Below are 114,991 nucleotides of genomic sequence, written 5' to 3'. Positions count from 1 at the left end.
GCTCCTGGCGGTGATCTGGTTGGCAAAGCTGGCGTGACCAAAGTTGATGCCCATCGCCTGGCAATCACGCATCTCCAGCCCCAGACACTGGCTGCGGTTGACATCCGCCAGGGTGAGATCGCAGCGCAGGAAGCTCGCCTCCCGCAGATCGCAGCCCTGCAACTGGCAACCCAGCTCGCGCTCCCTGTCATAGAAGCAGCAATCGACGAAGCGACACTCGCCCAGATCCAGCCATGAGAAGTCACACCCAATGAAGTGGCACCCGGAGAAATGCTCGCCCTCCACATCCTGTTGCTCGAAGCGAGCCCCTTCGAAATGTTTGCCTCTGATCATCGGAAAATCCTTCCACTACGGTTTCATATGCTGACTTTGTCCGGTAAAAACGGTAATGTTACACGTAACATCCATGCTGGACACCGACATGACGACCACCCGTAAGCGCCGCCCCACCCTGCAAGACATCGCCGACCTGACCGGCGTGACCAAGATGACCGTCAGTCGTTACCTGCGGGATCCCCAGACCGTGGCCGAGGGGACCCGGGAGCGGATCGCGGCGGCGGTGGAGGAGCTCGGCTACATCCCCAACCGGGCGCCGGATATTCTCTCCAACGCCACCAGCAAGGCGATCGGCATTCTGATCCCCTCCCTCTCCAACCAGGTCTTCTCGGCGGCGATCCACGGCATCGAGTCGGTGACTCGACCCGCAGGCTACCAGACCCTGCTTGCCCACTATGGCTACAACCCGGAACGGGAAGAGGAACAGGTGGCCTCCCTGCTCTCCTACCATGTGGATGGTCTCATCCTCTCCGACAGCCAGCATACCGAGCGCACCCGCAAGATGATCGCCACCGCCGGCATTCCGGTGGTGGAGACCATGGATCTGCCACAGGATCCCATCGACATGGTGGTCGGCATGGATCACAAGGCCGCTGCCCGGGCCATGGTAACAGAGATGCTGCTGCGCGGCCGCCGCAAGCTGGTCTATCTCGGGGCCCGCCTCGACGTGCGCACCCAGTTGCGGATGGAGGGCTACTACCAGGCGATGGCGGATTTCGGCCTGGAGGGGCGCCACCTGCTGACCGAGCAGTCCTCCACCTTCACCCTGGGGGGCGAGCTGCTGGACCTGGCACTGGTGCGCTACCCCGATCTGGATGGCCTGTTCTGCACCAACGATGACCTGGCGGTCGGCGCCCTGTTGCAGTGTCAGGCGAAGTGGATCCCGGTCCCCCAGCAGATCGCCATCGCCGGCTGTAACGCCCTCGACATCGGCCATGCCATGACCCCCAAGCTGGCCAGTATCGCCACCCCCCGCGAGGCGATCGGCCGCGAGGCGGCCACCATGCTGCTGGCGCGGCTCGATGGCAAAGCCCTGGCGGAGACCCGCAAGGACATGGGGTTCACCCTCTATCTTGGTGAGAGCCTGGGGTAAATCGCCCGCACTGCGCCATAAACAGAACAGGCCACCCGAGGGTGGCCTGTCAGCTTGGCAAGCATGATTATCTGTCAGCGAGTCGCCAGTTCGACCGCTTCGCGGGAGAGGCGGGTCACTTCTTCCCAGTTGCCGCTCTTGACCGCATCGGCCGGCAGCATCCAGGAACCGCCGACGGTGGCGACACACTTGAGTGCCAGATAATCGGCCACGTTCTTCGGACCGATACCGCCGGTGGGACAGAACTTCACCTGGGGCAGCGGCGCGGCGATGGCGGAGAGCGCCTTGGTGCCGCCATTTGCCTCGGCCGGGAAGAATTTCAGGTGGTCATAGCCCGCTTCCAGCGCCTGCATCACCTCGGACGGAGTGGCTACCCCCGGGATCAGCGGGGCCGTGCTGTTGGCCGCGTGGGCCAGCAGCGCCGGGGTCATGCCCGGGGAGATGACGAAGCGGGCACCGGCGGCCACGGCGGCATCAAACTGCGCGCAGTTGAGCACGGTACCGGCACCGACCATGGCATCCGGCATCGCCTTGGCGATAAGGGCAATCGCATCGAGCGCGACCGGGGTACGCAGGGTGATCTCGAACACAGAGATGCCGCCATCGAGCAGCGCCTTCGCCATCGGCAGCGCCTGCTCCAGTTCGTTGATGACCATCACGGGTACCAGCGGGGAGGCGGCAAACACCTCGGCTGGGGTCACTTTCCAGTTCTGCATAGCTCTTCCTTAGTCAAAGGCTCTTAGTCAAAAATAGTGGCGCCACACTCGGCGCTCGATACCGCGCGACGCATCACGCTAAACAGTTCACGGCCCCACCCCTCTTGCTCCAGAGTGAGGTCAATCTCGGCCTGGGTACGGCCGCTCAAATCGGTCAGGCAGTCGAGACGGCCGGATTCGGCATCCACCCGCAGCAGATCACCGTCTTGCAGCAGGCCGATGGCCCCGCCGTGCAGCGCTTCCGGGGTGACGTGGATGGCGGCCGGGATCTTGCCGGAGGCGCCGGAGAGACGACCGTCGGTGACCAGCGCCACCTTGTAGCCCGCCTTCTGCAGGTTGCCGAGCACCGGCATCAGCTTGTGCAGCTCCGGCATGCCGTTGGCGGCCGGGCCGTTGTGGCGCACCACGATGACGGCATCCTGATTGAGATCCCCCGCCTTGTAGGCCGCCTCCACCGCATGCTGGGAGGAGAAGACCCGGGCAGGCGCCTCGATGACGCGGTATTCGGGGGCAACTGCAGAGACCTTGACCACGGCGCGGCCCAGATTGCCCGCCAGCAGCTTGGTGCCGCCGGTGGCCTGGAATACGGCCCCCGAGGGGGACAGCACGCTCGGATCCCGGCTCTCGCCGACCGGTTGCCATACCAGCTTGCCATCGACCAGTGCAGGACGAGTGAGGTAGTCCGCCATCTCGCCAAACGCCGGCACGGCGTCCATGTTGAGCAGATCGGCCTCGGCCAGCCGGCGCATCAGGCCCGGCACGCCACCCGCCTGTTCGAAGGCGTTCACGTCAGCCGGACCATTCGGGTACATGCGAACCAGCAGTGGCACAACATCGGAGAGATCACTGATATCGTCCCAGGTCAGCACCAGGCCGGCGGCGCGGGCCAGCGCCACCATGTGGATGCTGTGGTTGGTGCTGCCGCCGGAGGCGAGCAGGGCCACCAGGCCGTTGACCAGGGAGCGTTCGTCGATCACCTTGCTCAGCGGACGATAAGCCGCAGAGCCCGGGATCATGGCGCTGATGCGGCGGGCGGCTTCGTCGGTGAGGGCCCGGCGCAGCTCGCTGTGGGGATGCACGAAGGCGGAGCCTGGCAGCATCAGGCCCATGGCCTCAAATACCAGCTGGTTGGTATTGGCGGTACCGTAGAAGGTGCAGGTACCGGCCGAATGGTAGGCGCCGCACTCCATCTTCAGCAGGGCATCGCGCCCCACCTCGCCGGCGGCGTACTGCTGACGCACCTTCACCTTCTCGTCGTTACTGATGCCGCTCGCCATCGGGCCGGCCGGCACGAAGGCGGTCGGCAGATGGGCATGGGAGAGCGCCCCCATGATCTGACCCGGCGCTATCTTGTCGCAGATGCCGAGCAGCAGAGTGGCATCGAAAGTATTGTGAGAAAGCGACAGCGCGGTAGCCTGGGCGATGAGATCACGAGAGAACAACGACATGTCCATCCCCGGCTGGCCCTGAGTCACGCCGTCACACATGGCGGGCACGCCGCCGGCCACCTGGGCGCTGTGGCCCAGCTCGGCCAGCGCCGCCTTGATCTGATCCGGATAGCCCTGATAGGGCTGATGGGCGCTCAACATGTCGTTGTAGGCGGTAACTATGCCCACGTTGGCGCGGGTCATGTCGAGAATGCGTCCCTTCTCGTCACAGCTGGAAGCGGCGACGGCGTGGGCCAGGTTGCCACAGGCCAGGGCAGCACGGGTCTTGCCCTGCTCGGCCTGACGTTGAATGCGGGCCAGGAAGGCCTGGCGACGGCTGACACTGCGCTCGCGGATGCGGGCAGTGACCTCTGAGATGACGCTGTGTGTCATTCGGCTTGCTCCAACGCGGTGACGGCGCGGTCAACAACCTGTTCGAAGGTGCCGTCTATATCGATATGGAAGACCCCTGCCTCGCCATCCGGGCGCTCCAGGGTATCAAACTGACTTTGTACCATGCTTTCCCGCATGAAGTGGCCCTTGCGAGCCCGCATGCGTTCAAGGATCAGAGGCTGGTCGCCATCCAGGAACAGGAAGCTGACCGACTCGTTGCCCTCGCGGATCTGGTCGCGGTACTGCTTTTTGAGGGCGGAGCAGACGATGACACCCACCTCGTTCTTCTGTTCCAGGCTGTAGGCCGCATCGCGGATCCGCTCCAGCCAGGGAGCGCGATCCTCATCGTTGAGAGGGGTGCCACCGGCCATCTTCTGGATGTTGGCTTTCGGGTGCAGATCATCGCCATCGATGAACTTGGCCCCCAGTGCCTCGGCCACCTTGAGACCGACGCTGGACTTGCCGCTGCCACACACTCCCATCACGATAATGCACTTACCCGCCATAATTTGACCTCTGTCCCACTTTTCAAAAAACCAGCTGTTGATGGGTTCTAATCTAACACGTTACCGGTAACATGTTACCGGTAACTACAAAAAATGTGAAGCCGGCCACAGACAGTAACCCATACTCTCCGGCCTCGTGCGAAATGCCACAGACCAAAACATATATATAAATAAATCATGATGTTATGTTTGGTGCTGAGTCCTGCGGCATTGCCACTGAACAACTAAAAAAGGAACAGAGAACAATGTCGGATATCTCTTTGATCATGACGGCAGCCGGGTCCATCGTGCTGCTGCTCTTCCTGGTGATGAAGGCCCGGTTGCACGCCGTCGTCTCCCTCATCCTGGTCTCCATGGTGGCGGGTCTGGCCGCCGGCATGAACCCGGCCGATATTGCCGCCACCATCCAGAAAGGGATGGGCGGCACCCTGGGCTTCGTGGCCGTGGTGGTAGCGCTCGGCGCCATGTTCGGCAAGGTGATGGAAGTGACCGGCGCCCTCGACCGGGTGGCACATACCCTGCTTGGCAAGTTCGGCGTCAAGCGCGCCAACTGGGCCATGGCGTTGACCGGCTTCGTCTGTGCGCTGCCGCTCTTCTTCGACGTGGCCGTGGTGCTGCTGATCGGGGTGGCGTTTGCCATCGTGCGTCGTGGCGGCGGCAGTGTGGTGAAGATCGGTATCGCCCTGCTGGCGGGCATCGCCACCTGCCAGGCCTTCCTCATCCCGGCGCCGGGCCCCATCCTGGTGGCCTCCCAGCTGGGTGCCGATTTTGGCTACATGATCCTGTTCGGCCTGATCGCCGCCGTGCCGGCACTGATCCTGGCAGGCCCGCTGTTCGGTGACTTCATCAGCAAGATCGTCGACGTGCCGCTGCCCGCCGATGCCCAGAACAGCGTCCATGACGACAGCAAGTCCCTCCCCTCCTTCGGGCTGGCCATGGGCCTCATCGGTCTGCCGCTGCTGATGATCGGTCTCAAGACCATCGTTGGTCGCTTCGTCGAGACAGGTTCCACCCTGCACGGCTGGCTGGAATTTGTCGGCCACCCCTTCACCGCCATCATGGTCGCCTGTCTGGCCGCCTTCTATCTGCTGGGCATTCGTCGCGGCATGTCCCGTGACGAGGTGATGAACGTTTGCAACAGCGCCATCCAGCCCGCCGGCGTCATCATCCTGGTGACCGGTGCCGGTGGCGTGTTCAAGCAGGTACTGGTGGATTCCGGTGTGGGCGCGGCTCTTGGCAACATGCTGGCGGACTCCGGCCTGCCCATCGTCGCCCTGGCCTTCATCCTGGCCGCCGCGGTGCGGGTCATCCAGGGTTCTGCCACCGTGGCCATGCTGACCGCCTGCGGCCTGGTGCTGCCGATGCTGGAGCCGCTGGGTCTGAACGGTGCCCAACTGGCCGCCGTGACCATTGCCATCGGCGGTGGTGCCATCGTGCTCTCCCACGTCAACGACTCCGGTTTCTGGCTGGCCAACCGCTATCTGGGCCTCTCCGAGAAGCAGACCCTGCAGACCTGGACCGTGATGGAAACCATCATCGGCACCACAGGCGGCGTGATGGCGATGATCATCTACAGCTTCCTCTAAACGTTGCTGTCATCCCCCGGAAAAAGGCCTCCTTCGTGAGGCCTTTTTCATCTTTCTGACGATTCTTTCTTTGGCTGGAAGGGCGAGATTGCTAGAATCGCCTATTCATCGCTCCGAGTGGAACGCTTAACCCCGTGATTTCAGGTTTCTCTATGCATTCATCGGCCCATTATCGACAACTGCTTGCACGCCTGCCCCAGATCGCCGTCGCGGCGGATCAGTTTGAAGTGCTCTACAGTGCCCAGGATTTCAAGCGCCGCATTCTTGCGCTCATCGCCAGCGCTACCCGCCGCATCTATCTGGTCGCGCTCTATCTGCAGGATGACGAAGCCGGACGGGAGATCCTCGCCGCCCTCTACGCCGCCAAACAACGCAACCCTGCTCTCGACATCAAGGTGTTCGTCGACTTCCACCGCGCCCAGCGCGGCCTGATCGGCAAGGGCAAGCAGGGGGGCAACCACCTGATGTATCAGGAGATGGCCGACCGCCACGAGCACAAGATCGAAATCTACGGCGTGCCCGTCAAGGGACGCGAGCTGCTCGGTGTACTCCACCTCAAGGGCTTCGTCTTCGACGACGTGGTGCTCTACTCCGGCGCCAGCCTCAACGACATCTATCTGCACCAGCAGGATCGCTACCGCTTCGACCGTTACCACCAGATTGCCAGCCCCGAGCTGGCCCGCAGCCTGGTCAACTATGTGGACGACCAGTTCGTGAAGAGCGAGGCGGTGCAGCGCCTGGATCGCACCGACATCCCCAGCGCCAAGCAGCTAAAGGGGCCGATCCGCCGCTTCAAGCAGCAGCTGCGCCGCAGCCAGTACCGCTTCGAGAGCACCCCGGTCAACACCCAGGAGGTGGCGATCACACCGCTGGCCGGTCTGGGCAAGCGAGGCAACCAGCTCAACCAGATGATCCGCAACCTGGTGCGCGCCACCGAGCGGGAGATCTTCATCTGCACCCCCTACTTCAACCCGCCCAAGGAGTTGAACAAGGATATCGAGGAGCTGCTGGCCCGCGGCTGCAAGGTGACGATCGTGGTGGGCGACAAGACCGCCAACGACTTCTTCATTCCGCCGGAGGAGAAGTTCTCCACCATCGGCGGCCTGCCCTATCTCTACGAGACCAACCTGCGCAAGTTTGCCGAGCGCAACCAGCATCACATCGATGATGGCCGTCTCAACCTGATGCTCTGGTGCTGCGAGCGCAACTCCTACCATCTCAAGGGGATCTTCGTGGATGACGAGTGGGCCCTGCTCACCGGCAACAATCTCAACCCCCGCGCCTGGGCGCTGGATCTGGAGAACGGCCTGCTGATCCACGACCGTCGCCACCTGTTGCGTCCCCAGTTCAACGCCGAGCGCGAGAACATCCTGACCAACACCAAGCGGATCAGCCACTTCGACCAGGTAGAGCAGATCAAGGACTACCCGGATCAAGTGCGCAAACTGCTGGCCAGGATCCACAGGGTCAAGGCCCATCTGCTGCTCAAGCGCATCATCTGACGCGAGGCGCTACCGCCCCTTCGCAGCCTGCCACAAGGCCTGCCATTCCCGGCAGGCCTTGCTCAAAAACGGCCCCGACCAGCCTCTTTCACCTGTTTCATCCCATCCTTGCCACGGCAACGCGGCTTGCGCCGCAACATCAATAGCCCCTATTATCTGGACATATTTACAGTGTTTTCGGGCATCTAATTGATGAAATTGGATAAAATTCCTCTCGATAGCCTCAAGGGTGTCGGCAGCAAGATGCTGGAGAAACTCGAGCGGCTGGGGCTGGCCACGGTGCAGGATCTGCTGTTCCACCTCCCCCTGCGCTACGAGGACCGCACCCAGGTGTGGCCCATCGGCGATCTGCCGCCCGGCCTGCACGGCGCCGTCGAGGGCGAAATCCAGGACACCCAGCTGGTGATGGGGCGCCGCCGCATGCTGGTCTGCCGCATCAGCGACGGCACCGGTACCCTGACCCTGCGCTTCTTCAATTTCACCGCCGCCCAGAAGAACAGCCTGGCCCAGGGTCGGCTGATGCGCTGCTTCGGCGAGGTGCGCCCCGGCAAGTACGGGCTGGAGATGGCCCACCCCGAATACAAGCTGCTCGGCGACGATCAGGCGGGCCAGACCGAATCTGCCCTCACCCCCGTCTATCCGACCACAGAGGGGCTGCGCCAGCTCACCCTGCGCAACCTCACCGATCAGGCGCTGGCCCAGCTCGACCTCTACGGGGTGGAGGAGCTGCTGCCCGCCGGCCTCTACCCCCATCAGATTGAGCTGGCCGCCGCCCTGCGCCTGCTGCACCGCCCGCCCCCCTCGGTGGCGCTGCCGCTGCTGGAAAACGGCCAGCATCCGGCCCAGCAGCGACTGGTACTGGAGGAGCTGCTGGCTCACAACCTCTCGGTGCTCAAAGTACGCGCCCAGTCGCAAACCCAGCTGGCACGGGCTCTCAAACCGGCCCCCAAGCTGCTCGAACAACTGCTCGGCGCCCTGCCGTTCAAACCGACCGGAGCCCAGAGCCGGGTGGTGGCGGAGATAGGTAAGGATCTGCAGCAGAGCCACCCCATGATGCGGCTGGTGCAGGGAGACGTGGGCTCCGGCAAGACCCTGGTGGCGGCCCTTGCCGCCCTGCAGGCCATCGGCAACGGCTGTCAGGTGGGGCTGATGGCACCGACTGAACTCTTGGCCGAACAGCACGCCATCAACTTCGCCAAGTGGCTGGAACCGCTCGGCATCCAGGTCGGCTGGCTGGCGGGCAAGCAGAAGGGCAAGGCGCGGGAGGAGGCGCTGGCCGCCATCGCCGATGGCAGCGTCAAGATGGTGGTGGGCACCCACGCCATCTTCCAGGAGCAGGTGGTGTTCCAGCGTCTGGCGCTGGTGATCATCGACGAACAGCACAGGTTTGGCGTGCACCAGCGCCTGGCCCTGCGCGAAAAAGGGGAGCGGGAGGGAGTCCATCCCCATCAGCTCATCATGACCGCCACCCCCATCCCTCGCACCCTGGCGATGACCGCCTATGCCGACCTCGATACCTCGGTCATCGACGAGCTGCCGCCGGGCCGCACCCCCATCACCACAGTGGCGCTACCGGACAGCCGCCGCCAGGACGTGATCGAGCGGGTCAGGCTCGCCTGTACCGAGGGCAAGCAGGCTTACTGGGTCTGCACCCTGATCGAGGAGTCCGAGGTGCTGGAGTGCCAGGCCGCCGAAGACACTGCCGCCGAGCTGCAAGCCTTGCTGCCCGGTCTGCATATCGGCCTGGTGCACGGCCGGATGCGACCGGTCGAGAAGCAGCGGGTGATGGAGGAGTTCAAGGCGGGTATTTTGCAGTTGCTGGTCGCCACCACCGTCATCGAAGTGGGGGTGGATGTGCCCAACGCCAGCCTGATGATCATCGAGAACCCTGAGCGGCTGGGGCTGGCTCAGCTGCATCAGCTGCGCGGCCGGGTCGGCCGGGGGGCGGTGGCCTCCCATTGCGTGCTGCTCTATCATGCTCCCTTGTCCAAGACGGCCCAGAGCCGGCTCGGGGTGCTGCGCGAGACCAATGACGGCTTCCTGATCGCCCAGCGCGATCTGGAGCTGCGCGGCCCGGGGGAACTGCTCGGCACCCGTCAGACCGGGCTGGCCGATCTCAAGATTGCCGATCTGGTGCGCGACCAGCCGCTTATCCCCCAGGTACAGAAGATGGCGCGCTTCCTGATGGATAAGCACCCGAGTCACGTCGAGCCCCTGATCCGCCGTTGGCTGGGACTGCGGGACCACTACTCCAACGCCTGATCACGCAAACAGAAACAGGAGGAAAGCACTCATGAATTCCTGGCTACGCGGCCTGCTCTACACCTTCGCCTTCCTGCTGTTGTTTGTCTGGGTCGCCCTCGGGCTGTTCGACGCCGAACGGGCCAAGGGGCCCATTGCCAGCTGGATCAGCCAGCAGACCGGCGTACCCGTCACCATAGGCCGGCTGGTGTTCAATCCGCTCCACCCCTATACCCTGCTGGCCGAACAGGTGCGCTACGGTGATGCGGTCACCCTCGACAAGCTCTATCTGGAAATCGAGGATATCGACTGGCTCAACCGGGACGTGCGCATCGCCCATCTCGATCTCATTCGCCCGGCCATCAAACTGCCGCTGCCGAACCGGCTGCCAGACTTGCCGATCCGCTCCCTCACCATCGCCGACAGCACCATAGATCGCCTCAGCCTGCAGAGTGATGCCCTGACCCTGCGCGGCCTCAACGCCACCCTGAGCGACTGGGAGCTTATCGACCCGAAACGCCAGCCACAGGCTAACCTGACCCTCAACATAGGCCAGCTGGAGACACCGCAATTCACCTTCGCCCGCCTCAATCTGAAGGGGCGGCTGGAAGGGGAGGTACTATCCAGCGACAAGCTGATCACCAACCTGTTCGACGGCCTGCTGGAGACGGGTCTGGTACTGGACTGGCCCGCCCGCAGCCTGCAACTGCGCGATCTCAAGGCACGCGGCATGCGGGTCGAGCTGGGGGATCTGGCACAACATCCCCTCCCCCTGCGCCAGGTCAGCCTGGATCGGGGCCAGTTCGACGAGGTGAGCATCAACGACATCAGGCAGGAGCTCGCCTTCAACAACTTCAGCGGCCAGCTGACCGCCTTCAACTGGCAGGCGGGCAACCAGCCGAGCGGCTATCTGGCCGGCACCCTGGGTGACATGGGGCGCGGCCTGTTCCAGCTGGAAGCCATCAAGGGCAAGCTCACCTTCTCCCCCCTGCAGATCGAGGGCGAACTGCAGGGCAAGGCCTACGAGGGGGAGTTCAACCTGGAGCTGGCCCTCGATAGCCAGCAGCAGAAGCTGACTTTGAAAGACATAGCCCTGAGCGGCATGGACATCAGCCTGCCCCAGGGGTGGTGGCAGGATTGGCAGAGCTGGCGACCACAGCAGATCGACATCCGAAAGCTGGCGTTTGACAAGCTCAAGGTACTCTCCTTCGATGACAGCCTGCCCCTGTCGCTGACCGGCTGGCAGCTCTACCTGACCGACTTGAGCCTGCGAGGCAACCAGCCCGGCCCCCTGTTCGGTCGCGCCCGCGTCGAGAGCAAGTGGTTCGAGCTGGTGTGGGATGGCCTCAGTGCCCGTAACGGCGAGCTGGATGGGGAGCTGACCCCCAGCACCTGGCAGCTCGACAAACTCACCAGTTCGCTGCCGGATGAGGGAAGCCTCACCCTGAATGGCCAGTGGGGACGGGAGCCGGGCCAGCTCAGCCGCCTGCAACTGAACGCCACCAGGCTGGATCTGGATCAGTGGGGCAAGATACTGCACTCCCCCGTCTCCTTCGCGGGCAAGGCGGATCTCAGCGCCGATCTGCAGGCGACGCACGGCAAGAGCGCCGGCGAGTGGCGCAGCACCCTGCAGGGAAGCTTCGCCCTCGACGCCGACGAGCCCTTCTGGGACAAGGTGAAGATAGATCCCCTGCTGGATGAGTGGTTCAAGGGGGCGACCCCGCCCACTCTCACCCCGGAGCAGCTGTGGCAAGCGATGCAGGAGGGGGATACCCCCTTCTACCGCATCAGGCTGCAAGGCAAGATCGAAAATGGCCAGCTGAGCGTCGAACAGGCGGGCGCCTCCACCATCACCCACCTGCTGGCCCTGCAGGGGGGGATCGACCTGGTCAACGAACAGTGGCAGCTGGATCTGGGCGTGCTCAATGGCAAGCGCTGCGCCGAACTGACCGGTCAGTGGCGCGGACCGCTCTCGGCGCCAACCCTGACCTGGGCCTTCCCGCAGAAACAGGCGTCATGTGGCTGGGAGGTGGGTGTACGCTACCCCGCCCAGGGTCGCAGCGCCCCGCTCTGGCGACCGGAACCCGCGGCAAAAGCCCAGACCGGGCAGGAAGCGCCGGCAGAGCAGTAAACAACAAGGCCTCATCATGAGGCCTTGTTTGCATCGCACAACCGGTTACAGCACCGGCGCCTGACCGCGCCGCTTGATGGGTTGCACCACGTACTGGCCAACGAATTCCACCGCCAGCTTGTCACCGCTGAACAGCTTGATCTTGAGACTGAACTTGGCGGACTCCCCGCTCTTGAGCGGCTCCAGCACCGCAGGCATGCCCTCCCGGGCGACCCTCGCCTCCGGCTCCTCGTCGACTGGGCGGTAGTACTTGATGTTGCCCTCCGCCAGCACTATGTCCCCCATCAGCCCGGCCTCCTTGAGCTGCAGCCAGATCAGGCCCCAACCCGCCAGCACGCACTGGCTGTAGATGCTGCCGGCAAACATGGTGTCGTGCACATTGAGGTTGGCCGCCAGGTTGGCCTTGAGGTGGAAGGTCTGGCCGTCGTAGTGGGTGATGTGCATCCCCATCTTCTCGCTGATGGGAATCCCCCTGGACCAGCGGGTGGTGAGATCCTGGCACCACTCGGGGCGGTACTGGATGGTCTGCATGGGGGTCAGGGACTTGATCATCTGACGGTGCGGAATGCGACCGAAGGAGACGGGCCCTTCACCCACCTCGAGAAAGCCACACCTGCGGTAGAACTCCACCGCCTCCTGACGGGCGTTCATCACCAGTCGTTTGACCTTCTCGCTCAGGGCCAGTTGCTCGAGATCTTCCACCATGCGGGCGCCCAGCCCCTGGCCGCGATATTCCGGGCGCAGCGCCATGAAGCGGATCTGTGCCTCGTCACCGCCGACAAACAGACGGCCGACGGCAATGGGAGTACCATCGGGTGCCAGCATCAGGCGGTGAATGGCAACGGAGTCGTATTCGTCCCGCTCGGAACCGAGGGGCAGATTGAAGGGTTTACGCAGCAGTTCCCAGCGCAACTGATAATAGGCATCCAGCTCGGCTGCCGTCTGGGGGGTGACCACCCGGTACATAGTTCCATCCTTGAGTTACACTGGTCGAAAACCATCTTGCCGTGCAAATTCATGGACTTCAATCTGCAAGCGTACCAAGCCGATCACTTATTGCACCTCAGTGTCCAACCCCGGCGCCGCCTCTCGGTGCAGGAAAATGCCCACCATCGCTGGCTCGAAATCGACGGCGTGGTGCAATCCGCCATGTCACTGAACGACCCTGCGGCCCTCTGCCTGCCCCACCAGCAGGTGATCGCCTGCCTGCTGCCACAGCAGGCCGACAACATCCTCGAGCTGGGACTGGGAGGCGGCGATCTGACACGCCATATCCGGCGCCGCTGGCCCGCGGCCAGGCACGAATGCGTCGAGCTGGACGAGGAGGTGATCACCCTCTATCGCCAGTTTTTCCAGCATCCCGGGGAAGAAGATAACCGCGCCCCCCAGGTGCATCAGGCCGATGCCCTCGCCTTCCTCGAGCAGAGCGAGGCCAGCTACGACCTGGTGCTGCTCGATCTCTTCAGCCAGGATGGCAACCCGCTGCAGCTGTTTCAGGAGCGGATCTATCGGGCGCTGGCTCCCCGCCTGAGCGGGGATCTCATCGTCAATCTGCTGCCCCGCACCCGGCTCGAGCTGAGCCAGGCCCTGCTGCTGCTGGAGCAGTGGGTCGGCCCCACCACCCCCTATCCGGTGCCCGGCTTCGTCAACGTGATCGTCCACACCCGGCCACGCCAGGGCGACGAATCAGACCTGTAGCCAGAAGGTCACCGGGCCGTCGTTGACCAGCGCCACCTTCATATCGGCGGCAAAGCGCCCCGTCTCGGTCGGGATCTCCCCCGCCCGGGCCTTGGCCACGAAGTAGTCATAGAGCCGCTCGGCCTCCGCCGGATGGGCCCCACCGGAGAAGCTCGGGCGCATCCCCTTGCCGGTATCCGCCGCCAGGGTGAACTGGGAGACCACCAGCAGGCTGCCACTGGCCTGACCCACGTTGAGGTTCATCTTGCCGTTCTCGTCGGAGAAGATCCGGTAGCCGCTCACCTTGTGCAGCAGCTTGTCGGCCTTGGCCTCGTCATCCCCCTGCTCCACCCCGAGCAGCACCAGCAGCCCCCGACCGATGGCCCCGGTCACTTCTCCCTCTACCGTTACGCTGGCCTCGGACACCCGCTGAATCAATGCAATCACATCCCTCTCCTCTCAAAACAGAACGACCGCCCTTCGGGAAGGGCGGTCGTCGATGCTACCAATAAAACCGCCGGCAAGGCGATGGCTCAGGCCAGCTCCTCGTTCGCCGGTTTCTCGTATTCACCGAGGCAGGCCGTGGTTTCCGCGCCAAGCAATACCACCAGCCAGCTCAGATACACCCAGACAAACAGGATCGGAATAGTCGCCAGGGCGCCATAGATGGCCTGATAGGAGGGAAAGTTGGTGATGTAGATGGCAAAGCCGCGCTTGGCCAGCTCGAACAGGGTGGCCGCCACGAGGGCGCCAATGAAGGCGTGCACCAGCCGTACCTTGCAGTTGGGTACCACGGTATAGACCAGCAGGAAGGTGAGCACCGAGAAGAGGAACGGCAGGCTGCGCAGCAGCAGGTAGCCGGCGCCGAACAGACTCTCCTCCGACAGGAAGCGCAGCGACAGTATGTAGGAGGAGATGGCGATGCTGGCCCCGATGAGCACGGGCCCCAGGGTCAGGATCATCCAGTACATGGCGAATGCCTGGGCCAGCGGCCGGCTCTGGGTCGAGCGCCAGATGTAGTTGAGGTTCTTGTCGATGGCCGAGATCAGCATCAGGGCCACCACGATCAGGGCGCCGATCCCCACCGCCGTGGTGTTGGTGGCATTGGCCACGAAGCCGTCGATGTACTCCTTGACCATATCGCCCGCAGTGGGCACGAAGTTGTGGTAGACGAACCGCTCCATCTGCTGCTTGATGCTCTGGAATACCGGGAAGGCGGACATCATGCCGAACACCACGGCGATCATGGGCACCAGGGAGAGCAGGGTGACATAGGCGAGATAGCCAGCGGTCACCGTCAGCCTGTCCTGCTGGAAGCGGCCCCAGACAAACTGGATAAAGTGGCGGCCATCGTGGCGCAAGAAGGAGAGGGCGTGGGCCAAACGGCCGTGAATTTGCTGCTGCATCTTGATTCTCGTAAGCATCGTCATGCAGTCATTGTGTCAGAGGGGAGCGCTGTTTGACCACCTCTGCGCCCGGATTGACCTGTCGGCTCCTGCCCCCTTCACCCCCTCAGCCCAATCCTGCTTATAAAAAGACGGCCCCGATGACGGGGCCGTTTGCGCTGACTCAAGAGAGCATGTAGTCGGCAGGCAGTTCGGTGCGGGCGACGCCGGATTCCACCGCCGCCAGCGCCACGGCGCGGGCGACGCGCGGCAGCAGACGGGCATCCATCGGCTTGGGAATGACGTAATCCTTGCCGAAGGCGAGCTCGCTCACGCCGGCAGCAGTCAACACCTCGGCCGGTACCGGCTCCTTGGCCAGACCGCGGATCGCTTCGACCGCCGCAATCTTCATGGCGTCGTTGATACGGCTGGCACGGGCGTCCAGGGCGCCGCGGAAGATGAAGGGGAAGCAGAGCACGTTGTTGATCTGGTTCGGATAATCGGAGCGGCCTGTGCCCATGATGAGGTCATCGCGCACCCCGTGAGCCAGGGCGGGCTTGATCTCGGGATCCGGGTTGGAGCAGGCGAAGATCACCGGGTTGGGGGCCATCAGGGCCACCGCCTCGGCGGGCAGCACGTCCGGGCCGGAGACGCCGACGAATACGTCAGCCCCGTCGATCACCTCCATCAGGGTACGCAGCGGGGTGTCGTTGGCGAAGCGCTGCTTGTACTGGTTCAGATCGGTGCGACCGGTGTGGATGATGCCCTGACGGTCCAGCATGAAGATGTTGTGCGGCTTGGCGCCACACTTGATCAACAGCTCCATGCAGGCGGTGGCGGCAGCTCCCGCCCCCATGCAGACGATGCGGCTGCTGCCAATCTCCTTGCCCTGCACTTCCAGCGCATTGAGCAGGCCGGCGGCGGTGACGATGGCGGTACCGTGCTGATCATCGTGGAATACCGGGATGTCGCAGCGCTCGATCAGCGCCTGCTCGATCTCGAAGCACTCGGGAGCCTTGATGTCTTCCAGGTTGATGCCGCCGAAGGTATCGGCAATGGCGGCGACCGTGTCGATGAACTGCTGGCTGGTTTCGTGCTTCACCTCGATGTCGATGGCGTCGATACCGGCAAAACGCTTGAACAGCAGGGCCTTGCCCTCCATTACCGGCTTGGAGGCCAACGGACCCAGATTGCCCAATCCCAGGATGGCGGTGCCGTTGGAGATGACGGCCACCAGGTTGCCCTTGCCGGTATAACGGTAGGCATCGGCCGGGTTGGCGGCAATCTCGCGTACCGGCTCGGCCACGCCAGGGCTGTAGGCCAGCGCCAGATCGCGGGCGGTCTCGGCGGGCTTGGTGAGGGCGATGGCAATTTTGCCCGGTACGGGCTGAGCGTGGTAATCGAGTGCTTGTTGACGAAGATCGTGACGCTGATCGGACATGGGTGACCCCGATACGGATGTGAATGAGTGGTGCATTGGCTCGCCGATGGCGAGGGCTGGGGATCATAAAGAAAACCGGCGGGCTTTCACAGAGGAAAGTATCGCCATCATGGCGCCAACAAGCCAGTAATCAGCATGTCATACCAGTCAATAATACCTATTTAGTTATAGATATTGTTTCAATCCATGACGGGTATCCCCGCCATTGCCTCCGCCTCCCGGGCAATCGCCTCCGTCATCCCCTGAAAGATGAAGAGGTGGAACGGCAACATGGCGAGCCAGTAGGCCAGCCCCCAGGCCCCCTGCGGATGCCAGTGAGCCGTCACCTTGAGCCGGGTCAGGCCAGACTCCTCCGGCAGTATGTTGAACTCAAGCCGCCCGACACCGGGCGCCTTCATGTTGAACAACAGATCCAGCCTGCGCCCCTCGTCCACCCCGAGGATCTGCCAGGAGTCCAGCATGTCCCCCTTCACGAAACGATCCGGATTGGTGCGACCACGAGTCAGGGCCGGGCCACCGATCAGGTGATCCATCCATTCGCGCACCACCCACAGCTGGTTCATGTAGAAGTAGCGCTTCTCGCCCCCCAGCTGTTGCAACACCTGCCACACCACCTCGGGGGCGGCGAGACAGATGGCTTCCCCGCTGGCGGTGCGGTCATAGAAGCCGTATTCGGGATGGCGCCAGCGCAGACCGAGCGGCGTCTCTTCCCCCTGCTGTTCGGCCCCGAGCCGCTGCTCCAGCGCCAGGCTCTCCGTCAGCGCCTCATCGAAGCTGAGCAGAGTCTGCGGCAGCAGGGCCCGCAACGGACCGTCATCCGCCGGGATATCGTGCTTGAGGCCGCCCACCAGCGCCTTGGCCACCGGTTGCGGCACCGAGGTCACGAACTGCAGCCACCAGGCCGAGAGGCGCGGGCTCAGAAACGGCAGCGGCACTATTGGGCAGCGCTTGCCGATGTGGGCGGCGAACTTCTGCAACTGCTGCTGATAGCTGAGGAGCTCGGGGCCGGCGGCGTTGAAGATCTGGCCGTCCACCCCCTCAGCTTCCACCAGCCCCCCCAGATAGTGCAGCAGGTTGGAAAGCGCGATGGGGGGCGTGCGCGAGCGCACCCACTTGGGTGTCACCATCAGCGGCAGGTTGAACACCAGATCCCGCATCACCTCAAAGGCGGCGGATCCGGGCCCAATGATGATGCCGGCACGCAGCTCCACCGTCGGCACGCCGGCGGCGCGGAACAGCTCGCCGCAGTGACGGCGGGAGTTGAGGTGGCGGCTGTTGCACCGCTCCGGCTGAATGGCGCCGAGATAGATGATGCGGCGCACCCCGGCGGCCCATGCGGCGGCGGCGAAGTTCTTCACCCCCTGCTGCTCCAGCCGGTGAAAATCAGCCCCCGCCCCCATGGCGTGTACCAGATAGAAGACGGTATCTATGCCTGCCAGCGCCGATGGCAGGGTCGCAGGCTTGAGACTGTCGGCAAGACGAAACTCCACCCCGGGCGGCAGCCGGCAGGGACGCCGCGCCCCGGCAACCACCCTGTAGCCCAGCGTTTGCAGATGGGGCACCAAATAAGAACCTATATAACCCGCCGCCCCCATCACCAGACAATCACGCATCACCACCTCCGTCCCGCTCAATTCAGGCGCCGCCCAGCCGTCAGCAGAGCTCATACAGGGCGCCATCCCCATACCCGCATGCGGGCCTCACCATCATGCTGTCTGGCGGCCACTTTGCAACATCAAGATAACAGAGTCGCCGCTTAGTACGATTCGGTGTTAATCCCTCTTCTGCATGCGGTCGATAAATGACCAGGTGGATAGCGCCGAGGGCACAGGGATGCGCATCGATCACTACGACCTCCAGGGGGAGGTGCAATACCAGCAGCAACAGGCGCAGGCCCGCAAGGTACGCAACCTGGGGCCCGCGGCTGCGGCTATCAATCCGGCAGGCACGCAAACGCCCGCCACCACCAGCGAGGCGCACACCAGCCTCACGCTGACACAGACCGGCGCCCTGACACTGCAAGGGGCCAACCGCGCCACCACCAGTCAGCCGCAGGCCACCCCCACTCCAGCGCTGGCCAAACCCGCCGAAACCGGCAAGAGCGAGGAACAGGACGGCATCCCCAACGACGGGCTCGACAACCGCCAGCGCCTCATCAAGCTGATGATCGAAGCCATGGTCGGCCACGAGATCGAGGTGCCCGACCCTATCCAGCAGAGCCATCAGGAGGGGGTAGCTGCCACTCAAAGAGGGTCAACCGGCCAGGCTGCCAGTCAGGATCAAGTAGTGGAGGTGACCGACACCCTGCTGCAACAGGAACAACTCAAGGTGATCGCATCGGCCAGCGTCCAGACCAACGATGGCCAGACCCTGCAGCTGGATCTGGGCTTTGTACTCGACTGGCGTCAGCTGGAGGTGAGCCAGCGCCGCACCACCCTGAATGCCCTCAAGGATCCGCTGGTGCTCAGCCTGGACGGCAAGATAGCCGATCTGACCGACGCCCGGGTCAATTTCGATATCGATCAGGATGGCAAGGCGGACAGCCTGCCTGGCCTCGGCGAGGGGAGTGGCTTCATGGCGCTGGATCGCAACGGCAACGGCACCATAGACGATGGCGGCGAGCTGTTTGGCGCCCGCTCCGGCAACGGCTTCAGTGAGCTGGCGGCCCTGGATGAAGATGGCAACGGGGTGCTGGATGGGCGGGACAGCCAGTTCTCGGCGCTGCAGTTCTGGCAGCCGGAGCAGGCCCCCATCGCCTTGGTGAAGCTGGGGATCGGCGCCATCCTGCTGCGCCCCCTCGATACCCCCTTCAACCACCTTGGCGAGAGCGGCAGTCAGGGGGTGTTGCGCCAGTCCGGCCTCTATGTGACCGAACAAGGCAAGGGAGGCTGGGTACAGCAGATCGATCTGAGGGTCTGAACCCGGATGCAAGATCGCAAGTTTGGCCACTGACGAGACATGCCAGTGACCGCTTGAACCGGCTTAGCTCAGCTCGGTGGGATCGATATCCAGACTCCAACGCACCTTTTTGGTCTCGGGCCAGCCCTCCAGCTCCTTCACCGCCCAATCCAGCAGCTGGGCCAGGGTTGCCCGGCTGGGCCCCTGCACCAGCAACTGCATGCGGAACTTACCCGCCTTGCGCTCCATAAAACCGCTGATGGGCCCGAGCACCTGCAGATGGGGATAACGGGCGCTGCGTAGCGTCTCGGCGAGACGGGTAAGAAACAGCTGCACCTCGTCACGGCCGTTGGCCTCGGCCCGAAACAGCCCCTGATAGCTGAACGGGGGCAGCCCCAGCAGGCGGCGCTCTTTCAACGCCGTGTCGGCAAAGTGGCCGTAGCCATTCTGGGTCAGGTCCTGCAGCAGGGCGTGTTCCGGATGGTGGCTCTGCAGCACTACCAGCCCCGGCTTGCTGGCGCGACCTGCCCGGCCCGCCACCTGGGTGTAGAGCTGGGCCAGCTTCTCGGCGGCCCGAAAATCGGCGCTGAACAGGGCGCCATCCACATCCAGCAGTCCTACCAATGTCACGTCCGGAAAGTGATGGCCCTTGGCCAGCATCTGGGTGCCGATCAGGATCTTGTACTTGCCCGCCTTGATGTCGCCGAGATGGGTCTCCAGCTCCCCCTTGCGACGGGTGTTGTCCCGATCGATGCGCACCACAGGGTATTGCGGAAAAACCGTGGTGAGCAGTTGCTCGAGCTGCTCGGTGCCGACACCGGAGCCGATCAGTTCGCTGCTGCCACACTCGGGACAATGGTGGGGTAAAGGACGAATACTGTCGCAGTGATGACAGTGCAGGCGCCGGCCGGCCTGGTGCCAGGTGTACCAGGCATCGCACCGCTCGCAGGCGGCGCTCCAGCCACATTGATGGCAGATGAGGGCCGGCGCATAGCCGCGGCGATTGAGAAACAGCATCACCTGATTGCCGGCCGCCAAATGTTCCGCCATCAGCTGCTCCAGCTGGGGCGAAAGCCCGGCCTGCAGTCGCACGTTCTTGATGTCCAGGATCACCTGGCGAGCAGTCTGAGCGTTACCGGCGCGGCGGGTCAGGCTGAGGTGGAGATACTTGCCGCTGCGGGCGTTGTGCAGCGTCTCCAATGAGGGAGTGGCCGAACCGAGCAGGATGGGAATGCCGGCACGATGGGCCCGCATCACGGCGAGATCCCGCGCGTGGTAGCGAAAGCCGTCCTGCTGTTTGAAGGAGCCGTCGTGCTCCTCGTCGATGATGATGATGCCGAGGTTGTGGAACGGGGTGAACACCGCGGAGCGGGTACCGATCAGGATGGCGGCGCCCCCGTCGCGGCAGGCGAGCCAGGCGTCGAGACGCTCCCTGTCGTTCATGGCGGAGTTCATCGCCACCACGGGCACGTTGAAGCGGCGGCGAAAGCGATTGATGGTCTGCGGGGTGAGGCCGATCTCCGGCACCATCACCAGCGCCTGCTTGCCCGCCTTGAGCAGGGGTTCGAGGATGCTCAAATAGACTTCGGTCTTGCCGGAGCCGGTGATGCCATCCAGCAAAAAGGCGCCGAACTTGTCGCTCTGGCTGGTGACGGCGGAGACTGCCAGCGCCTGCTCGCCGTTGAGGCGCAGCCCCTCGCCCGGCTCAAAACGGGCGGCCCAGTCACCGTCGTGGCTCGGCTCCAGGCTGCGCTTCTCCAGCAGCCCCTTCTTCTCCAGCGCAGTGAGGGCAGCGCTCTGGATCTCCTCCTGCTTGAGGGCGGAGGGGGTCTGCGGCCCCTTGCGCAGCAGGGCAAGGGCCTGCTGCTGCTTGGCAGCCCGCTTGAGCTCGTTGAGATCGACTGCCATACCGGCCTCGGTCGCAAACCAGAACTCCAGCTCCCGATAGGCGGCGGGCTCTCCCTTGCGCACCAGCACCGGTAGAGCGTGGGGCAATACCTCGCCCAGCGGATGCTGGTAATAGCTGGCGCTCCAGGCCATCAGTGCCAGTATGTCCGGCCCCAGCACCGGCGTCGCATCGAGTACGCGCTTGATGGGCTTGAGCTTGCTGCGAGGCACCTGGCTCTCGGCCGGGTGATCCACCACCAGACCAACCAGAGTCTGGGGGCCGAAAGGGATCTCGACCCGGCAACCGGGTTCGGGCAGAGGCAGGGGGGAGAGATAGTCGAAATGACGGCGTAACGGCACCGGCACAGCCACACGAACCAGATCCAGCGTTTGGGAAGAATTCACCAGGGGTTGCCTATTTTTTCTGCGAAGCCACTTGCCTGATCTCAGGCATTTCCTATATTATTCGCAGCCTTTGAAACTGTGTTCAACAATCGTGTGGTGTCCGACAAGAGATCGGATGGCGACACGGCCTATTAATTGAGGTTGTCCATGAAAGCTGGTATCCATCCTGACTACGTAGCCATCACCGCCAAGTGCTCTTGCGGTAACGTCATCAACACTTTCTCTACCGTTGGTAAAGATCTGAACCTGGACGTGTGCTCCGAGTGCCACCCGTTCTACACCGGCAAGCAGAAAGAAGTTTCTAGCGGCGGCCGCGTAGACAAGTTCAACAAGCGTTTCGGTGCGATGACCACCAAGAAGTAATCTTACTTCTGAAGAATTCTGAAAAAGGCGCCCGATGGGCGCCTTTTTTACATCCCAAATTCACCCACCCGATAATCGGATCATTGTCCCCGTTCCTCGCTTCGGCGCAGATAGACGTATCCCTCTCCCGGACTGCCCCAGCGCGCCTTGCCTTTCAGATCATATGCCCGATCCAGCAGCCTGACGCTGTTCGGCCCAATCCAGATATGCTGTACCAGGGTCGCGGCCCCGCCAAAGTTGGTGGCGCAGTGACCGACCCGGGTATGGCCGGCATATTCGCCGGCGGAGGTGCGCGCCAGCCAGATCTCGCACCCCTGACGCAAGGAGAGCTGTTGCGGGGTCAGAGAATCGAGCAAGGCAGGGTTGTGCCAGGCACCGGCAAAATCGGTCGCCATCGGCATGGTCAGCTCGGCCATCAGGATGCGTCCGTCAGGAGCAGGCGAGAAGCGGTAGATGCGCTGGCGAAAAGGGCGCACCGCACGCTGGGTCAGATATTGCTCGGCATATACCCAGCGATAGCCCTGACGGCCGCGCCAGATCTCCATCAGCCGCAGCTCGGCGCTGGTAAAGCGGCTATCATAGCTGGCCTGCTCCTTGCTCGAGAACTCTCCGCTGAACCAGGAAAGCAAGGGCTCCATGCTCGACGTGGGCGAACCATTCCCGGGGGATGTTCCTGCCAACGCCAGACAGGAGCAGAGCAGCCCGAGCACGGCCGCCAGCAACTTTGCCATCGAATCCTTCCGAATCATCATAGTGGCGGCGATTATATGAGCGAATCCCGTCAATAACAGCCATCAGGATCAAATCCTGGCCACTCTGGGGCAAAAACCTTGCGGGAAGAGACATACGGGTATGATGAAAACCCCCTTCCCCGCCAATCTTGACCGACCAGACAAGAAAGCGACACCGGCTGGCAACATGGTGCAGGTGCTGGCACAAAAGCGGGAGCGTGCCAACCTGTTCAAGGAATATTCATTGAAATGCCGGGCCCACTCCTTATACTGGATCCACCTGTTTCCGGCGGTGGATTTGACACAATGGAATACAACACTTCAGAACTGTGCGACATCTATCAGGATATGGTGGATGTGCTCGAACCCATGCTCTGCTCCTTCGGCGGCCGCGCCTCTTTCGGCGGCGTCATCACCACGGTCAAATGCTTCGAATCGAACGGCCTGATCCGTGAAATCGTCAAAGAGAACGGCGTCGGCCGCGTGTTGCTGATCGATGGCGGCGGCTCCATGCGCCGCGCCCTGATAGACAGCGAGATCGCCACCACGGCGGCCGAAAACGAATGGGAAGGGATCGTCTGCTACGGCTGCGTGCGCGAAGTCGACATCCTGGAAGATCTGGATATCGGCATTCAGGCACTGGCGGCTATTCCCGTGGGTGCCGACAGCAAGGACGTAGGCGAGACAGATCTGCCGGTCAACTTTGGTGGTGTCACCTTCCTGCCGGATGACCATCTCTACGCGGATACGACCGGGGTGATCCTCTCCCCCGAGGCGCTCGATATCGAGTAAGCCGCAACCAGAGTGACAACGGGAGCCAAGGCTCCCGTTTTTTATGGCCGCTTTTCGCCAGACGCAGACAAAAAAAGAGGGCCAGTAAAAACTGGCCCTTTAACTGGAAGCAATGTGAGCAATGTCGTGCCTTCACAAGAAGTCCATCACGTTGGAACAAATGAAGTCTTTCCCGGAAAACAAGTTAACAATAATCATTCTCATTTAACTGTGCAACCCTTATTTGCCAAAAAAGCAAAAAAATTGACCACCGCTAAGGGTGGTCAATTTCGTCAGGCTTGTCGTGTGGCCGTCTGCAGGCTGGCCAATCCAGCCTCGCCCACCAGCTTACGGCTGAGGTAACGCAGCAATACACCATAGAGCGGAACGAACAACCCCAGGCTTATCAGCAGCTTGAATACATAGTCCACGGTCGCGATCTCGACCCAGTGTTCAGCCATGAAGGGGTCCGTGCTGCGCCAGAAGGCGATGCTGAAGAAAGTGATAGTATCCACCAGATTGCCAAACAGGGTGGAGGCAGCCGGCGCAATCCACCAGTGCTTGAGCAGCCGCAACCGGTTGAACACCACCACGTCCATGAACTGCCCCACCAGATAGGCCATAAAGCTGGCCAGGGCGATGCGTGCCACAAACAGGTTGAACTCGGCCAGATGGCTGACCCCCTGGAAGCTCCCTTCAAAGAAGAGCACCGAGAGCACATAGGAGATAGCCAGAGCGGGCAACATCACGGTCTGGATGATCTTGCGCGCCAGGCCGGCACCGAAGATCCGCACCGTCAGATCGGTAGCCAAAAAGATAAACGGGAAGCTGAACGCACCCCAGGTAGTGTGAAAGCCGAAGATGGTGATCGGCAGCTGAACCAGATAGTTGCTGCTGGCAATGATCAGGATGTGGAACAACGAGAGACGCACCAGCGCCGTCTGGTGCTGAGCAGGGGTCAGATTCATATTGTGACCTTTTTGGTTAATGGGGTTAGGGAACCCATACCGCCACCATTGGCGATAATTGAGGGGCGGCATTATACCGCCCCCTATCGATAGTTCAATCTTTATGCTGTTCAGCAAGCCAGAACAGCACCTCCTGATCGGCCGGGTGAACCGCGGTCAGCCAGCAACCGCTGTAGTGTTCATACTCGAGTCGCAGCCGACTGCCTTCAAATTCCAGCAGCCAGCTGTGGCGGTCTGCCCCCCATTCCCGTTCGATCACAACCAGCTCCCACGCGGCCAGCAACAACTCGGCACGGGCGGGAAAGTTGTCCCACTCAAGCCCATCACACGCCAGCATCACCACGCCGGCCTCCGTATCTGTCTGTGTAATGCGCCAGTTCATCCCTTGCCTCTCAACTGCTGCACGACAGCTCGCCACCGCAATACCAGCTGGCAATCGGCGTGGCGAGCTCCTCATATTCAGGGTGTTCATCATAGGGATTTTGCAAGGCGGCAAACAGCCGCTCAAACGGCATCATATCCCCTCGCTCTGCAGCCTCTATCACCTGCTGGGCCAGGGCATTGCGCAGCACATATTTCGGATTGACCGCATCCATCTTCGTCTTGCGGACAGCATCCTCGCTCCCCTCCCGGGCTAGGCGCTCACGATAGTCCGTCAACCATCCCTGCCAGGCGGCAGGATCCGGCAACAAGGCTAGCAGGGAGGCGGGCCACTCCCCCTGTCGGGTCAGTTCGCCCAGCCGGCGCAAGAACAGGTGGTAATCCACCTTGTGTGCCGCCAGCAGTCGGAACAGCTCACGAAACAGCGCCGGATCCTCCTCTTCCCACACCGCCAGCCCCAGCTTGGCGCGCATCAGCTCGGAGTAGTGCAGCATCAGCTGGTGCTCGTACTGAGCTAGGGCCGACGCCAGCGCGTCGCCATCGACGTGACCGGCCAGCGCCTGGGCCAACTTCTGCAGGTTCCAGTAGCCAACCGCCGGCTGCTGATCCAGCGCATAGCGACCACCCGGATCCGAGTGGTTGCAGACAAAGTCCGGCACATAGGCATCGATGAAGCCGTAGGGGCCGTAATCCAGGGTCAGCCCGAGCAGCGACATGTTGTCGGTGTTGAGCACCCCGTGACAGAAACCTGCCGCCTGCCACTTGGCGATGAGCCGCGCTGTGCGGCGCACCACTTCGGCAAACAGCTCGGCACCATTGGCCAGCTCGGGGAAATGGTGGCGCAGCAGATAATCGATAAGGGCCGGGATCTTCTCTCCCTGCCCGCTCCAGGCGAAATACTCGATGTGGCCGAAGCGCAGGTGGCTGGAGGCGGTACGCAGCACGGTCGCCCCCGTCTCCACCTGTTCCCGATAAACGGGCTCCTGGCTACCCACCAGCACCAGCGCCCGGGTAGTCGGGATGCCGAGGGCATGGAGCGCCTCGGAGGCCAGATACTCGCGAATGCTGGAGCGCAGCACGGCACGACCATCGCCAAAGCGGGAGAAGGGTGTCTTGCCCGCCCCTTTCAGATGCAGATCCCAGCGCTGGCCATCCGGCGCCAGTTGTTCTCCCAGCAGCAGTGCCCGTCCGTCACCAAGGCGCGGACTGTAACCGCCGAACTGATGGCCCGCATAGACCTGGGCCACCGGCTGCATGCCGGGCAAAGGCTGCCCATGACCACAGCAGGCCAGCCAGTCGGCCTCGCTCACCGCCCCCAGCCCCAGCTCGCCGAGCAGCGCACGGTTGAGGTGCAGCAGGCCGGGGGCATGCAGTGGTTGGGGGGCGACGGGCTCGCAGGCCCAGGGCAGTTCGGTGGCAAAAGTGTTGATCAACTTCATGGTGATGCGGGTCGTCCCTGCGTATGCTCGTGTCACTCTTTATACCGCCCCCGGCCATTTCCGGCTAACAGGCGATCGCGTATTTCATATCAAGGAGAAGAAGATGCAGAAATGGGTGTATGCCCTGCCTTTGCTGGCTCTGGCCTGGGGACACAACGCCAGGGCGGCGGATATCGAGGCTGGCAAGGCCAAGGCTGCGGTGTGCGCCGCCTGCCACGGCGTCGCAGGCAAGGCGAGCGTGCCGGTTTATCCTCACCTGGCGGGCCAACAGGAGGCCTATCTGTTGAAACAGCTGAAAGCCTTCAAGGATGGCAGTCGCAAGGAGCCACTGATGGTTCCCTTCATGGCCCCGCTCAGCGAGGCGGACATGGAAAACCTGGCGGCCTATTACGCCAGCCTGAAATAATTCACGGCGTCCGGATAATGGGCTCCTTCCCCCTGATGTGCCCCCTCCCGGCCTGAGTCTGCCGCAGTCGATGATGCTTCGCTAATCAACCCTAGCGCCGGCAGTAGTCGATGATCAGGTCCATAAAGGCTTCACCGAAGCGTTCCAGCTTGCGATGGCCGACGCCGTTGATCGCCAGCATTTCGTCTTCGGTCATCGGCATGAGCTGTGCCATCTCCACCAGGGTCGCATCGTTGAACACCACGTAGGGAGGCACCTCTTCATCCTCGGCGATCTGTTTGCGCAGGGCGCGCAGCTCCTTGAACAGCCGCTTGTCGTAGTTGGCGTTGTCGAGCAGGCCGTTGCGCTTCTCCTTGCGACTGGAGATGGGCTGCAGGCGGGGTACCGCCAGTTCCAGCTTCACCTCGCCGCGCAGCACGGGGCGGGCCGCCTCGGTCAGCTGCAACACCAGGTTGCGGGTGATGTTCTGGGTCAGCAGGCCTTTGTGGATCAGCTGGCGGATCACGCTCATCCAGTATTCGTGGCTCTGATCCTTGCCGATGCCATAGGTCGACAGCTTGTCGTGACCGTGATCCTTGATGCGCTGGTTCAGCGACCCGCGCAGCACCTCCACCACATAGCCCACCCCGAAGTTCTGCCCCACCCGCCAGACGCAGGAGAGTGCCTTCTGGGCGTCTTCGGTGCCGTCATAGCTCTTCGGCGGATCGAGGCAGATGTCGCAGTTGCCGCACGGCTTGTCGTTGTACTCCCCGAAGTAGTTGAGCAGCACCTGGCGACGGCAGGTCTGCGCCTCGGCGAAGGCCGCCATCACGTTGAGCTTGTACTGCTCCACCTGCAGCTGCTGGGGGTTCTCGATGTTGTCGAGCAGGCGCCGCACCCGGCCGATGTCGGCGGGATCGTAGAGCAGCAGCGCCTCCGCCGGGGTGCCGTCACGGCCGGCCCGGCCTGTCTCCTGGTAGTAGGATTCGATGTTCTTGGGGATGTCGTAGTGCACCACGAAACGCACGTTGGGCTTGTCGATGCCCATGCCGAACGCCACCGTCGCCACCACTATCTCCACGTCATCCTTGAGGAAGGCTTCCTGGGTCTGCTGGCGCAGCGCCAGCGGCAGGCCGGCATGATAGGGTGCCGCCTTGCAGCCGTGGCGGGAGAGGCGCTCCGCGACCTCCTCCACCCGGTTGCGGCTGGAGCAGTAGACGATGCCGCAGTTGCCCTTCTGGCTCTGCACATAGCGCAGCAACTGCTCCGCCGCCTTGAACTTCTCCACCAGGCTGTAGCGGATATTGGGCCGATCGAAGCTGGCAGTGTGGATAAAGGGATCGCTCAGTTCCAGGCGGTGCAGCATGTCGCTGCGGGTCGCCTCGTCGGCGGTGGCGGTGAGCGCCACCACGGGCACCTGGGGGAACCACTGCTTGAGCCGCCCGAGCGCCGCGTATTCCGGCCGAAAATCGTGCCCCCACTGGGAGACGCAATGGGCCTCGTCGATGGCGAACAGACCGAGCGGCAGTTCGGCCAGCCGGTCCATGAACTCGTGCTGCAGCAAGCGCTCGGGGGAAACATAAACCAGTTTGATCTCGCCGCGGCGCATGGCGGCAAAGTTCTGGATCATCTCCTCCCGGCTCAGGGCCGAGTTGATATAGGCCGCCGCCACGCCGTTGGCACGCAGGGTGTCGACCTGATCCTTCATCAACGAGATGAGGGGTGAGACCACCACCCCGAGCCCCGGTCGCAGCAGCGCCGGGATCTGGTAGCAGAGCGATTTGCCGCCGCCAGTGGGCTTGAGCACCAGGGCATCGCGCCCCGCCACTATCTGCTCGATGATCTCGAGCTGACCCGGCCGAAATTGCTGATAGCCGAAGACCGCTTGCAGCAGGGCTAGCGGTGTCTCTGGCTGAGGGTCAGGCAGGGTTTCGGCAATCGCAGTCATGGGCTCTCCTTTGGGGTCGCCATTCTAAAGCAGCCGCCGCCCACAATAAACCTGCCATTGCGACTGTTAAGGAAGTGTTGCAGACTGGCTGGAGTTTTTACTCGGCTTTGCTGACAGGGATCGGGATCAAGGATGAAACAGATGCTCAAGAAGATGGCGCTCAGTGGCATTGCCAACCTGTTCGCCGAGAAGATGCCGTTCAACAAGCTGATCGGCATGCAGGTGACCCACTACGACTTCGACAAGGTGGAGCTGCGCATCAGGATGGACGAGAAGCTCATCGGCAACCCCTTCCACAACATTTTGCACGGCGGCGTCACCGCCAGCCTGCTGGACGTGGCGGGCGGCATGATAGTCGCCGCCTCCTGCATCGACGAGCTGGAGGATTTCTCCCCCAGCTACCTCAAGGAGCGCTTCTCCCGCCTCGGCACCATCGATCTGCGGGTGGACTATCTGCGCCCGGGCCGGGGCAACGAGTTCATCGCTACTGCCCACATCATCCGCGCTGGCAGCAAGGTCGCCGTTGCCCGTATGGAGCTGCACAACGAGGAGGGGACCCATATCGCCTTCGGAACCGGTACCTATCTGGTTGGATGAGCCCGCTTAATGCATAAAAACCACTCTGTTAATCCACTTTTAATCATTAGATTCCTTACCCCCTCCGCCCGATAAAGAGCCATACTGAGATCCGGGATTGTTTGCAGAGGGAGGATTGCAGGCGATGAGTGCGAAACTGGCGACCACACCATCCAGAGCCTTGTTGATGCGTATCGAGTCCATGCTCGACGAGGTGCAGACACCCGAGTGTCGTCACTGGCTGGAACAGGAGCTTGAGGGCTATGCGCTCTCCTCGCCCTTGCCCTGGTATCGCATCGTTCCCTGCCGGCAACGCGGTCACTTTTTGGATCTGAAGACGGGAAAATATTTGACCTGTCATATCAACAGTCAAACGCTATGCCAACGCGATCTGGCCCAAATTCAGTTCATCTATGCCCGTGAGCCCGCCGCCCACTATTTGCTGCAACGCAATTCCGGTATTGAGCCCTGGCCAGAACAGCTGCTGGAAGATTATCAGGAGCAGCTGATCCCCGGCCATCTATGCCTGCAAGCCTGGCATGAGCCCGTGATTTCATTACGTGCACAACTGATGGAGGGAATCGAACATTTCATTAGTGAGTACCCCAAGCACGCGGCCTTGCAACCTCAGCACAGCTTCAAGGCATTGCGGCATCAGCACTGGCATATCTGAGTAAGCGCCTGGCGCGCAAGGAGGGCACGATAGACAAGACCCATAGCGAGATTGCCACAATCTGAGAGTGCCGGAGTCAGGATCAGACTCCACCCATGGGCCACCGGGCGGTGGCCCTTTTCATGCCTGCTGCAATCCCCCTCAGCACTCGTCCACTTCTTGTGACCGCAAAATACAGTCATGACTCAACCATCATCGGCAGTGCTCAGCCCGGGAATGCCCCAGATATTCCGGATGCGGAACTAGATGGCCCAAGCTACGTCAGGAAAGAGAAGCTGCCGGCTGGCAGAGAGAAGAAAAGCGGAGAGTATAAATGCGAAAAGGCCGCTCATTGAGCGGCCTTTTCAAAAGTGGTCGGTGTGAGAGGATTCGAACCTCCGACCCCTTCGTCCCGAACGAAGTGCGCTACCAAGCTGCGCTACACACCGATGTCTGCGGGACGGGAATTTACCGAAAGCCCCGACCCGACACAAGCCTTTTTTGCATTAAAAGGGAAAAAAACTGCCGTTCGCTCAACTATTCAGCGTTTTACGCACGAGTTTACCGGAATGCAGCCAGGCGATGACATTCCGGCAACCGGGCTCAAGGCAACTGCAGCGATTCGGGCCCCAGTAGACGGGGTCGCCAGTCAGCCACCATCCCGTGCTCCAGCCAGCTAGCCGCATTCTGACGCCAGTTGGGTGACAGCGCCGGGTTCTCCAGCAACAGCAGTAGATCGGCTTCGTTGCGTACCTGATTGAACAGGATATCGGCGGTGCGCTTCACCGTCAGCTCTGGATAGGGCCTGTCCACCAGCTCCAGAGTCTGATCCGGTGCGACCATGCCCTCCTCCAGCACCCGCAGCAACCAGCCACAGCGACCACTGAGCTGCATCACCTGGGACATCTGACCATAGCCAAAGCGCTGGTTGAGTTTGAAACAGGGCGATCTGGGCTGACTTATCTGGATCAGTGCCTCGCCGAGTCGATAGACGTCGCCGATGCAGGCCTGTGCTTCGGTCAGCCCGACACCGGAGAGATTCTCGCCAAAGGCGGCGGGTTGCCATGGCGTTTTGGGTGCAGGCAAGCCCAGCGCGGTTTGCCAGGTCTGCCACCAGGGGTAGTGATCGGCGGGATAGTAGTGCAGCGCCCGATCCGGGCCGCCATGATGACGTTGATCGCTTTGCTCATCCCCCTCCAGTCCAAGCTGGCCGCAAAACAGCGGCGCCGTGGCGGGGTGTTTGTGGATGGCTGTCGTGAGACCGGGCACCAGTTCGGCACCACGGCCGGTAAAGAGAGAGATCCGCATACTCATCCTCCGAATTGACGAGAGTAGGCGGATCTTAACACGAGGTCAGGCGACAGCCTGCATCTGGGCTGTCATGGCGATCTCGGCGCGGCGGCGTTTCTCCGCCTTGGCCATCAGATACCAACTGCCAAAGGTAAACAGGGATACCGACAGCAGGATCAGGCTGGCCACCGCGTTGATCTCGGGTTTCACACCGAGACGCACCGCCGAGAAGACCTCCATCGGCAACGTGGTCGAGCCCGGGCCGGAGACGAAACTTGCCAGCACCAGATCGTCAAGCGACAGGGCAAACGACATCATGCCGCCCGCCGCCAGCGAGGGGGCGATCATCGGGATGGTGATCAGGAAGAACACCTTCCAGGGTTTGGCCCCCAGATCCATGGCCGCCTCCTCAATGGAGAGATCCAGTTCCCGCAACCTGGCCGACACCACGATCGCCACATAGGCGGTACAGAAGGTGGTGTGGGCAATCCAGATGGTCACCATGCCCCGCTCTGCGGGCCAGCCCACCAGCTGGGCCATGGCCACGAACAACAGCAGCAGGGAGAGACCGGTGATCACCTCGGGCATCACCAACGGCGCCGTCACCATGCCGCCGAACATGGTCCGGCCGCGGAAGTGAGGGATCCGGGTCAACACAAAGGCCGCCACCGTCCCCAGCGCCACCGCCGCAATCGCGGTGTAGAAGGCGATCTCCAGCGAGCGCAGCACTGAACCTATCAGCTGCTTGTTGTCCAGCAGGCCGAAGTACCACTTCAGCGACCAGCCACCCCATACGGTTACCAGCTTGGAGGCGTTGAAGGAGTAGATCACCATGATGACCATGGGCAGGTAGATGAACAGCAGACCCAGCCACAGCATCAATTTGGCAAAACCGAAACGCTTCATGCTTTACCCTCCAGCTCTTTGGCCTGGTTGCGGTTGAACAGGATAATGGGGACGATCAGCACCGCCAGCATCACCACCGCCAGGGCAGAGGCCACCGGCCAGTCACGGTTGTTGAAGAACTCCTGCCACAGCACTTTACCAATCATCAGAGTCTCGGGGCCGCCCAGCAGTTCCGGAATCACGAACTCACCCACCACAGGGATGAACACCAGCATGCAGCCGGCGATGATGCCGTTCTTGGAGAGCGGTACCGTGATCTGCCAGAAACGGGTGAGGTTGCGGGCACCGAGATCGGAAGCCGCCTCCAGCAAGCTCTGGTCGTGCTTGACCAGGTTGGCGTAGAGCGGCAGCACCATGAACGGCAGGTAGGAGTAAACGATGCCGATGTAGACCGCCAGGTTGGTGTTGAGGATCTGCAGCGGCTCGTCGATGAGGCCTATCCCCATCAGCAGGCTGTTGAGCAGGCCGTTGTTGCTGAGGATGCCCATCCAGGCGTAGACCCGGATCAGGATCGCGGTCCAGGTCGGCATCATGATGAGCAGCAGCAGAACGGTCTGGGTCTCCTTGTTGGCCCGCGCGATGGCATAGGCCATCGGATAACCGATCAGCAGACAGAGCAGGGTGCTGATGAAGGCCATCTTGAGGGAGCCAAGATAGGCAGCGATATAGAGCTCATCTTCCCGCAGCAGCAGGTAGTTGCCCATGTTGAGCAGTATGGTGAGCTGGTTGTCGGCCCAGCTCACCACATCGGTGTAAGGCGGGATCGCCACATCTGCTTCGGCGAAGCTTATCTTCACTACGATGATGAAGGGCAGCAGGAAGAAGAGGAACAGCCAGAAGAACGGGATGCCGATCACCAACTGGCGCCCGCCCAATATCTTCAGTCGTTTCAATGCATTCATGATTGCAGCACCACGCCGCTGTCATCTTCCCAGTAGAGGAACACCTGGTCATCCCAGGTCGGCCGCTTGCCGTGGCGTTCGGCGTTGGCGATGAAAGCCTGAACGATCTTGCCCGAGGGCAGCTGGATGTAATAGACGGAGTGGCCGCCCAGATAGGCGATGTCATAGACCTCGCCCTTGGTCCAGTTGAAATCGGGGTGCTCGATCTCGACCGGTTTTTGCAGGCTCATCAGCAGCTTCTCCGGCCGCAGGGCATAGGTCACCTTCTTGTTCTCGGCGCGGGAGCTGATGCCATGGCCCACATAGATGGGTTGCTCCAGATCCGCACAGGCAATGGTGGCGTGGTCCTGCTCATCTTCCACCAGCATGCCGTCAAACAGGTTGACGTTGCCGATGAACTCGCACACCAGCCGGCTGGCCGGGGTCTCGTAGATATCCATCGGGCTGCCGATCTGCTCAATGCAACCGAGATGCATGATGGCGATCCGCTCGGCCATGGTCATGGCCTCTTCCTGATCGTGGGTCACCATGACACAGGTCACGCCGACCCGTTCGATGATCTCCACCAGCTCCAGCTGCATCTGGGAACGCAGCTTCTTGTCCAGTGCCCCCATGGGTTCGTCCAGCAGCAGCAGCTTGGGGCGCTTGGCCAGGGAACGAGCCAGGGCCACCCGCTGACGCTGACCACCTGAGAGCTGGTGCGGCTTGCGGCGGGCATACTGGGTCATCTGCACCAGCTTGAGCATCTCCTCCACCCGGGCATCGATCTCGGCCCTGGGCAGGCCATCCTGCTTGAGACCGAAGGCGATGTTCTGCGCCACCGTCATGTGGGGGAACAGGGCATAAGACTGGAACATCATGTTGATGGGGCGCTCGTAGGGCGGCATGTCGGTGATGTCGACCCCGTCGAGGAACAGACGTCCCTCGGTGGGGCGCTCGAACCCGGCCAGCATCCGCAACAGGGTGGATTTACCCGAACCGGACCCTCCGAGCAGGGCGAAGATTTCGCCCTTGTGGATGTTGAGCGACACATTGTCGACCGCCAGCGTTTCATCGAACTGCTTGCTGACCCGATCGATCTTGACCAGCACTTCTTTGCGCTGCTGACTGCCCTCGAGGGCTTTCTTGTAGGCACTGGAGGCTATCGCCATTACCAAACTCCCAAGCGTGACACCGACCAGAGGGTCGATTCATAAAAGCGATCTGGCGCCCCAGAGCGGGCACCAAGGTTAGGTTCCGGACTTGATCTTCGTCCAACTCCGGGTCATTTGGCGCTGTACCGCACGTGGATGTGCCTCCTGCACAAACAGATGCTCCAGCACCGCTTGAGGCGGGTAGACCCGCTCATCCTTGCGCACCTCCTCATCCATGAACTCTCCGGCCTTGGCGTTGGGGTTCGCATAGCCCACATAGTTGCTGATCTTGGCGATCACCTCGGGCCGCAGGACATAGTTGATGAGGGCGTGGGCTTCTTTGACATTGTGGGCATCCGCCGGGATGGCCATCATGTCGAACCAGAGGTTGGCTCCCTCCTTCGGAATGCTGTAGGCAATATTCACCCCTTTGCCCGCTTCCTCGGCTCTCGCCGCCGCCTGCAGGATGTCGCCGGAGAAACCGGCCGCCACGCAGATGTCGCCATTGGCCAGATCGCCGATGTACTTGGAGGAGTGGAAGTAGGCCACATAGGGCCGCACCTTCAACAGCTGGGCCTCGGCTTTCTTGATGTCGGCCGGTTCGTGACTGTTGGGATCGAGTCCGAGGTAGTTGAGGACGGCGGGGATCATCTCGTCGGCAGAGTCGAGAAACGCGACGCCGCAACGGGAGAGTTTTGCCATGTTTTCCGGTTCAAAGATGGTGGCCCAAGAGTCAATCTTGTCGACCCCCAGTACCGCCTTGATCTTGTCGACGTTGTAGCCGATGCCATTGGTTCCCCACAGATAGGGCACCGCGTATTGCTGATCCGGATCCACCTTGTCGAGCTGGCTGAGCAGCACGGGGTCCAGGTTGGCCAGATTGGGCAGCTGGGATTTGTCCAGTTTCTGGAACGCCCCCGCCTGGATCTGCTTGGCCAGGAAATTGTTGGAGGGCACCACCAGGTCGTACCCGGTCCGTCCCGTCAGCAGCTTGCCCTCAAGGGTCTCGTTAGAGTCAAACACGTCATAGACTGTCTTGATCCCGGTCGCCTGCTGGAAATCGCTGAGGGTCGTCTCGCCGATATAATCGGACCAGTTGTAAAAGTGCACCACAGGGGCTGCCTGGGCCACATTCGCCAGCCCCATGGTCAGGGCAAGGGTGATCAACTTGGTAGTATGCACTGTGTCAGTTCTCCTGTTTTGTGGTATTCCGGCTGCGCATCCCTTCGCGCGGCCCATCCCGAAGGGATGGCATCACAATCCTCCCGGCCGAACTGCGGACCGGGAGGAGCACTCGTCACTTACTTGCCGGACTTGATCTTGGTCCAGCTGCGGGTCATGGTCCGCTGCACCTTGGCCGGCAGATCCGGGAAGGTGTAGATCTTCTGCAGGGTCGCCGCATCGGGGTAGACACCCGGATCGGTGCGGATCGCCTCATCCACCAGCGGAGTGGCAGCCTTATTGCCGTTCGGGGCCTGGATCTGGTTGGTGATGTTGGCGATCACCTCCGGCTTCATCAGGTAGTTGATGAAGGTATGGGCAGATTCGACGTTCTTGGCATCGGCCGGAATGGCGATCATGTCAAAGAAGCTGCCAGCGCCTTCCTTCGGAATGATGTAGGTCAGCGCGACACCATTCTTGGCCTCGGCAGCACGTGCTTTGGACTGTTGCAAGTCCATGGAGTAACCGACCGCCACACACAGGTTGCCGTTGGCCAGATCCGAAATGTACTTGGAGGAGTGGAAATAAGCGGTATAGGGGCGAATGGTGAGGAACAGCTCCTCGGCCTTCTTCAGCTCGGCCGGCTTCTGGCTATCCGGCTTGAAGCCCAGGTATTGCAGGGCCGCGGGCAGCATTTCGGTCGGCGAGTCGAGGAAGGAGACGCCGCACTCCTTGAGCTTGGCCATGTTTTCCGGCTTGAACACCAGATCCCAGGAATCCACCGGGGCCTTGTCACCCAGTACGGCCTTCACCTTCTCGGGGTTGTAGGCAAAGCCGATGGTGCCCCACAGATAGGGGATGGAGTACTGGTTGCCCGGATCGCTAGGCTCGAGCGCCTTGAGCAGGTTGTCATCCAGATTTTGCCAGTTGGGGAGCTTGGACTTGTCCAGCTTCTGGAACACGCCCGCCCTGATCTGCTTGGCCAGGAAGGGGTTGGACGGCACCACGATATCGTAGCCAGACTTGCCTGCCAGCAGCTTGGCTTCCAATACCTCGTTGCTGTCGAACACGTCATAGACCACCTTGATGCCCGTCTCCTTCTGGAAATTATCCAGGGTATCCGAGGCGATGTAGTCGCTCCAGTTATAGACGTGCAACACCTTCTCTTCAGCCATTGCTCCGGCGCTTGCCATGACCAACGCCACAGAGGCAGCGATCACTCCCGTTTTGAAAGACATCATCCTTGTCTCCTAAGCAAATTGTATGCGCATGCCAACCTGCCTGGCACCAGCTATCCCTTCAGCTTCGCAGCAGTCAGATCCAGACTGAGCCTTGCCAGTTTGACCAATTCATCAACCTGTTCCTCGGTGATGACCAAGGGGGGCGATATGATCATGGTATCGCCGACCGCCCTCATCACCAAGCCATTGTTAAAGCAGAATTCCCGACACGTCATTCCGGCATTTGCCTCGGCCGGAAAACGCTGGTTGGTCTGCTTGTCCCGGACAATTTCCAGCGCGGCCACCAGGCCTTTGCCGCGAGTTTCGCCCACCAGAGGATGGTCGGCCAGCTCGCTCCAGCGACGCTGCAAATAGGGGCCGATAGTATCATGCACTCGCTTAACTATGCTCTCGTTTTGCATAAGCTGGATATTGGCTACCGCCACGGCGCAGGCCACCGGGTGACCCGAGTAGGTGAAGCCGTGGTTGAACTCGCCCCCCTCCTCCACCAGCACCCTGGCGACCCGATCGCTCACCATCACGGCACCCAGCGGCAGATAGCCGGAGGTGATCCCCTTGGCCAGGCACATCAGATCCGGTTTGATGCCAAACCCTTCGCTGGCAAACCAGTGGCCGGTGCGGCCAAACCCGCAGATCACTTCATCGGCGATGAGCAGGATGCCGTACTGATCGCAGATGCGCTGGATCTCGGGCCAGTAGCTGTCGGGCGGAATGATGACGCCGCCGGCCCCCTGGATCGGTTCGCCGATGAAGGCGGCCACCTTGTCCACCCCCAGCTCCAGGATCTTCTTCTCCAGCTGGCGGGCACGCTCCAGGCCGAACTCGTGGGCACTCATCCCCTGTCCCTCGCCGAAGTGGTAGGGCTGATCGATGTGCACTATGCCGGGGATGGGCAAGCCACCCTGGGCATGCATGCCCTTCATGCCGCCAAGGCTCGCCCCCGCCACGGTGGAGCCGTGATAGGCGTTGTGGCGGCTGATGATCACCTGCTTGTCGGGCTGCCCCTTGCTGGCCCAGTAGTGGCGTACCATGCGCAGCACGGTATCATTGCACTCGGAGCCCGAGCCGGTGAAGAAGACGTGATTGAGATGGGCCGGCGTCACCTCGGTCAGCAGGGTGGCCAGCTCGATCACCGGCGGGTGTGCAGTCTGGAAGAAGAGGTTGTAGTAGGGCAGCTGCTGCATCTGGCGGGTGGCTGCATCCACCAGCTCCTGGCGGCCGTAACCCATGTTGACGCACCACAACCCCGCCATACCGTCGAGGATGCGCTTGCCGTCGGAGTCTTCCAGATAGACGCCATCGGCCTTGGTGATGATGCGGCTGCCCTTCTTGTTCAGGGCCTGAAAATCGGTAAAGGGATGCAGGTGGTGGCTGGCATCCAGTTGCTGCCACTCACGGGTGGTGTGCTGCATTTCTTGCTCCTCGGTTCCTTCGACTCAAGCGGTTTGTTTCGTGAATCGAGAGGCTGCTGGCGCGCTGCCAGCACTCTCGATATGAGCGGGGAGGTTCAGCCTCCCCACAGGGGGGATGCGTGACGGGCACGCATCCGGGTCACACGTTCAGCAGCAGGAATTCCCGTTCCCAGCGGCTGATCACCCCGAAGTAGGTCTCGTATTCCTTGCGCTTGACCGCCACGAAGGCGCGGGTGAAGCGCTCGCCCAGCATCTCCTTGATCGGCTCGCATTGCTCGAGATGGCTGAGCGCCTCCTCCAGCGAGCGGGGCAGGCTGTAGGGCAGCTCGTAGGCGCTCGACTTCATCTCGGGCAGCGGGTCCAGCTTCTCCATCATGCCGAGATAGCCGCAGGCCAGGGTAGCGGCCAGCGCCAGATAGGGGTTGGCATCGGCACCGGCGAAGCGGTTCTCCACCCGGCGGGCATTGGGCTCGGAGAAGGGCACCCGCAACCCGCAGGTGCGGTTCTCCACCCCCCACTGCACGTTGCGCGGCGCGCTCTCGCCGAAAGTGAGACGGCGGTAGGAGTTGACGTTCGGCGCCAGCAGGGCGGTCACCGCCGGGGTGTATTTCTGCAGCCCGGCGATGAAGTGCATGAACAGCTCGGAGTGGCCGCCGCTCTCGGTGCCGAACAGGTTGCGGCCGTCCATGTCCTCCAGACTCTGGTGGATGTGCATGGCGGAGCCGGGCTCATTGCTCATCGGCTTGGCCATAAAGGTGGCGTAGATGCCGTGGCGGTGAGCCGCTTCCCGCATGGTGCGCTTGAACAGGAACACCTGGTCGGCGAGATCGATGGCATCCCCGTGCAGGAAGTTGATCTCCATCTGGGCGGCGCCGGATTCGTGGATCAGGGTATCCACCTCCAGCTCCTGGGCCTCGCAGTAGTCGTACATGTCCTCGAAGATGGGGTCGAATTCGTTGACCGCATCGATGCTGAACGATTGGCGGGCGGTCTCCGGGCGACCGTTGCGTCCCACGGGAGGCACCAGGGGGTAGTCGGGATCTTCGTTGCGAGTCACCAGGTAGAATTCCAGCTCGGGCGCCACCACCGGCTTCCAGCCCTGCTTCTCGTAGAATGACAAAACCCGGCGCAGTACCGAACGGGGGGCGATGTCGATCAGCTTGCCATTGACGTCGAAGCAGTCGTGGATCACCTGGGCGGTCGGCTCCAGTGCCCAGGGCACGAAGCGGATGGTGTTGGGATCGGGATAGAGCTGCATGTCCCGCTCCAGCGGGTCGATCATGCTGTCATCGTCCGGGTATTCGCCGGTTACCGTCTGGGTGAAGATGACCTCGGGCAGGCGCATGCCCCCCTCGCGTAGAAACTTGTTGGCTGGGATGATCTTGCCCCGGGCGTTGCCGGTGAAATCCGGAAACAGGCACTCCACCTCCGTGATGCGATTGTTCTCCATCCAGCCTTTGATACTGTCCATGTTAAACCCCGACTTTCGATTGTCATTGGCAAGGGTGTCTAATATATGGAACACCCTTGTTATCAAATTGTAATCAACATCACCATAAAAGCCCGCCATCAAGGGCAATGTCAAGGTGAACTGTTTAAAAAAATATAAATATCGGTGCATATAATGACCAAGACGGCACCAAATACTAAACACTTCATCCCGGACTCAGCTCATTGCAAAGCCAGTGCCAACAGGGGTTTCAGGACGCGACAGAACCCGGCCGAACAGTGGTCCGAATGGGCTTTTCTTTGCAAGGGCGCACAATCCTTGTCCCATTTGCTTTGCTTGGCTGCATTTTTTTGGTACAAGGCCCGCCCTGATTTGCACTCTCTTGCACGATTCGGGTGCAAATCAGACACAAGGGCTTGGTCTGCAGGCAGACAGCCCCCATAAACAGGGATAATTGGGTTAGTAAACTGACTGGTAGTAAATCGTATGTGTGATTTCATGACTGAAGACCAACTGGCCTTTTACAAGGGGCAGATCGAGCAACAGATCGTCGAGCTCGAGGAACGCCTCAACTCCCAGGCCAGCCAGGCCATCGCCACCGATACCAACGAGATGGCTGATGAAATTGACCGTGCCAGCATCGAGGAGGCCCGCCGTCTGGAGCTGAACCGCATCGAGCACGACAAACTGCACCTGCGCAAACTGCGTGGCGCGTTGAAGCGCATCAGCGAAGGAGATTTCGGCTACTGCGAATCCTGCGGTGACGAGATCTCTCTCAAGCGGTTGCAGGCTCGTCCAGAATCCCGTTTCTGCGTCGAGTGCCAGAGCACCAAGGAATTCAACGACACTCACGTATTCCGCCGCGTCGCCTGATCTCTGTAGACCGTCGCGATCCGCGGTGAATCGCGGGCAGGCTGCACGGCCCAAGGTATCCGGTTCATCTCGATGAACCGCGAGCCTGACGGCGAACACGCCTTGCTCATGACTTCGCCACAAGATCGCGGAGAAGTTCTGATAGACTCCGGGCTAGCCCCGGATTCTAGAGGAGAACAGAGAGTGAAATGGCTCATCAAGCTGTGCTTGTGTCTGCCCCTGCTGGCACAAGCACAGGTTCTGCAGGTCAAGATCCCCAGCCGGCCCATCAACAGCCTGGATCAGGAGTACCAGATCAAGCTGCTGGAACTGGCCCTGACCCGCTCCGGACAACCCTTTCGCATCGACCCCGTCGAACTCGATCTCAACCAGTTCACCCTGCAGCAGCAGCTGGTCAAGGGCAAGAAGATCAATGTGTTCTGGATGGGTACCTCCAGTGCTCTCGAATCCGCCCTCATCGCCATCCCGATCCCGCTGTTTCGCGGGCTGGAAGGGCTGCGCCTGTCGTTCATCCACCAAGATGCCCAGGAGAAGTTCAACCAGGTCAACACCCTGGCCGATCTCAAGCAGATGAAGGCATTGCAGGGTGTCGGCTGGGCCGACAACAGGATCCTGGAGAATGCCGGCATCCCTACCTATTCGGGTCGCTACAGCAACCTGTTCCGCCTCATCAATGACGGCGACAAGGTGGACTTCTTCCCCCGCAGCCTGGTGGAGATCTTCGCCGAGCATGGCGAACTGGCCGAGCAATATCCCCGCCTCGCCATCGAGCAACACCTGCTGCTGCGCTACCCCTTCGCCCAGTTCTTCTTCGTCAGTCCCTACAATCCCAAGCTGGCCAAGGCGATCCAGACCGGGTTGGAGCGGGCCTACGCCGACGGCAGCTTCATGAAGTTCTTCAATGAGAACCCCAGGATCCGCGAGGCGCTGGCCAGCGCCAACCTGGATCGGCGGGTCACCATCAAGCTGGATAATCCGGACATGACCCCCTTGCTCCAACGCATTCCGGCCCAATATTGGCAATATCCGCCCCGCTAAAGGGGCGTTTGTCGCAAGCGGCCGCCCCAACGCCAGGCTGGCCACTCTCCACCGCGCCCAGGAGTTGATATGCAAAAGACCAAGATGAGCCTGCTGCTGGCGGGTTGCCTGCTGGCCATGCCGGCCCTCGCCGACAAGGCCGACCCCGTCGGCGAGGTAAGCACCTCGTTCAAGCTGCTCGGCCCCAACCACAAGATCCTGGTGGAGGCGTTCGATGACCCCAGGATCGACGGCATCGCCTGCTATCTGGCACGTCCCAAGACCGGCGGCGTCAAGGGCGGGCTGGGTCTGGCGGAAGATCCGTCCCACGCCTCCCTCTCCTGCCACCAGATCGGCCCCATCACCCTGCCCGAGAAGCTGAAGGCGGGGGAAGAGGTATTCGACGTCAGCACCTCCCTGGTGTTCAAGGAACAGAAGGTGGTGCGCTTTTACGACCAGAAGCGCAATGCGCTGGTCTATCTCACCTACAGCACCAAGCTGGTGGACGGCTCCTACAAGAGCGCCGTCAGCGCTGTGCCCATCATGCCCTGGGGCTGATCCCCGCAAGGAGGCAAGCATGTACGAAACCGTTCTGATCACCGGCGCCACCAGCGGCATCGGCCACGCCCTGGTGCACGACCTGTGCGCACGCGGCTACCGGGTCTATGCCACCGGCCGCAATGAGGCAGCCCTGGCCGAGCTGATGGCCGCCAACGGCTGCCTTGGCAGCACCGCCGATCTCACCGATCCCCCGCAGGCCATGGCCCTCTATCAGCGGGCTCGCGAAGCGCTGGGGCGGGTCGATGTGCTGATCAACAACGCCGGCGCCAACCCGCGCAAGGCGCCGATCGCCGACACCACGCTGGAAGAGTTCGAGCTGCAGTACGCCCTCAACCTGCGCGCCCCCTATCTGCTCGGACGCGAGGCCCTGCGCGAGATGATCCCGCGCGGCAGCGGTTACATCATCAACGTGGTGAGCACCTGCGCCCTGCGCCACCCCACCCCCATGGGCATCTACAGCACCATGAAGAGCGGCCTGGCGAGCCTGAGCCAGGTGATGATGAAGGAGGCCCAGCCCCACGGTATCAAGGTCTCGACCCTCTACCCGGGCGGCGTCGATACCCCGTTTCGGGTCGAGGCCAAGCCTCACTACATGCAACCCGCCAGCGTGGCCACCACCATCACCACCCTGCTTGACCTGCCGGCGGACGTGATCGTCCACGAGATGACCTTCCGGCCGCCGTTCGAGCTGGAGTGAGTACGCCATGCGGGCATGGTGATCAGGATCACGGTTTGTAGTAACGTGACGCCATCAACCGATACGGAGTTCCAACATGAAAGTCGCCGTTTTCAGCAGCAAGAGCTATGACAAAGAGCATTTCAACCAGGCCAACAGCCAGTACGGCTTCAACCTGGAGTTTTTCGATGTTCGTCTGGAGGCCAAGACGGCCCGATTGGCTCACGGCTTCCCGGTCGTCTGCCTGTTCGTCAACGACGATGCGGATCGCGAAGTCTTGACCGAGCTGGCCGCCAACGGCACCAAGGTCATCGCCCTGCGCTGCGCCGGCTACAACAATGTTGATCTGGCTGCCGCCAGGGAGCTGGGGATGAAGGTAGTGCGGGTACCGGCCTACTCGCCGGAGGCGGTGGCCGAGCACGCGGTGGGGCTGATGATGACCCTCAACCGCCGTATCCATAAGGCCTATCAGCGCACCCGCGACGCCAACTTCTCGCTGGAGGGGCTGGTCGGCTTCAACATGCACGGCCGCACTGCCGGCATCATAGGCACCGGCAAGATCGGCATCGCCACCCTGCGCATCCTCAAGGGGTTCGGTATGCGGCTGCTGGTAAGCGACCCGTACCAGAACCAGGCGGCACTCGATCTGGGGGCCGAGTACGTGGATCTCGACACCCTGTTCCGCCAGTCCGACGTCATCAGCCTGCACTGCCCGCTGTTCAAGGAGAACTACCACCTGCTGAACAAGGAGGCGTTCGACAAGATGAAGGACGGGGTGATGATCATCAACACCAGCCGTGGCGGCCTGCTCGACTCCAACGCCGCCATCGAGGCACTCAAGACCGCCCGCATCGGCGCCCTGGGGCTGGACGTCTACGAGGAAGAGGAAGATCTCTTCTTCGCCGACAAGTCCAACGAGGTGATCACCGATGACGTGTTCCGCCGTCTGTCGGCCTGCCACAACGTATTGTTCACCGGCCACCAGGCCTTCTTGACCCGCGAGGCGCTGCACGCCATCGCCGATACCACCCTCAGCAACATCCGGGCGCTCGACGGCCAGGGTCACTGCGACAACGAGGTGGAGTAAGGGATAACCCCTTTCTTCACCCTGCGCCGGGTTGTGAGACCCGGCGCCATCGGGTAGGCTAGCCCCCCTTTTTTATTCAGGAGTCTGGCTGCCCATGTTTATCGGATTTGATTACGGTACCTCCAACTGTGCCGTTGCCGTAATGGAGCAAGGCAGCCCCAGGCTGCTCAATCTCGGCGCCTCCCGCTATCTCCCCTCCACCCTGCACGCCCCCCATCGGGATGCCATCGCGGGTCTGCTGGCCGAAGGGCTGGCCCCGACCCGTCAGGCGGAATACCTCAAGCTGCGCGGCCCCGTAGTGACCCGGGCCCAGAGCGTGCGCCGCCAGATGCGGGAAGAGGGGCTGATCGACGAGCTCAGCTTCGGCACCGCGGCGCTGGAACGCTATCTGGAAGAGCCGGACGAGGGCTATTACATCAAGTCGCCGAAATCCTTTCTCGGTGCCTATGGTCTCAAGGCCCCCCAGATTGCCCTGTTTGAAGACATCGTCTGCGCCATGATGCTGCACGTTCGCCAGCAGGCGGAGCAGCAGATCGGAGCCCCCATCCGCCAGGCGGTGATCGGCCGCCCGGTCAACTTCCAGGGGCTGGCGGGGGAAGAAAGCAACCGCCAGGCCATCGCCATCCTGACCGAGGCGGCCCGCCTCGCCGGGTTCGAGCAGGTGGAATTTCTCTACGAGCCGGTGGCGGCCGGTTTCGAATTCGAGGCGCGCCTCACCGAAGATTCCGTGGTACTGGTGGTGGATATCGGCGGCGGTACCACAGACTGCTCCATGCTGCGCATGGGCCCGAGTTACCGCGACCAGCTGGATCGCAGCGGCGATCTGCTCGGCCACAGCGGCCAGCGCATCGGCGGCAACGACTTCGACATCCGCCTGACGGTGGAAGGCATGATGCCACTGCTCGGCATGCACGAGACCCTCAAGACCGGCAAGCCGCTGCCCCACCCCCTGTTCTGGGACGCGGCCGCTATCAACGACGTCAGCGCCCAGAGCCGCTTCTACAGCCTGGATACCGCCCGCCAGCTGCAGGATCTGCAGCTCGACAGCCAGCCCGGCAGCAAGCTATCGCGCCTTGCCAACCTGCGGGCCCACAAACTGAGCCACCAGCTGGTGTGGCGCGCCGAACAGGGCAAGATCGCCCTCTCGGAGCAGGATCTGAACCGCCAATCCCTGGACGAGCTGGAGCGAGGTCTGGCAGCAGAACTCAATCGCGAGCAGCTGGCCTGCGCCTCGGCGCCGCTGCTGGAGAAGATCGGCGAGCTGATGGATGAGGCCATCGCCGCCGCCGGCGTACAGCCGGATCGCATCTTCGTCACCGGCGGCAGCGCCCGCTCGCCGCTGATCGCCAGCTTTATCCGCCAGAAGCTCCCGGCTATTCCGCTGGAAGGGGGCGATGACTTCGGCTCGGTCGCCGCCGGCCTGGCCCGTTACGCGGAGCGGTTGTTCGCTTCGGCGAATCAGGGGGAATAACCGCCCCGGCTCAGGAGTGCCACAAAACAACAGGGAGGCCAATGGCCTCCCTGTTGTTTCTCATGCAGACCCTCAGGGCTGAGGGCTGGTCATGTCGAGGCCATCGACGCAAAGCAGCCTGGCCGGCGGCATGGCGATGCCGGAATCGAGACAGTAGTCGACTATCTTGTCCTCAAACTGGCCGTATACCACCTCCAGATGCTGGGGTTGCCACATGCGGGCCGTCCAGATACGCCCCGTGCTGGTGGCGGCGATGCCTGACACGGGTTGCTCCCGGGCCAGCAGGGTTCCGAGCACGGCGGGCAGCGTATCGCAAAACTCCCTGACGGCCCGGCAGGCCAGATCATGCAGCCGATCGCCACGTCGTGGCGTGACGGCCGTCTGGTAGAGAATATTGCCGCCATCGATGGCCTCGGTCGTCTCGTGCAGGGTCATCCCCGTCATCTGGGGCTCCAGCATGTAGCTGGGCCAGAAGTGGGTGATGCAGCCACGGTACCAGGGCGAGAGGCCGCCGTGCACGTTCCACGCCATGCCGTCAAAGCAGTTCAGCAACTCGGGGAAGAGTTTGTGGCAACCGTAGGAGAGCAGCAGTGTCGGCTGCAACTGGCTGATCCTGCGGATCATCTCGGGCCCGTTCAGCTCGTCGTGCCCGATGCTGATGGCCGCATCCAGCGGTGCCCCCTGGGCGGCAAAATAGTGCTGCTCGCACTCGTCACGCAAGCGGAAGTGGTGTTGCCAGAGTGCTGCCAGGCGCCCGTTCAGATGAGCCGGTGGCGCCGGGGTGAAGTGTTCCCGCCGTTCGGCGAACCAAGTCACCGGCAGGCCGCTGGCCATCACCTGGCGCGCCAGGTAGCGGTGGCGGGGGTGATCTCCGGTAATCAGGACTATCGACATGTTTTCTCCTGTCAGCGGCACTGCGGGGCAGTAAACCGGATAAGCTCAGCCTCTTCCAGCAAGGGTACCACGGCCAGCAGGGTGGCCAGCGGCATCCTGGCACGACGCGCCATCTGCAGCAGCGTGTGCCGGCCGTCGGCCAGGTTCAGGATCCACTGCATCGCCATCAGCTGGGTACGGCCATCAAGCAGCTGATCGCTCGACTTGCCGTAGCTCGCAGGCGAATTCAGGTTGGGGTAGAGCCCCCGCTTGCCGAGCTGGGGTTCACCGTAGGGGTTGGTACGCTCGAACACCCCGGCATTCTCGTGCTGCAACAGCAGCTGTTCGAGCTGATCGATGGCCTCGATCAGGCGGGATATCTGCATGAACTCCTTGGTATCACCGCTGGTATGGTATTCGGCAAAGTTGCCATAGACGGTGCGGGCCGCCTGCGCCACCGGCAGGTCAAAGCCCGGCGAGCAGTACTGGCGCTCGTCCGACCCATGGCAGGGGGTGAACTCGCGGACCGCCCAGCGCTCGGGCTGTTCGCTGGCCAGCTGGCGTACCAGTTGATTGAGCAGGCACTCCTCCTGCCTCGCCAGCTTGACGGAGAGGGCGCTGGCCGGCCCTCCCAGACAGGTCAGCACCAGACCACCGATGCAGTGGGACTTCAGGTGCTCGCCATAACGATGCAGGTAGCAGAGGCTCCCTATGGTCTCGGGCGCCAGCACGAAGCGGTAGCTGAACCGTCGCTTCGGCCAGCGAGCCAGCCTGTGGTACAAGCCGAGCAGCACCAGGGGGCCGCTCAGCTCGTTGTTCGCCATGCTGGGGTGACACAGATAGCTCGACAGCAGAAACTCCTGCCGGCTCTCGCCGCCCAGCAGGGCCGTGCCATAATTGATCTCGCCGGCCTGGAACCGGCTGTCGATGCGCACCTGATAGTCACCGGGAGCCAGCTGCGCCAGCTCGTTGTGGGTGAGGCAGAACCCCCAGTTCGGCTGGTAATAGGAGGTGACGTAGGGGATCAGATCCGGCAGATGCGGCAGGGTATGAAGCCGGGGGCGCAACGCCTCGAGCGAATAGCGCCCCTCAACCGGCGCCGAATAATTGACCACCCTCAGATTGTGATCGGCAAAATCGGCCACCACGCGGCCATCTGGCGCAGTCAGTGTCGCCGAATCGATCTGCCATTCGTGCGGGACAGTCCAATCGAAGACCTGGGTGCCGGAGGGCGTGCTCTCCAGCTGCAATGGCATCTGCTCGGCAAAGATGGCCAGACTCTCGCGCAGCCCCGCCCCCGAGATGCTGCGACAGATGGGAAACAGGCGGTCAAACAGTGAGTCCAGCTGCTCGGTGGTCATTTTATATGTTTCATCAAGGCGTTAATCGTTGCGGCACTTTATCACACCCGGCATTGATGGCACCAAATGACCGACGGGTGCACGTTCCCAAACGCCCCTGATCATCTGTTGTCTGCATGGGGAGCTGGCATTCTGTTGTCTGTTGCCCGACCGGTTGTTTACCCAGCAGATCGGGCACATTGCCGGCAAAAAGCAGATAGATGTCGCCATTTAACGACACAGGGGCGAAATGGCGGCGACAGAAGCGGTCGGCTTGCTCCCCTCTGCCCCTGCTGCAAGCGGTCCCGACAGGATATGCTTGTCGCTCCCCCCAACGGAGCCTTGATATGTCCAGATTGCCCGCCCTGCTGATCCCCCTTTTCATGCTCGCCGGATGCAGTTCGACTGCCTTTGTCCAGCAGGATCTGCAACATCATCACTGGGTGCTGAGCAAGCTGGATGGCCAACCGGTCGCGTCGGTGCGCGACAATCCTCCCGACCTCGAGATCGGCGAGCACTTCACCGTCAACGGCATCGCAGGTTGCAACCGTTACTTCGGTCAAGGCCATCTGAAAAAAGACAAGTTGTGGGTCACCAGCCTCGGCAGCACAGTCAGGGCCTGCACGCCGCCCCTCGATGCCATCGAACAGGCGGTGCTCACCACCCTGACCGAGGGGGCGCGTCTGAGCGGCGACAGCCAGACCCTGATCCTGCAGGGCAAGCAGCACCGTTTGGAATACCAATTGCGCGACTGGGTGTTTTGACGCTCAAAAGCCGCATCACAAACAGGAACATGTTGCCCGGCTGTGGCACAATATGAGGCAGAATTCGCAATGGAGGCTGCCTCAGCCATGTCGATGGACCGTCTGTTTGACAAGATCAAGCAACTCCCCACCATACCCAAGCTGCTGCACGAGTTGATGCAGAGTTTCAACGATGACAACGCCCGCATCGACCTGATTGCGGCCAAGATCGCCATGGATCAGGTGATCAGTGTCAAGGTGCTGCGGATGGCCAACTCGGCCGCCCTGCGCCGTGGCAATGAAGTGACCTCGGTCGAGCAGGCGGTGATCCGCCTTGGCTTCAACCGCTTGCGCTCCATCGTGGTTGCCTCCGGCATCATAGGCAGCTTCAAGACGCCCCCCAGTTTTGACAAGAACAAGTTCTGGACCGAGACCTTCCAGGTGGCCACCATCGCCAGGACGCTGGCCAAAGAGGCCAATGTGCTGGATCCCGAAACCGCCTTCACCTGCGCGCTGATCCACAACATTGGCGAGTTGCTCATCCAGAGCACTCTGCCGGAAGAGGCCGAACTCATCAATCTGGCGATCCAGAAGGGGAGCAGCCGGGTCGAGGCCCAGCGGGAGATGCTTGGATTTGACTACGCCCAGCTCGGAGCCGAGCTGGCACGGCGCTGGAACCTGTCGGAGAGCTTCGTCGAGGCCATCTCCCAGCAGCTGGATCCCCTCTCCCACGATCCGATCAGCAAGGAGGCGGTGCTGATCCGCCTCGCCGTGTTTATCTCCTTCGCCTGGAATGCGGGGGTGCCTGCCCAGGCCATCATAGCCCGCTTCCCCAAACCGCTGGCCGACCAGCTTGGACTGGACCCCAAGTCGCTGGCAAACCAGCTCGAAACGCTGCACGAACAGGGCAACGCCCTTGCCGAGCTTCTGACTCAATAAGTAATCATGACCCATCCGTTTCTGTTTCATCCCCAGGTGGCGCCCTGGTTCAAAGAGAGCGCCGATGCACTGCAACTCACCCTGTTCAGCGAACTGGACGCCCCGATCCGCGAGGTGTGGCTGCGCCACGAGCCGGACAACGAGGAGTACCTGATCGCCATGATCCCTGTCTCCACCCGGGACAGGCTGCAGGTGTGGCAAGTGACCCTGCCGCTGACCAGAGGCCAGGATATCCATCTCTACTGCTTTAAGTGCCTCACCGACGAGGAGCAGTGGTGGCTGCACGGCGCCGGCATCAGCTCGGCCATGCCGCCGCGGGAACAGCATTTTCGCTTCAACAGCCGCCACCAGCCGCCGGCCTGGGTGCAGGATCAGGTGTTCTACCAGATCTTTCCCGACCGCTTCTGCAACGGTGACCCATCGCTTAGCGTCAAGCATCACGAGTACGAATATCGTGGCAAGGCGGTTATCAGCAAGGCTTGGGGCGAGCCGGTCAGCCGCCACGACGAGGGGCACGGCGCCTGCGAATTCTATGGCGGCGATCTGGCGGGCATTGATGCCAAATTGCACTACCTGCAGTCCCTCGGGGTGACGGCGCTCTACCTCAACCCCATCTTCGATTCACCGAGCAACCACAAGTACGACACCCAGGACTATTTCAAGGTCGACCCGCATCTGGGCACCAATGCCCAGTTCGCCGAGCTGACCCGCAACCTGCACCAGCGCGGCATGAAGATCATCCTGGATGCGGTGGTCAACCACACCTCCACCGAGCACCCTTGGTTCTGCCCGCCGCTGGGGGCCCAGAGCAACCCGGATTCGCCATGGCGCAGTTTCTATACCTTTGATGGCGATGGGGATTACGTCAGCTGGAAGGGCATTCGCAGCCTGCCCAAGCTCGATTTCTCCAGCGAGCAGGTACAGGACGCCGTCTACCGGGCCGATGACGCCATCCTGCGCTACTGGATGCGTGCCCCCTACCAGATCGACGGCTGGCGCTTCGACGTCATCCACATGCTGGGTGAGCGGGGCACCGCCGAGGGCAACAGCGGCCATGTGCGCGCCATTCGCGGCGCGGTGAAGCAGGAGAACCCGGACGCCTACGTGCTCGGCGAACACTTCTTCGAGGCAAGCCAGTGGCTGCAGGGGGATCAGGAAGACGGCGCCATGAACTACTATGGCTTCGCTCACCCGATCCGCGCCTTCCTGGCCGGCCAGGACATCGCCTATCACCCCATCAAGATCAGCGCCGAGGAGCTGGATCGCTGGCTCAGGCTGGCACGGGCCCACATCCCGTTCAAGAACCAGCTGGCCCAGTTCAACCTGCTGGACAGCCACGACACCGCCCGCTTCCTCCACCTGCTGGGAGAGGACAAACAGCGGATGCGCCTCGCCGCCACCCTGCTGCTCACCTATATCGGCGTGCCCTCCATCTACTACGGTGACGAGGTGGGGCTCTCCGGTGGCAACGACCCGGATTGCCGTCGCTGCTTCCCGTGGGAGACCACCGCCTGGGATCACGTGCTGCACGACCACTACCGCCGCCAGCGCCCCTCCCTGCGCCGTGGCGATATCCAGACCCTCTACGCCGGCCCCCACAGCTATGTGTTCGCCCGCACCCTGCAAAGCGATCAGGTGGTGGTGGCCTGCAACCGTCATCCCAGCGAGCCGCGCACCATCAGCCTGCCCCTGTGGCAGACCGCCAGCCCGGCCAGCCGCTTCACCGATGCCTTCAACGGCGACAAGTTCGAAGTGGTGCAGGGAGAGCTGCAACTGACCGTCCCCGCCAATTCGGCCAGGGTGCTGCTGTCCAGCTGAGAGTGACGCTCGCCAGTTGAGAATAAAAACCGGAGCCCAGTGCTCCGGTTTTTCGTTTGTGCAATCGGCGCTGGCTGGCAACCCCGCACATGGCGGCGGGCAGCGCCCTATGACGGCCCGATCGTATCAGTAGTTGATGCTGACGTAGGGCACTTCCGGCACCTGCCACAGCTGCTTGAGGTAGACGGTGAGCACGAAGAAGAAGTTGGCCAACAGGTTGGCAAAACGATAGAGGATGGGGTCGAATGCGACGCCACTCTCCTCCAGCCGCACCAGCAGTCGCACCACCTTCTTGCTGCCACAGCGGCACAGATGCAGGGTCGGGATGGGTTGCGGCCCCTGGGGCAACACGAACCCGGTGACCCGGCCACGGCTCGCCTCGTTATAGTGATCGTAACGCCCCTTGAGCCAGTCCAGATCCTCCTCGAAGATGCCGAGCTTGCCGCGCACCGAACCGTTGAGGTTGTAGATAAGCCGTTGCAACGCTGCGAGATCCGCCAGCATGGGCCGAATATCGGCATCCGGTGCAAGGTGTGACAACACGGCGCCCACCTGACAGCAGAGCTCGTCGGTGGCAATTTCAAAATCACATTTGAGCGACGTTTCGAAAATAAAGGGGTAGCAGAGCTCGCGCTTGTCTCTGGGCTTCTTGGGGTTCATGGGACGACCGGATTGAAGAAAAGGCCAGTTTGCCAGCCCCCGGCGGGCGTGGCAAACGGCTGATTATTAAGGAGTGAGGCCGGCTATCAGCCGTACTGGCTGTCGGTTCCGGTCGCGGGCTGGAACTGGCCAATCATCCGCAGCGCCTCCAGCATACGCTGGTTGAAGCTGGTGAAGCTGTTGACCTGGGCCGGTTCCTCCTCCCCTCTGGCGGCCAGCACGGCAGGCACCAGCGCCTGTTGCTGGGAGGCGGGCAACAGGGTATCCGCCTGCTGCTGCACCTGATCAAGTTTGGGCAGGTAGTCGGCCAGCGGTTTGAGCATCTCCTGCAGGGAGTGGGCCCCCTGATAGGTCTGGCTCAGCTTGACGCTCTGCTTGAGCTTGAGGGAGTAGGAGGCCAACTGGCTGTCATCCAGTTGCAGCTCGCCCGCTTTCTTGAGCAGATCGTCGAAGTTGCCTGAGAAGAAGCTCCCCGCCAGATCGTCGATCCCCTTGACCAGCTTGCCGATAGAGTCCATCTCTTCGCTGCTGAGATCCCCTTCCAGGGAGAAGCTGAAGCTCTGGCTCGACTTGAGGCTGAACTGGCTGCCCCCCTCACCCTGCCTGGACTTCATCTGCCAGCTGTCGTTGAAACGCAGCAGCACCTTGTCGCCATCCTTGGTTTCGATCTCTAGGATACCCTGCTGGCGGCTGGCCATCTCGATCGCGGCCCGCTCGGTGGGGGAGACCTTGCCGAAAAACTCCCGTTCAAACTCCTCGAGCCCGTCCTGGATCAGCTTGTAGCTCTGCTCGATGCCGGTCTTGATGTCCTCGTTGTCGGTAGCCAGATCCCCCAGCTGCTGCTTGGCTGCGTTAAAGCCCATGTCGACCCCCTTGCGGGCTTGCTCCATCATCTTGGTCAGCTCGTCGTCGGACTTGCCATCGGCACGAGCTGCCCCCAGACGACCGGTGACGAACTGCAGCACGTTGTCCGCCACCGACTGGAAGTCGAACAGGGTCTCGGGGGTGATCTCCTCCGGCGCCTTCGTCTTGGGCGCCTGATAGTGCTGGCCGTTGATCTCCAGGGAGAATTGCAGCGCCTGCTGGATCAGCACCTGAGCCCACTTCGGTGGCTGGTGCAGGGAGACCTCCTCCCCGCCCTGATTCTGCTTTGCCTGTGCCTGTTGGGGCGATTTGGGAGAAACACCCACTCCCTTGGGTTGGGCCGCGCCCACGCCATCGATTTGCATCATGTGTCCTCCCATCATGCCTGTAGATCGGATATCGGCCCGATTGCACACTTCTTGACCACAAAATACTGGACAATCCAGAGCGGCCTTTTAAAATCGGGCCCCTTTGGGTGGCCTGTTGCCTTCCCCCGTTTTCGTTCCGGCCCGGCCGGTGTGCATATGAGGTATCTATGACCCAATCCCAACGGGCTTCCGCTGACTCCCAGCCCCTGCGGACTCCTGCCGACTATCAGGCCCAGCTCGACGAAAAATGCGAGCGACTCACCCGACTGTTCGCCAGCTACCCGCTCCCAAAGCTGGAGGTGCATGCCTCGCCCGCCGAATATTACCGGATGCGCGCCGAATTTCGCATCTGGCACGAGGGGGACGACCTCTTCCACTGCATGTATGCACCGGCCACCAGAGAGATCATCCGGGTCGACCAGTTCCCCACCGCCAGCCGCCTCATCAACCAGCTGATGCCAGTATTGCTGGAGGGGCTGCGCCCGCAGCCGGTGCTGCGCCGCAAACTGTTCCAGATCGACTATCTCTCGACCCAGTCCGGCCAGATCGTTGTCAGCCTGCTCTACCATCGCAAGCTCGAGGCCGAGTGGCAGCAGGCCGCCGAGGCATTGCAGGCCGACCTGCGCGCCAAGGGGTTTGATCTGCAGCTGATTGGCCGCGCCCACAAGCAGAAGATTTGCCTGGGCAACGATTTCGTCGTCGAGCAGCTGAACGTCGCCGGCCGCCAGCTCACCTACAAGCAGGTGGAGAACAGCTTCACCCAGCCCAACGCCGCCATCAACGAGCAGATGCTGGGCTGGGCGCTGGACGTGACCCGGGGCAGCGAGGGTGATCTGCTGGAGCTCTACTGCGGCAACGGCAATTTCTCCATCGCCCTGGCCCAGAATTTCCGCAAGGTGCTGGCCACCGAGATCGCCAAACCGAGCGTCGATTCAGCCCAGTACAACATCGCCGCCAACGGGGTCGACAACCTGATCATCCTGCGCATGTCCGCCGAGGAGTTCACCATGGCGATGCGCGGTGAGCGGGAGTTCAACCGCCTCAAGGGGGTCGACCTCTCCGCTTACCAGTGCAACACCATCTTCGTCGATCCGCCCCGTGCCGGTCTCGACGATGCCACCGTCAAGCTGGTGCAGGATTACGACAACATCCTCTACATCTCCTGCAACCCGGAGACCCTGCAGGCCAACATGCAGGTACTCGGCGAGACCCACGAGATCGCCCGCTTCGCCCTGTTCGACCAGTTCCCCTGGACCCACCACATGGAAGCCGGGGTCTATTTGAAGCGCAAGGCTGGTTAAGCCGAAAGAAACATATAAAAAACAGGGCCGAATGGCCCTGTTTTTTATTGCCGTACTGCCTGCAGGCAGTTGCCATTACTTCTTCTTGGCGTACTTCATGGAGTCCAGCGCAACCGCCAGAATGATGATGCCGCCCTTGATGATGAACTGCCAGTAGGGGCTGACGCCGATATAGGTCAGACCGTAGTTGATCAGGGTGAAGATGAGTACCCCGGTGATCACCCCGGCCACGGTACCCACGCCGCCGGCAAACGACACCCCACCCACCACGCAGGCCGCGATGGCGTCCAGCTCGTACATGAAGCCCAGGTTGTTGGTGGCACTGCCGATCCGGCCCGCTTCCAGCATGCCGCCGAAGGCGTAGAAGACACCGGCCAGGGCATAGATCATCACCAGGTTGACCGCCACGTTGACACCGGAGACCTTGGCCGCTTCCGGGTTGCCACCGATGGCGAAGATGTTCTTGCCAAAGCGGGTCTTGTTCCACAACACCCAGACGAATACGCTGGCGATGGCCGCGTAGAAGGTCAGGTAGGAGAGCTTGAAGCCGCCTATCCGGATAAAGCCCTGGGCAAAGCTGGAGAAGCGGGGATCGAAGCCGGCTACCGGTGAAGCGCCCACCGAATCGAAATAGAGGGAGTTGATACCGTAGACGATGATCATGGTCCCCAGAGTGGTGATAAAGGGGGTCACGTTCAGGTAGGCCACGATTAGGCCGTTGATGAGGCCAATCAGGGCCCCGACGGCACACACCAGCAGGATCACCACCGGGATGGGCACCTCGCCCAAGGTTGGGAAGACCTTGTTGACGTTGGTCAGCGCCTGCAGCATGGTCGCCGCAATGAGCGCCGCCAGGCCCACCTGGCGACCGGCCGACAGGTCAGTCCCCTGGGTGATGATGATGCCCGCCACCCCGAGGGCAATGATGACCCGCACCGAGGACTGGGTCAGGATGTTGCTGAGGTTGGTGAGGCTCAGGAACGAGGGTTCCTTGATGACGATGATCATCAGCAGCACCAGCAGCACCACATAGATGCCGTTCTCCTTGAGCGCCTGCATCAGGTTGAAATTTTTTGCCGACTCCATAAATGTCTTCCTGTCTCTAGAGGTACAGAGATGCCAGACGCAATATCTCGCTCTGGTCAGTTTCTTTGGTATTGACGATCCCGGCGACCCGGCCATTGCTCATCACCAGGATGCGGTCGGTGATCCCGAGCAATTCCGGCATCTCGGACGAGATGATGATGATGCCCTTGTCCTTCTTCGCCAGCTCCAGGATGAGCTGATAGATCTCGAACTTGGCCCCTACATCGATGCCGCGGGTCGGCTCGTCCAGCATCAGGATCTCCGGCTGGGTCAGCAGCCAGCGACCGATGATCACCTTCTGCTGGTTGCCTCCCGAGAGGGAGCCGATCTGGGTCTGCTGGGTCGGTGTCTTGACCCGCATGGAGTCGATGACCCACTGGGTGTCGCTCTTCATCTTCTGGTCGCTGAGCAGCCCCATGGAGCCCTTGTAGTTGTCCATGTTGGCGATCAGGGAGTTGAAGGCGATGTCGAGACGGGAATAAATGCCGGTGGAACGACGCTCTTCCGTAACCAGGGCGAAACCGTTGCGAATCGCCTCGTGGGCGTTGTGGTTCGCGATCTCCTTGCCATGAAGCCGGATGCAACCCTCCACATGCTCACGGATGCCGAACAGGGTTTCGACGATGTCGGTACGCTTGGCCCCCACCAGACCGGCGATGCCAAGGATCTCCCCCTTGTGCAGGTTGAAGGTGATGTCCTGGATGGAGGGCTGGTTCTTCGCCGTCAGGTGCTCGACCTCGAGGATCACCTCTTTCGGCTGGTTGGTTTTCTCCGGGAAGCGCTGGGTGAGCTCGCGACCAACCATCATGCCGATGATCTGATCCATGGTCATCCCCTTGAGGGGCTGGGTCGCCACCCACTGGCCATCCCGCAATATGGTGATCTCGTCACAGAGCTGGAAGATCTCTTCCATCTTGTGGGAGATGTAGACGATGCCGCACCCCTTCTCCTTGAGCTTGTTGATGATCTTGAAGAGGTGGTTGACCTCTTTCTCGGTCAGGGAGGAGGTGGGTTCGTCCATGATGACGATCTTGGCATCGTAGGAGAACGCCTTGGCGATCTCGATCATCTGCATCTGGGAGACCGACAGGGTCGCCACCTTGACCCTGGGGTCGATGTCGATATCCAGCTCGTCGAAGATCTGCTTGGTGTCGTCATACATCTTGTCATGGTCGATGAACCACCCCCTGGTGGGGTAGCGACCGAGCCACATGTTGTCCATCACGGAGCGTTGCAGCACCAGGTTCAGCTCCTGATGCACCATGGAGACACCGTTCTCCAGCGCCTCCTTGGAGGAGGTGAAGTTGATCTCCTGCCCCTTGAAGAAGATCTTGCCCTGATCCTTCTCGTAGATGCCGAACAGGCACTTGAGCAGCGTGGATTTCCCCGCCCCGTTCTCGCCCATCAACGCATGCACAGAATGAGGACGGACCCGTAAATTGACATTATCGAGTGCCTTGACGCCAGGAAAGCTCTTACTGACGCCAATCATCTCCAACAGCCATTCTGATTGTTGCTGTGTTGTCATATCAGCCATCACATCTGGTTGAAACAGAGGGCAAGGGGATCTCCCTTGCCCTGGAGGGGAGGATTACTGGAACTGGGACAGGTTGTCTTTATCGACACCGACGTAGGGAACACGGACGACCTTGTCGACAATGTTCCAGCTGGTGCCTTCACCGGCGGGTTTGCCTTCGGCCAGGTTCTTGGTCAGATCGAAGGTGGCCTTGGCCTGGTTGGTCGCATCGTTCAGCACAGTACCGGCCATGGCACCGCTCTTGACCAGCGCCAGGGCCTCCGGCAGCGCATCGACACCGAACACCGGAATGGCGGTCTTGCCCTGAGCCTTGAGGGATTCAACAGCGCCCATTGCCATGCCGTCGTTGTTGGCGATGACCACTTCGATCTTGTCGGCGTTGGGGCCGGAGATCCAGGCATCCATTTTGTCTTTCGCCATGGCGGTATCCCACATACCGGTATCCATGTGCAGCTGCTGGGTCTTGATGCCACCCTCGTTCAGGGTCTTGACCACGTAGGTGGTGCGGGCTTCCGCATCCGGGTGGCCCGGTTCGCCTTTCAGCAGCACGAACTGGATGACGCCATCCTTGTTCAGATCCCAGGCCGGATTGGCTTTCCAGTGCTTGGCAATCAGCTGACCCTGGATAATGCCGGACTCCTTGGAGTCGGTGCCTACGTAATAAGCCTTGTCATAGCTGGCCAGGTCGGTGGCGTTCGGTTCCTTGTTGTAGAACACCACAGGCACATCTTCACCACGGGCCTTCTCGATCACCACGGGGGCCGCCGCCGGGTCAACCAGGTTGATGGCCAGGGCCTTCACCCCCTTGGCCAGCAGCACGTCGATCTGATCGTTCTGCTTGGACTGGTCATTCTGGGAGTCATTCATCAACAGCTCCACATCCGGATTGGCTGCCGCCTCCTTCTCGATGGCCTTGCGTACGACCGACATGAAGTTGTCGTCGTATTTGTAAACGGTGACCCCGATCCGGGTTTCGGCATGGGCAGTGGCACCGGCCATCAGGCCCATCAACAGGGTGGCAACTGTGGTGAGTTTTTTCATTATGTGTGCTCCGATGTATCTATCTGTGTTGTAGGGTGGCGAGCAATTGAGCAAGCGCCAGTAAATGTAATCGGTTTGTTGTGATTCCTTCTGTGATCCTCACAACGAAATGGAAACGATTACACTTTGTTACATTGAAACCTTTTTATTATTTTTCAAATACATAAAATAGAAATTGAGATTTGAGACTCAATCAATCCTGGTCTGTTGAGGCTAGTCGTTGTGGCCAGGTTGTCAAAACGGCTCACATCAGGGTGCAGCGCCAATGGTAGCGGCGTGCCGTCAACTGGTACTCGGGCCGCACGCTCTGGCTCCAGGAATCATCCCCGCCGACCCCCATGTGGACGCCATCAAGGCAGACATGGATCCCCTCTTCTGCCACCAGATCGCTCTGGTGACGCGCGGCGGCGAGCTGCTGCTGGCTGAAGCGGCTGACGCTGAAATGGAAGGTCCCCGTCACCCTCACCTCCCCCAGCTGTAACCAGCGGCTGTCGCAACGCAACCCGTTGTCGGAAGGGAAGATGTAAGGGGTGTGCATGGTGGCCAGCGGCGCACTCCAGTGCCCCAGATCCGCCCCCAGCAGACGATCCGGATAGTTCTCGTGGGGGCCGCGTCCCAACCACTCAACCCGCTCCGGCACACCGGCCAGCTGCAACAGCAGGCCGATACGGGGCAGGGAGGGGAGTGAAGGCGCCAGCTCCGTCTCTATCTCGAGGGTCATGGCCCCCTCGCTGGTGAAGCCGTGTCGCCACTGGCTGACCACCAGCAATTGCCCGTTGTGGAAATAACCGTGGCGCACCCGGATCTCGCCCTCTGATGCCACCATGCCGAGGCAGCGATGTTGCCAGTTGATAAGGCCGCAGGCCTGCCAGCGGGCGATCCAGGAGTCGGGATCCGCGTGATCCGCCTCACTGGTGCCGATATCGTTGTCGAGCGGCGCCCGGTAGAAGTGATCCCCGATCGGCGCCAGCAACAGCTCCTGCCCCCCCTTCAGCCAGCTGATGATGCGGCCGCTCGCTCTGTCCAGCCGCCACTGGTTGTCACCGCCGCAGGCAAGCCATCCCTCGGGGGATTCTGTCAGGGTTGCCGGAGTGATTGGGGCCGGTAGCGCCAAGGGGGCAGGCAACATAAATTGCTGACGAGCCACCTCGTGGCCCGCCCCGGACCAAGGAGTGACGGCAGGCTGAACGATGGCCAGATCGAGCCATACCAGAGCGCCAGGCGCGAATTCCGGCAAGGTATCGACCAGCGTCAGCTCGCACCGGCCCAGGGGCGCCAATGCGAGGGAAATCTCTCCCCCATGCATCACGCGCCCGTTTTCGCACAGTTGCCATTGCAGCTGCTCGTTGTCGGTTGCACGGAACAGATATTCACTCTCGATCTGCACCCGCAGCGGCGCTTGCCCCACCAGCTCAAACCGGAATGGCTGCTGGGCCCGTTTTGCCTCGAACAGACCAGGATGAGGCGTGCGATCGGGAAACAGCAGGCCATTGCAGCAGAACTGGCGATCGTTTTGCACCTCCCCGAAGTCACCGCCATAACCCCAGTAGTGGCGACAGTCGGTCGTGTATTTGTCGAGCCCTTGATCGACCCAGTCCCAGACAAAGCCGCCCTGCAGTCTCGGATGATCACGAAACGCCTGCCAGTAGTGGGCAAAGCCCCCCAGGCTGTTGCCCATGGCGTGAGCGTATTCGCACAGGATCAGCGGCCGGGTCTCGCCGGGCAGACCAATCCACTTGGCCAGTGCCCACTTGGGCACCGCCGGGAAGGGTTGATCCTGATGAGTGCGGGCATACATGGGGCAGATGATGTCGGTGGCCGGGGTATCGGCTCCGCCCCCCTCATACTGCACCGGACGGCTCGGATCGCTGCGCTTGATCCAGCCATACATGGCATCGTGGGCCGGACCATAGCCGGACTCGTTGCCGAGGGACCAGATGATGATGCAGGGGTGATTGAAATCACGGGCCACCATGCGGGTGGCACGCTCCAGGAAGGCGTTGCTCCAGGCGGGATCTCGCGCCAGCCGCCCCATGGGGGTCATACCGTGGGTCTCCAGATTCGCCTCGTCCACCACATAGAGCCCCAGCCTGTCGCACAACCGGTAGAGCGCCGGATGATTGGGGTAGTGGGAGCAACGCAGGGCATTGAAGTTGTGCTGCTTCATCAGCCACAGATCCTGCTCCATGGTGGCAAGATCGATGGCATAGCCCTTGGCGGGATGGTGCTCGTGACGGTTGGCGCCACGAATGAGCAGCGGCTGACCGTTGACCCGCAGCAAGCCGTCACGGATCTCCACCACCCGAAAGCCCACGTCGCAGGCCTCGCTCTCGATGGGCTGGCCCTGCTCATCCAGCAGAGTCAGGGTCAGGCGATAAAGGTGGGGGGTCTCGGCGCTCCACTTGCGCGGCGCCGCCAGCGCCAGCCACAACTCGGCGCGATCGTCATAAGCCCCTTTCTCGTCAATGGTTCGAGTGCCGATCGGCTGGCACAGGGTTGCAACCCGCTCACTGCCGTCATAGAGATTGGCCACCACCGACAACCCGGCGGCATTGGCCGCCTGCAGTTCAATCTTGAGGCTCCCATCCCGATAGCAAGCATCGAGCCCGGGTGTGACCCGCATGTCCATCAGATGACGGACCGGCTTATGAAGCAGGCTGACGGAGCGGAAGATCCCCGACAGCCACCACATGTCCTGATCTTCCAGATAGGCCCCGTCCGACCAGCGCAGCACCAGTACCGCCAGCCGGTTCTTGCCCGCTTGCAGACAGGGGGTCAGATCGAATTCGGCGGGCAGCCGGCTGTCCTGGGAGTAGCCGACCCAGTGGCCATTGCAGAAGAGATGAAAAGCGCTGCTTACCCCGTCGAGAATGATGCGGCTCTGACCGTTGGCCAGCCAGTCGGCGGGCAACTCGAACTCACGGGAGTAACAGCCGGTCGGATTGTCGGCCGGTACCCTGGGGGGATCGCATGGAAACGGATACTTGATGTTGGTGTAGATGGGACCGTCGGTCAGCGGGCGATTCCCAGGGTAGGCTGCATTCAGCTGCCAGTTGCCGGGCACCAGGATGGGGCAGGCATCTGCCAGATCGCCCTTTAGCCAGGCCTCCGGCACCAGCTCGGGGGCCGTGAAGAAAGAGAAACGCCACTCACCATCCAGTGACAATCTGGAGAGCGATGCCCTGTCGAGCCGGGCATCCTCCTCGTTGCGCCAGCTGAACAAGGGGGTGTGGGCAGGCAAGCGATTCACCGAGGTAATCGCCTGGGTCTGCCAATCCTGACGCGCCACTATCTCCCTGAGCATTCAGATACTCTCCACCAATACGAAAACGTATTCAGTTTAGAGAAGTCCGGCGCAGGGAACGGCGATCTCGCTCACAGCGATGTAAACGATTACACTAATTTTGTTAAGTAAAACGGAGTAAAAACAATTAAAACCGGTAAAACTACAGCGCCATCAGCCGGGATGGTTAACCATGGCTCACCCATTCCCCCTATCCGGCCCGCACCGGCGCGACCGAATGGCGGTTGATAAGGGTCGGGGTATAGATGCGGTTCTGCTGCGCCTCACCCTCCCCCGCGGCCAGCTGCAACGCCAGCTTGGCTGCCTGGGATGCCATCAATTCAATGGGATAGCGCATGGTCGAGAGCTTGGGTCTGAGGTATCTGGCATAGATGATGTCATCGAAACCCACTACCGAGACCTCCTCCGGCACCCGCAGGCCATTGTCAGCCAGCACCGAGATGGCCCCCGCCGCCATGGCGTCGTTGTAAGCCACCACGGCTGTCACCCGAACTCCTTTTGCCAGCAGATTGAGCATGGCCTGCTCGCCCCCTTCCTCGTTGGGAGGCCCGCTCTCGACAAGCTCCGGATCGGCGACCAGACCCGCGTCATGCAAACCATCCTGGTACCCCTGCTGGCGCAAGGTGGCATCCTCGATGGCATGATCCGAACTGATGAAGGCGATATGGCGATGCCCCAGCTCGATCAGATGACGGGTGGCCGTGGCCGCTCCCAGCCGGTTGTTGAGGGCGATGCAACGCCCGCGAAGGGCGGGAATATCTCGGTTGATCAGCACCATGCCGGGCACCCGCATGGCGTAATCGCAGAGCTCCTCGTCGCTGAGTGCCTTGCTGTGAACCACCAGCGCCTCGCAGCGCTTGCCGATCAGCAGCTCGATCGCCTCGCGCTCCTGGCGTGCCTTGTGAAAACCGTTGCCCATCAGCAGATGCAGATTCTGCTCGACAGCCACGGCAGAGACCCCCTTTACTAGGGCGCCGAAGAAGGGATCGGCCACGTCGCCCACCACCACACCCATGGTGTCGCAGGTCTGGTTCACCAGTGCCCGTGCGTTGGCATTGGGGGTATAACCCAGCTCCGCCATGGCCTGTTGTACCGCAGCACGGGATGCCGCACTGGCCTTGGGCGAGTTGTTCATCACCCGTGAAACCGTTGCCACCGACACATTCGCCAAACGGGCGACATCCTTGATAGTACTCATGCTGTTTTCACTTATTTCACAGTCCACAATGGCGCCATTATACCCAGCAAACTCATTGAAAATAGTGACGAAAGGAATATCTGTCATCATTGGGATCATAAAAACAGTGTAATCGTTTACACTATTTTGCAAGCAAGCTCACAGTTTGCTCGCCGCCCCCTCGGCTAGACTCCTTCCAGACACGTTTTCAGTGGAGAGCAAGATGAAGGTTCTGGTCACCGGCGGCTGCGGATATATCGGCAGCCATACCTGTCTGGCCTTGCAGGCAGCAGGCATGATCCCCGTGGTTGTCGACAACCTCTGCAACAGCAAGCCCGGCGTATTGACTCGGGTAGCTGCGATCAGCGGTCAATTACCCGTTTTTTATCAAGGGGATATTCGCGACCAGGTCCTGCTTGATCGCATCTTTGCCGAACACAGTATCGATGCGGTGATCCACTTCGCCGCCCTGAAGGCCGTGGGCGAATCGACCCGCATCCCCCTCGACTACTACGAGAACAACCTGAGCGGCACCCTCGCCCTGCTGCAGGCGATGAAGCGGGCCGACGTCCACAACCTGGTGTTCAGCTCCTCGGCCACCGTCTATGGCGATCCCGCCAGCCTGCCCATCCGGGAGGATTTCCCCCGCAGCGCCACCAATCCCTACGGGCGATCCAAGCTAATCATCGAGGAGATCCTGGAGGATCTGCAGACCGCCGAGCCCCACTGGAGCATGACGCTGCTGCGCTACTTCAACCCGGTCGGCGCCCACGAGTCGGGCACCATGGGGGAAGATCCCCAGGGGATCCCCAACAACCTGATGCCCTACATCACCCAGGTAGCCATCGGCCGTCGTGACTGCCTCTCGGTCTTTGGTAACGATTACCCTACCCCGGATGGCACTGGCGTGCGCGACTATATCCACGTGATGGATCTCGCCGAGGGACACGTCAAGGCGTTGCAGCGCTGCGCCGGTCATGGCGGCGTACATGCCTACAACCTGGGCACGGGCCAGGGCCAGAGCGTGCTGCAACTGGTCAACGCCTTCTCCACCGCCTGCGGCAAGCCGCTCCCCTACCGCATCGAGCCAAGACGCCCGGGCGACATCGCCGCCTGCTGGGCCGACCCGTCCAAGGCGATGTGCGAGTTGGGCTGGAAGGCCACCCGGGATGTCGCCGCCATGTGTGCCGACAGCTGGCGCTGGCAAGCCAACAACCCCAATGGCTACGAGGAGTAGGCATGCCGACTCCCGCGAAACAATGACCTTATTTTCAATACCTTATCAGGAGAGATGATGTTCAACCCCGTCGATCATCCCCATCGCCGCTTCAATCCGCTGACCGGCCAGTATGTGCTGGTCTCTCCCCACAGGGCCAAGCGCCCCTGGCAGGGGCAGGTGGAGAAGGTGAGCCAGGCCCCCCAACAAGCCCACGACCCCGACTGTTTCCTCTGTGCAGGCAACAAGCGGGTCACTGGTGACATCAACCCCGACTATCAGGGCACCTTCGTCTTTACCAACGACTTCGCTGCCCTGATGCAGGACACCCCGGCCGCCGACACTGCCGGCGACCCCTTGCTGAAACTGGAGGCCGCCCGTGGTACCAGCCGGGTCATCTGTTTCTCGCCGGATCATGGCAAGACGCTGCCCGAGCTGCCCCTGCCTGCCATCGAGGGGGTGATCACCACCTGGATGGCGCAGGTCGCCGAGCTGTCAGAGCAGTGGGAATGGGTGCAGGTGTTTGAAAACAAAGGGGCCGTCATGGGCTGCTCCAACCCTCACCCCCATGGCCAGCTGTGGGGCAGTGACTTCCTGCCCAACGAGATCGCCCGCGAGGATCAACATCAACGCGACTGGCTGGCCGAGCACGGTCGCCCCATGCTGCTGGAGTATGTGGAGCGGGAGCTGGCCGACCGATCCCGCATCGTGGTGGAGACCGAGCACTGGCTGGCGGTGGTGCCCTTCTGGGCGGCCTGGCCGTTCGAGACCCTGCTGCTGCCCAAGGTTCATATTCCTTCCATGCTGGATATGACCCCGGCCCAGCAGCAGGATCTGGCGGTAGCGCTCAAGGAGCTCACCAGCCGCTACGACAACCTGTTCGAATGCAGCTTCCCCTACTCCATGGGTTGGCACTTCGCGCCGCCCCGCTCGGATTGCCCCGAGGCCTGGCAGTTGCACGCCCACTTCTATCCGCCGCTTTTACGTTCAGCCAGCGTGCGCAAATTTATGGTGGGCTTCGAGATGCTGGCCGAAACCCAGCGCGACCTGACTCCGGAGCAGGCGGCCGAGCGACTGCGTGCCCTCTCTCCCGTTCATTACAACCAGATCACCCCAGCCAATGAGGAAACCCCATGACCCCGAGCCAACGCGTCAGCGCCGTCTTTGCCGAACAGTTTGCCAAAGCGCCCTCCTTGCTGGTACGCGCCCCCGGCCGCGTCAACCTCATCGGCGAACACACCGACTACAACGACGGCTTCGTGCTGCCCTGCGCCATCGACTATGAAACCTGTGTCGCCATCGGCCTGCGGGATGACAGCCTGGTGCAGGTGATCGCCGCCGACTACGACAACCAGCGCGATCAGTTCGACCTGAACCAGCCCATCGAGCACCACCCCGGCCAGCGCTGGAGCGACTACATCCGCGGCGTGGTGAAATACCTGCAAGAGCGTGGCCATGCCCTGCACGGACTCGATCTGGTGGTCTCCGGCAACGTACCCCAGGGGGCCGGGCTCTCCTCTTCCGCCTCGCTGGAAGTGGCCATCGGCCAGGCCTTCAAGGAGGCCCAGAGTCTCGCCATCAGCCAGGCCGAGATTGCCCTCAATGGCCAGCAGGCAGAAAACCAGTTCGTCGGCTGCAACTGCGGCATCATGGATCAGATGATCTCTGCCAGTGGCAAGCAGGATCACGCCCTGCTGCTCGACTGCCGCTCGCTGGAAACCCGCCTCATCACCATGCCGGCCGATCTGGCGGTGCTGATCGTCAACTCCAACGTGCGCCGCGGCCTGGTGGACAGCGAATACAACACTCGCCGCGAGCAGTGTGAAACCGCCGCCCGTCACTACGGGGTCAAGGCGCTGCGCGACCTGGATCTGGCCGCCCTGGAGGCAGGCAAGGCCGGGCTGGATGAGGCCTGTTATCGCCGCGCCCGCCACGTAGTGGGCGAAAATGCGCGCACGCTGGCCGCCGCCGATGCGCTGGAGCGCGGCGATCTGGTGCGTCTGGGCGAGCTGATGGCCCAGTCTCATGCCGCCATGCGCGATGATTTCGAGATCACGGTTCCTCCCATCGACGGCCTGGTGGAACTCATCAAGGCCAGGATCGGCGACGAAGGTGGCGTGCGGATGACAGGGGGCGGCTTTGGCGGCTGCGTGGTCGCCCTGTTGCGCCCGGACAAGGTGGCCAGCGTGATCGCGGCGGTCGATGCCGAATACCCGGCCCGCTTCGGCCTCAAGGCCGATTGCTATGTCTGCCGCGCCAGTGCCGGAGCAGGCAGGCTATGACGGCCTTCGAACTGGAAAACGAGGAGGGGCTGCGCCTGCGCGGCCTCGACTTCGGAGCCACCCTCACTTCCCTCACCCTGCCGGTCGCGGGGGAGCGGCGCGAGGTGTTGCTGGGCTGCGCCGATCAGGATTACCCCGACCAACAGGTGTGGCTGGGGGCCGTGGCTGGGCGCTTTGCCAACCGCATCGGTGGGGCCGAGCTGGTACGAGGGGGCGAGCGCTGGCCCCTCGATGCCAACCAGCCGCCCCACTGCCTGCACGGCGGCAGGGAGGGCTTTCATCGCCGTACCTGGCAGATCAGGGAGCTTGAGGCGGATCGGGTCAGGCTGGCTTTGCTATCAAAGGCGGGGGATCAAGGCTTTCCCGGCAACCTGAGGGTGACCCTGGAGTACCGGCTGGAGCAAAGCGATCTGGTGGTGGAGTTTCGTGCCAGCACAGATGCGCCGACCCCGGTCAGCCTCACCAGCCACGCCTACTTCAATCTGGATGGCAACCGTCCGGACGGCGGCGACGTACTCGGTCACACCATCAGCCTCAATGCCGATCATTTCCTGCCCACCGACCCGAGCGGCCTGCCGCTCACGGTCACGCCGGTGGCAGGGCCGTTCGACCTGCGCCATGAGCGCCCCATCGGCCAGGATTGGCTGAGCCATCCCCAGCAGCGCCAGGCCAAAGGCTACGATCACGCCTTTGTGCTAAATGGCCCCGAGCAGGAGTGGGCGGCCCGGGTGGTTTCCGCAGATCGGCAACTGGCGATGGAGGTCTACACCAACCAGCCTTCGCTGCAGTTTTACACCGGCAACTGGCTGGCCGGCACAGCGGGTCGCGATGGCCAGATTTTGCGGGATCACGACGGCTTCTGTCTGGAGGCACAGCAGTTTCCGGACAGCCCGAATCGTCCCGAACTGGGGGATGTCTGGCTGCTGCCAGGCCAGCAATACCGCCATCAAACCCGCTACCGATTCATCCGCGACTGACTTAAAGGTTTCATCATTTTTACATAGCCACCTTACTGACAATCGAGCAAGATAAGCCGCCCCGGGAGCACTCTCGGGGATTTTTTGCATCAACCCGGCTTTTACATCAACGAAGTAAGGACTTTTTGTTCGATGACTGATACCTATAGCCTGCTGGTCGCCTTTATTCTGGGCGTCGTCGAGGGGCTGACCGAGTTCCTCCCCGTCTCCTCTACCGGCCACATGATCATCGTCGGCCATCTGCTGGGCTTTGAAGGGCCCAAGGCTGCCACCTTCGAAGTGGTGATCCAGCTGGGTTCCATCCTGGCGGTAGTCGCCGTCTTCTGGCGCCGTCTGTTTGGCCTCATCGGCATCCACTTCGGCCAAAAGCCGGCACCTGGCCATTCCACCCTGTCGCTGATCCACGTCATCCTCGGCATGCTGCCCGCCATCGTCATCGGTCTGGCTATCCACAGCTGGATCAAGGCCAACCTGTTTGGCCCGGTCACCGTCATGTACGCCCTGGTGGCAGGCGGCATCCTGCTGATCATCGCCGAGAAGTTCCGTCCCGCCGTCACCGCCGATACCCTGGACGACATCAGCTACAAGCAGGCGTTCGGCATCGGCCTGTTCCAGTGTCTGGCCCTCTGGCCAGGCTTCTCCCGCTCCGGCGCCACCATCAGTGGCGGCATGCTGATGGGGATCAGCCGCCACGCGGCGGCCGAGTTCTCCTTCATCATGGCGGTGCCCATGATGATGGCGGCCAGCACGCTGGATCTCTACAAGAGCCGCGACTTCCTCTCCATGGCGGATTTCCCCATGTTCGCGGTTGGCTTCATCACTGCTTTCGTGGTGGCCATGTTTGCCATCAAGACCTTCCTGGCGCTGATCCGTCGCCTCGACTTCATCCCGTTCGCCATCTACCGCTTCGTGGTGGCCTTCGCCGTCTATCTGGTGTTCGTGGCCTGACAACCTGCGCCAGCCAAACAAAAAAGGGACCATATCGGTCCCTTTTTTATGCTCTCTACACCCCCGATCTGCCAGCCCCAACCAAAAAGCCTCGAACAAATCCTTCATCTCCATTACGACCGGGCAGAAGAGCAGGTTGCGCTGATCCTGTCGCTGGAGCAGGGTTGCTCCGTCATGGCAAGGAAAAAACCCTTAACAATCAGGGGAAAATAGCCTGGACAAGCCGCTTCGATATGCAGTAGAAATGGATAAGCACCATATTGCGGTTAATTTTCCGGATATTGGCGCCAAAAACAGTGAATTATCCGCCCGACTGTGAGCGGCGGGTCATCCCTATAGTTTTCTCCGGCCGATGCGGGTAAAATTCACGCCCTTATATATCAGTCATTTTTCGACGCGCAACCTTGGTGGTCAGTTATGAAAGAGCATATTCATCATCTACTTGAACAAACGGTAGCCAATCTCAAGTCAGCGGGCATCCTGCCGGCGGACCTGGAAGCCCGCGTGCAAGTAGACCGATGCAAGGAAAAAGCTCACGGCGACCTGGCCACCAACCTGGCCATGCTGCTGGCCAAACCGGCCCGCAAGAATCCCCGTGAGCTGGCTACCGCCATCATCGAGCACCTGCCCGCCTCCGATCTGATCGCCAAGGTCGAGATCGCCGGCCCCGGCTTCATCAACTTCTTCTTCGACCCAAGCTGGCTGGCCGGTCAGGTGGAAGCCGTGGTGGCCAGTGCCAATGCCAACGTGAAGCTGCCTGCGCCGCAGACCGTGGTAGTGGACTACTCAGCCCCGAACGTGGCGAAAGAGATGGCGGTGCACCACATCCGCTCCACCGTCCTCGGTGACGTGGCCGCGCGCGCCCTGGAGTTCCTCGGCCATAAAGTGGTTCGTGCCAACCACATCGGTGACTGGGGTACCCAGTTCGGCATGCTGATCGCCTATCTGGAGAAGATGGAGAACGAGCACGCCAGCGACATGCAGCTCAAGGATCTGGAAGCCTTCTACACCCAGGCCAAGCGTCTGTATGACGAAGACGAAGTCTTCGCCGAGCGTGCCCGTAACTACGTGGTCAAGCTGCAGGGCGGTGACGAGTACTGCCGCTCCATGTGGAAGAAGCTGGTCGACATGACCATGGAGCAGAACCAGCGCAACTATGACCGCCTGAATGTCTCCCTGACCGACAAGGACATCATGGGCGAGTCCATGTACAACGACATGCTGCCGGAAATCGTGACCGACCTGAAAGCCCGCGGGCTGGCGGTCGAGAGCGAAGGGGCCACCGTCGTCTTCCTGGACGAGTTCAAGAACAAGGATGGCGAGCCCATGGGCGTCATCATCCAGAAGAGCGATGGCGGCTTCCTCTACACCACCACCGACATCGCCTGTGCCAAGTACCGTTATGAAACCCTGGGCGCCGACCGTGTCATGTACTTTATCGACTCCCGTCAGCACCAGCACCTGATGCAGGCCTGGACCATCACCCGCAAGGCGGGCTATGTGCCGGACTCCGTGCCCCTCGAGCACCACGCCTTCGGCATGATGCTGGGCAAGGATGGCCGTCCCTACAAGACCCGTTCCGGCGGCACCGTCAAGCTGGTCGACCTGCTGAACGAAGCCGAGGAGCGCGCCGCCGCCCTGCTCGAGAGCCGCAACAGCGATCTCTCCGCCGAGGAGAAGGCCGAGGTAGTCCACGCCATCGCCATGGGTGCGGTCAAGTATGCGGATCTCTCCAAGAACCGCACCACCGACTACATCTTCGACTGGGATCTGATGCTGTCGTTTGAAGGCAACACAGCCCCTTACCTGCAGTACGCCTACACCCGGATCCAGTCCATCTTCCGCAAGGCCGGCATCAATGCCGAGACCCTGACCGGCAAGGTGATCCTGAGCGAAGAGGCGGAAGAGGTGCTGGCCCAGAAGCTGATCCAGTTCTCCGACGCAGTCAACGGCGTGGCGGACAAGGGCATGCCGCACCTGCTCTGTACCTATCTGTACGAGCTGTCCGGCAACTTTATGACCTTCTACGAAGCCTGCCCGATCAACAAGGATGGCGTCGACGAGGCCATTCGCCAGAGCCGTCTGCTGCTGTGCGCCGCCACCGCCAAGGTGCTGAAACTGGGCCTCGGCGTACTGGGCATCCACACCCTGGAGCGCATGTAATAGATGGCAACCCGGGATTATGTCGGCAACCGCCCGCGACGTCGGGCGGGTGGTCGCAACACCAGGAAAGCGGCGCCTCGCCGCTTTCCTGTTATCCCGGCCCTGCTGGCCGGTGCACTGCTGGCGGGTTTTGGTGCCTTCCTCTACATGATCAATGGCAAGGGCAACGATGCCCCCACCATCGAAGAGCAGGTGAAGGCCAACAAGCCCAAGGCCCAGAACAATGGTCTGCCCCAGGAGAAGTGGAGCTACATCGAACGGCTGGAGAACAAGCAGGTCGATGTGATCGAACCGCCGCCCCAGCCGGGTGTGCCACCACCTCCGGCACCAACCGTCACCCTGCAGCCGGATAAATTGCCACAACCGGTACCGACCAATATTCCCCAGCCGGGAACGCCGCTCGGCCAGCAACCCTATCCGTCCAACCCGGCCACGGGGGCGCCGGTCGCCAGCGCCCAGGAGCAGGTGATCGACCGCAAGGCCGAGCGTGAACGGATGGAACGCGAGATCCGTGCCGAGCTGGAGCGGGAACGTGCCGAAGCAGCCAAGGCCAAGGCGGCCCAGACTGCCGCCGCCGACAGCGGTCGCTACATGATGCAGTGTGCAGCCCTGCGCTCGCAGGATTCTGCCGAGTCGCTCAAGGCGCGCATCGCCTTCACCGCCGGCCTCTCCTCCAGCCTGCAGGTGATCAACGGTGCCAACGGCACCGTCTACAAGGTGATGGTGGGCCCCTTCAACGGCAAGGCGGCCGCCGATGCGGCCAACCGCAAGCTGCAAAGCTCGGGCATCAGTGGCTGTATTCCCAAGAAAGGGTAAGTGTCTCCTGACAGCGAGGGGCCGGGTTGCAAAACCCGGCCCCTCTTTTTCATGCCTGACTTGCCCCCAGCCAACTGGCGCCCTGCGACGGGCGGGGTTGAAAAGCCCGGATGCCGTCCCCATCTCAGCTCTCATGCACACTCAGGCCGTTATTCGGCTCAAGCGAGGTAAGTAAAGTGACTACCATAGTTTCAGTTCGCCGCAACGGTCAGGTCGTCATCGGTGGCGATGGCCAGGTTTCTCTTGGCAACACCGTCATGAAGGGCAATGCCCGCAAGGTTCACCGTCTCTATAACGGCAAGGTGCTGGCAGGTTTCGCCGGCGGTACTGCCGATGCCTTCACCCTGCTCGAGCGTTTCGAAGCCAAGCTGCAGGCCCACCAGGGCAACCTGGAGCGCGCCGCCGTGGCGCTGGCAAAAGACTGGCGCACCGATCGTGCCCTGCGCCGCCTCGAGGCCCTGCTGGCCGTCGCCGACGAGCACAAATCCTTCATCATCACCGGCAACGGTGACGTGGTGCAGCCGGAGCACGATCTCATCGCCATCGGCTCGGGCGGCAACTTCGCCCAGTCCGCGGCCATCGCCCTGCTGGAAAACACAGAGCTGGATGCCAAGACCATTGTCGAGAAGTCCCTCAAGATTGCGGGCGACATCTGCGTGTTCACCAACGGCAACCACACCATCGAAGTGCTGGACTATAGCGACAAGTAAGCCAGCCCCCCATTTTCCAAGGGGCGGGCCCTGCCCGCCCCGGATACAGGAACGCCATCATGTCCGAGATGACCCCGAGAGAAATCGTCCACGAACTGGACCGACACATCATTGGTCAGGCCGACGCCAAGCGCGCGGTGGCCGTGGCCCTGCGCAACCGCTGGCGCCGCATGCAGCTCAATGAAGAGATGCGCCACGAGGTAACCCCGAAGAACATCCTGATGATTGGCCCGACCGGCGTCGGCAAGACCGAGATCGCCCGTCGCCTGGCCAAGCTGGCCAACGCCCCCTTCATCAAGGTCGAAGCGACCAAGTTCACCGAAGTGGGTTATGTGGGTAAGGAAGTGGACAGCATCATCCGCGATCTGACCGATGTCGCCATCAAGCTGGTGCGCGAGACCGAGATGGAGAAGATGAAATACCGCGCCGAAGAGGCCGCCGAAGAGCGCATCCTCGACGCCCTGCTGCCCAACCCGCGCAACACCTGGGGCGAGGAAGAGAAGGCCGACAACTCCAACACCCGCCAGATCTTCCGCAAGAAGCTGCGCGAAGGCCAGCTGGATGACAAGGAGATCGAGCTGGATCTGGCCGCCTCCCCGATGGGCGTCGAGATCATGACCCCGCCAGGCATGGAAGAGATGGCCAACCAGCTGCAGGGGCTGTTCCAGAACCTGGGTCAGAACCAGAAGAAGAAGCGCAAGATCAAGGTCAAAGAGGCCATGAAGGTGCTGATCGAAGAGGAGGCAGCCAAGCTGGTCAACCCGGAAGAGTTGAAGCAGAAGGCCATCGCCGCAGTCGAGAACAACGGCATCGTCTTCCTCGACGAGATCGACAAGATCTGCAAGCGCGGCGAGAGCTCGGGCCCGGACGTTTCCCGTGAAGGGGTACAGCGCGACCTGCTGCCGCTGGTCGAGGGTTGCACCGTCAACACCAAGCACGGCATGGTCAAGACCGACCACATCCTGTTTGTCGCCTCCGGCGCCTTCCAGATCGCCAAGCCGTCCGACCTCATCCCCGAGCTGCAGGGCCGTCTGCCGATCCGGGTCGAGCTGACCGCGCTGACCACCGAAGATTTCGAGCGCATCCTGACCGAGCCGAACGCCTCACTGACCGATCAGTACCAGGCGCTGATGGCCACCGAAGGGGTCAAGATCGAGTTCACCCAGGACGGCATCCGCCGTCTGGCCGAAGCGGCCTGGCAGGTCAACGAGCGTACCGAAAACATCGGCGCCCGTCGTCTGCACACCGTGATGGAGCGACTGATGGAAGACATCTCCTACGACGCCTCCGAGAAGTCCGGCCAGACCTTCGTCATCGACACCGACTACGTCAATGCCCACCTCGGCAAGCTGATTGAAGACGAGGATCTGAGCCGCTTTATCCTGTAAGGCCCGCGCCTCAGGTTTTCCAAACGCCTCCCTTTGCGGAGGCGTTTTTATTTTCTTGCCCTCCCCATCCCTGCTCAAAAAAAGCGCTTTCCTCTTTTACCACCTTAATTTATACATACGTATAAGAATCATGCAAAATCTGTATACCATGGAGAGGGCACCATGCACCCGACCCGCCAGAAACTGCTCGACACCGGCCTTGAGATTGCCACCGACAAGGGGCTACGCGGCCTCACGGTGCGCGAGCTGGCGGCCGCCGCCGGAGTGAACCTAGGCTCCTTTGTCTACCACTTCGGCAACCGCGACGCCTTCATCGACGAGCTGGTGGAGCTCTGGTACGCCCCCCTCTTTGATGAGCTCAAGGCGGTGGCCGCCCGCGGCGCCTACCCCGATGCCCTCACCCAGTTCGAGGCCACCATGCAGGCGCTGATCGCCCTGGTGGGGCGCCATCGCGGCTTCATCAACCACCTGTTCGGCGATGCCCTGGCGGGCGAAGGGGCCGCCCAGCGCTTCCTGCTCAGCCTGCCGCGCCGCCACCCCTTGCTGCTGCTCGAGCAGGTGCAGCGGGCCCAGGCCGAAGGATCGCTGGTGGCGGGCAACCCGGTGCAGCTGATGATCTTCATCATGGGGGCGGTCGGCCTGCCCCTGGTAATCGCCGGTGGCGGACGCCAGCTCGGCTGGCTGCCCGAGCAGGCTGCCCCCTTCCTCGCCCAAATCGACAACCCCGAGGCCGCCCAGCAGCGGCTGATCTGGGCCCTGCGCGGACTGCGCCGTCCCCAAGGAGAACCCCTATGAAGCAACGCATCGCACTCTTGGCCGTGCTGCTGACCCCGCTCAGTGGTGACCTCAGGTGGCAGGGCCACCCTGGAGGAGATAGGGTATGAAGCAACGCATCGCGCTTGTGGCCCTCGTACTGGCCCTGATCGGTGGCTATCTCTGGTGGCAGGGGCGGCCCGCCGACGGCTCCATCCTCTACGGCAACGTCGACATCCGCGACGTGAACCTGGCGTTTCGGGTCGGTGGCCGGGTCAGCGAGGTACTCGTGGACGAGGGGGACGCGGTGCAGGCTGGCCAGTTGCTGGCTCGCCTCGACCCGGCGCCGCTGATCCATAGCCGCGACAGCGCACGGGCCAATCTGGCCGCGCTCACCGCCGCCAACGCCTTGATGCACAAGGGGTATCGCAGCGAGGAGACGGACCGCGCCCGGGCGTCCCTCAGCGCCGCCGAGGCCGCGGCTCTCGAGGCCAACAAGCAGTGGCGCCGCCAGAGCGCCTTGGCCGCCACCGGCGCCATCTCCCGCGGCCAGCTCGACAGCGCCCGCTCCCAGCGGGATCAAACCCGGGCCCAGGTACGCGCCGCCCGCGAGCAGCTGGCCCAGCTCGAGACCGGCTACCGCCCCGAGGAGATCGCCCAGTCCGATGCCCAGCTGGAAGGGGCCAAGGCGGCGCTTGCCAGCGCCGAGCTGGCCCTGGCGGACGCGGCCCTGACCGCCCCGAGCGATGGCATCATCCTCACCCGCGCCGTCGAGACGGGCAGCATGGTGCAGGCCGGCGCCACCGCCTTCAACCTGTCACTTAATACCCCGGTCTGGGTGCGCGCCTACGTCGAGGAGCCCTGGCTCGGTCACTTCCCGAGCGGTGCCAGGGTGCAGCTCACCACCGACTCACGACCGGACCAGCCCTATCAGGGGGTGGTGGGCTTCGTGTCGCCCAGTGCCGAGTTCACGCCCAAATCGGTGGAGACGCCGGACCTGCGTACCCACCTGGTCTACCGGCTGCGCATCGTGGTGCAGGATCCGGACCCGGCCCTGCGCCAGGGGATGCCGGTCACCGTCAGGCTGGCCCCATGAGCGCCGCCATCCGGCTCGACGGGCTGACCAAGCGCTTTGGCGAGCGCGTGGCGCTGGATGCTATCTCGGCCACCATACCGGGCGGCGGCATCACAGGCCTGGTGGGGCCGGACGGGGCTGGCAAGAGCACCCTGCTGCGCCTGCTCGCCGGCCTGCTGGTGCCGGAGGCCGGGCAGAGCCGGGTGCTCGGGCTCGATCCGGTGCAGGAGGGCGATGCCTTGCGCCAACGCCTCGGCTACATGCCCCAGCAGTTCGGCCTGTATGAAGATCTCAGCGTGCTGGAGAACCTCACCCTCTACGCCGACCTGCGCGGCGTGGTGGAGCCCGAGCGCAGCCCGACGTTTGCCCGGCTGCTCGCCTTCACCGATCTCGCCCGCTTCACCGCCCGTCCGGCGGGCAAGCTGTCGGGGGGGATGAAGCAGAAACTCGGGCTCGCCTGCGCCCTGCTCGGCCAGCCCGAGGTGCTGCTGCTGGACGAACCCGGGGTCGGGGTTGACCCCATCAGCCGCCGCGCCCTGTGGAAGATGGTGCGCGAGCTCGCCAAAGGGGGCATGACGGTGCTCTGGAGCACCGCGTATCTGGATGAAGCTGAGCTGTGCGATCACGTGCTGCTGATGGCGGAGGGCGCGGTACGCACCAGCAGCACCCCGGCAGATCTGATGAGGGCCATGGCGAGCCGCTGCTGGCTGCTGGAGGCGGGCAACCTGGACGGGCGGGCGCGGCGCGCCCTGCTGCGCCGGGCCCTGGCCCACCCGGCGGTGATGGACGGTGCCGTGGCCGGGGAGCGGGTGCGCCTCTTGCTGCGCCCCGATACAGCGCCGCCTCCCCTCGGCGAGCTGGGGCTCTCCGAGGGGGCCTTCGCGCCGACCCCGGCCCGGCTGGAGGATGCCTTCATCGATCTGCTCGGCGGCGGGCCGGGCGGGGAGTCGAGCCTGGCCGCCACCATGGCCGAGGCCGAGCTGCCGCCAGGGGTCTCCCCCGAGGCGGTGATCGAGGCGCGCCACCTCACCAAACGCTTCGGGGACTTTGCCGCCACCGACGACGTCAGCTTTGCGGTGCGCCGGGGCGAGATCTTCGGCCTGCTCGGCCCCAACGGGGCAGGCAAGTCCACCACCTTCAAGATGGAGTGCGGCCTGCTGCGCCCAAGCGGCGGCCAGGCCCTGGTGACCGGCATCGATCTCGCCCACAGCCCGTCGGCGGCGCGCCAGCACCTCGGCTACATGGCCCAGAAGTTCTCCCTCTACAAGCAGCTCACCGTGGCCCAGAACCTGTCGTTCTTCGCCGGCATCTACGGCCTGTTCGGCCGCGCCCAGCAGGCGCGCATCGACGCCATGGTGGAGGCCTTCGCCCTCGGGCCCTGGCTCGGCCAGCAGGCCGAGGCCCTGCCGCTTGGGCTGCGCCAGCGCCTCTCGCTCGCCTGCGCCCTGCTGCACGCGCCGCCACTGCTGTTTCTCGACGAGCCCACCTCGGGGGTCGATCCGGTCACCCGGCGCGAGTTCTGGTCTCACATCAACGCCCTGGCCGATCACGGGGTGACCGTGCTGGTCACCACCCACTTCATGGACGAGGCGGAGTATTGCGACCGCATCGCCCTCATCTACCGCGGCAAGTTGCTGGCGCTCGGCACCCCGGACGAGCTCAAGGGGCAGGCGGCGCAGGCCATGCCCGCCACTGCCTTACCCACCACTTCTTTACCAACCATGGAAGAGGCCTTTATCACCCTGGTCGAGCGGGCCAGCGAGGAGGACGCATGAGCATCAGCCGCCGCCGTCTGCTGGCCCTGTGCCGCAAGGAGTCGCTGCAGATCGTGCGCGACCCGAGCAGCATACTGGTCGCCTTCATCATGCCGGTGGTGCTGCTGGTGGTGATGGGGTACGCCATCAACCTGGACGTGGACCACCTGCGCCTCGGGGTGTGGCGTGCCGACGGCGGGGCGCCGGCGATCCGCTTCGAGCAGGCCCTGCGCGGCTCGACCGCGCTGGAGGTGCACGGGGGCGCGAGCAAGGAGGCGCTGCTCGGGAGCCTGGAGCGCGGCGAGATCCGGGGGCTGCTGGTGATCGACGAGGGCTTCTCCCGCGCCCTGGCCGGACAGGGGGGCAGCGCGCCGCGCATCGCCCTGCTCACCGACGGATCCGAGCCCAACACGGCGAACTTCGTCACCAACTATGTGCAGGGGATCTGGCAGGGCTGGCTTCTCACTGAGGGCAAGCCCCAGAGCCAGCCGGTGGAGCTGCGCACCCGTGCCTGGTTCAACCCGGCGCTGGTGAGCCGCCACTTCCTGGTGCCGGGCTCCATTGCGGTGGTGATGACCATCATCGGCGCCCTGCTCACCTCCCTGGTGGTGGCCCGGGAGTGGGAGCGCGGCACCATGGAGGCCCTGCTCGCCACCCCGGTGACCAAGGCCGAGCTGCTGCTCTCCAAGCTCATCCCCTACTACGGGCTCGGCATCGCTGCCATGTTCATCTGCCTGCTCTTCTCGGTGGTGGTGATGGGGGTGCCCTGGCGCGGCTCCCTGGCCGTCCTGTTCCTGGTCACCAGCCTGTTTCTTGGCAGCGCCCTGGGGCTCGGGCTGTTTCTCTCCACCGTGATGCGCAGCCAGTTCAACGCCGCCCAGGCGGCCCTGACGGCGGCCTTCCTGCCGGCCATGATGCTCTCGGGCTTCGTGTTCGAGATCGCCAGCATGCCGCCCCTGCTGCGGGCCATCACCCACCTCATTCCGGCCCGCTACTTCGCAAGCTCCCTGCAGACCCTCTATCAGGCGGGCAACGTGCTCTCCATCTTGCTGGTCAACGCCCTCTGTCTGCTGCTGCTGGCCGCGTTCTGGCTGGCCCTCACCGCCCGCAAGACGCGGCGAACCCTGGAGTAACCATGCTGACTCGACTCTGGTGGCTGGTGCGAAAAGAGCTCTCGATCCTGCTGGGCAACACCCAGGGGCGCTTCCTGCTGATCATGCCGGTGCTGCTGCAGACCGCCCTGTTCCCGTTCGCCGCCACCCTGGAGGTGACCGGCAACACCCTGGCCGTCTACAACCAGGACGGGGGCGCCGAAAGCCGCGAACTGCTGGAGCGCCTCACCCATATGCCCGCCTTCACGACCGTGCTGCCGGTGGCGGGCGAGGCCGGCGTGACGGCGGCCATCACCGAGCAGCAGGCCCTGCTGGCACTGGTCATCCCAGCCGACTTCTCGCGCCGGCTGGCCCGGGGGCAGAGCGCGCCACTGCAGCTCATCGTCGACGGACGCCGCTCCAACGGCGGTCAGGTGGCGGCAGGCTACATCAGCCAGGTGATCGCCCGCTGGCAGAGCGAGGGGCGCGGCGCCCCCGAGCTGCTGGTGCGCCACCTCTACAACCCCAACATCGAGTTTCGCTGGCATGTGCTCCCCTCCCTGGTGGCCATCATCACCACCATCGGCTGCCTCATCGTCACCGCCCTGTCGGTGGCGCGCGAACGGGAAGAGGGCACCTTCGACCAGCTGCTGGTCTCCCCCCTCACCCCGGGCTGGATCATGGCGGGCAAGGCGGTGCCCGGCATCCTGGTGGCGGTGGGACAGGGCACAATCGTCGCACTGGCGGCCCGCTTCGTCTACGCGGTGCCGTTTTCCGGCAGCCTGACCCTGCTGCTGGCCGGCATGATCTGCTACGGCCTGGCGCTGGCCGGCATCGGGCTCTTCATCTCGTCCCTGTGCTCAACCCAGCAGCAGGCGTTTCTCGGGGTCTTCTGCTTCATGGTGCCCGCGGTGATCCTCTCGGGGTATGTCTCGCCGGTGGAGAACATGCCGCAAGTGTTCCAGTGGCTCGCCGCCATCGATCCCCTGACCCACTTCATCGTGCTGCTCAAGGGGGTCTTCCTCAAGGGGCTCGGCTGGTCGGCGGCCTGGCCGCTCCTGTGGCCGCTCATCGCCATCGGCGGCGTCAGCCTCTCCTTGGCACTCGCCCTGTTTCGCCGCCATATCGCGTGAGCAGGTCCCGCAATCCCGCGGGCTGGGGGCCTGACGCAGAGCGCCGCCCCTGCCCGTCGAACACAAAATTTTTTATCTTTTTCGTCAGATAGATATCCCCAACACACCCCTTCCAGGCCGTGCCAAAGCATGGCCTGAATGCTCCATCCATATACCTATTTATGTATATGATTGAATTTTCTCCAATTACCCCTGACGAGATATATAAATGGACACTTGATTTGCATCAATTGTCCGCTCCCTCCGACTGGGTAGCCTAGCCTCAGAATGTCGTTTTATTACTCCAAACTAGAGGCAATTATGAGCAAAGTCAGACTGGTCGTTGTCGGCAACGGCATGGTGGGGCACCGCTTCATCGAAGAGCTGATCGAACGGGCCGACCCGGGCCGGTACGAGATCACCGTCTTCGGTGCAGAACCCCGTCCCGCCTACGATCGCGTCCATCTCTCCTCCTACTTTTCCCACCACACCAGCGAAGATCTCTCCCTCGTCAAACCCGGTTTCTACGACAAGCACGGCATCCGCCTGCTGCTCGGCGAAGCGGTGAAAAAAATCGACAAAACGACCCGCGAAGTGCACTCCAACAAGGGCACTGTGGTTGGTTACGACAAACTGGTACTGGCCACCGGCTCCTACCCCTGGGTGCCGCCCATTCAGGGCAGCCAGCACCACGAGTGCTTCGTCTACCGCACCATCGAGGATCTCAAAGCCATCCGCAACGCGGCCAAGAGCGGCAAGAGCGGGGTGGTGATCGGGGGCGGCCTGCTTGGCCTCGAAGCGGCCGGCGCCCTCAAGGCACTGGGTCTCGAGACCCATGTGGTGGAGTTCGCTCCTGTGCTGATGGCCGAGCAGCTCGACGGCCAGGGCGGCCAGCTGTTGCGCCGCAAGATCGAATCCATGGGCGTGCAGGTACACACCAGCAAGAGCACCAGCGAGATCCTGATGCATGGCGGTGAACAGGCGAAACACCGCCTCGCCTTTGCCGACGGCAGCCAGCTGGAAGTGGACGTGGTGGTCTTCTCTACCGGCATCCGCCCGCAGGATACCCTCGGTCGCTACGGCGATCTGGCCATCGCCGAGCGCGGCGGTATCGTCATCGACGATCACTGCCTCACCTCCGACCCCGACATCTATGCCATCGGCGAGTGTGCCGCCTGGCAGGGCCGCTTCTTCGGCCTGGTGGCGCCGGGCTACAAGATGGCCCAGATCACCGTCGACCATCTGCTTGGCGGCGACAGCCGCTTCGAAGGGGCGGACATGAGCGCCAAGCTCAAGCTGCTCGGCGTCTCCGTCGGCTCCATCGGCGATGCCCACGGCCGCACCCCGGGCAGCCACAGCTATGTGTTCCAGGACGACCAGGCCGGCGTCTACAAGAAAATCGTGGTGAGCGAGGACAACAGCCGATTGCTCGGCGCCGTGCTGGTAGGTGACGTGGAGGATTACGGCAACCTGCTGCAGATGATGCTCAACGCCCTGCCGCTGCCGAGCCATCCGGACACCCTGATCCTGCCCGCCTACGCCGGTGCCAAGCCGACCCTGGGGGTGGATGCCCTGCCGGAAAGCGCCCAGATCTGCTCCTGCTTCGACGTCACCAAGGGCGACATCGCCCAGGCCGTCGCCGAGGGTCACACCACACTCGCCGCCATCAAGCAGCACACCAAGGCCGGTACTGGCTGCGGCGGCTGCGTGCCCCTCATCAGCCAGGTGCTCAACGCCGAGCTGGTGAAGCAGGGCATCGAGGTCAACAACCACCTCTGCGCCCACTTCCCCCACTCCCGCCAGGAGCTGTTCCACCTGGTCAAGGTGGAGGGGATCAAGAGCTTCGACGAGCTGCTGGCCAAACACGGTCAGGGCCATGGCTGCGAGGTGTGCAAACCGACGGTCGGCTCCATCCTCGCCTCCTGCTGGAACGAGTACGTGCTGAGCCCGCTCAACACACCTCTGCAGGACACCAACGACATCTTCCTCGGCAACATGCAAAAGGACGGCACCTACTCCGTCATCCCGCGCATGGCCGGTGGCGAGGTGACCCCGGAGGGGCTGCTGGCGGTGGCCGAAGTGGCCCGCGACTACAAGCTCTACACCAAGATCACCGGCGCCCAGCGCATCGGCCTGTTCGGGGCCCAGAAGGATGATCTGCCCGCCATCTGGCGCAAGCTGCTGGCGGCCGGCTTCGAGACCGGTCAGGCCTACGCCAAGGCGCTGCGCATGGCCAAGACCTGTGTCGGCAGCACCTGGTGCCGCTTCGGCGTGCAGGACAGCGTCGGCCTCGGGGTCTTCCTCGAGAACCGCTACAAGGGCATTCGCACCCCCCACAAGATGAAGTTCGGCGTCTCCGGCTGCACCCGTGAATGTGCGGAAGCCCAGGGCAAGGACGTCGGCATTATCGCCACTGACGCGGGCTGGAATCTCTACGTGGGCGGCAACGGCGGCATGAAACCGCGCCACGCCGACCTGCTGGCTTCTGACCTCGACCGCGAGACGTTAGTCCGGTTGATAGACCGCTTTATGATGTTCTACGTCACCAGCGCCGACAAACTGCAGCGCACCTCGGTCTGGCTCGGCAATCTGGAAGGGGGCGTCGACTACCTGCGCGAGGTGATCGTCGACGACAAACTCGGGTTAAACGAGACCCTGGAGCGCGATATCCAGCGCCTTATCGACAGCTACGAATGCGAATGGTCACGCACCCTCAACGAAGAGCAAGCGTTGCAGCGCTTCAGCCACTTCATCAACAGCGACAAGCGCGACCCGGACGTCCAGTTCGTCAGCGAGCGTGACCAGCACAGACCGGCGACCCCGGCCGAGCGCATCCCCGTCTACCAGATCGAGGTGGAGACCAAATGATGAAATTAGCCTGCCAACTCAACGATATCCTGCCGGGAACCGGTGTATGTGCCCTCATTGAAGGTCGCCAGCACCTGCCTGCTCCGCTCGATGTGGAGGTTCAATCATGAAACTTGCCTGCCAACTCAACGACATCCTGCCTGGCACCGGCGTCTGCGCCCTGATCGAGGGTCGCCAGATCGCCCTGTTCCGCCCGAGCGCGGCGGCCGAGGTGTTCGCCATCGACAACCGGGATCCCTTCTTCGCCGCCAACGTGCTGTCGCGCGGCATCGTAGGTGAACACGAGGGTGAGCTCTGGGTGGCCAGCCCGCTCAAGAAGCAGCGCTTTCGCCTGAGCGATGGCCACTGTTTCGACAACCCGGCGATGTCGGTACAGAGCTATCCCGTCGAAGTGCGCGACCAGCAGGTCTGGGTCGCCGTCTAAAGCCGATTTAACTCTCTTTCGGGCTGCCAGAAGGCAGCCCTTTCAAGGACTCACAAGATGTACACGGAAACCATTAACAAGTGCGCCGCCAACGCGGCCCGCATCAACCGCTTCGAGCGCAGCGACAAACTCGGCTTCTGGCTCAGCTCCACCATGGCGGGGGCCTATGTGGGCCTGGGCATCATCCTCATCTTCACCCTGGGCAACCTGGTGGATCCCGCTATCCGCCCGCTGGTGATGGGGGCCACCTTCGGCATCGCCCTGACCCTGGTGATCATCGCCGGCTCCGAGCTCTACACCGGCCACACCATGTTCCTCACCTTCGGGGTGAAGGCCGGCAAGATCGCCATGACCGACCTACTACGCATCCTGCCGCAGACCTGGGCGGGCAACCTGCTCGGCTCCATCGTCGTGGCGCTCATCTACTCCTACGGCGGCAGCCTGCTGCCGGATGCGGGCAGCCTGGCCCACAAGGTGGCGCTGGCCAAGACCCAGGCGCCGGCCCTGACCCTGTTCATGAAAGGCATCCTCTGCAACTGGCTGGTCTGCCTCGCCATCTGGATGGCGCTGCGCACCGAAGGAGCCGCCCGCTTTATCGCCATCTGGTGGTGCCTGCTGGCCTTTATCGCCTCCGGCTACGAGCACTCCATCGCCAACATGACTCTGTTCGCCCTCTCCTGGTTCGGCGCCCATTCCGAGGCCTACACCCTGGGCGGCATCGGCCACAACCTGTTGTGGGTGACCCTGGGCAACACAGTCTCCGGCGCCCTCTTTATGGGTCTGGGCTACTGGTATGCCACCCCCAAGGCTGAGCGCCCGGTCGCGGTGAATGACACCACCAGCACCGCCAGCCAGACCCAAACCGCCTGATCAGGAGGCCCCATGGACTACTTGCCCATCTTCTGCCGACTCGACAACAAACCCGTGCTGCTGGTCGGCGGCGGCGAGGTAGCGGAGCGCAAGGCGCGCCTGCTGCTGGATGCCGGAGCCCACCTCACAATAGTAGCGCCCGAGCTCGACCCCGAGCTGGCGGAACTGGCTGCCAACGGGAGCATCGAGTGGCTGGCCGCCGAGTTTGCGCCAGCGCACCTGACGGGCAAGTGGCTGGTGGTGGCCGCCACCGATCGGCGCGAGGTGAACGCCCTGGTCTACCAGAGCGCCAACCAGGCGCGGATCTTTGCCAACGTGGTGGATGACCCCAAGCGCTCCAGCTTCATCATGCCGTCCATCATCGACCGCTCGCCGCTGATGGTGGCCATCTCCTCCGGCGGCAAGGCGCCGGTGCTGGCCCGCTTGCTGCGGGAGAAACTCGAAGCCATGCTGCCCCAGCACCTGGGGGTCGTGGCGACCTTTGCCGGCAGCCTGCGGGATCGGGTCAAGGCCCGCTTCGCCAGCATGGGGGAGCGACGCCGCTTCTGGGAGCGGCTGCTGGGGGCCGATCGCCTCGGTCAGGCGCTGGCTCGCGGCGATCACGCCTCTGCCCACCAGCTGGCCGATACCCTGTTTGCCGAGGAGAGCAAGGCTCACGGCGAGGTGGTGCTGGTCGGTGCCGGCCCCGGGGATCCGGGTCTGCTCACCCTGCACGCCCTGCGCCAGATGCAGCAGGCGGACGTGGTGGTCTATGACCGCCTGGTCTCCGACGACGTGATGGCGCTGGTACGCCGCGATGCCAAGCGCATCTTCGTCGGCAAGCAGGCGGGCAACCACTGCGTGCCGCAGGAGGGCATCAACCAGCTCTTGCTGGATGAGGCACAAAAAGGGCAGCGGGTGGTGCGGCTGAAGGGGGGCGATCCCTTCATCTTCGGCCGTGGCGGCGAGGAGCTGGAGACGCTGGTCAACAGCGGCGTGGGCTTTCAGGTGGTGCCGGGGATCACGGCGGCGAGCGGTTGTGCCGCCTATGCCGGCATTCCTCTGACCCACCGGGATCATGCCCAGAGCGTGCGCTTTGTCACCGCCCACGGCAAGGGCGGGGCACAGGATCTCGACTGGCCGCTGCTGGCCAAGGACAAGCAGACCCTGGTGTTCTACATGGGGCTCTCCTCCTGCGCCACCATCCGCGAGCAGCTGCTGGCCCACGGCAAGGGGGGCGACACCCCGGTGGCGCTCATCGAGCGCGGCACCCAGCCGAGCCAGCGGGTCATTCGCGGCACCCTGGAGCAGCTGCCCGAGCTGGCGGTGGGGGTCGAGAGCCCGGCCCTCATCATGGTGGGCTCGGTGATAACCCTGGCCGAACAACTTGCCTGGTTTGGACAAGACCAACAAGCCCTCTCCCGCCAGGCCCTCGCCTGAACGGTCTTGGCATGTGAGTCATGAGGCCACCGCAAGGTGGCCTCATTTTTATCCAGCCATCACTAAATCCCGGTCATAACCTGTTGTTTTAAGTCTGGTATCCTATGGGCATTCGGCCTATCGGCCACCAGCTCAGGAATTTTTTCATGTCTCTGCCCCTCAAAAACAGCGCCAAGCAGCGCGCGGAAGACAGATCCCGCATTCTCACCCTGCTGCTGGGCGACGATGCCCTCACCGACAGCCTGATCGACCCCCAGCTTGAACAGGATGCGGGTCAACGCGACCAGACCAGCCAGCTGAGCGGGCTGGTCAACGGCCTGCCCGCCGCCGACATCGCCGATGCGCTGGAATCCCTGCCTCCCGATGAACGCCACGCCCTCTGGCATCTGGTGAGCGAAGACAAACGCGGCCAGGTGCTGGTCGAGGCGTCGGAGACGGTGTGGGAGAGCCTCATCAGCGGCATGAGCGACCGCGAGCTGCTGCATGCCCTGCGCTCCCTCGACATCGACGATCAGATCTATCTGGGCCAGTACCTGCCGCGCAACCTGATGGGGCGGCTGCTCACCTCCATGGCCCCCGTCGATCGGGATCGGGTGCGCGAGGTGATCCGCTACGGCAAGCACACGGTCGGCGCCATGATGGACTTCGAGCTCATCACGGTGCGCCCCGACGTGAGCCTCGCAACGGTGCAGCGCTTCTTGCGGCTGCGGGGCAAGATCCCCGCCAACACCGACAAGCTGTTTGTCATCGACAGGCGAAACCACCTGCTCGGCGAACTGGCCCTCACCACTGTGCTGCTGCACAAACCCGCCACCCTGGTGAGCGAGGTGATGGAGCAGGATCCCATCACCTTCGATCCCGAAGACAACGACGAGGCGGCGGCCCGTACCTTCGAACGGGATGACCTGCTTTCTGCCGCCGTGGTGGATGCCAAGGGCAAGCTGATGGGCCGCCTCACCGTCGAGGAGATCGTGGATGTGGTCTATGAGGAGAGCGACACCGATCTGCGCCGCATGGGGGGGATCAGCGAGGAGGAGGATGTGTTCGCACCGGTCGCCAAGGCGGTGAAGACCCGCTGGGCCTGGCTCGCCCTCAACCTCTGCACCGCCTTCGTGGCGTCGCGGGTGATCGGCCTGTTCGAGCACACCATCTCGCAACTGGTGGCGCTGGCGGCCCTGATGCCCATCGTCGCCGGGATCGGCGGCAACACAGGCAACCAGACCATCACCATGATAGTGCGGGCGCTGGCGCTGCAGCACATTCAGGCGGGCAACCTCTCCTTCCTGCTGTTGCGGGAGCTGGGGGTGGCCTTTATCAACGGTCTGGTGTGGGGCGGCATCATGGGGGTCGTCACCTTCCTGCTCTATCAGGATGCGGCGCTGGGCGCCGTGATGACCCTCGCCATGGTGCTGAACCTGCTGGTAGCGGCGCTGATGGGGGTCATCATCCCCATGACCATGAGCCGGCTGGGTCGCGATCCGGCGGTGGGGGCCAGCGTGATGATCACCGCCATCACCGACACCGGCGGTTTCTTCATCTTTCTGGGGCTGGCCACCCTGTTCCTGCTGTAAACAAGAAGGGAGCCGCTGGCTCCCTTCTTCGTCATGTTCGACTTCTGCGACAGACGCAGCTCAGGGTCTGGCGTTGCGCCCCTGCTGCCACCCCTTGCCGAGGGCACGACCGATGGGCACCACCGGGGCCAGCCGGACGCTGTCGACAGCCTGGGCACCATGACCCCGCTTGAACAACAGCACCAGGCGCACCACTTTCTCCTTCGGGCAGCCGAGCCAGAGCGCCCAGTGCGGCCCCTTGTGATGAAGCCAGAGTCCGTAAAACCAGGTCATCCGGTTTCCCTTGATAAAACGGGTGATGGAGGATTCAGGTGCCGGTACGCAGCGCTTCGAATCCCATGGCGTGTTCGATGCCATATGCCACTCCTCCTTGACTGACAGGTCACTCAGGTACGTCGACTCATCCCCTGGCAACGTCCTGCCTTGCTTCGAGTGAGATCAGGATGACCCTGGCCTATGTGCCGGCCGGCCCTGCGACACTCCCCTTCTATCCCGTGAAGGTCTGCTTGCGGTTGTCATTGTGCGGCGCTCGCCCCGTGGGGCGGAGCAGCCAGACCCTGGCGGTCTGGCCCTGATCTGAGCATATATCCGAAACGGGCGGTTTGCGGGCTAGCGCGGGGGACAAAAACGGCGAGGTTCAGGATCTGCTTGAATTGGCAGGAAAGAGGCGCAGAAACAACACGGCCTCCCGAAGGAGGCCGTGTGGCGAGAGAGGAGATTACATCCAGTCGGCGTTGCGGATCACCCCGACCGCCAGCCCCTCGATGGTGAGATGCTGGCTGGCAAGATCCACTTCGATGGGGGAGAGCTCTTCGTTCTCCGGCAGCAGCCATACCTGGCTGCCCTTGCGCTGGAAGCGTTTGACGGTGACATCCTCGTCAAGCCGCGCCACCACCACCTGGCCGTTGCGTACCTCCTGGGTCTTGTGCACCGCCAGCAGGTCGCCATCCAGGATGCCGATGTTCTTCATGCTCATCCCCTGCACCCGCAGCAGGAAGTCGGCGCGCGGGTGGAACAGGGCGGGATCAACCTGATAGTGGCTCTCGATATGCTCCTGGGCCAGGATGGGTTCACCTGCAGCCACCTTGCCGATCAGCGGCAGGCCGCTCTCTTCCAGCGCCTCTTCCTCTTCGAGCAGCAGACGGATGCCGCGGGACGTGCCCGGCATGATCTCGATGACCCCTTTTTTGGCCAGGGCCTTCAAATGTTCCTCGGCCGCATTGGCCGACTTGAAACCAAGCTTCTGGGCAATCTCGGCGCGAGTCGGCGGCATGCCGGTCTCGTTCATGTTCACCTTGATCAGCTCCAGCACTTCGGCCTGGCGGGGGGTAAGGGGTTTCATAGAATTGGCACCTGTCTTTTTATACAGCACACTGGCAGTATATACAGTGCAGTGGCCAAGGCAAGGCGCAGCTGACATTTGTCGCGACCAACCGGCAATTTCACCCTGTTTTGATCCCGTACGACTGAACTCATCGTACCTCTCGGCGACAAGGGGCCGGTGATTTGCTATGCTCACGCCGCATTTTTTTGGAGAGCAGACGCACATGTCCCCAGGACAGAAGATTTCCAGAGCCATCTTGCAATGGCCGGTCAGCGGCTTGGTCAATCACAAAAGCCTGCCGGAAAATCCCATCACAGAACTCAAGCTGGATCCGGCCAGACCCATCGTCTATGCCCTGAAAACCAGCTCGATCACCGACCTGATGACCCTGCAGCAGTGCTGCGAGGATCTCGGTCTGCCGGGCCCCTTTACGCCGCTGGAACTGAACGGCCAGCTGCTGCCGCGCTATGTCTGTCTGGATCGTCCGCCTCCCCTCTTCGGCAAGCGCAGCAAGCCGCTCCCCTTCCTGCAGGAGTTCCACCAGCTGCTGGATCTGCACAAGCAGGATCCGGCGCTGGATATCCAGGTGGTGCCCGTCACCCTGTTCTGGGGCCGCGCCCCGGGCCGTGAGGGAGAAGAGGCCTCCAGCCTCAACATCATCAGCAGTCTGGCGCCGAACCGGCTGAAGAAGGCGCTCATCGTGATCCTCAAGGGTCGCGAGAACCTGGTGCGCTTCTCCCCGCCCCTCTCCCTGCGCTACATGGCAGACAAACACGGTACCGACGAGGCCATCGCCCACAAGCTGGCGCGGGTCGCCCGTACCCACTTCAGCCGCCAGCAGCTGGCGGCCACCGGACCGAAACTGCCGAACCGCAACCTGCTGTTCAAACAACTGCTGGATTCGAGCGTGATCCAGCAGGCCATCGCCGAAGAGGCCGAGCGGGAGAACATCAGCCTGGAGAAGGCGCAGAAACGCGCCCACGGCTACATGGACGAGATCGCCTCCGACTTCTCCTACCGGCTGATCCGCCTCGGCGAGAGCTTCCTTGGCTGGCTGTGGAACAAGCTCTATCGTGGCCTCTCGGTCAACGGCGCCGAAAAGGTGCGCCAGCTGGCTCAGGAAGGGCACGAGATCGTCTATGTGCCCTGCCATCGCAGCCACATGGACTACCTGCTGCTCTCCTATGTCATCTATCACCAGGGGATGGTGCCGCCTCATATCGCGGCGGGCATCAACCTCAACTTCTGGCCGGCGGGCCCCATTTTCCGCCACGGCGGTGCCTTCTTCATCCGCCGCACCTTCAAGGGCAACCCGCTCTACAGCACGGTATTTCGCGAGTACCTGAACCTGCTGTTCGCCAAGGGCTACTCGGTGGAGTTCTTCACCGAGGGGGGGCGTTCGCGCACCGGCCGCCTGCTGCCGCCCAAGACCGGCATGCTGGCGATGACCCTGCAGGCCATGATGCGCGGGCTTGACCGCCCGGTCACCCTGGTGCCCGTCTACCTCGGCTACGAGCACGTGATGGAGGTGAACACCTACCACAACGAGCTCAAGGGCAGCCGCAAGGAGAAGGAGAGCTTCCTGCAGGTACTCGGCATCCTGCGCAAGCTGCGCAACTACGGCCGCGGCTTCGTCAACTTCGGCGAGCCGCTGACCCTCAACAGCTACCTGAGCGAGCATATTCCGGACTGGAAGGATCACATCGGGGAAGAGGAACGCCCGGAGTGGATGGCCGGCACGGTCAATACCCTGGCCGATCTGCTGATGACCCGCATCAACGGCGCCGCCGCTGTCAACGGCCTGACCCTGAGCGCCCTGGCGCTGCTGGCCGCTGAGCGCCACGCCCTGACCCGTGACGAGTTGCAGGCCCAGCTCAACACCTATCTGGATCTGCTCAAAGCGGTGCCCTACAGCGCCCAGAGCACCATCCCGGACGAGGATGCCGGCACCCTGCTGGATCAGGCACTGGAACTCAACAAGTTCGAGGTGAGCGAGGACAAGCTGGGCCAGATCATCAGCCTGGATCGCTACCAGGCGATCCTGCTGACCTACTACCGCAACAATATCCTCCACCTGTTTGCCATACCCTCTCTGGTGGCGGCACTGATCGACCGCTGCGAGGGGATCAGTCGCGGCGAGATCATCGCCCGCTGCGTCGACATCTATCCGCTGCTCAAGACCGAGCTGTTCCTGCGTTACGAAGAGGAAGAACTGCCGGAGCTTATCGATGCCCTGCTGGCCGAGCTGCAGCGCCAGCAGCTGATCGAGGCACGTGACGGTGGCTACTGGGTCAACCCGGGCAACCAGATGCGCCTGTTGCTGCTGGCCGAAAGCATCCAGGAGACCCTGCAGCGCTACGCCATCGTGCTGACCCGGGTGCTGGCCCAACCCTACATAGAGGCAGAGCAGCTGGAGGCAGACGGCCTGATGATGGCGGAGCGCCTCGGCACCCTGCACGGCATCAACGCCCCCGAGTTCTTCGACCAGAAGCTGTTCAGCACCCTGATCCACACCCTGCGCAAGGAGGGTTACCTCTCCGCCGAGAGCAAACCGGATCTGGGACGCTTTCAGGCGCTGGCGGACAACATAGTGCCGCTCCTGAGCACCAAGATCCGCCGCACCATCCGGGCCGGCAACCAGCGCTGACCCGCACCGCAAATGAAGAAGGCCGCATCATGCGGCCTTCTTTTTGCTCGGCTTCTTTTTGTTCAAGGAATGGTCACCCCAGCAGGTAATCTAGCACCAGCCCGGCGAACACCAGAGCCCCCACATAGTTGTTGTTGAGGAACGCCTGGAAGCAAGCCTCCCGCTGCCGTTCGCGAATGAGCCGCTGCTGATAGACGAACAACACGGCGGCCCCCAGCAATCCCCAGTAGTAACTGCTGCCCAGCGCCATCAGCTGGCCGACCAGCAGCAGGATCAACAGGGTAGCCAGCTGCAGCACGCCGATGATCCGCTTGTCGTGACGGCCAAACAGGATGGCGCTCGACTTGAGCCCCAGCTTGAGGTCATCGTCCCTGTCCACCATGGCGTACTGGGTATCGTAGGCCACTGTCCACAGCAGGTTGGCGATAAACACCAGCCAGGCCACGGCCGGCAGTGCGTTGGCCTGCGCCGCATAGGCCATGGGGATCGACCAGGAGAAGGCCATGCCGAGCACCAACTGGGGGATCGGAATGAACCGCTTCATGAAGGGATAGCTCACCGCCAGCAGCAGGCCGACGAACGACATGGCGATGGTGAGGGAGTTGAGGGTCAGCACCAGACCAAACGAGATCAGGGCAAGCACGAAGAAGAGCGCCAGTGCCTCGCGGGGATCCACCTTGCCGGTCGGCAGGGGACGCCCCGAGGTGCGTTTGACGTGACCGTCGAAGTTGCGATCCGCATAGTCGTTGATGACGCAGCCGGCCGAGCGCATCAGAAACACGCCGACCACAAACACCGTCAGCACCCAGAGGTTTGGTCGTCCGCCGGCCGCCAGCCAGAGTGCCCACAGAGTCGGCCACAGCAGCAACAGGGTGCCGATGGGCTTGTCGATGCGGGCCAACTGCAGATATGCCAGACCCCGCTCCTTGGTTAACAGATTCACTCCAGCTCCTTGTCACAGACGAGAGAGGGCAGAAACAGCTCGTGAACCAGCAATGGCCACTGCCCCAGAAATAGACGGGAACGACGTCCCCAGACGATGGCGGCGGGGCAACGGGGATTGTCGGCAATGGCAAAACGGGCCAGCTGCAGATGATCACGTCGCACCGGCTCATTGCCAAACACCCGCTCCCCCAGGGGTTGCTCCCCCAGTTCGGCCAGACCACTGCCCTGCAGCGCTGCGTCGGCCAGCAGGGTCCAGCCCAGCACGGCCGGGCCCAGATCGCCGTGGAGGATCACCTCCCGGCAGATCCCGGCAGGGGATGCAGCATCCACCAGCCACTGCTCATCGGTGGTCAACGAGACGGGGCGATTGCCCAGCCATTCGACCGAGAAGTGCCGATTGTGTTGGCGCAGACGCCGGGTCATGGAGCCGGGCTCCAGCAGCCAGGGACGCAGGCTGGCCGGCAATTCGCAACTGTCGGGGGCCAACCACCCGGTTAACGGCGTGAGAGGAACAGTCAACTCGGACTTCACAGCTTCACCATCCAGAGATTTCCGTGTTCAGGTTAAAATCCGGTTTATTATCCGTAAATCAATAGCGAAATGTAAGAACATCCGTGCTTGACGCCCCCTTTGGCAGCATCAAAAATGGTGTATCTTCCGCCGATGAGCCATCTATATGAAGATCTTCAAAATTTTGCTGGTGTTGTTGCTGAGCGTGGGCGCCCTGCAAGTACGGGCTGCCGATGAGGAACCCGCCGCCGAAGGGGCCGAGGGAGCCGCCAAACCCGGATTTGCCTACCATGCGCTCGATCCGGATATCATCACCAACTACCTGAGCAACGGCAAAACCCTCGGCTACGTCAGGGTCACGGTGGAGCTGATGGCCGAAAACGATGCCGACCTCAAGCTGCTGGAGCAGCATGACCCCCTGATCCGCGACGCCATCATTCGCCTGATGGGCAGCAAGAGCGCCGATCAGATCAAGTCTCTGGTCAGCCGCGAGGAACTGCGCAAGGAGTGCGAGACCAAGGTCAACGAGTTGTTGCTCAAGGAAACCGGCAAGAAAGCCGTCCGCGAGCTGATCTTCACCAAGTTCCTCTATCAGTAATCTCCCATGGATCAGACGCTTATTGGCATTCAGGCCAATAAGCGTCTGGCGCCTGTTTATTCGAAATGAAAATTGATTACAATACGCTCGTCGAGTCGTAGAGGTAGTCGTTATGGGCAGCAAGACCCTGTGTGAGTGGCGTCGCCACGAAATCCCCGCGGATCTCAAGGCGCTGCGCAAAATCGTGCGCAAACCCAAATTCGTCTGCGGCAAGTGTGCCCGCAGCGCCAACGACAAGAGTTATCTGTGCCAGCCGCTGCGGTTGAAAAAAGAGGAGTAGGACCAAACCCGACGAGGCCCTATTGATCGGTCCAGCCCTGACGCCCCTGCTCGAACAGCCTGCGCGCCTGCATGTCGTTGGGGCAGACGCCACGGTACTCCTCCCCGGAGCGCCCGGCCAGATAGAGATGCTCCGGGCGGCAATACCAGGCCAACCCTTTCTGATGCCCCTGCTGCCACAGCTCGCCATCCACCTTGTCGCCACACTGGGCACGATGGAACTCGATCCGCTCGGTAGTGAAGCCCAGCTTGCCGTCAGCCTCCCCCACCTCGCTCCACACCTTTTCGCAGGGATCATCGTTGGAGACACAGCCCCCCAGCAGGGTGGCAACCAGTATGACGGTGAGTCGCATAATCATCCTTGAGTGTCGTTTGGGCAGTTCATTCTAGCCAGAGCCTTGCCCCTCACCAAGCCTTCGCCCCCATTCCTGTGAGCCGCACAAAAAAATCAGGCGGGCTCAATGCCCGCCTGTTCGTGTCATGTTGTGGTTCACTGGTCATCGAAAGCGTCGTCATCCTGCCAGCTTTCGTCTTCCCATTGCTCCAGCTCGTCTTCCCAGGATTCCGGCTCCCATTCATCATCGAGCTCGTAATCCGGCTTGTGTCCACCCATGCTCATTCTCCTTGGATAGTGCACCCGCACTCAAAGTCTATCCAGAAAAATGGGGCTCGCCAGTCAGGGAAAGATCAAAGCTTGACCAGGGTGCGACCCGCGACCTGGCCTTGCGTGATGGCCTCGGCGGCCTCGACCACCTGCTCCAGCCCTATCTCGGTTACCGCCTGTTCGAAGAAGCTGGCGGGCAGATCCTGAGCCAGGCGCTGCCACGCCTGTTGACGGCGCGCCAATGGGCACATCACGGAATCCACCCCCTGCAGACGCACGTTGCGCAGGATGAAGGGCATGACGGTGGTAGGCAGATCGAAGCCCCCCGCCAGACCGCAGGCCGCCACGGCGCCGCCATAGTTCATCTGGGCCAGCAGTTTGGCCAGCACCTGGCTGCCGACGGTATCGACTGCCCCGGCCCACAGCTGCTTCTCCAACGGCTTGACGGGCTCCAGCAGTTCGCTGCGCGGCACGATGCGGCTGGCCCCCAGGGCAGTCAGCATCTCACCCTGCTCCTCGGGTCGACCGGTCAGGGCCGCTACCTTGTAGCCTTTTGCCGCCAGCAGCGCGACCGCAGTGGACCCCACCCCGCCGGCGGCGCCGGTCACCAGGATCTCGCCGCTCTGTGGGGTGAGCCCCGCCTCCTCCAGCGCCAGCACGCAGAGCATGGCGGTGAGACCGGCGGTACCGATGCACATGGCCTGACGGGCATCCAGTCCGGCCGGCAGCGGCACCAGCCAGTCCGCCTTGACTCGCGCCTGCTCGGCCATGCCGCCCCAATGTCCTTCACCCACGCCCCAGCCGGTCAGCACCACCTGATCACCGGGCTGATAGCGGCTGTCGGCCGATTCGAGCACGGTACCGGCGAAGTCGATGCCCGGCACCAGCGGCCACTGGCGGACAATCTTGCCCTTGCCGGTAATGGCCAGCCCATCCTTGTAGTTGATGGAGCTGTAGCTTACCGCTACCCGTACTTCGCCTTCCGGCAACTGGCTCTCGGCCAGCCGGGTGAGGGTCGGAACCGTCTTGCCGTCTTGGTTTTCCAGTAACAGGGCCTTGAACATGAGTCTCTCCTCGAGATGAAGCATCAAATCAGCACAGCAGCGCATATCTGCCACGGCGCTCCGTAAATCGTCCTACTGGCTTTCAAGATCAGCCAGACAACGGGAAAGGGTGCGGGCCAGGGCCCCCTGATTGCGCAGCACCACGGCGCGGGCCTGCTCTCCCATCTCGCGGCGCCGGCTCTCGTCGGCCAGCAGCGCACTCACCCTCTCTCCCAATCCGGCCGCATCGGCCACCACGGCGGCGCCACCCTGTGCCACCAGCTGGCGGGTGATGTCGCTGAAGTTGAAGTAGACGGGGCCGGTCAGGCAGGGTTTGCCGAGCGCCGCCGGCTCCAGCAGGTTGTGGCCACCCACCTTCACCAGACTGCCGCCGACGAAAGCCAGATCGGCCGCCGCCAGCATCAGCGGCAGCTCGCCCATGGTATCGCCCAGATAAATCTTGTCGGTCGCGGTGACCGGTGCGGCGCTGGTGCGGCGCACACAGCCATAAGAGGCGCACAACTCGGCCACCCGATCGAAGCGCTCCGGGTGGCGCGGAACCAGGATAAGCAAGGCATCGGGGTGACTGGTCAGCACCTGGTCGAAGGCGGCCAGCACCTGCTCGTCCTCCCCCTGATGGGTGCTGGCGGCGATCCAGACCGGCCGCTCCGCCCCCAGTTGCTGGCGCAGGGCGCGGCCTCTGGCCTGCACCTCGTCACCAAACTGGATGTCGAACTTGATGGAACCGGTCACCGCCAGTCGATCGCGTTCGATGCCGAGCCGGGCGAAGCGATCGGCGTCGTCCTGATGCTGGCAGAGCAGACGAGTCAACGGGCGACTGAGAGCATCGAAGGCCCCCTGAAAGCGAGCATAACGCTGGCAGGAACGCTCCGAGAGGCGGGCGTTGATGATGGTCACCGGCAGATGGCGTTTCTCGCAGGCCGCCAGCCAGTTTGGCCACAGTTCGGTCTCCATCACCCAGAGCGCGCGGGGCTTGAAGGTGTCGAGAAAGGCCGCTACCGCCCAGGGGTAATCGAGGGGCGCATAGCGGTGTACCACCAGATCGCCGAGCTTGCCTGCCTGTTCGGCGCCGGTACGAGTGGTGGTGGTGAGCAGGATCGGCAGATCGGGCCGCTCCGCTTTCAGGGCGCGAATGAGCGGCGTGATGGCCAACGTCTCCCCCACGCTCACCGCATGGATCCAGAGCGGCGCCTCCTGGCCGGTGGCGGGCAGCCGACCCAGATGCTCGGCCCAGCGCTTGCCAAAGCCGGGCTTGCCCTTCTTCGGCTTGTAGAGCGCCAGCAGTGCCAGGGGTAATCCCAGATGGATCAGCAGGTTGTAGAGCAGGCGATAGGGCATCTTACTCGCTCTGCTCCAGTTTGTTGCACGCCTCGATCACCTGCTCCGGCGGCAAATCGATCAGGCATTTGAGGTGGCCGAACTTGCAGGTGCGCTTGAAGCAGGGGCGGCATTCGATGTCGGTGTGAACGATCTCGACCCGATCCGCCAGCGGCGGGGTATAGAGCGGCGAGGTGGAGCCATAGACACCCACCAGCGGCCGGTTGAGGGCGGCGGCGATGTGCATCAGGCCGGAGTCGTTGGAGATGACCCGGCCAGCCAGCGCCATCAGGTCGATCGCCTCGTGCAGGCTGGTCTTGCCCGCCAGCACGTGGCAGTTGGGGCGAGTCAGCATATTGACCCGATCCCGGATGGTGTTGGCCACCGCCACGTCCTTGTTCGAGCCGAAGATCCACACCTGCCAGCCCTCGTCCAGGTGCTGCTGGGCCACCACGGCGTAGTGCCCTTCCGGCCAGCGCTTGGCCGGGCCAAACTCGGCGCCGGGGCAGAGCACCAGCACGGGGCGACGCCGATCCAGCCCGAGCCGCGCCAGCGCCTTGTCCTGATTGACCAGGTCGACGTGAAGCGCGGGATGGGGAATGGCCGGAATATCGGCCCGGCTCTTCATCTGCGCCTTGGGATAAGCCAGCGCCAGATAGCCCTCCACCATCAGCGGGAAGGCGGACTTGTTGCTGCGCAGATCGTTGAGCAGGCCGAAACGCTGCTCTCCCTTCCAGCCGGTACGCACCGGGATACCGGCAAACCAGGGGATGAGGGCCGACTTCATGGAGTTGGGCTGGACGATGGCCTGATCGTACTGCTCGGCCGCCAGCTGTTTGCCGAGGCGGCGGCGGGCCAGCAACTTGAAGTCACCGTGACCGAGCGGCATGGTGATCGCCTTGTCCACCTCGGGCATCCGCTCCAGCAGGGCGCAGCACCAAGCGGGCGCCATCACGTGGAGTTCGCACTCCGGGTGGTTGGCCTTGATCGCCTTGTAGAGGCTCTGGGACATCACCATGTCGCCGACCCAGGAGGGGCCGATCACCAATATTTTCATCACGCGTCTTCTCTCGGGCAGGCCCGGCTGTTGATCATCACTGGCCGAGATTATGCCCCAAGAATGGTCGGAGAAATAACAGAAGATCCCGGTGGCCCCGCTGAACGGCTCAAAACGAGCGCCACTCAACACCACCTCGGGCCGGACGCCCCGACCATGCCCCGCCCGTCGTTTTAGGCTAGAATGGGCGCCAATTTGAGCATGGCCCGCCAACCGGGCAGCAACCGTGAGCCCTCATCAGTGAAAAAACCGACTCTGGCCGCCGTTCTGATCGTCAAGAATGAAGCCGACAACCTGCGCAAGTGTCTCGCCTCCCTCGACGGGCTGGTGGACGAGATCGTCATCATGGATTCCGGCAGCCAGGACGACACCCCGGCCATCGCCGCCGAATTCGGCGCCCGCTTCTTCGTCAACAAGGTGTGGCCGGGATTTGGCAAACAACGCCGGTTGGCCCAGTCACACGTGCAATCCGAATGGGTGCTCTGGCTGGATGCGGACGAGCGACTCACCCCCGAGCTGAAAGAGGCCATCGCCGCCGTCATGGCCAACCCGGCCAGCGACACCATCTACTCGATCCCTCGCCTCTCCTGGGTGTTTGGCCGCTTCATCCGCCACAGCGGCTGGTATCCGGATCGGGTGCTGCGCCTCTATCCCAAGGCCCTCACCGGCTACAACGAGGCACTGGTACACGAGAAGGTGGAGGTACGCGCCAACATGAAGATCGTCAACCTCCATGGCGACCTGCTCCACTTCACCTATCGGGATCTTGAGCACTATCTGGTCAAATCCGCCGGTTACGCCCGGGCCTGGGCCGATCAGCGCACCGCCCGCGGCAAGAAGGGTTCTCTCAGCCAGGGGCTGGTGCATGCGCTGGGCTGCTTCATCAAGATGTACCTGCTCAAGGCGGGTTTCCTCGATGGCAAGCAGGGGCTGCTGCTGGCCATCCTCTCCGCCCACTCCACCTTCGTCAAATACGCCGACCTCTGGGTGCGCCAGCAACCCGGGCAGCCGGAGTAACAGGCATTCCGGCACTCGCCACCGGATACGAAACAGGGCCCCGAGGGGCCCTGTTTGCATTACTGCGGGTCGTTGCCGCGCCAGAAGGGGGCGGCCCAGCGAACCATTTCTGGCACCATGGCCTTGGGATCGAGCTGGCTCATGTCCTCCGGATGATCGCTGTCCTCCGGCGGGCTGAAGGCGAGATGACGCCCTTCACTGTTGAGCGGCTTCCAGCGCAGCGGTGTGGCGGAGCGGCGCATCGGGAAGAAGCCGATGGTCGGCACGTCCAGCGCCCCGGCGATGTGCAGTGGGCCCGTGCTGCCGGCGATGAACAGGGCGGCGTTGGCGAGCACCTGACAGAACATCGGCAGCCCGTCGCTGGAGCGGTAGATCCAGCCGTTACCGCCGTGAGCCAGCAACTCGGCCGCCAGCTGCTCGGCCATCTTCTCCTCACCGGGGCCGGCGGTCAGCACGCACTGCAGCTCGGGGCAGGCCTGGTTCAGCTTGATGATGATGCGGGCATACTGCTCGATGGAGAGGTTGTTGGCCGAGCCGCCGCTGCCGGCATGCACCATCAGCCAGGGGCGGCTGGCATCCAGCTTCAGTCTGGTGGCCAGCTGTTCGCGCACCTGTCGCAGTGCCGGTGCATCAAACTGCAGGAAGGGGGTATGGGGCTCTACCACCGCCACCTGATGATCGGCCAGGAAGCGGCGGATCAGCTCCAGGTTGTACTCAGACTCGGGCTTCTGGGAGCGGGAGCGGCGCTGGATCAGGCGCTGGTTGTAGAGCACCTGGGCCAGCTTGGTGGCTGGCGCCAGGCGATAAGGGATGTGCGCCTTCCACACCAGCATGGCGTTGCGGGAGTTGGAGAAGAGGCAGATGGACGCATCAAACGCGGCCGCCTTGATGCGCGCCAGCAGCGCGCGCTGTTGCTCCTTGTCGGCACGAACACCCGGATCGATGAGCACCTCGTCAATCCAGGGGCAGAGCCGGGCCAGCGGCGCCGTGTAGGCGGGAACCAGGGCAGTCACATGACATTCCATGGACTCCTTGAGCATGGCGAAACTCGGCCAGGCCAGCATGAAGTCACCAATCTTGTCATTGCGAACGACCAGAATACGTTTCATAAAAAATCCCTTTGCTCCCTGTCACCAATGCAAGGAGGCTTGATGCGCGATGCGGGTATTCTTGCCTGATGCAGGGCTATTCTCAAGTGAAGACGCCAGAGTGCCCCGATTTAAGCGACCAAATTGTGCATCTTGCGCCGCTTCCTGCGGCAAACTGACGCTACCGCTCTCGCGGCAAGCCCTCAACAGACCCTATAATGCGACCAAATTTCCAGGTTGCAGGACTGCAAACATGACTACCAGGGTAATTTATCCGGGGACCTTCGACCCCGTGACCAATGGCCACGCCGACCTGATCGGCCGCGCCGCCAAGCTGTTTGACGAAGTCGTGGTCGGCGTCGCCAACAGCCCGAGCAAACGTCCGCTGTTCGATCTGGCAGAACGGGTCCAACTGGTTCAGCAAGTGACCAGTCACCTGCCCAACGTCAAGGTGGTGGGCTTCTCCGGCCTGCTGGTGGATTTCGCCAGGGAGCATCAGGCCAATGTGCTGATCCGCGGCCTGCGCGCCGTCTCCGACTTCGAGTACGAATTCCAGCTGGCCAACATGAACCGCCGCCTGATGCCGGAGCTCGAAAGCGTCTTCCTCACGCCAGCGGAAGAGAACTCCTTCATCTCCTCCACCCTGGTAAAGGAGGTGGCGCTGCACGGCGGCGACATCCGCCAGTTTGTCGACCCCGTTGTGGCACAAGCCATCGCCACCAAACTGGGCCGCTGAGCAGGGGCTCTTCGCAACAAACAGGCTACCCGAGGGTAGCCTGTTTCATTAGGGCGCCTTGCTCGCCTGGCCTTGGGGTATATCGGCAAACTGCCGATCGATCGCATCCTGCAACCGATCGAGCCACTCGTAACGACGCCGGTACATGGCGCGCTTCCTGGACGCCACCTCCTCCAGCGGTTTGCGCAGCGCTGGCTGCAGGGCCACGAAGTTGGCATCCACATCTTCGGCGCCGAACTCCTGCCACAGCTCATCATAATCGGCCAGTAAGTTGCCCTTCTGTTTGCGGCTGTAGCGTTTGGCCTGAAAGACGTGGGCCCGCTTGCGCACCGCCAGCACCCGCTCTCCCCCCATGGCCCGGGCCAGTTGCAGCACCAGCATGACCAGCAGTGACTTGGGTCGCAGGCCGTGTCCTTCCCTGGTCAGCTCGCGCACCCGCGCCTGAGCCTGCTCGACTGCGGGCTCGGGCCCCTGCATGGAGCCTATCATCAGCTCGGGATGGGCAGCCGATCCCGCCAGCGAGAAGGCGCAGCTGTAGAGACGCAACCCCAGTGGATCGACGATGGAGAGTGCCAGCTCGGCCTCCCGGCGAAAGGTGCCATCATGGCGCAGCAGGATGCGGCAATCGCTCTGGGGATAACGCCCCAGCTCGACCCCTTGCCCCAGATAGAGCGGCTCAATGAGAGTTGGATAGCGTGCCAGCAGCAGGCGATAGTGATCCTCCAGCATCTCGGCCCGCTCGCGGGCGCGGGCACAGGCGAAGCGATAGGGTCGCATCGGCTTGTCGAGCAACTCGGGATAGCGGGCGGGCAACGCCCTGAGAGGGGCGGCCTGAAACAGACTGAAGACCCGGTGCAACGACTTGCGATAAAGCAGGCTGCGCAGTACGAACTTGCCGCGGTTGAAGGTCTTGCGGGCACATCCCTCCGGATAGAGGTAACGGGCCATCTTTTTTGCGCAATAGCGCTCCTGCCGGGATAAATATTCCCAGTCTATTGATTTTACTGTCATTTTATATCTCTAACCGCCTGAACGGCCGGAATACTAGTGACAGCTGCACACAGCTTCAACAGACGGGAAATACTCTCTTACAACTTCAACGGGATCCGCCGAAAAAACGGCCTCAACGCTGGCAATGGGAGCAGAAAACCGTGGTTCGCTGGCCCATTTTTACTTCGCTCAACAGGGTCTGACAGTGGTAACAGGGCTGGCCACCCCGGCCATAGACCTGCAGTTTTTGCACAAAATAGCCCGGTTTGCCGTCGGCACTGGTGAAATCCTTGAGGGTAGTGCCCCCCTGGCGAATGGCTTCGGCCAGCACCCGCTTTATCTCGGCCACCAGAGTGGCCAGCCGCTCGGCGCTGATGTTGCCGGCCGCCCGCTTGGGGTGAATGCCGGCGGCAAACAGCGCTTCGTTGGCGTAGATGTTGCCGACCCCAACCACCACCTGATTGTCCATCAGGAACTGCTTGATGGCGGTGCTGCGCCCCTTGGCCCGCTCCCGCAGGTAATCGGCACTGAAGGCGTCGGTCAGCGGCTCCGGCCCCAGCTTGGCCAGCAGGGCGTGCGCCTCGGCCGGTTCGCGAGTCCACAGCAAAGCCCCGAAACGGCGCGGATCGTTGAGCCGCAGCAGCTTGCCATTTTCGAGCTCGATATCCACGTGGTCATGTTTCTCGGCCGGCGTGCCGATCTCCAGCACCCGCAGGCTGCCGGACATCCCCAGATGGAGGATGGCGGTACCAAAATCGGTCTCCAGCAGCAGATACTTGGCACGGCGCCGCACCCGATGGATGGTGAGATCCACCAGCTCCTGGATTTCGCCGGGCACCGGCCAGCGCAGACGACCGTCCCGCACCACCACCCGGGTGACCTTGATGCCGGTGAGCCAGGGGGAGATCCCCTGACGGCTGACTTCGACTTCTGGCAATTCAGGCATGACAACCTCGCAAGCAACAGGGATCAGGGGGCGGGACGCAGCAGGCCGCGATACTGCTCGGCACTCAGCGTGAGCCAGCTACCTGATGGCAGTTGGGCCGCGTACTGGCCATTGTTCTGGTAGAGGCCGAATGCCAGCGGATCGCTCTGGCCGGCGATCCATACCTTGAGGGTGACAGGGGCACCGCGCACCGCCTCGCCGGGGGGCAGCGACCAGCTCTGCCAACTGTCGATGCGGGCTGCCAGCTGGGCGCTGTCCAGCCCCAGATCCGGCACGCTGCGCCAGCCCTGACCAACCCGCTCAATCTGCCAGCTCGGCCCCTGCCAGGTGAGTACCACGGCATCCGCCGGCAACAGGGGACGCGCCCGCTTGGCGCTGTTTTCCTGTTGGGCAATCTCCAACCGGTGCAGCAGGGTGATCACGATCAACACCGCCACTATGATCACGTTATTCCAGCCTTTACGGCTCAGTTTGAACATGGCAAGCCTCCCTTCGAACCGGCAGTGTACTGAATTCGGCCCATAAAAAAACCCGGCACGAAGCCGGGTTTTTGAGACAAATTCAAGTAATTACTTGATTTTGCCTTCTTTGTAGATCACATGCTGACGAACAACGGGATCAAACTTTTTGATCTCCATTTTTTCGGGCATGGTGCGCTTGTTTTTGGTAGTGGTATAGAAGTGACCAGTACCGGCGCTGGAGTTCAGGCGAATTTTCTCGCGAATACCTTTAGCCATGATCTAATTCCTTATACCTTAACACCGCTGGCGCGCAGTTCAGCCAGAACCACTTCAACGCCACGCTTGTCGATGATACGCATGCCTTTTGCGGATACGCGCAGGCTTACGAAGCGTTTTTCACTCTCAACCCAGAAACGGTGAGTGTGCAGGTTCGGCAGGAAACGACGCTTGGTAGCGTTGTTAGCGTGCGAACGGTTGTTACCAACTGCCGGGCGCTTGCCGGTTACTTGGCATACTCTAGACATGTCAGTCTCTCCAAATCTTACTTCATTGCTCGAGCAAATATCTGCCCCGCTGGCCTTCGATTGCGGGGCAAACAGAAGGCGGCATTTTATACAGCATCCGTGATCAAAGATCAACTAATACGGCGCCAGAGCACAGTTATAACCAACCGCGCTCGGCAAAAGAAACCGTGATGCCATCACCGATCACCAAGTGATCCAGCACTCTGATATCGATCAGGGCCAAGGCGGCCGTGATCCGATCCGTGATCTGGCGGTCGGCCCTACTGGGCTCGGCGACGCCGGACGGGTGATTATGCGCCAGAATCACAGCGGCTGCATTATGTTTGAGCGCGATCTGCACGATTTCTCTGGGCCAGACGCTCGCCGAATCGATGGTGCCGTAGAAAAGTTCGACAAATTGGATGACCCTGTGCTGGTTATCGAGTAATAACAGCGCAAACACCTCCCGCGGCCGATCCCGCAACTGGGCCTGTAGATAGTCCCGGGTCAGCTGGGGAGAAGTCAGCGCTTCGCCCCGTTGCAACCGCTCCGCCAGATAGCGCCTGGCCATCTCCAATACCGCCTGTAGTTGGGCGTATTTGGCCGGCCCCAGGCCATGGGCATCACAGAAAGCACGCTGGTCGGCCCCCAACAGGGTACGCAACGAACCGAACTGGCTGAGCAGCTGGCGGGAGAGATCCACCGCGCTCAGGCCGTTGACGCCGGTGCGCAGGAAGATGGCCAGCAATTCGGCATCGGAGAGCGCCGCAGGCCCCTGGCGCAACAGCTTTTCCCTCGGGCGCTCATCCTCCGGCCACTCTTTGATGCTCATTTGTCTCTCCCTCGTCCCTGTTGAGAAAAAACATAGCAAAAAATCGCGGGAGCTCGGCCACAACTCCCCCAAGTCAATCTCTGTCGTCACTCCCAGCCTGTGGTATCTTAGCCGACCAGTCAGAATGAGCCGGATAGAGATACAGCAGATGAGATTGGCCGATAAACGCATCCTGTTGGGTGTCAGCGGCGGCATCGCCGCCTACAAGAGTGCCGAGCTGGTGCGCCGCCTGAAAGATCAGGGCGCCGAGGTTCGGGTGGTGATGACTCGCTCCGCCAAGGAGTTCATCACCCCGCTGACCCTGCAGGCCGTTTCCGGCCACCCGGTGGCCGACAGCCTGCTGGATCCGGCCGCCGAGGCCGGCATGGGCCATATCGAGCTGGCCAAATGGGCCGATCTGGTGCTGATCGCTCCCGCCAGCGCCAACCTGATGGCCCGCATGGCGGCCGGCATGGCCGACGAGCTGCTCACCACCCTCTGCCTGGCGACTCCGGCCACCGTGGCGCTGGCCCCGGCCATGAACCAGCAGATGTATCTCAATGCCGCCACCCAGGCCAACCTCAAGACCCTGGCCAGCCGCGGCATCCTGCTGTGGGGGCCGGACTCCGGCAGTCAGGCGTGCGGTGACGTGGGCCCGGGCCGGATGCTGGATCCTCTCGAACTGGTGGAACGTTGCTGCCAGCAACTGGCCGGCGAGCCACTGCTGGCAGGGGTCAAGCTGCTGCTGACGGCGGGGCCGACCCGCGAGGCGCTCGATCCGGTGCGCTACATCAGCAACCACAGCTCCGGCAAGATGGGTTACGCCATCGCCCGCGCCGCCCGCGAGGCGGGGGCCGAGGTGACCCTGGTGAGCGGTCCGGTGGCGCTGGCGACCCCGAGCGGGGTGGAGCGCATCAATGTGGAGAGCGCCCTGCAGATGCATGAGGCGGTGATGAGCCGGGTTGGCGAGTGCGATCTCTTCATCGGATGCGCCGCCGTGGCCGACTATCGCCCCGAGCAGGTGGCCAGCCAGAAGATCAAGAAAACTGGCGACAACGACCAGATGGCGCTGACCCTGGTCAAGAATCCCGACATCATCGCCGCCGTAGGGGCACTACCAGACAAGCCGTTCACGGTGGGATTTGCCGCCGAAACCGTGGATGTGGAACAATACGCCCTCGACAAATTGCGACGCAAACGGCTGGACATGATCGCCGCCAACGACGTGTCTCGCGAAGGGCAAGGCTTCAATGCCGATGACAACGCCCTGACCGTATTCTGGCAAGGGGGTCATGCTCCGCTGCCACTGGCCGACAAGCTGACGCTGGCCCGTCATCTCGTCGCCCTGATTGCGCGCCACTACCGGCGCTGAGCGCCGGGTCGCCATGGGCTCCCGATAACGCAAGACTCATGACACCCCGCCTTGCAGTGCAGAGACGGGGTGCCCACACAAGATCCAATTGAAAAAACGATTCATGACTACACAAATTGAACTGAAAATCCTGGATGCCCGTATCGGCACCGAGTACCCGCTGCCTGCCTACGCCACTCCGGGCTCTGCCGGCATGGATCTGCGTGCCCTGCTGGATGCGCCGCTGACCTTGGCCCCCGGTGATACCACCCTGGTGCCGACCGGTCTGGCCATTCACATCCAGGATCCCGGTCTGTGTGCCACCATCCTGCCCCGCTCTGGCCTCGGCCACAAACACGGCATCGTGCTGGGCAACCTGGTCGGTCTCATCGATTCCGACTATCAGGGCCAGCTGATGGTCTCGGTCTGGAACCGTGGCAAGGAGAGCTTCACCATGCAACCCGGCGAACGCATCGCCCAGCTGGTGATCATGCCGGTAGTTCAGGCCAGCTTCCAACTGGTCAAGGAGTTTAACCAGAGCGAACGGGGTGAAGGCGGTTTTGGTTCCTCTGGTCGCCAATAACAAGACCACACAGCCCCTTGGGGCGGTGCCTAATAACAGAATCAAGCCATTGTTTTTTTAGGGGAATCCATGGCAAGCAGTAATCAGAAACAGAGTCGGCGCGACCAGATCCTGCAAGCGCTCGCCCACATGCTGGAAACCAGTCCGGGTCAGCGTATCACCACGGCTCGCCTGGCAGCCGAGGTCGGTGTCTCTGAGGCCGCCCTCTATCGACATTTTCCCAGCAAGGCGAGGATGTTCGAGGGGCTGATCGACTTTATCGAGGATTCCCTGCTGTCACGGGTCAATCTCATCATGACGGAAGAGAAAGACACCATGGCCCGCTGCCACCACATCCTGCAGCTGCTGCTGGTCTTCGCCGAGCGCAACCCGGGCATCACCCGCATCCTCAATGGCGATGCCCTGCTGGGTGAACACGATCGGCTGCGGGATCGCATCAGCATCCTGTTCGACAAGCTGGAGACCCAGATCAAGCAGGTGCTGCGGGAAAAACGGCTGCGGGAAGGCCAGGGCTTCCAGCTCGACGAGACCATGCTGGCCAATCTGTTGCTGGCCTACACCGAGGGACGGATTAGTCAGTTTGTCCGTTCCGAGTTCAAGATCAAACCCACCGCCGGGTTCGAAGATCAGTGGCAATTCATCCGCAGCCAGCTGCTGCAGAGCTGAGCAGGAGGGACGGATCAACCATATACGTCCGTTCCGAGTTCAAGATAAAACCCACTGCCGGGTTCGAAGATCAGTGACAATTTATCCGCAGCCAGCTGCTGCAAAGCTGAGCCGGAGGGACGGATCAACCATGTACGTCCGTTCCGAGTTCAAGATCAAACCGACCGTCTGGTTTGAAGATCAGTGGCAATTTATCCGCAACCAGCTGCTGCAAAGCTGAGCCCGCACGAACCCATATGAGAAGGGAGGCCTTGGCCTCCCTTCCTTTTTGTGGCAACTTTTTACGGTAGAAAATAAGCACCAGATGCGACCCAGTCTGTCGCACTGCAATGTTAGATTCATCCGTTATCAATCTTTAGCATCTGACAGGATCTCCTATGGAACCCGAAATCATCACCGAAGCACAGACCTGGCTGGTCAACAACCAGGGCCTGCTGATCGAGTATGCCGTCAACATCGCCGCCGCCCTGCTGACCCTGCTGGTGGGCTATATCGCCGCCAACCTGATCAGCGGTGGCGTGGTCAAGGTGATGAAGAGCCGCAAGCTCGACGCTACCATCACCGAGTTCGTCGGCAGCATCCTCAAATACGCCATCCTGGTGTTCGTGGTAATTGCGGCACTGGGTCGGGTCGGGGTTCAGACCGCCTCCTTCGTGGCCATCATTGGTGCCGCCGGTCTGGCCATCGGTCTGGCGCTGCAGGGCTCGCTGTCCAACTTCGCCGCCGGCTTCCTGCTCATCATCTTCCGCCCCATCAAGGCGGGCGAGTTCATCGAAGTGGCTGGCACTGCGGGCGTAGTGCAGTCCGTGCAGCTGTTCACCACCACCCTCACCTCCGGTGACAACAAGATGGTCGTGGTACCGAACTCCGCCATTCTCAACGGCACCATAGTCAACTACTCGCGCATGGATACCCGTCGCGTCGACATGACCTTCGGCATCGGCTACGGCTCCGACCTGCGCAAGGCCAAGCAGATCCTTGAGCGTCTGGTGAACGAAGAACCGCGCATCCTGAAAGATCCGGCCGCTACCATCGCCGTCGCCGCCCTGGCCGACTCTTCAGTAAATATCGTGGTGCGCCCCTGGGTGAAAACCGGTGATTACTGGGGTGTCTGGTTCGACTTCCACGAGAAGGTGAAGCTGACCTTCGATGCCGAGGGTATCGAGATCCCCTTCCCGCAGATGGTCATGCACACCGCCAAAGCCGAGGAGTGATGAATCCATCCCCTTGCTCACAATGCCAGCCTTCGGGCTGGCATTGTCGTTTTTGGGGTGCCCCGGCTGCACATAACCCGGCCGGCGATATGAAAACCATTTCACACTCCCGGGTTGGCCCCATTCATGAGCGAGCGCAAGATCCGGCTTGCTTTCGTGACTCATAATCCCGACTTTCAGGGTGTACACTCCCCACGGTGACCCAAGGTTGTAAAAGACAATCGGTAAAACTCTGTTACATGAGCCGGCCAGCCGGCTCGCTATAATGCTCGGATAATAAGGTTTGGCGGGGCCTTGCCTGCAAGGTTCAAACACAACTTGGCATTTCAGGAATCCTATGAAAAACATCAATCCAACCCAAACCCAGGCCTGGCAGGCACTGGAAGCCCATTTTGCAGCTAACAAAGAGACTCGTCTCAAGGATCTGTTCGCGCAGGACCCGAAGCGCTTTGACAAGTTCTCCCTCACCTTCGGCGGCGACATCCTGGTGGATTACTCCAAGAACCTGATCACCGAAGAGACCCTGAAGCTGCTCATCGATCTCGCCAAAGAGACCGATCTGCGCAGCGCCATCGACGCCATGTTCAATGGCGAGAAGATCAACATGACCGAAGGGCGCGCCGTGCTGCACGTGGCCCTGCGCAACCGCTCCGACCGCCCGGTCGAGGTGGACGGCAAGGACGTGATGCCGGAAGTGAACGCCGTGCTGGCCAAGATGAAGGGCTTCTGCGAGAAGGTCATCTCCGGCGAGTGGAAAGGCTACACCGGCAAGTCGATCCAGCATGTGGTCAACATCGGCATCGGCGGCTCCGATCTCGGCCCCGTCATGATCACCGAGGCCCTGCGCCCCTACAAGAATCACCTGGAGATGCACTTTGTCTCCAACGTCGACGGCACCCACATCGCCGAGACCCTGAAGAAGATCGATCCGGAAACCACCCTGTTCCTGGTGGCCTCCAAGACCTTCACCACCCAGGAGACTATGACCAACGCACTGAGCGCCCGCGACTGGTTCCTGGGGCATGCCGGTGACAAGGCCCACGTTGCCAAGCACTTCGCAGCCCTCTCCACCAACGGTAAGGCCGTGGCCGAGTTCGGTATCGACACCAACAACATGTTCGAGTTCTGGGACTGGGTTGGCGGCCGTTACTCCTCCTGGTCCGCCATCGGCATGCCTATCGCCCTGTCGGTCGGTTTCGACAACTTCGAGGCCCTGCTGCAAGGCGCCTTCGAGATGGATATGCACTTCGCCACCGCCTCCTATGAGCAGAACGTGCCGGTGCTGCTGGCCCTGATCGGCCTGTGGTACAACAACTTCTACGGCGCAGAGTCCGAAGCCATCCTGCCGTACGACCAGTACATGCACCGTTTCCCCGCCTACTTCCAGCAGGGCAACATGGAGTCCAACGGCAAGTACGTGGATCGCAACGGCAACAAGGTCGACTACCAGACCGGCCCCATCATCTGGGGTGAACCGGGCACCAACGGCCAGCACGCCTTCTACCAGCTGATCCACCAGGGCACCAAGCTGATCCCCTGTGACTTCCTGGCCCCGGCCATCAGCCACAACCCCATCGGTGATCACCATCCGAAACTGCTGGCCAACTTCTTCGCCCAGACCGAGGCCCTGGCCTTCGGCAAGAGCAAGGAAGCCGTAGAGGCCGAATTCCTGGCCGCTGGCAAGACGTTAGAGCAGGTCAAGGATCTGGTGCCATTCAAGGTGTTCGAAGGCAACCGCCCGACCAACAGCATCCTGTTCAAGAGCCTGACCCCGAAAACCCTGGGTGCCCTGATCGCCATGTACGAGCACAAGATCTTCGTGCAGGGCGCAATCTGGAACATCTTCAGCTTCGACCAGTGGGGCGTGGAGCTGGGCAAACAGCTGGCCAACAAGATCCTGCCGGAGCTGGGCACCGACGAGGCTGTCACCAGCCACGACTGCTCCACCAACGGCCTGATCAACACCTGGAAAGCCTGGAAGGCCTGATTTTCCCGGCTGACCTGAATGCAAAAGCCCCGCTCGATGAGCGGGGCTTTTTTATGGCTATCAGTCGGTCTGCTTACATGATCCGGAGGACTGGCCAGGTGTCCAAGCCGGGCAGTAACGGGGATCGTCATCCCCGCCCCTTCATCATCCAGCCCGATGCAGGCTTAACCGCCGACAGCGATGCGCTTCATGTCCTTCATGTAGCCACGCAGTACCTGACCGATCTTCTCGATCGGGTGGTTGCGAGTCGCCTCGTTGGCCGCCAGCAGCGCCTGGTTGTCCACGCTCTGGCTCTCGGCTTGGCTGGCACCCAGGTCGCCCGCTTTCAGGGTCGGCATGAAGTGTTCACGCAGCAGCGGCACGGCGGCGTTGGCAAACAGGTAGTTGCCATATTCGGCTGTGTCGGAGATGACCACGTTCATCTCGTACAGACGCTTGCGAGCAACTGTGTTGGCGATCAGCGGCAGCTCGTGCAGGGATTCGTAGTAGGCAGACTCCTCGTAGATACCGGAGGCCACCATGGTCTCGAACGCCAGCTCGACACCCGCCTTGACCATGGCCACCATCACCACGCCATTGTCGAAGTACTCCTGCTCCGCGATCTTGCCAGCATAGGCTGGGGCATTCTCGAAGGCAGACTTGCCGGTCTCTTCGCGCCAGGTCAGCAGCTTGATGTCATCCTCGGCCCAGTCGGCCATCATGCCGCGAGAGAACTCGCCGGCGATGATGTCATCCATGTGCTTCTCGAACAGCGGGCGCATCAGGGTCTTGAGCTGCTCGGAGAGCTCGAAGGCGCGCAGCTTGGCCGGGTTGGAGAGGCGGTCCATCATCAGGCTGATGCCACCCTGTTTCAGGGCTTCGGTGATGGTCTCCCAGCCGAACTGGATCAGCTTGCCGGCGTAGGCCGGGTCTGTGCCTTCGGCAACCAGCTTGTCGTAGCAGAGCAGGGAACCGGCCTGCAGCATGCCGCAGAGGATGGTCTGCTCGCCCATCAGGTCGGATTTCACTTCCGCCACGAAGGAGGACTCCAGCACGCCAGCACGGTCGCCGCCGGTGGCGGAGGCCCACGCCTTGGCGATGGCCATGCCCTCGCCCTTGGGATCGTTCTCCGGGTGAACGGCGATCAGGGTCGGTACGCCGAAACCGCGCTTGTACTCTTCACGCACTTCGGTACCCGGGCACTTGGGCGCCACCATGACGACTGTGATATCGGCGCGGATCTGCTGGCCCTCTTCCACCACGTTGAAGCCGTGGGAGTAACCCAGTGCGGCGCCCTGCTTCATCAGCGGCATAACGGTTTTCACCACGTCGGAGTGCTGCTTGTCCGGCGTCAGGTTCAGCACCAGATCGGCGGTCGGGATCAGCTCTTCATAGGTGCCGACCGCGAAGCCGTTGTCGGTAGCCTTCTGCCAGGAGGCGCGCTTCTCGGTGATGGCGGCCTTGCGCAGGGCGTAGGCGATATCCAGCCCGGAGTCGCGCATGTTCAGGCCCTGGTTCAGACCCTGGGCACCACAGCCCACAATCACCACCTTCTTGCCTTTCAGCACGTCGCAGCCGTCGGCGAATTCCACGCGCTGCATGAAACGACACTTGCCCAGCTGGGCCAACTGCTGACGCAGGTTCAAGGTGTTGAAATAGTTAGCCATGGTGATTGCTCCGTTCGATTGATTCCATGCCGGTGACGGCGTTGTCTGAACCACTATAGCGCGGGACACATATTGCCTGAACTGATATATTCGAAACAGTACGTTGCAGGAATTGAAATGTGAGTCTGCGCAATGTCGGGCTGTTTCCCCCTATTTTCTGAATGGGTGGAAGCGATGACCCGGGCAGATTGACTCGGCAAAGCAGGCCACAGCAGGAAGAAAAAAGATGGACCTTCGCAACCTCGAGCTGTTTCTCCACCTCGCCGACTCCCTCCACTTCGGCAAGAGCGCCGATGCCATGGCGGTCAGCCCCTCCACCCTGAGCCGCGCCATCCAGCGCCTCGAGCAGGAAACCGGCTGCGTCTTGTTCGAACGGGATAACCGCAGCGTGCGCCTCACCCCGGCCGGCGAGAAGCTGCGCGAGTTTGGTGGTGGATTGCTGCAGGAGTGGCGCCAGCTCAAGCAGGAGCTCAAACGCAACGACGAACCGCTGCAAGGGCGATTGCGAGTCTTCTGCTCGGTCACCGCCAGCTACTTTCTGCTGCCCGAGGTACTGGAGCGCTTTCGCCGTCGCTACCCCCAGCTGGAGATCAAGCTGGAAACCGGCGACCCGGCGCTGGCGGTGGACAAGATCCTGGCCGATGAGGTCGATCTGGCCATCGCAGCCCGCCCGGATGCCCTGCCCGCCAAACTGGAATTTGCCAGCCTGCAGCGGGTCCCGCTGGTCTTTATCGCCCCGCGCAACGCCCCCCAACTCAACCAGTGGTTTCATCAGGGAGAACCGGACTGGGAGCGGCTGCCCCTGATCCTCTCGGAACAGGGGCTGGCCCGCAAACGCAGTGACCAGTGGTTTCGCAACAAAGGGATAGCCCCCAACATCTATGCCGAAGTGGTGGGCAACGAGGGGATCGTCGCCATGGTGGCGCTTGGCTGCGGTGTGGGGTTGGTACCCGCCGCCGTCATCGATCACAGCCCAATGGGCGAGAAGGTGCGCATCGTCGAACCCAAGCCGGCACTCAAGCCATTCGACGTCGGCATAGTGGTTTCACGCAAACGGCTTGAGGAGCCCCTCATCCGTGCCTTCTGGGACACTGCCCAGAATCAGGGGGCGCTGCGTTGATCCGGATTGTAGATGAGGGTTGGGTCGGCCATCATGGGCCGGCTGCTCAGCGGCAATCCGGGGTTATGCAGTTCAAAGCGCGTCCGTTGCTCCAGCTTCAGATTCCGCACCGTCTTGCCAAACGACTCTTCGAATACCTGCTCAAAGGCACCTGACTGCCGCGCCCGCTGCAACCCAAGCTCAATGCGCTGCGCGAGCTCAGGGTATTTGGGCGAAACGAAGAACAGCAAGGCCAGCGGGTAACGAAAAACCAGGTGCGGCTCGATGGCCAGATAGGGGTGCGCCTTGAGCTCGTCCTCGACTTCGATGACGGAACGCAGGAAGCAGTCGAAGCGCCGCTTGCGCAACATGTTGAACAATACGTCGTACAAGCTGCCCACCACCACCTTCAGACCATTCGCCTTGAGCAGCTCGGTATCCGGCCAGAATCTGTGCTGGCCAATGGTCAACCCGGATTGCTGCCATTGTGCCAGGGACTGGATATTGGCAAAGCGCCCCTCATCTCCCTGCCGGATCAGGCAGACCCGCCATCCCAGCAGCCCCTTGGCCAGCGGGATATGCACCGCCAGCAGATCCTGCTCCCGCTCGCTGTCCGGTGCAAACACGGCCACTTGCACCGAACCGTCACCGCTCATCTCCTTGACCACACGCCCCTGCTCCATGGGTGCGCTGGCAATCAATCGATAGGGGCCATATTCGGGGATGGTGAGTTCGAGGGAGAGGCGCAGCAACTCGGGAACGGCGGGATTGGGGTGCTGCAGCAACTGATTCCAGACACGGATCGGCTGTTCAGCTGCCACAAGGTTGGTCGCCATCAATGTGATACACAGTAGCCATGCCCTGACCATGCTCTAGCACCCGGATGTCATACGCCTCCCATTACTATAACGCCCCACGGTTTCGAGGGGAGTGCGGCGTGGCAGATGTGTGAACCGTCCCGTGTCAAATATGACAATAGGAAAAACCGGCAGATAACCGCAGACTCGGGCTGCTGACAAGGGACCGACTATTCAGGGAGAAGAGCCATGAAACAGCATTTGGTCGAGATAAAAGGGGCAACCCTGTTCGAGGAGTACCTGCAAAGCATGGGGGTCCCGAACACATTGCTGGACAGGGAACGGGATATCTATCTGCAGGATCGCCATCTGGGCGCAATCCGCCAGGTGCAGGGCGAGCTGAGATTTTATCTGCGCGCCAATGCCCTGAACAAACAGTGATCAGGAACCGGTCACAGAACCCGCTGCAAAGAGGTATTAGACTGGTATCTTCCCCCTTTCGCCGGGAGTGCCCATGAAAGCAAGCGGTCTGGATCGTCTGTTCAAGCCTCACTCAATTGCCGTGATCGGCGCTTCTACCGACCCGCTCAAGGCGGGTCATGTGATCGTCCGCCACCTGCTGGCAGGGCAGTTCAAGGGACCCATACTTCCCGTCACCCCCAAGGACAAGGCCATCGCCGGCGTGCTGGCCTATCCCGATGTTGCCAGCCTGCCGCTGGTGCCGGATCTCGCCATCATCTGCACCAAGCGGGAACGAGTCCTGCCACTGCTGGAAGCGCTCGGCCAGAAAGGCACGGGGGCTGCCATCATACTGGCAGGGGACTTTTCCGATGAGGAACGGCGGGAGCTGAAGCGGGTCTGCCAGCAATACGGCATCCGCCTGCTGGGACCGAACAGCATGGGTATGCTGCTGCCCGGGCAAGGGATCAACGCCAGCTTCTCTCCCATCACGGCCAAGCCAGGCCAGGTCGCCTTTCTCTCCCAGTCGGCCGCCGTCAGCGCCACCATACTGGACTGGGCCAAGCAACATGAGCTGGGCTTCTCTGCCTTCATCTCCCTCGGCGATCACTGTGACATAGACTTCGGCCAGCTGCTGGATCAACTCTCCCGCGACAGCACAACCCGCGCCATCCTGCTCTATATGGACAAGCTGCACGATGCCCGCCACTTTCTCTCCGCCGCCCGGGCCGCGTCGCGCAACAAGCCCATCCTGATACTCAAAAGCGGTCGCCACAACCCAAGCCATGGCCTCGACAACGTCTATGATGCCGCCATTCGCCGCGCCGGCATGCTGCGAGTTAGAGATACCCACGAGCTGTTTGCGGCGGTAGAGACCCTGAGCCATTCGATGACCCTCAAGGGGGAGCGACTGGCCATCATCTCCAATGGCCGGGGCCTGGCCAACATGGCGATGGATGTGCTGCTGGAGCGTGGAGGCAAACTTGCCCTCCCTCCGCTGGACATAGGCAGCGATGCAACCATCACCACCTATCAGGAGGCGCTGGACCACTTGCTGCAAGAGGAGGGGATAGACGCCATCCTGATCATCCATGCGCCTTCGCTGACCGCCCCCAGTGCGCCGCTGGCAAACCATCTCATCACCCATCTCAAGCAACATCCCAGAGCTCGTCGGCTCAATATCCTGACCAACTGGGCCGGGGAATATTCGGCGCAGGAGGGGCGCAGGCTGTTCACCGAGGCGGGCATTCCTACCTACCGCACACCCGAAAGCGCCATGGCCGCCTTCATGCATATGGTGGAATATCGTCGCAACCAGAAGCAGTTGATGGAAACTCCCGCCTCCCTGCAAGGCAACCAGCTCAATATCGAGTTGTGCCAACAGCTGCTTCGCCAGGCCAGAGAGCGCAACCAGTCGAGGCTGGATACCCATCTCGCCCACCCCATATTGCAAACGGCCGGCCTCTCGACTCTGCCGACCTGGATCGTCACTGATGCCATCGAAGCCACCTTGACGGCGGAGCAGATTGGCTACCCGGTCGCGGTCAAGCTGCGTTCGCCCGACATCTTCCACAAATCTGCCGTGCATGGCGTGATGCTCAACCTGCGCACCTCGACCGAGGTGGCACAAGCCGCCGACGCCATTCTGGACAGGGTACGGCAGCATGACCCGGGCGCCCGCATCGAAGGTCTGCTGGTGCAGCGGATGGCACGCCGCAGCGGCGGCCTGGAGCTGCGGGTGCGGATCCAGCAGGATGCAGTGTTTGGCCCCGTCATCCTGCTGGGAGAATCAGGAGCCGAGCCCCAGGAGATGGTTGCGGCCCTGCCGCCACTGAATCAGGCGTTGGCTCGTTACCAAATCATCGGTGCCATGAAGAGCCGCAAGATCCGTGAGCAGGCGACGCCAGTGCGGCTGAATATCGATGCGCTCAGCCAGGTGCTCTGTCAGCTTTCCGAGCTGATACTGGCTTTTCCCGACATCCAGGAGCTGGATCTCCACCCACTGCAGGCATGCGACAGCGAAATGGTGGTGCTGGATGCCAGCATCACCCTGGCCGATCCCAGCGCATCGCCACCCAATCGGCTGGCCATCCGCCCCTACCCTACCGAGCTTGAAGAGGGGGCCTGGCTCAAGGATCAGAGCCATATACTGCTGCGGCCGATCCGCCCGGAGGATGAACCGGCCCACAAGCAGTTCGTACTGCAAGTGTCCGATGAAGACAGGTACAAACGCTTCTTCGCGGATGTGGGAGAGCTGGGGCATGAAGAGCTGGCACGGATGACCCAGATAGATTACCACCGCGAGATGGCTTTTGTGGCCATTGGCCAGGATGGTGATTTCCGGGATCAGATCCTGGGTGTCGTGCGCGCCATCAGCACCCCGGATCACAGTGATGCCGAATTCGCCATCCTGGTACGCTCCGATTTAAAGGGGCTTGGCCTCGGTAAACTGATGATGGAGAAGATTATTCGCTACGCCAGAGAACAGGGGATTGAACAGCTATCAGGCATGACCATGCCCAGCAATCGCGGTATGATCAATCTAGCCAAGCGCCTGGGATTCAAGGTCGAACTGCACATGGAAGAGGGGGTGGTCAATATGGTGCTTGCTTGCAGCCATGACCATTAAGCGGCATCCAATGTGTAGCCCCATCCCACACTAACCGTTTGAAATGAGCGAAATACACAAACGAAAACAGCGGAAGAGAGACTCACAAGAGCCACAAAAAGACAAATATTGAGCAAGACGCAGAATTTCAGGCAATAAAAAAACCCCGCTCAGTGAG

General features: G+C 62.2%; 104 protein-coding genes and 1 tRNA gene (1 of these 105 cut by a window edge). 54 read left to right on the top strand and 51 right to left on the bottom strand.

The annotated features are described in order from the left end of the window. Window positions 1–333, bottom strand: the 5' portion of a protein-coding gene (locus BN1123_RS12300; RefSeq protein ID WP_042027309.1) for a Qnr family pentapeptide repeat protein. 318 nt of this gene lie to the left of the window's left edge; only the first 333 of its 651 coding nucleotides appear in the window; it begins with the start codon at window positions 331–333; the stop codon falls past the left edge of the window. An 88-nt stretch (window positions 334–421) separates the two neighbouring features. Here BN1123_RS12300 and BN1123_RS12295 point away from each other — a divergent pair, with 88 nt between their 5' ends. Continuing rightward, entirely contained in the window at window positions 422–1,429 is a 1,008-nt protein-coding gene (locus BN1123_RS12295; RefSeq protein WP_042027328.1) for a substrate-binding domain-containing protein, read from the top strand. A gap of 74 nt (window positions 1,430–1,503) precedes the next feature. On the opposite strand, the gene BN1123_RS12290 is transcribed toward BN1123_RS12295, so the two are convergent. The 3 genes from BN1123_RS12290 to BN1123_RS12280 are packed head-to-tail and all read right to left on the bottom strand — an operon-like array spanning window position 1,504 to window position 4,471. Next, window positions 1,504–2,145 carry a bifunctional 4-hydroxy-2-oxoglutarate aldolase/2-dehydro-3-deoxy-phosphogluconate aldolase gene (locus BN1123_RS12290; protein ID WP_042027308.1) on the bottom strand — a complete coding sequence of 214 codons (642 nt, stop codon included), beginning with the start codon at window positions 2,143–2,145 and terminating at the stop codon, window positions 1,504–1,506. A 23-nt stretch (window positions 2,146–2,168) separates the two neighbouring features. Next, complete coding sequence (gene edd, locus BN1123_RS12285; RefSeq protein WP_042027307.1) at window positions 2,169–3,965, bottom strand: phosphogluconate dehydratase; 1,797 nt, start codon at window positions 3,963–3,965, stop codon at window positions 2,169–2,171. After that, window positions 3,962–4,471 carry a gluconokinase gene (locus tag BN1123_RS12280; protein ID WP_026456630.1) on the bottom strand — a complete coding sequence of 170 codons (510 nt, stop codon included), beginning with the start codon at window positions 4,469–4,471 and terminating at the stop codon, window positions 3,962–3,964. Before BN1123_RS12280 ends, edd begins: the two co-directional genes overlap by 4 nt. 245 nt (window positions 4,472–4,716) lie before the next feature. Between BN1123_RS12280 and gntU the strand changes: the two genes are divergently transcribed. The 4 genes from gntU (at window position 4,717) to BN1123_RS12260 (ending at window position 11,931) form a co-directional block, all read left to right on the top strand. Beyond that, window positions 4,717–6,057 carry a gluconate transporter gene (gene gntU, locus BN1123_RS12275; RefSeq protein ID WP_026456631.1) on the top strand — a complete coding sequence of 447 codons (1,341 nt, stop codon included), beginning with the start codon at window positions 4,717–4,719 and terminating at the stop codon, window positions 6,055–6,057. Between the two features lie 152 nt (window positions 6,058–6,209). Beyond that, window positions 6,210–7,559, top strand: coding sequence for a CDP-diacylglycerol--serine O-phosphatidyltransferase (gene pssA, locus BN1123_RS12270; RefSeq protein ID WP_025202387.1), 1,350 nt, complete (start codon window positions 6,210–6,212; stop codon window positions 7,557–7,559). A gap of 192 nt (window positions 7,560–7,751) precedes the next feature. Next, complete coding sequence (recG, locus tag BN1123_RS12265; RefSeq protein ID WP_042027306.1) at window positions 7,752–9,821, top strand: ATP-dependent DNA helicase RecG; 2,070 nt, start codon at window positions 7,752–7,754, stop codon at window positions 9,819–9,821. Window positions 9,822–9,852: 31 nt separating this feature from the next. Further along, a complete protein-coding gene (locus BN1123_RS12260; protein ID WP_042027305.1) occupies window positions 9,853–11,931 on the top strand; it encodes an AsmA family protein in 2,079 nt (692 codons plus the stop codon). Between the two features lie 45 nt (window positions 11,932–11,976). Here the strand turns inward: BN1123_RS12260 and BN1123_RS12255 are convergent, their stop codons facing one another. Continuing rightward, the gene (locus BN1123_RS12255; RefSeq protein WP_026456896.1) at window positions 11,977–12,897 is read right to left on the bottom strand and encodes a bifunctional GNAT family N-acetyltransferase/hotdog fold thioesterase; all 921 of its coding nucleotides are present in this window, start codon (window positions 12,895–12,897) and stop codon (window positions 11,977–11,979) included. 51 nt (window positions 12,898–12,948) lie between these two features. Between BN1123_RS12255 and BN1123_RS12250 the strand changes: the two genes are divergently transcribed. Continuing rightward, window positions 12,949–13,629 carry a spermidine synthase gene (locus tag BN1123_RS12250; protein ID WP_042027327.1) on the top strand — a complete coding sequence of 227 codons (681 nt, stop codon included), beginning with the start codon at window positions 12,949–12,951 and terminating at the stop codon, window positions 13,627–13,629. On the opposite strand, the gene dtd is transcribed toward BN1123_RS12250, so the two are convergent. From dtd to BN1123_RS12230, 4 genes are all read right to left on the bottom strand, one after another. Continuing rightward, window positions 13,618–14,055, bottom strand: coding sequence for a D-aminoacyl-tRNA deacylase (dtd, locus tag BN1123_RS12245; RefSeq protein ID WP_042027303.1), 438 nt, complete (start codon window positions 14,053–14,055; stop codon window positions 13,618–13,620). The two genes, BN1123_RS12250 and dtd, sit on opposite strands and share 12 nt — an antisense overlap. Before the next feature lie 86 nt (window positions 14,056–14,141). Further along, entirely contained in the window at window positions 14,142–15,014 is an 873-nt protein-coding gene (locus BN1123_RS12240; protein WP_026456899.1) for a virulence factor BrkB family protein, read from the bottom strand. Between the two features lie 163 nt (window positions 15,015–15,177). Continuing rightward, entirely contained in the window at window positions 15,178–16,434 is a 1,257-nt protein-coding gene (locus BN1123_RS12235; RefSeq protein ID WP_042027301.1) for a malic enzyme-like NAD(P)-binding protein, read from the bottom strand. 179 nt (window positions 16,435–16,613) lie between these two features. Further along, entirely contained in the window at window positions 16,614–18,047 is a 1,434-nt protein-coding gene (locus BN1123_RS12230) for a DUF2867 domain-containing protein (protein ID WP_042027300.1), read from the bottom strand. Between the two features lie 220 nt (window positions 18,048–18,267). Here BN1123_RS12230 and BN1123_RS12225 point away from each other — a divergent pair, with 220 nt between their 5' ends. After that, entirely contained in the window at window positions 18,268–19,353 is a 1,086-nt protein-coding gene (locus BN1123_RS12225) for an EF-hand domain-containing protein (protein ID WP_042027299.1), read from the top strand. 63 nt (window positions 19,354–19,416) lie between these two features. Here BN1123_RS12225 and priA read toward each other — a convergent pair whose 3' ends face one another. Continuing rightward, on the bottom strand, window positions 19,417–21,624 hold the full coding sequence (gene priA, locus BN1123_RS12220) for a primosomal protein N' (protein ID WP_082037536.1): 2,208 nt from the start codon (window positions 21,622–21,624) through the stop codon (window positions 19,417–19,419). A 147-nt stretch (window positions 21,625–21,771) separates the two neighbouring features. Between priA and rpmE the strand changes: the two genes are divergently transcribed. Beyond that, window positions 21,772–21,987, top strand: coding sequence for a 50S ribosomal protein L31 (gene rpmE, locus BN1123_RS12215; RefSeq protein ID WP_005306787.1), 216 nt, complete (start codon window positions 21,772–21,774; stop codon window positions 21,985–21,987). Between the two features lie 80 nt (window positions 21,988–22,067). Here rpmE and BN1123_RS12210 read toward each other — a convergent pair whose 3' ends face one another. Beyond that, window positions 22,068–22,718, bottom strand: a complete 651-nt coding sequence (locus BN1123_RS12210; protein WP_026456862.1) for a chromophore lyase CpcT/CpeT — start codon at window positions 22,716–22,718, stop codon at window positions 22,068–22,070. Window positions 22,719–23,024: 306 nt separating this feature from the next. On the opposite strand from BN1123_RS12210, the gene rraA reads away from it, so the two are divergent. Then, the gene (rraA, locus tag BN1123_RS12205; RefSeq protein ID WP_026456861.1) at window positions 23,025–23,510 is read left to right on the top strand and encodes a ribonuclease E activity regulator RraA; all 486 of its coding nucleotides are present in this window, start codon (window positions 23,025–23,027) and stop codon (window positions 23,508–23,510) included. A 272-nt stretch (window positions 23,511–23,782) separates the two neighbouring features. On the opposite strand, the gene BN1123_RS12200 is transcribed toward rraA, so the two are convergent. The 3 genes from BN1123_RS12200 to BN1123_RS12190 form a co-directional block, all read right to left on the bottom strand. Further along, window positions 23,783–24,457 (bottom strand): 7-cyano-7-deazaguanine/7-aminomethyl-7-deazaguanine transporter, encoded by a 675-nt coding sequence (locus BN1123_RS12200; protein WP_042027298.1) that lies wholly within the window; start codon window positions 24,455–24,457, stop codon window positions 23,783–23,785. Between the two features lie 94 nt (window positions 24,458–24,551). Next, entirely contained in the window at window positions 24,552–24,839 is a 288-nt protein-coding gene (locus BN1123_RS12195; protein ID WP_042027297.1) for a DUF3630 family protein, read from the bottom strand. Window positions 24,840–24,849: 10 nt separating this feature from the next. Continuing rightward, the gene (locus BN1123_RS12190) at window positions 24,850–26,277 is read right to left on the bottom strand and encodes a protein adenylyltransferase SelO (RefSeq protein WP_042027296.1); all 1,428 of its coding nucleotides are present in this window, start codon (window positions 26,275–26,277) and stop codon (window positions 24,850–24,852) included. Window positions 26,278–26,380: 103 nt separating this feature from the next. On the opposite strand from BN1123_RS12190, the gene BN1123_RS12185 reads away from it, so the two are divergent. Beyond that, a complete protein-coding gene (locus tag BN1123_RS12185; RefSeq protein WP_026456858.1) occupies window positions 26,381–26,683 on the top strand; it encodes a c-type cytochrome in 303 nt (100 codons plus the stop codon). Window positions 26,684–26,774: 91 nt separating this feature from the next. On the opposite strand, the gene recQ is transcribed toward BN1123_RS12185, so the two are convergent. Continuing rightward, entirely contained in the window at window positions 26,775–28,610 is a 1,836-nt protein-coding gene (gene recQ, locus BN1123_RS12180; protein ID WP_042027295.1) for an ATP-dependent DNA helicase RecQ, read from the bottom strand. A gap of 132 nt (window positions 28,611–28,742) precedes the next feature. Here recQ and BN1123_RS12175 point away from each other — a divergent pair, with 132 nt between their 5' ends. Together BN1123_RS12175 and BN1123_RS12170 are read left to right on the top strand one after the other, a co-directional pair. Next, a complete protein-coding gene (locus tag BN1123_RS12175) occupies window positions 28,743–29,207 on the top strand; it encodes a thioesterase family protein (RefSeq protein ID WP_042027294.1) in 465 nt (154 codons plus the stop codon). A gap of 124 nt (window positions 29,208–29,331) precedes the next feature. Next, the gene (locus BN1123_RS12170; protein ID WP_026457638.1) at window positions 29,332–29,859 is read left to right on the top strand and encodes an AbiTii domain-containing protein; all 528 of its coding nucleotides are present in this window, start codon (window positions 29,332–29,334) and stop codon (window positions 29,857–29,859) included. A gap of 351 nt (window positions 29,860–30,210) precedes the next feature. Here the strand turns inward: BN1123_RS12170 and BN1123_RS12160 are convergent. The 9 genes from BN1123_RS12160 to BN1123_RS12120 form a co-directional block, all read right to left on the bottom strand. After that, a tRNA-Pro gene (locus tag BN1123_RS12160) sits at window positions 30,211–30,287 on the bottom strand. Between the two features lie 154 nt (window positions 30,288–30,441). Beyond that, window positions 30,442–31,146, bottom strand: coding sequence for an MOSC domain-containing protein (locus tag BN1123_RS12155; RefSeq protein ID WP_042027292.1), 705 nt, complete (start codon window positions 31,144–31,146; stop codon window positions 30,442–30,444). 45 nt (window positions 31,147–31,191) lie between these two features. Continuing rightward, a complete protein-coding gene (locus BN1123_RS12150) occupies window positions 31,192–32,034 on the bottom strand; it encodes an ABC transporter permease subunit (protein ID WP_026457636.1) in 843 nt (280 codons plus the stop codon). Continuing rightward, entirely contained in the window at window positions 32,031–32,936 is a 906-nt protein-coding gene (locus BN1123_RS12145; RefSeq protein WP_042027291.1) for an ABC transporter permease subunit, read from the bottom strand. Before BN1123_RS12145 ends, BN1123_RS12150 begins: the two co-directional genes overlap by 4 nt. Further along, window positions 32,933–34,087, bottom strand: coding sequence for a polyamine ABC transporter ATP-binding protein (gene potA, locus BN1123_RS12140; protein ID WP_026457327.1), 1,155 nt, complete (start codon window positions 34,085–34,087; stop codon window positions 32,933–32,935). Before potA ends, BN1123_RS12145 begins: the two co-directional genes overlap by 4 nt. A gap of 78 nt (window positions 34,088–34,165) precedes the next feature. Further along, window positions 34,166–35,251, bottom strand: coding sequence for a polyamine ABC transporter substrate-binding protein (locus BN1123_RS12135; RefSeq protein ID WP_042027290.1), 1,086 nt, complete (start codon window positions 35,249–35,251; stop codon window positions 34,166–34,168). Window positions 35,252–35,370: 119 nt separating this feature from the next. Next, window positions 35,371–36,468, bottom strand: a complete 1,098-nt coding sequence (locus BN1123_RS12130) for a polyamine ABC transporter substrate-binding protein (protein WP_082037537.1) — start codon at window positions 36,466–36,468, stop codon at window positions 35,371–35,373. 53 nt (window positions 36,469–36,521) lie between these two features. Continuing rightward, window positions 36,522–37,883, bottom strand: coding sequence for an aspartate aminotransferase family protein (locus tag BN1123_RS12125; RefSeq protein ID WP_042027286.1), 1,362 nt, complete (start codon window positions 37,881–37,883; stop codon window positions 36,522–36,524). Window positions 37,884–38,022: 139 nt separating this feature from the next. Beyond that, complete coding sequence (locus BN1123_RS12120) at window positions 38,023–39,354, bottom strand: glutamine synthetase family protein (RefSeq protein WP_042027284.1); 1,332 nt, start codon at window positions 39,352–39,354, stop codon at window positions 38,023–38,025. Between the two features lie 465 nt (window positions 39,355–39,819). On the opposite strand from BN1123_RS12120, the gene BN1123_RS12115 reads away from it, so the two are divergent. The 6 genes from BN1123_RS12115 (at window position 39,820) to yegD (ending at window position 45,018) form a co-directional block, all read left to right on the top strand. Further along, window positions 39,820–40,206 (top strand): TraR/DksA family transcriptional regulator, encoded by a 387-nt coding sequence (locus tag BN1123_RS12115; protein WP_026457164.1) that lies wholly within the window; start codon window positions 39,820–39,822, stop codon window positions 40,204–40,206. A 183-nt stretch (window positions 40,207–40,389) separates the two neighbouring features. After that, window positions 40,390–41,244, top strand: coding sequence for a hypothetical protein (locus BN1123_RS12110; RefSeq protein ID WP_042027283.1), 855 nt, complete (start codon window positions 40,390–40,392; stop codon window positions 41,242–41,244). 69 nt (window positions 41,245–41,313) lie between these two features. Beyond that, window positions 41,314–41,781, top strand: coding sequence for a CreA family protein (locus tag BN1123_RS12105; RefSeq protein WP_042027282.1), 468 nt, complete (start codon window positions 41,314–41,316; stop codon window positions 41,779–41,781). A gap of 19 nt (window positions 41,782–41,800) precedes the next feature. Next, window positions 41,801–42,481, top strand: coding sequence for an SDR family oxidoreductase (locus BN1123_RS12100; protein WP_042027281.1), 681 nt, complete (start codon window positions 41,801–41,803; stop codon window positions 42,479–42,481). 76 nt (window positions 42,482–42,557) lie between these two features. Next, complete coding sequence (locus BN1123_RS12095; protein WP_042027280.1) at window positions 42,558–43,547, top strand: 2-hydroxyacid dehydrogenase; 990 nt, start codon at window positions 42,558–42,560, stop codon at window positions 43,545–43,547. Window positions 43,548–43,641: 94 nt separating this feature from the next. Next, the gene (gene yegD, locus BN1123_RS12090) at window positions 43,642–45,018 is read left to right on the top strand and encodes a molecular chaperone (RefSeq protein WP_042027278.1); all 1,377 of its coding nucleotides are present in this window, start codon (window positions 43,642–43,644) and stop codon (window positions 45,016–45,018) included. 72 nt (window positions 45,019–45,090) lie between these two features. Here yegD and BN1123_RS12085 read toward each other — a convergent pair whose 3' ends face one another. Together BN1123_RS12085 and BN1123_RS12080 are read right to left on the bottom strand one after the other, a co-directional pair. Then, window positions 45,091–45,912, bottom strand: coding sequence for a formyltransferase family protein (locus BN1123_RS12085; protein ID WP_042027276.1), 822 nt, complete (start codon window positions 45,910–45,912; stop codon window positions 45,091–45,093). A gap of 11 nt (window positions 45,913–45,923) precedes the next feature. Next, window positions 45,924–47,252 (bottom strand): DUF4910 domain-containing protein, encoded by a 1,329-nt coding sequence (locus tag BN1123_RS12080; RefSeq protein ID WP_042027274.1) that lies wholly within the window; start codon window positions 47,250–47,252, stop codon window positions 45,924–45,926. A gap of 326 nt (window positions 47,253–47,578) precedes the next feature. Here BN1123_RS12080 and BN1123_RS12075 point away from each other — a divergent pair, with 326 nt between their 5' ends. From BN1123_RS12075 to malZ, 3 genes are all read left to right on the top strand, one after another. After that, window positions 47,579–47,995 (top strand): META domain-containing protein, encoded by a 417-nt coding sequence (locus BN1123_RS12075; RefSeq protein ID WP_042027272.1) that lies wholly within the window; start codon window positions 47,579–47,581, stop codon window positions 47,993–47,995. Between the two features lie 69 nt (window positions 47,996–48,064). Beyond that, window positions 48,065–48,913: an HDOD domain-containing protein gene (locus BN1123_RS12070; protein ID WP_042027271.1), complete on the top strand. Its 849-nt coding sequence runs from the start codon at window positions 48,065–48,067 to the stop codon at window positions 48,911–48,913. 6 nt (window positions 48,914–48,919) lie between these two features. After that, complete coding sequence (gene malZ / locus BN1123_RS12065; protein ID WP_042027270.1) at window positions 48,920–50,731, top strand: maltodextrin glucosidase; 1,812 nt, start codon at window positions 48,920–48,922, stop codon at window positions 50,729–50,731. A gap of 126 nt (window positions 50,732–50,857) precedes the next feature. Here the strand turns inward: malZ and BN1123_RS12060 are convergent, their stop codons facing one another. Beyond that, the gene (locus BN1123_RS12060) at window positions 50,858–51,391 is read right to left on the bottom strand and encodes an ATP--cob(I)alamin adenosyltransferase (protein ID WP_042027269.1); all 534 of its coding nucleotides are present in this window, start codon (window positions 51,389–51,391) and stop codon (window positions 50,858–50,860) included. Window positions 51,392–51,477: 86 nt separating this feature from the next. Continuing rightward, window positions 51,478–52,620, bottom strand: coding sequence for a DUF5610 domain-containing protein (locus tag BN1123_RS12055; RefSeq protein ID WP_042027325.1), 1,143 nt, complete (start codon window positions 52,618–52,620; stop codon window positions 51,478–51,480). Between the two features lie 170 nt (window positions 52,621–52,790). Between BN1123_RS12055 and trmA the strand changes: the two genes are divergently transcribed. Next, a complete protein-coding gene (gene trmA / locus BN1123_RS12050) occupies window positions 52,791–53,924 on the top strand; it encodes a tRNA (uridine(54)-C5)-methyltransferase TrmA (protein ID WP_042027268.1) in 1,134 nt (377 codons plus the stop codon). A 75-nt stretch (window positions 53,925–53,999) separates the two neighbouring features. On the opposite strand, the gene mglC is transcribed toward trmA, so the two are convergent. The 5 genes from mglC to BN1123_RS12025 all read right to left on the bottom strand — a co-directional run bounded on the left by mglC (window position 54,000) and on the right by BN1123_RS12025 (window position 62,090). Then, entirely contained in the window at window positions 54,000–55,010 is a 1,011-nt protein-coding gene (gene mglC / locus BN1123_RS12045) for a galactose/methyl galactoside ABC transporter permease MglC (RefSeq protein ID WP_026456961.1), read from the bottom strand. 16 nt (window positions 55,011–55,026) lie between these two features. After that, on the bottom strand, window positions 55,027–56,547 hold the full coding sequence (gene mglA / locus BN1123_RS12040) for a galactose/methyl galactoside ABC transporter ATP-binding protein MglA (RefSeq protein WP_042027267.1): 1,521 nt from the start codon (window positions 56,545–56,547) through the stop codon (window positions 55,027–55,029). A gap of 54 nt (window positions 56,548–56,601) precedes the next feature. Next, complete coding sequence (gene mglB / locus BN1123_RS12035; RefSeq protein WP_082037535.1) at window positions 56,602–57,588, bottom strand: galactose/glucose ABC transporter substrate-binding protein MglB; 987 nt, start codon at window positions 57,586–57,588, stop codon at window positions 56,602–56,604. Between the two features lie 244 nt (window positions 57,589–57,832). After that, window positions 57,833–60,892 (bottom strand): beta-galactosidase, encoded by a 3,060-nt coding sequence (locus BN1123_RS12030; RefSeq protein ID WP_042027265.1) that lies wholly within the window; start codon window positions 60,890–60,892, stop codon window positions 57,833–57,835. A 190-nt stretch (window positions 60,893–61,082) separates the two neighbouring features. Beyond that, window positions 61,083–62,090 (bottom strand): substrate-binding domain-containing protein, encoded by a 1,008-nt coding sequence (locus BN1123_RS12025; RefSeq protein ID WP_042027264.1) that lies wholly within the window; start codon window positions 62,088–62,090, stop codon window positions 61,083–61,085. Window positions 62,091–62,292: 202 nt separating this feature from the next. Here BN1123_RS12025 and galE point away from each other — a divergent pair, with 202 nt between their 5' ends. The 19 genes from galE (at window position 62,293) to mgtE (ending at window position 85,506) form a co-directional block, all read left to right on the top strand. Further along, on the top strand, window positions 62,293–63,306 hold the full coding sequence (gene galE, locus BN1123_RS12020) for a UDP-glucose 4-epimerase GalE (protein ID WP_042027263.1): 1,014 nt from the start codon (window positions 62,293–62,295) through the stop codon (window positions 63,304–63,306). A gap of 57 nt (window positions 63,307–63,363) precedes the next feature. Further along, entirely contained in the window at window positions 63,364–64,422 is a 1,059-nt protein-coding gene (locus BN1123_RS12015) for a UDP-glucose--hexose-1-phosphate uridylyltransferase (protein WP_042027262.1), read from the top strand. Continuing rightward, on the top strand, window positions 64,419–65,567 hold the full coding sequence (gene galK / locus BN1123_RS12010) for a galactokinase (RefSeq protein ID WP_042027261.1): 1,149 nt from the start codon (window positions 64,419–64,421) through the stop codon (window positions 65,565–65,567). The genes BN1123_RS12015 and galK overlap by 4 nt, the downstream gene beginning before the upstream one ends. Continuing rightward, window positions 65,564–66,544, top strand: a complete 981-nt coding sequence (galM, locus tag BN1123_RS12005; protein ID WP_042027260.1) for a galactose-1-epimerase — start codon at window positions 65,564–65,566, stop codon at window positions 66,542–66,544. Before galK ends, galM begins: the two co-directional genes overlap by 4 nt. 132 nt (window positions 66,545–66,676) lie before the next feature. After that, window positions 66,677–67,492 carry an undecaprenyl-diphosphate phosphatase gene (bacA, locus tag BN1123_RS12000; protein ID WP_026457483.1) on the top strand — a complete coding sequence of 272 codons (816 nt, stop codon included), beginning with the start codon at window positions 66,677–66,679 and terminating at the stop codon, window positions 67,490–67,492. Window positions 67,493–67,909: 417 nt separating this feature from the next. Beyond that, window positions 67,910–69,655, top strand: a complete 1,746-nt coding sequence (gene argS, locus BN1123_RS11995) for an arginine--tRNA ligase (protein ID WP_042027258.1) — start codon at window positions 67,910–67,912, stop codon at window positions 69,653–69,655. Window positions 69,656–69,658: 3 nt separating this feature from the next. Then, on the top strand, window positions 69,659–70,471 hold the full coding sequence (locus BN1123_RS11990) for an SPOR domain-containing protein (RefSeq protein WP_042027257.1): 813 nt from the start codon (window positions 69,659–69,661) through the stop codon (window positions 70,469–70,471). Window positions 70,472–70,647: 176 nt separating this feature from the next. After that, entirely contained in the window at window positions 70,648–71,181 is a 534-nt protein-coding gene (gene hslV, locus BN1123_RS11985) for an ATP-dependent protease subunit HslV (RefSeq protein ID WP_026458393.1), read from the top strand. Between the two features lie 59 nt (window positions 71,182–71,240). Continuing rightward, window positions 71,241–72,569, top strand: a complete 1,329-nt coding sequence (hslU, locus tag BN1123_RS11980; protein ID WP_042027255.1) for an HslU--HslV peptidase ATPase subunit — start codon at window positions 71,241–71,243, stop codon at window positions 72,567–72,569. A 162-nt stretch (window positions 72,570–72,731) separates the two neighbouring features. After that, window positions 72,732–73,364: a TetR/AcrR family transcriptional regulator gene (locus tag BN1123_RS11975; RefSeq protein ID WP_042027254.1), complete on the top strand. Its 633-nt coding sequence runs from the start codon at window positions 72,732–72,734 to the stop codon at window positions 73,362–73,364. 85 nt (window positions 73,365–73,449) lie between these two features. After that, window positions 73,450–74,418, top strand: coding sequence for a secretion protein HlyD (hlyD, locus tag BN1123_RS11970; protein ID WP_042027253.1), 969 nt, complete (start codon window positions 73,450–73,452; stop codon window positions 74,416–74,418). Further along, complete coding sequence (locus tag BN1123_RS11965; protein ID WP_042027251.1) at window positions 74,415–76,172, top strand: ATP-binding cassette domain-containing protein; 1,758 nt, start codon at window positions 74,415–74,417, stop codon at window positions 76,170–76,172. Before hlyD ends, BN1123_RS11965 begins: the two co-directional genes overlap by 4 nt. Next, complete coding sequence (locus BN1123_RS11960) at window positions 76,169–77,284, top strand: ABC transporter permease (RefSeq protein ID WP_042027249.1); 1,116 nt, start codon at window positions 76,169–76,171, stop codon at window positions 77,282–77,284. Before BN1123_RS11965 ends, BN1123_RS11960 begins: the two co-directional genes overlap by 4 nt. A 2-nt stretch (window positions 77,285–77,286) precedes the next feature. Next, on the top strand, window positions 77,287–78,375 hold the full coding sequence (locus BN1123_RS11955; protein WP_042027248.1) for an ABC transporter permease: 1,089 nt from the start codon (window positions 77,287–77,289) through the stop codon (window positions 78,373–78,375). A gap of 300 nt (window positions 78,376–78,675) precedes the next feature. After that, complete coding sequence (gene nirB, locus BN1123_RS11950; RefSeq protein WP_042027246.1) at window positions 78,676–81,222, top strand: nitrite reductase large subunit NirB; 2,547 nt, start codon at window positions 78,676–78,678, stop codon at window positions 81,220–81,222. A gap of 106 nt (window positions 81,223–81,328) precedes the next feature. Further along, a complete protein-coding gene (gene nirD, locus BN1123_RS11945) occupies window positions 81,329–81,646 on the top strand; it encodes a nitrite reductase small subunit NirD (protein ID WP_041997997.1) in 318 nt (105 codons plus the stop codon). A gap of 57 nt (window positions 81,647–81,703) precedes the next feature. After that, window positions 81,704–82,516 (top strand): nitrite transporter NirC, encoded by an 813-nt coding sequence (gene nirC / locus BN1123_RS11940; protein ID WP_042027245.1) that lies wholly within the window; start codon window positions 81,704–81,706, stop codon window positions 82,514–82,516. A 12-nt stretch (window positions 82,517–82,528) separates the two neighbouring features. Beyond that, complete coding sequence (gene cysG / locus BN1123_RS11935; RefSeq protein WP_042027243.1) at window positions 82,529–83,935, top strand: siroheme synthase CysG; 1,407 nt, start codon at window positions 82,529–82,531, stop codon at window positions 83,933–83,935. A gap of 146 nt (window positions 83,936–84,081) precedes the next feature. Then, window positions 84,082–85,506: a magnesium transporter gene (mgtE, locus tag BN1123_RS11930; RefSeq protein WP_042027241.1), complete on the top strand. Its 1,425-nt coding sequence runs from the start codon at window positions 84,082–84,084 to the stop codon at window positions 85,504–85,506. Between the two features lie 60 nt (window positions 85,507–85,566). On the opposite strand, the gene BN1123_RS11925 is transcribed toward mgtE, so the two are convergent. Together BN1123_RS11925 and lexA are read right to left on the bottom strand one after the other, a co-directional pair. Next, window positions 85,567–85,863 (bottom strand): hypothetical protein, encoded by a 297-nt coding sequence (locus BN1123_RS11925; protein ID WP_042027240.1) that lies wholly within the window; start codon window positions 85,861–85,863, stop codon window positions 85,567–85,569. Window positions 85,864–86,224: 361 nt separating this feature from the next. Continuing rightward, complete coding sequence (gene lexA, locus BN1123_RS11920) at window positions 86,225–86,848, bottom strand: transcriptional repressor LexA (RefSeq protein ID WP_042027239.1); 624 nt, start codon at window positions 86,846–86,848, stop codon at window positions 86,225–86,227. Between the two features lie 205 nt (window positions 86,849–87,053). Between lexA and plsB the strand changes: the two genes are divergently transcribed. Beyond that, complete coding sequence (gene plsB, locus BN1123_RS11915; RefSeq protein WP_042027238.1) at window positions 87,054–89,477, top strand: glycerol-3-phosphate 1-O-acyltransferase PlsB; 2,424 nt, start codon at window positions 87,054–87,056, stop codon at window positions 89,475–89,477. 73 nt (window positions 89,478–89,550) lie between these two features. Here the strand turns inward: plsB and ubiA are convergent, their stop codons facing one another. Both ubiA and BN1123_RS11905 read right to left on the bottom strand, forming a co-directional pair. After that, window positions 89,551–90,420: a 4-hydroxybenzoate octaprenyltransferase gene (gene ubiA, locus BN1123_RS11910; protein ID WP_042027237.1), complete on the bottom strand. Its 870-nt coding sequence runs from the start codon at window positions 90,418–90,420 to the stop codon at window positions 89,551–89,553. Beyond that, window positions 90,417–90,953, bottom strand: coding sequence for a chorismate--pyruvate lyase family protein (locus tag BN1123_RS11905; protein ID WP_042027235.1), 537 nt, complete (start codon window positions 90,951–90,953; stop codon window positions 90,417–90,419). The genes ubiA and BN1123_RS11905 overlap by 4 nt, the downstream gene beginning before the upstream one ends. 145 nt (window positions 90,954–91,098) lie before the next feature. On the opposite strand from BN1123_RS11905, the gene BN1123_RS11900 reads away from it, so the two are divergent. Together BN1123_RS11900 and BN1123_RS21420 are read left to right on the top strand one after the other, a co-directional pair. Then, window positions 91,099–91,530 (top strand): flagellar basal body-associated FliL family protein, encoded by a 432-nt coding sequence (locus BN1123_RS11900; RefSeq protein WP_042027233.1) that lies wholly within the window; start codon window positions 91,099–91,101, stop codon window positions 91,528–91,530. A 112-nt stretch (window positions 91,531–91,642) separates the two neighbouring features. Next, window positions 91,643–91,810, top strand: a complete 168-nt coding sequence (locus BN1123_RS21420) for a hypothetical protein (protein ID WP_124238653.1) — start codon at window positions 91,643–91,645, stop codon at window positions 91,808–91,810. Window positions 91,811–91,829: 19 nt separating this feature from the next. Here the strand turns inward: BN1123_RS21420 and BN1123_RS11895 are convergent, their stop codons facing one another. The 5 genes from BN1123_RS11895 to waaF all read right to left on the bottom strand — a co-directional run bounded on the left by BN1123_RS11895 (window position 91,830) and on the right by waaF (window position 95,851). Continuing rightward, the gene (locus BN1123_RS11895) at window positions 91,830–92,162 is read right to left on the bottom strand and encodes a DUF2799 domain-containing protein (RefSeq protein ID WP_042027232.1); all 333 of its coding nucleotides are present in this window, start codon (window positions 92,160–92,162) and stop codon (window positions 91,830–91,832) included. Between the two features lie 137 nt (window positions 92,163–92,299). Continuing rightward, complete coding sequence (locus BN1123_RS21905) at window positions 92,300–92,422, bottom strand: hypothetical protein (RefSeq protein WP_268746127.1); 123 nt, start codon at window positions 92,420–92,422, stop codon at window positions 92,300–92,302. A 74-nt stretch (window positions 92,423–92,496) separates the two neighbouring features. Beyond that, window positions 92,497–93,477: an acrylyl-CoA reductase (NADPH) gene (acuI, locus tag BN1123_RS11890; RefSeq protein ID WP_042027231.1), complete on the bottom strand. Its 981-nt coding sequence runs from the start codon at window positions 93,475–93,477 to the stop codon at window positions 92,497–92,499. Between the two features lie 72 nt (window positions 93,478–93,549). Beyond that, complete coding sequence (gene waaA, locus BN1123_RS11885) at window positions 93,550–94,815, bottom strand: lipid IV(A) 3-deoxy-D-manno-octulosonic acid transferase (protein WP_042027230.1); 1,266 nt, start codon at window positions 94,813–94,815, stop codon at window positions 93,550–93,552. Between the two features lies 1 nt (window position 94,816). Then, window positions 94,817–95,851: a lipopolysaccharide heptosyltransferase II gene (gene waaF / locus BN1123_RS11880; protein WP_042027228.1), complete on the bottom strand. Its 1,035-nt coding sequence runs from the start codon at window positions 95,849–95,851 to the stop codon at window positions 94,817–94,819. Window positions 95,852–96,091: 240 nt separating this feature from the next. Between waaF and BN1123_RS11875 the strand changes: the two genes are divergently transcribed. Further along, window positions 96,092–96,868, top strand: coding sequence for a glycosyltransferase family 2 protein (locus BN1123_RS11875; protein WP_026457506.1), 777 nt, complete (start codon window positions 96,092–96,094; stop codon window positions 96,866–96,868). A gap of 59 nt (window positions 96,869–96,927) precedes the next feature. Here BN1123_RS11875 and BN1123_RS11870 read toward each other — a convergent pair whose 3' ends face one another. Beyond that, complete coding sequence (locus tag BN1123_RS11870; protein WP_042027226.1) at window positions 96,928–97,977, bottom strand: glycosyltransferase family 9 protein; 1,050 nt, start codon at window positions 97,975–97,977, stop codon at window positions 96,928–96,930. A 232-nt stretch (window positions 97,978–98,209) separates the two neighbouring features. Between BN1123_RS11870 and coaD the strand changes: the two genes are divergently transcribed. Beyond that, a complete protein-coding gene (gene coaD / locus BN1123_RS11865) occupies window positions 98,210–98,692 on the top strand; it encodes a pantetheine-phosphate adenylyltransferase (RefSeq protein ID WP_042027224.1) in 483 nt (160 codons plus the stop codon). Between the two features lie 48 nt (window positions 98,693–98,740). On the opposite strand, the gene BN1123_RS11860 is transcribed toward coaD, so the two are convergent. The 6 genes from BN1123_RS11860 to radC all read right to left on the bottom strand — a co-directional run bounded on the left by BN1123_RS11860 (window position 98,741) and on the right by radC (window position 102,424). Continuing rightward, window positions 98,741–99,640 carry a VirK/YbjX family protein gene (locus BN1123_RS11860; protein ID WP_042027223.1) on the bottom strand — a complete coding sequence of 300 codons (900 nt, stop codon included), beginning with the start codon at window positions 99,638–99,640 and terminating at the stop codon, window positions 98,741–98,743. 175 nt (window positions 99,641–99,815) lie between these two features. Then, on the bottom strand, window positions 99,816–100,628 hold the full coding sequence (gene mutM / locus BN1123_RS11855) for a bifunctional DNA-formamidopyrimidine glycosylase/DNA-(apurinic or apyrimidinic site) lyase (RefSeq protein ID WP_042027222.1): 813 nt from the start codon (window positions 100,626–100,628) through the stop codon (window positions 99,816–99,818). 23 nt (window positions 100,629–100,651) lie between these two features. After that, a complete protein-coding gene (locus tag BN1123_RS11850; RefSeq protein WP_026458337.1) occupies window positions 100,652–101,107 on the bottom strand; it encodes a hypothetical protein in 456 nt (151 codons plus the stop codon). A gap of 90 nt (window positions 101,108–101,197) precedes the next feature. Continuing rightward, complete coding sequence (rpmG, locus tag BN1123_RS11845; RefSeq protein ID WP_005307500.1) at window positions 101,198–101,365, bottom strand: 50S ribosomal protein L33; 168 nt, start codon at window positions 101,363–101,365, stop codon at window positions 101,198–101,200. Window positions 101,366–101,376: 11 nt separating this feature from the next. Beyond that, window positions 101,377–101,613 (bottom strand): 50S ribosomal protein L28, encoded by a 237-nt coding sequence (gene rpmB, locus BN1123_RS20955; protein ID WP_005307492.1) that lies wholly within the window; start codon window positions 101,611–101,613, stop codon window positions 101,377–101,379. Window positions 101,614–101,749: 136 nt separating this feature from the next. Next, on the bottom strand, window positions 101,750–102,424 hold the full coding sequence (gene radC / locus BN1123_RS11840; RefSeq protein ID WP_042027220.1) for a RadC family protein: 675 nt from the start codon (window positions 102,422–102,424) through the stop codon (window positions 101,750–101,752). Window positions 102,425–102,572: 148 nt separating this feature from the next. On the opposite strand from radC, the gene coaBC reads away from it, so the two are divergent. The 5 genes from coaBC to pgi all read left to right on the top strand — a co-directional run bounded on the left by coaBC (window position 102,573) and on the right by pgi (window position 108,204). After that, entirely contained in the window at window positions 102,573–103,775 is a 1,203-nt protein-coding gene (gene coaBC / locus BN1123_RS11835) for a bifunctional phosphopantothenoylcysteine decarboxylase/phosphopantothenate--cysteine ligase CoaBC (protein ID WP_042027218.1), read from the top strand. Between the two features lie 103 nt (window positions 103,776–103,878). Continuing rightward, entirely contained in the window at window positions 103,879–104,337 is a 459-nt protein-coding gene (gene dut, locus BN1123_RS11830) for a dUTP diphosphatase (RefSeq protein ID WP_042027217.1), read from the top strand. Window positions 104,338–104,406: 69 nt separating this feature from the next. Beyond that, window positions 104,407–105,003, top strand: a complete 597-nt coding sequence (slmA, locus tag BN1123_RS11825) for a nucleoid occlusion factor SlmA (protein WP_042027216.1) — start codon at window positions 104,407–104,409, stop codon at window positions 105,001–105,003. Between the two features lie 377 nt (window positions 105,004–105,380). Continuing rightward, entirely contained in the window at window positions 105,381–106,217 is an 837-nt protein-coding gene (gene mscS / locus BN1123_RS11820; RefSeq protein ID WP_042027215.1) for a small-conductance mechanosensitive channel MscS, read from the top strand. 337 nt (window positions 106,218–106,554) lie between these two features. Then, window positions 106,555–108,204, top strand: a complete 1,650-nt coding sequence (gene pgi / locus BN1123_RS11815) for a glucose-6-phosphate isomerase (RefSeq protein WP_042027213.1) — start codon at window positions 106,555–106,557, stop codon at window positions 108,202–108,204. Between the two features lie 164 nt (window positions 108,205–108,368). On the opposite strand, the gene ilvC is transcribed toward pgi, so the two are convergent. Continuing rightward, window positions 108,369–109,850, bottom strand: a complete 1,482-nt coding sequence (ilvC, locus tag BN1123_RS11810; RefSeq protein ID WP_042027212.1) for a ketol-acid reductoisomerase — start codon at window positions 109,848–109,850, stop codon at window positions 108,369–108,371. A 226-nt stretch (window positions 109,851–110,076) separates the two neighbouring features. Between ilvC and ilvY the strand changes: the two genes are divergently transcribed. Next, window positions 110,077–110,970, top strand: coding sequence for an HTH-type transcriptional activator IlvY (gene ilvY / locus BN1123_RS11805; protein WP_042027211.1), 894 nt, complete (start codon window positions 110,077–110,079; stop codon window positions 110,968–110,970). Here ilvY and BN1123_RS11800 read toward each other — a convergent pair. Then, entirely contained in the window at window positions 110,952–111,818 is an 867-nt protein-coding gene (locus BN1123_RS11800) for a type 2 periplasmic-binding domain-containing protein (RefSeq protein WP_042027210.1), read from the bottom strand. The two genes, ilvY and BN1123_RS11800, sit on opposite strands and share 19 nt — an antisense overlap. A 177-nt stretch (window positions 111,819–111,995) precedes the next feature. On the opposite strand from BN1123_RS11800, the gene BN1123_RS11795 reads away from it, so the two are divergent. Together BN1123_RS11795 and BN1123_RS11790 are read left to right on the top strand one after the other, a co-directional pair. Next, window positions 111,996–112,187 (top strand): hypothetical protein, encoded by a 192-nt coding sequence (locus BN1123_RS11795; protein ID WP_042027209.1) that lies wholly within the window; start codon window positions 111,996–111,998, stop codon window positions 112,185–112,187. 73 nt (window positions 112,188–112,260) lie between these two features. Beyond that, a complete protein-coding gene (locus BN1123_RS11790) occupies window positions 112,261–114,834 on the top strand; it encodes a bifunctional acetate--CoA ligase family protein/GNAT family N-acetyltransferase (protein WP_042027207.1) in 2,574 nt (857 codons plus the stop codon). The last annotated feature ends 157 nt before the right edge of the window (window positions 114,835–114,991 follow it).

Origin of the sequence: Aeromonas enteropelogenes (genome assembly GCF_000819845.1) — a bacterium.
Lineage (GTDB): Bacteria > Pseudomonadota > Gammaproteobacteria > Enterobacterales > Aeromonadaceae > Aeromonas > Aeromonas enteropelogenes.
This window is presented reverse-complemented; position numbering and strand designations above follow the sequence as displayed.

Bases quoted from the DNA above. Each gene is read 5' to 3' on its own strand.
- BN1123_RS12190 (WP_042027296.1), bottom strand. From the start codon at position 26,277: ATGAAGTTGATCAACACTTTTGCCACCGAACTGCCCTGGGCCTGCGAG.
- bacA (WP_026457483.1), top strand. From the start codon at position 66,677: ATGACTGATACCTATAGCCTGCTGGTCGCCTTTATTCTGGGCGTCGTC.
- BN1123_RS12120 (WP_042027284.1), bottom strand. From the start codon at position 39,354: ATGGACAGTATCAAAGGCTGGATGGAGAACAATCGCATCACGGAGGTG.
- BN1123_RS11860 (WP_042027223.1), bottom strand. From the start codon at position 99,640: ATGGCCCGTTACCTCTATCCGGAGGGATGTGCCCGCAAGACCTTCAAC.
- BN1123_RS12030 (WP_042027265.1), bottom strand. From the start codon at position 60,892: ATGCTCAGGGAGATAGTGGCGCGTCAGGATTGGCAGACCCAGGCGATT.
- edd (WP_042027307.1), bottom strand. From the start codon at position 3,965: ATGACACACAGCGTCATCTCAGAGGTCACTGCCCGCATCCGCGAGCGC.
- plsB (WP_042027238.1), top strand. From the start codon at position 87,054: ATGTCCCCAGGACAGAAGATTTCCAGAGCCATCTTGCAATGGCCGGTC.
- BN1123_RS12150 (WP_026457636.1), bottom strand. From the start codon at position 32,034: ATGAAGCGTTTCGGTTTTGCCAAATTGATGCTGTGGCTGGGTCTGCTG.
- cysG (WP_042027243.1), top strand. From the start codon at position 82,529: ATGGACTACTTGCCCATCTTCTGCCGACTCGACAACAAACCCGTGCTG.
- mscS (WP_042027215.1), top strand. From the start codon at position 105,381: ATGGAACCCGAAATCATCACCGAAGCACAGACCTGGCTGGTCAACAAC.
- BN1123_RS12125 (WP_042027286.1), bottom strand. From the start codon at position 37,883: ATGCAGCACACCACCCGTGAGTGGCAGCAACTGGATGCCAGCCACCAC.
- BN1123_RS12080 (WP_042027274.1), bottom strand. From the start codon at position 47,252: ATGACCACCGAGCAGCTGGACTCACTGTTTGACCGCCTGTTTCCCATC.
- BN1123_RS12240 (WP_026456899.1), bottom strand. From the start codon at position 15,014: ATGCAGCAGCAAATTCACGGCCGTTTGGCCCACGCCCTCTCCTTCTTG.
- lexA (WP_042027239.1), bottom strand. From the start codon at position 86,848: ATGAAACCCCTTACCCCCCGCCAGGCCGAAGTGCTGGAGCTGATCAAG.
- galK (WP_042027261.1), top strand. From the start codon at position 64,419: ATGACCCCGAGCCAACGCGTCAGCGCCGTCTTTGCCGAACAGTTTGCC.
- acuI (WP_042027231.1), bottom strand. From the start codon at position 93,477: ATGTTCAAGGCCCTGTTACTGGAAAACCAAGACGGCAAGACGGTTCCG.
- BN1123_RS12115 (WP_026457164.1), top strand. From the start codon at position 39,820: ATGTGTGATTTCATGACTGAAGACCAACTGGCCTTTTACAAGGGGCAG.
- BN1123_RS11870 (WP_042027226.1), bottom strand. From the start codon at position 97,977: ATGAAACGTATTCTGGTCGTTCGCAATGACAAGATTGGTGACTTCATG.
- malZ (WP_042027270.1), top strand. From the start codon at position 48,920: ATGACCCATCCGTTTCTGTTTCATCCCCAGGTGGCGCCCTGGTTCAAA.
- BN1123_RS12070 (WP_042027271.1), top strand. From the start codon at position 48,065: ATGGAGGCTGCCTCAGCCATGTCGATGGACCGTCTGTTTGACAAGATC.
- BN1123_RS11850 (WP_026458337.1), bottom strand. From the start codon at position 101,107: ATGTTCAAACTGAGCCGTAAAGGCTGGAATAACGTGATCATAGTGGCG.
- ilvC (WP_042027212.1), bottom strand. From the start codon at position 109,850: ATGGCTAACTATTTCAACACCTTGAACCTGCGTCAGCAGTTGGCCCAG.
- BN1123_RS12100 (WP_042027281.1), top strand. From the start codon at position 41,801: ATGTACGAAACCGTTCTGATCACCGGCGCCACCAGCGGCATCGGCCAC.
- BN1123_RS12055 (WP_042027325.1), bottom strand. From the start codon at position 52,620: ATGCAAATCGATGGCGTGGGCGCGGCCCAACCCAAGGGAGTGGGTGTT.
- BN1123_RS11800 (WP_042027210.1), bottom strand. From the start codon at position 111,818: ATGGTCAGGGCATGGCTACTGTGTATCACATTGATGGCGACCAACCTT.
- mglB (WP_082037535.1), bottom strand. From the start codon at position 57,588: ATGAAAAAACTCACCACAGTTGCCACCCTGTTGATGGGCCTGATGGCC.
- rpmG (WP_005307500.1), bottom strand. From the start codon at position 101,365: ATGGCTAAAGGTATTCGCGAGAAAATTCGCCTGAACTCCAGCGCCGGT.
- waaA (WP_042027230.1), bottom strand. From the start codon at position 94,815: ATGCCCTATCGCCTGCTCTACAACCTGCTGATCCATCTGGGATTACCC.
- BN1123_RS12195 (WP_042027297.1), bottom strand. From the start codon at position 24,839: ATGAACTGGCGCATTACACAGACAGATACGGAGGCCGGCGTGGTGATG.
- rraA (WP_026456861.1), top strand. From the start codon at position 23,025: ATGGAATACAACACTTCAGAACTGTGCGACATCTATCAGGATATGGTG.
- mutM (WP_042027222.1), bottom strand. From the start codon at position 100,628: ATGCCTGAATTGCCAGAAGTCGAAGTCAGCCGTCAGGGGATCTCCCCC.
- potA (WP_026457327.1), bottom strand. From the start codon at position 34,087: ATGGCGATAGCCTCCAGTGCCTACAAGAAAGCCCTCGAGGGCAGTCAG.
- rpmE (WP_005306787.1), top strand. From the start codon at position 21,772: ATGAAAGCTGGTATCCATCCTGACTACGTAGCCATCACCGCCAAGTGC.
- BN1123_RS12225 (WP_042027299.1), top strand. From the start codon at position 18,268: ATGCGCATCGATCACTACGACCTCCAGGGGGAGGTGCAATACCAGCAG.
- nirD (WP_041997997.1), top strand. From the start codon at position 81,329: ATGAAACTTGCCTGCCAACTCAACGACATCCTGCCTGGCACCGGCGTC.
- galE (WP_042027263.1), top strand. From the start codon at position 62,293: ATGAAGGTTCTGGTCACCGGCGGCTGCGGATATATCGGCAGCCATACC.
- mgtE (WP_042027241.1), top strand. From the start codon at position 84,082: ATGTCTCTGCCCCTCAAAAACAGCGCCAAGCAGCGCGCGGAAGACAGA.
- BN1123_RS11955 (WP_042027248.1), top strand. From the start codon at position 77,287: ATGCTGACTCGACTCTGGTGGCTGGTGCGAAAAGAGCTCTCGATCCTG.
- BN1123_RS12290 (WP_042027308.1), bottom strand. From the start codon at position 2,145: ATGCAGAACTGGAAAGTGACCCCAGCCGAGGTGTTTGCCGCCTCCCCG.
- BN1123_RS11965 (WP_042027251.1), top strand. From the start codon at position 74,415: ATGAGCGCCGCCATCCGGCTCGACGGGCTGACCAAGCGCTTTGGCGAG.
- BN1123_RS12130 (WP_082037537.1), bottom strand. From the start codon at position 36,468: ATGTCTTTCAAAACGGGAGTGATCGCTGCCTCTGTGGCGTTGGTCATG.
- BN1123_RS12260 (WP_042027305.1), top strand. From the start codon at position 9,853: ATGAATTCCTGGCTACGCGGCCTGCTCTACACCTTCGCCTTCCTGCTG.
- BN1123_RS12235 (WP_042027301.1), bottom strand. From the start codon at position 16,434: ATGTCCGATCAGCGTCACGATCTTCGTCAACAAGCACTCGATTACCAC.
- BN1123_RS12210 (WP_026456862.1), bottom strand. From the start codon at position 22,718: ATGGCAAAGTTGCTGGCGGCCGTGCTCGGGCTGCTCTGCTCCTGTCTG.
- BN1123_RS12145 (WP_042027291.1), bottom strand. From the start codon at position 32,936: ATGAATGCATTGAAACGACTGAAGATATTGGGCGGGCGCCAGTTGGTG.
- BN1123_RS12060 (WP_042027269.1), bottom strand. From the start codon at position 51,391: ATGAACCCCAAGAAGCCCAGAGACAAGCGCGAGCTCTGCTACCCCTTT.
- recG (WP_042027306.1), top strand. From the start codon at position 7,752: ATGAAATTGGATAAAATTCCTCTCGATAGCCTCAAGGGTGTCGGCAGC.
- BN1123_RS12085 (WP_042027276.1), bottom strand. From the start codon at position 45,912: ATGTCGATAGTCCTGATTACCGGAGATCACCCCCGCCACCGCTACCTG.
- yegD (WP_042027278.1), top strand. From the start codon at position 43,642: ATGTTTATCGGATTTGATTACGGTACCTCCAACTGTGCCGTTGCCGTA.
- BN1123_RS12155 (WP_042027292.1), bottom strand. From the start codon at position 31,146: ATGCGGATCTCTCTCTTTACCGGCCGTGGTGCCGAACTGGTGCCCGGT.
- BN1123_RS12250 (WP_042027327.1), top strand. From the start codon at position 12,949: ATGGACTTCAATCTGCAAGCGTACCAAGCCGATCACTTATTGCACCTC.
- BN1123_RS11975 (WP_042027254.1), top strand. From the start codon at position 72,732: ATGCACCCGACCCGCCAGAAACTGCTCGACACCGGCCTTGAGATTGCC.
- coaD (WP_042027224.1), top strand. From the start codon at position 98,210: ATGACTACCAGGGTAATTTATCCGGGGACCTTCGACCCCGTGACCAAT.
- BN1123_RS12015 (WP_042027262.1), top strand. From the start codon at position 63,364: ATGTTCAACCCCGTCGATCATCCCCATCGCCGCTTCAATCCGCTGACC.
- BN1123_RS11900 (WP_042027233.1), top strand. From the start codon at position 91,099: ATGAAGATCTTCAAAATTTTGCTGGTGTTGTTGCTGAGCGTGGGCGCC.
- BN1123_RS12025 (WP_042027264.1), bottom strand. From the start codon at position 62,090: ATGAGTACTATCAAGGATGTCGCCCGTTTGGCGAATGTGTCGGTGGCA.
- pssA (WP_025202387.1), top strand. From the start codon at position 6,210: ATGCATTCATCGGCCCATTATCGACAACTGCTTGCACGCCTGCCCCAG.
- BN1123_RS21420 (WP_124238653.1), top strand. From the start codon at position 91,643: ATGGGCAGCAAGACCCTGTGTGAGTGGCGTCGCCACGAAATCCCCGCG.
- BN1123_RS21905 (WP_268746127.1), bottom strand. From the start codon at position 92,422: ATGGGTGGACACAAGCCGGATTACGAGCTCGATGATGAATGGGAGCCG.
- hlyD (WP_042027253.1), top strand. From the start codon at position 73,450: ATGAAGCAACGCATCGCGCTTGTGGCCCTCGTACTGGCCCTGATCGGT.
- rpmB (WP_005307492.1), bottom strand. From the start codon at position 101,613: ATGTCTAGAGTATGCCAAGTAACCGGCAAGCGCCCGGCAGTTGGTAAC.
- ilvY (WP_042027211.1), top strand. From the start codon at position 110,077: ATGGACCTTCGCAACCTCGAGCTGTTTCTCCACCTCGCCGACTCCCTC.
- BN1123_RS12230 (WP_042027300.1), bottom strand. From the start codon at position 18,047: ATGCGTGATTGTCTGGTGATGGGGGCGGCGGGTTATATAGGTTCTTAT.
- hslU (WP_042027255.1), top strand. From the start codon at position 71,241: ATGTCCGAGATGACCCCGAGAGAAATCGTCCACGAACTGGACCGACAC.
- BN1123_RS12095 (WP_042027280.1), top strand. From the start codon at position 42,558: ATGAAAGTCGCCGTTTTCAGCAGCAAGAGCTATGACAAAGAGCATTTC.
- BN1123_RS11790 (WP_042027207.1), top strand. From the start codon at position 112,261: ATGAAAGCAAGCGGTCTGGATCGTCTGTTCAAGCCTCACTCAATTGCC.
- mglC (WP_026456961.1), bottom strand. From the start codon at position 55,010: ATGGAGTCGGCAAAAAATTTCAACCTGATGCAGGCGCTCAAGGAGAAC.
- radC (WP_042027220.1), bottom strand. From the start codon at position 102,424: ATGAGCATCAAAGAGTGGCCGGAGGATGAGCGCCCGAGGGAAAAGCTG.
- BN1123_RS12170 (WP_026457638.1), top strand. From the start codon at position 29,332: ATGAGTGCGAAACTGGCGACCACACCATCCAGAGCCTTGTTGATGCGT.
- coaBC (WP_042027218.1), top strand. From the start codon at position 102,573: ATGAGATTGGCCGATAAACGCATCCTGTTGGGTGTCAGCGGCGGCATC.
- mglA (WP_042027267.1), bottom strand. From the start codon at position 56,547: ATGGCTGATATGACAACACAGCAACAATCAGAATGGCTGTTGGAGATG.
- dut (WP_042027217.1), top strand. From the start codon at position 103,879: ATGACTACACAAATTGAACTGAAAATCCTGGATGCCCGTATCGGCACC.
- galM (WP_042027260.1), top strand. From the start codon at position 65,564: ATGACGGCCTTCGAACTGGAAAACGAGGAGGGGCTGCGCCTGCGCGGC.
- slmA (WP_042027216.1), top strand. From the start codon at position 104,407: ATGGCAAGCAGTAATCAGAAACAGAGTCGGCGCGACCAGATCCTGCAA.
- BN1123_RS12105 (WP_042027282.1), top strand. From the start codon at position 41,314: ATGCAAAAGACCAAGATGAGCCTGCTGCTGGCGGGTTGCCTGCTGGCC.
- waaF (WP_042027228.1), bottom strand. From the start codon at position 95,851: ATGAAAATATTGGTGATCGGCCCCTCCTGGGTCGGCGACATGGTGATG.
- BN1123_RS11895 (WP_042027232.1), bottom strand. From the start codon at position 92,162: ATGCGACTCACCGTCATACTGGTTGCCACCCTGCTGGGGGGCTGTGTC.
- gntU (WP_026456631.1), top strand. From the start codon at position 4,717: ATGTCGGATATCTCTTTGATCATGACGGCAGCCGGGTCCATCGTGCTG.
- argS (WP_042027258.1), top strand. From the start codon at position 67,910: ATGAAAGAGCATATTCATCATCTACTTGAACAAACGGTAGCCAATCTC.
- pgi (WP_042027213.1), top strand. From the start codon at position 106,555: ATGAAAAACATCAATCCAACCCAAACCCAGGCCTGGCAGGCACTGGAA.
- nirC (WP_042027245.1), top strand. From the start codon at position 81,704: ATGTACACGGAAACCATTAACAAGTGCGCCGCCAACGCGGCCCGCATC.
- BN1123_RS12295 (WP_042027328.1), top strand. From the start codon at position 422: ATGACGACCACCCGTAAGCGCCGCCCCACCCTGCAAGACATCGCCGAC.
- BN1123_RS11960 (WP_042027249.1), top strand. From the start codon at position 76,169: ATGAGCATCAGCCGCCGCCGTCTGCTGGCCCTGTGCCGCAAGGAGTCG.
- BN1123_RS11925 (WP_042027240.1), bottom strand. From the start codon at position 85,863: ATGGCATCGAACACGCCATGGGATTCGAAGCGCTGCGTACCGGCACCT.
- trmA (WP_042027268.1), top strand. From the start codon at position 52,791: ATGACCCAATCCCAACGGGCTTCCGCTGACTCCCAGCCCCTGCGGACT.
- BN1123_RS12075 (WP_042027272.1), top strand. From the start codon at position 47,579: ATGTCCAGATTGCCCGCCCTGCTGATCCCCCTTTTCATGCTCGCCGGA.
- BN1123_RS12255 (WP_026456896.1), bottom strand. From the start codon at position 12,897: ATGTACCGGGTGGTCACCCCCCAGACGGCAGCCGAGCTGGATGCCTAT.
- BN1123_RS11795 (WP_042027209.1), top strand. From the start codon at position 111,996: ATGAAACAGCATTTGGTCGAGATAAAAGGGGCAACCCTGTTCGAGGAG.
- BN1123_RS12200 (WP_042027298.1), bottom strand. From the start codon at position 24,457: ATGAATCTGACCCCTGCTCAGCACCAGACGGCGCTGGTGCGTCTCTCG.
- recQ (WP_042027295.1), bottom strand. From the start codon at position 28,610: ATGACTGCGATTGCCGAAACCCTGCCTGACCCTCAGCCAGAGACACCG.
- BN1123_RS12175 (WP_042027294.1), top strand. From the start codon at position 28,743: ATGAAACAGATGCTCAAGAAGATGGCGCTCAGTGGCATTGCCAACCTG.
- nirB (WP_042027246.1), top strand. From the start codon at position 78,676: ATGAGCAAAGTCAGACTGGTCGTTGTCGGCAACGGCATGGTGGGGCAC.
- BN1123_RS12280 (WP_026456630.1), bottom strand. From the start codon at position 4,471: ATGGCGGGTAAGTGCATTATCGTGATGGGAGTGTGTGGCAGCGGCAAG.
- BN1123_RS11990 (WP_042027257.1), top strand. From the start codon at position 69,659: ATGGCAACCCGGGATTATGTCGGCAACCGCCCGCGACGTCGGGCGGGT.
- BN1123_RS12185 (WP_026456858.1), top strand. From the start codon at position 26,381: ATGCAGAAATGGGTGTATGCCCTGCCTTTGCTGGCTCTGGCCTGGGGA.